Raw genomic sequence first — 93,492 nt, forward strand, 5'->3', positions numbered from 1 at the left:
GCTACTGGTGCTCAAGGTCCAGCTGGCGCTACAGGCGCTACTGGTGCTCAAGGTCCAGCTGGCGCTCAAGGTGCTACTGGTGCTCAAGGTGCTACTGGTGCTACTGGCGCAACAGGTGCAGCGGGTACTCCAATTCCTGTAACTATCGCAGCTATCGGAAACTCAAATCCACAAACTATATCCCCTGGAACAAACATCCAATTCAATCAAGTTTTTGAATTAACTAATATCTCTTTCAACGATACTTCAGATACTTTAACAATTTTAGAAACAGGCGTATATGATATTAGTTTCTCAGCGTCTACAACTTTCCCAGGATCTTCACCATTCGGATTCGGTATTTCATTCAATGGCCAACCACCTAATCGTAACTTCTCAACTAACGTTATCGGTAGTGCTGTTTCTTTCTCTACAATCGTTACTTTACAAGCTGGTACAACGATTGCTGTACAGCCTACAGCAAACACTATTTCTATTCCTAACACAGGCGATACAACTGCAACACTATCCGTATTCCGAATTTACTAATTTTCAATCAATAAGTATATTTATAATAATATGTATCGTTTAACCGTGCATTAAATCTCTCTTTATATAGAAAGGAGCACTTATTTGGGAGGATAAGTGCTCCTTCTTTACGTTTCTTTACCTCAAATTTACTCTATCTTAATCCTCATTTTGTATGATAAATAGTGAAGTCAAAGATATGAAAGAGGGATGAAAATGAGAGTTATGTCACTAATACGCATTTGGTTTTCTCTTATGGTATGCATTATTTTATGTGTAGGATTTTTTTTAACTCTAAAATATTCCACTATATCAAAAGCAGAGAGAAAAACTGTTCCATACAAACTTTTGTATACAAAACAAAGCAACATCCCTTATTCCAATACCACAAAGAATGAAAAAAAGGTTATAAAAGGAATGCTTATTACGAAAGCTTCTAGTTCCGAAGCGTTACTTCAAATTGCTGAAACGATTAAAGATCAGTATACAAATAAAAAAATCGATGAAATCACACTTTCTATCCACAATGAAAACAATGGTAATTACGAAGAAGAATTACTTTACGAGCCTATTAGTAAAGGAAAAATAATCGTCACATACGATTCTCAATCCTTTGGCAGTACAAATGTTACACTTAACGAGTAATACTATTTATCCCAATTGATATGGGCTAACAACTCGTAGAGATAGATACAGCTCCTCCCACCGATTAAAAGTTCACTTAATTTCTCATACGAAAAAGAGGCGAATTTCGTTATTCGCCTCTTTCTTTTACCAAAATGAAGGAATCCATTCTTTCACTTTATCAATCCACTCTTGTTGCTCTTCTTTTCTTTGCTGTTCCTCTTCTTTTCTTCTCTTCTCTTCTTCTTTTCTTCGTTTTTCCTCTTCTATTGTATTCAATTGTTTTTTATAATCAGCCTCAGATATGAGCGATAACTGGAATGCTTTTTGAGCTGGATTGGCATTCGCTTTTTTCATAATATCCCGGAACATTGTCGTCGTAATTTGACTCCCCCCTGGAACATAATGATCGCTATCTGTTTTATCAAACCCTACCCAAATCGCACCTACTAAATCTGGTGTGTATCCAACAAACCATGAATCCTTTGCACCGGTGCTTGGTCCATTTACAATTTGAGTAGTTCCTGTCTTACCAGCCGTATCAACATTATTAACTTTCGCCTTTTCGCCCGTTCCCTTTTCGACAACACCTTTTAATAAATATGTCATCTTTTGAGCAATTTTCTCGCTCGTCACTCGTGTCTCTTTCTTATACCACTTTCCAATTGTTTCACCTTCAGCATTTTGTATCTCTCTAATCGCATGAGCTTCCACTTGGACACCATCATTTGCAAATGTACTGTATGCTTGAGCCATTACAAATGGAGAGGTCCCAACATGCATCCCGCCTAAAGCAATTGGATACGTACGATCTTCTGGCACTAATGGAATACTAAATCGCTCTAAAGATTTCAATCCTTTATCCAATCCAATTTGTTCCAATAGCCAAACAGCCGAAACATTGTACGACTTTGCCACGGCTTCATACATTGTCACATCACCGTGAAAAGTGTGATCACTATTTTGCGGTTTATATTCTTTAATATTAAATGGTTCATCTTTTAATATATCGTATACTTCATACCCTTGCTCTAAAGCTGGTACATATACAGCCAGAGGCTTTAACGTTGAGCCAGGTTGTCTTTTTAATTGGGTTGCATGGTTAAACTGTAAAAACTGATACGGTCCTCTACCTCCAACTAAAGCTGGTACACCACCTGTTTTTGGATTCATAAGAACTACACCCGTTTGCATAAGCTGGTCTGAGCCATTATCTTTGAAATAACTCTCATTATTCACAACGTCTTCTACAGCCTGTTGTTTTTTCGGATCAAGCTCTGTGTAAATACGATAACCACCTGCTAAAATTTCATTTTGTGTTAATTCGTACTTGTCCATAGCTTCCCTAACAATATAATCTACATATTGAGAGTATTTCCCCTTGTATTTATCATCCACACCACGTTTTAACACAAGACCGCTCTCTTTTTCTTTATTATACTGTTCGTCAGAAATATATCCTTGCTCTTTCATTAAACTTAATACAACATTACGTCGTTCGATTGACTTATTAAAGTTTTTATATGGTGAATACGCAGACGGTGCTTTAATCAAGCCAGCAATCGTTGCAGCCTCTGAAACCGTTAAATCTTTTACATCTTTATCAAAATAAGATTTAGCTGCCCTTTTTATACCCCAAGCACCTTCACCAAAATAAATTTGGTTCATATACATTTCAATAATTTCATCTTTCGTATACGTACGCTCTATTTTTTTTGTTAAAAAATATTCCTTTATTTTTCGAGAGTATGTGCGGTCTTGTGTCAGAAATACATTTTTCGCAAGTTGTTGTGTAATTGTACTTCCTCCTGCTACAACTTCTCCTGCTGTAATATTTTTAAAAACTGCACTTATAATTCCACTATAGTAAATACCGTGATGGTTAAAAAACTCCTTATCTTCTACTGCAACAATTGCCTGAACCATAATGTCAGGAATATCTTTCCTTTTAACACCTTCTGTTTTAGAAGAAGCTAATTTAGTCGCAACTTCATTATTTGCATCATAAATTAAGGTCGGTTGCGGAACAGCTTGTTTTAATTCAGATATGTCTTGAATAGAAATTATTATATTTATAGCAATAAATAGAGTAGCGAGTAAACTCCCTAATACAATTAATGAATTACGAAATTTCTTCCTCTTGTTGAACCACTCCTGCATTTTTTTTAAGTGAGTGTTCTTCAATTTCATTCGTTCACTTCCTTCGTTTGTTTACACTCTTCTTTTCAAAAGGAAGAATATACCTCCTTTTAAATTTATTATAATAACGTAGTCGTTCCTATAGTGTAAAGCTTTTCTTTCACATTCATACTTTTTGCAAGAAAAGGACATTCTACAAGTAAGATATTCATTATTGATTATTAATATTATTAATACAACAATGAGAGTTATGTTAAGTTTTTGTAAACTTTTCGATAAAATGTTTTAAAAAACGACAGTTTTTTGTTAGAATTGATTAGCCAATATATTTTACATATATTACTTTTGTGGGGGTAACTAATAATGGTATTTAAATCAAAAAAAGATAAATTTTCTGAAATGTTAATGAATGTTTCAGAAAATTTAAAAGAAGGCGCGCAGTTTTTCGTGGAGTATAAAATTAAAAATGCTAGCGATTTAAAAGAGTTTTCTATGCGCATGAAAGAGTATGAGTCAAAAGGTGACTCATTTATTCACGAAATCATTATGGAGCTAAACAAAGCGTTTATTACTCCAATTGAACGTGAGGACATCCTACAACTTGCAATGAGTATGGATGATGTATTAGACGGATTAGATCATAGTGCTGGTCTATTCGAAATGTATTCTATTACAGAAGCTGATGAATACATGATTAAATTCGTTGAAGCAATTAATCAATGTGCGATTGAGATTGCAAATTCTGTTGAACTACTGTCTAAAAAGAAGTTAGTCGACATTCGTACGAACGCGATTAAGATTAAGGATTACGAATCACAATGTGATGATATTCGCCGTCATGCAATTAAGCACTTATTCTCTCGTGAGAAAGATCCGATTAAGATTATTCAATACAAAGAGATTTACGAAGAGCTTGAAGAAGTAGCGGATAGCTGCCAAAGCGTTGCAAACGTATTAGAAACAATTATTATGAAGAACGCGTAAGGAGTTTGATCATGGATACACTCTTGATACTGACCGTTTTAGTAGTCATTTGCGCTTTAGCTTTTGACTTTATCAATGGATTTCACGATACAGCAAACGCTATTGCAACGGCTGTTTCAACGAAAGCTCTAAAGCCTAGACATGCAATTATTATGGCAGCTATTATGAACTTTTTAGGTGCGATGACATTTACAGGTGTAGCAAAAACGATTACAAAAGATATCGTTGATCCATTTGCCTTGCAAAATGGTTCTCTTGTAATTTTAGCTGCTTTGCTTGCGGCAATAGCTTGGAATTTAATTACTTGGTACTACGGTATTCCAAGTAGTTCTTCGCATGCAATTATCGGCTCAATCGCAGGTGCAGCTATCGCTGCTGCCGGTATTAGCTCATTAAATCTTAAAGGGTTCATAAAAATTCTTGAAGCTTTAATCATTTCACCGATTATCGCTTTTGTTATTGGTTATATCGTATACAGTATTTTTAAAGTGGTCTTTAAAAACTTTAATTTAACGAAAACGAACAAAAACTTCCGTTTATTCCAAATTTTCACTGCAGCATTACAAGCTTATACACATGGTACGAATGATGCACAAAAAGCAATGGGAATCATTACGATGGCTCTTATGGCCAATAACTATCATACTTCTGACGACATCCCGTTCTGGGTACAATTATGTTGTGCAATCGCAATGGGTCTTGGTACTTCTGTTGGCGGATGGAAAATTATTAAAACTGTCGGTGGACAAATTATGAAAATTCGTCCTGTAAATGGTGTAGCTGCTGATTTATCATCATCACTTGTTATTTTCGGCGCAACATTCATTCACTTACCGGTTAGTACAACGCACGTTATCTCTTCTTCTATTTTAGGGGTTGGTGCTTCACATCGTGTGAAAGGTGTAAAATGGGGAACTGCAAAACGCATGTTAATTACATGGGTTATTACACTTCCTATTTCAGCTTCGTTAGCTGCATTATTTTTCGCTTTATTACACTTAATCTTTTAATTAAAAGTCGTCTTCCTTATTTTTCTAGGAAGACGACTTTTTTGTGAACAAACCTTTTTCTTATTAAAAAGCGTGTATAATAATTGGTGGATAAGTTATATAGAGGAGTTGGCAATTTTGGAATACATCATGTTACTTTTCATCGGGTTAATCGCCGGGACAGTCGGGAGTCTAGTCGGGCTTGGTGGCGGAATTATTATTGTTCCGTTATTAATCGGATTACACAGTCTATCACCACAACTTGCAGTAGGAACTTCAATGGTAACAGTCGTTTTTACAGGACTATCTTCCACCCTTACTTATATGAAGCATAAACGAGTAGATTACAAAAGTGGACTTATTTTATTTATCGGGAGTGGCCCTGGTGGTATCATCGGCTCGTGGGCAAACAAATTTTTAAACCAAGATACATTTTCTTTATATTTTGGGATTTTCCTTATTTTTGTCTCCATTCTTCTTATGTTACGAGACAAATTAAACCCCCTTTCTTTATCAAATATGACGGTAATTAAGCGTTCTTTTACAGATAACGAAGGAAACACTGTACACTATCAATTTCCACCGCTTCTCGCAATCTTTATCGCCTTTATAGTTGGTTTTATATCTGGATTATTTGGAATTGGCGGCGGTGCCTTACTTGTTCCAGCAATGATGCTACTTTTTGCATTCCCAGCACATATTGCTGTAGCAACTTCGATGTTTATCGTATTTTTATCAGCAATTGTAAGTTCTGCAACTCACATCTCCCTTGGAAATGTCAGCTGGGTTTACGCATTAATTCTTATTCCTGGTGCATGGATTGGCGGGAAAATCGGGGCTTATATTAATACAAAATTAAGTGGTAATGCCGTAATTAATTTATTACGTATCACATTAATTATTCTCGGAACTAGATTAATCATTACTTCTTTTTTATAACGCGTTCTTTTTAGAATGCGTTTTTCTTATACACATGAATATAAAAATCCTCCTAAGAGAACAAATAAAATTAAACAAACACATAATAACATATAATTGGAAATATGTACTTTCTTCAAGTTGACCACTCCTATAACTGCGACTGTTATCTTTATGATAGCGAAAAAATAATTCACTTGCAGTTACAAAGTGCTAACAATGCAAAATCATTTATTACAAATTTTATCCTTATATTTCATTTCTTTGTATATTCTATCGTTTTAATAAAAAAAGATGTCATATTGACATCTTTTTTAGTGAAGAAGTGACCATCCCATAAAATCCTCATGTACTTGGCACGCCCTCTTATCGTTTCGATCATATAATTCAGCATAACTATCTGTTTCTTCATCATAAGCCATCGTATAAATAATTTGGCCGTCTACTTCAACGGATAACACGACTCCACCTTTCATCTCTTCTACATGAATGATAGCATTCGCCGGAATTCTCATATCCGTCATTTTTATCGCATCTAACAATATACTAAACCCCCTACAGCGTATTCATTGCTAGTACTATTACACACTAAATAGTATACTACTGTAATAGCATATATTTCGTCAATGAAATTGCTATTTAAAAGCATATTGTCTTTATACATATACGCTAAAATAGAAGAAATAGAAATGTTTAAATGGGGGGCTAACATTGATTCTACACAAAGGAGATGTACTATTCCGTCAAGGCGAGGACGGTCCTTTATATTTTATAAAAACAGGTTTATTAAAAGTAGTACGGATAGAAGAAGATGGAACACCATTTCTATTCAACATTATCGTTCCAGGTGAAACGATACCTCACCATTCTTTAATTTCACCGAAGGAATATCACGGTACAGCAATCACTTTAATGAAAACAGAAGTTGAACCTATAATTAGTAATGAATGGTACGATCAACTTCAGGCAAATCCTGCATCATATGCAAATATTGCTATGCAACTACAATCAAAATTAAGAATGATGCAACAGCGTATCGATCAATTGACAACCGTCTCTCCGAAAGAACGTCTACATCGTTTACAAGAATGGTTCACACTATATTTAGGTGACATTCCTATATATGAAATATTAACACAAACTGAAATCGGTCAACTCATAGGTATACGCCGTGAAACGGTAAATCGGCTGTTACGAGAACAAATAAAAAACGAGGTAAAATAATACCTCGTTTTTTACTTATTTCAAACTTCATCTATTGTAAGCTTGCTGCTGGACCGAAAAATTCATAATGAATATGCTCTTGTTCCACACCTAAATTAGTTAGTGCAGCATTTATATGCTTCATAAATGGTACAGGACCACAGAAATAAAATTCTGCTTCAGTTGTCGGAATAATAGTTTGTAACCATTCAGCTTCAATGAAACCTTCTTTATCAAAGTTCTTCATTTCCAAATCTTTTTCAGTTGGTGCAGAATAGCAAGTGTATGCTTTAACTTGTTCGTATTCATTATCTACTGCCTCAACGTGTTCTTTCATTGCATGTGTATTACTATTTATCGCTGCATGAACAAAACATACATTACGTTTTGAGTTTTGTTCAATTAACGTATTTAGCATACTCATCATTGGTGTAATACCTACTCCACCACTAATTAGCACAACTGGTAATGTTGAATCCATATTTAATACGAAATCTCCTGCTGGTGCACTTACTGGTAACATATCCCCTTCTTCTACATGATCGTGTAAGTAGTTAGATACTTTACCGTCCGGTGTATCTACACCTTTTTCTTTCTTTACACTAATACGATAATATTCTTTTCCAGGAGCATCTGATAAACTATATTGACGATTATGTGTATACGTTTCACCTTCTATATTTATTTGAATCGTTACATATTGTCCTGGGATGAATGAAGAAACTTGCCCTCCATCTTCAGGTTTTAAATAAAATGATGTAATAACGTCGCTTTCCTTCACTTTTTTAACAACCACAAAGTTACGGAAATCTTTCCATCCACCTTCTTTATGTGCCGCTTCTTCATACATCTCTGCTTCAATGCTAATGAATGCATCAGCAATGACACCATAAGCTTCTCCCCATGCGTTTAAAACTTCATCAGGTGCACCTGCAACCTCTTTAATTGCACGTAGTAAACATGTACCTACAATCGGGTAATGCTCTGCTTTAATACCTAAACTTCTATGCTTATGACCAATTTGTTTTACAACCGGAATAATAGCTTCTAAATTATCAATATACGTTGCAGCTGCATAAACAGCATTCGCTAGCGCTTGTTGTTGTCTTCCCTTTTTCTGATTTGTATGGTTGAAAATATTTAATAACTCCGGATGTTCCGAAAATAAAATTTGATAAAATCTCGTTGTAATTTCAACGCCTTTTTCTTGTAATAATGGTACTGTTGACTTTACGATTTCAATTGTTTTTGCACTTAACATTGTATCCCACTCCTCTATTTCCTTAACTGTTTTTAGTTTAACTGAATTGTATAGTACATATTGTGATTTTAATCACTATTAACACGGTGTTTTTGTGAATAATATATGAACATTGCACTTACAAAAGAAAATAAGCCAACTAGAATTCTAGCTAGCTTATTATTTGGACTGTATAGCTTGTTCAATTACCCTTATATCTTTTCCATCTCCAAACTCTGTATACCCCCAGATGTTCGTTTCACCTCTATATTTATTTACTATAATATCTAAGTCATGGTATACACGATGTGCATAAACTACATACTCAATATTTTGAAGTTCCACACCTTTTTTTACAATTTCATAGCTTCTATTTACATCACGTTTTATTTTTTCATTCTTTATTTCTGTATGTATATTTTTTAAAGACGATTCTTGTTGTTGAAACCATTGTTTAAATTGGTTCCAGTCCCCTTCTGTATAATTCTCTGCTTTACCGTAATTTAAGAAATTATTATAACTTTCATGCGTCATACGAATAAAATCTAGCACTTTTGTCTCTTCTTGCGCATCTTCTATTTGAGCTATTGTACTTACCTCAGCAGACTTATTCGCATAATGTAATAGCAATTTCATAAGACTATAGCTCGCAATGATCATTACGATAATAATCCCGAATACAATTAACAATTTCTTCATATACAGAACTCCTTCTCTACTAAAGATATTACAAAGTATGACTATACTTGTAACATTCTCTCGTAGAAATATAATTCCTGTATAAATTCTTCCTATCATTTCGACAATATTTTTCTATACATTTCTCGTTGGTAAATGTTCTTGTAAAACAATGTACCCTTCATAAGCTGTGTAACCGAGTATAGCCATTAATCCGATATAACAAGCAAAGACTGTCCATTTCGTTTTCATATCAACTTTATAATAGTTTTCCTGTTGTCTCTTTTCTGTCTCCCACTCCTGTAATTTTCTTTCTGACATTTCAAATGCTTCTCTTATATGAATTGTATGCGTTTCTTTTTCATCTTCATATGGAACGTAATCAAGCGGCTCAAACTTTGGTAAAAGATGCTCTAACACTTCAATCTTTTGAAGTTCTCCTACTTTTAATTCTCTCTCTCTTTCTTTTTGCCTTAATATATTTATTTCATGTTGCATCATATATATATTTCGATGCACCGCACCTGTTTCTTTTAACTCCTCTTCAAGCCTTGCAACATATTCTTTCATTCCATCAATTCTATATCCTAATTTCTTAATTGGCTCTTCTCTCTTTATTACTCTATATAATTCCATACAGCCGATAATAAAAATAAATCCTCCCAAAATACTTTTAAAGTAAATGGCATAACCGAGCAATACAATAAGACCCGCTCCCCAAATCTTTGTACTTACAACTGAGATAATTCGTCCACCATCTAATGGAGAAACCGGAATCAAGTTAAAGAAGTTAATCATACTTCCAAGTAAAATAATTAATGCCCAAAATGGCTCTTTCGTTATTATATAAAGTGGAATCGCAGGTAAAAATGACAACAATCCGAAAAGAGGTCCCATGAAGGCGATGTAAGCTTCATCTTTTGCATTTTTCGGCATCTCTTTCATCCCAATAAGAGCGCCCATAAATGGAATAAATATCGCTGGCGATGTTGGTATACCTTTTCTTTTCGCAGCCCATAAATGGCCCATTTCATGAATAAACAACAAATAAATGAGCGCTACCCCAAATTTCCAACCATATATAACCGCGTATGCACCAAGTGATAGAAACATACTAAATACCGTTGAAAACTTTGCTAGTTTAAAAATTGCAAATACCCACTTTAACTTAGAAAGTAAAAATAGCCCTATTGCAACAATAATTCCCCATAATCCTTTTTTATTATTTTTCATATTCCTCTCCTTTATCTCTCATTAATGAATCATATTTATTCATCAAAACTATTCTTTTCTCTATTATGACATATTTTTTTCTATCGTTAGAAATAATGTTTATTTAATCCATTTTTAGCCAAAAATATAAATATAAGGAGGTGTTTGCAAATGAATTTACAATCTCTCATAATAGGCGCTCTATCGTTTTTAGCTTCAACTCTTATTTTTTATACCGTTAGTTACGTATTATTATTAGATTTGTTGCCCAATCACGTATTTATTGCCCTTGTCATCCTTTCCGCTCTTATGATTTCTTTTCTTATTACACGAAAATCAATGAATGAGCCATCTGCAAAAGCAAAGTAATAGAGAGGGGGTTTTTCCCCTCTCTATTATCATTTCCTAGGAAAGGCCATATAAACTTTACTAATTACCTTCATCCCGATCCGTAAGGGCTAATTAAAGTTTCATTTTATCTTTGTAAATCCATTTTTTCACCATACTCTTTAACAATTTGAATAATATTTTGAAAAATACCTATTTTTTCTTTTTTGCTATTTAATATTTTCAAATCATAATTTTCATAATATGTTTCTAATGACTTTAATTGTGATTCTGAAGCATCTTTTACCGGAACAGTAGCATGCAATTCATATTGTTTATACCCTTCCTTTACCTTTTCACCTGAAATTTTTTCACTCTCTTTTGCTCCAATTAATTTTTGAACTTTTTCTGGGAAAACGACTTGTAAATAATACTCTTGTTCCTTCTCTAACTTGTTGTATAGTGATTGTGAAATCGTATACCGCACCGTATAATTCACTTTTTGATCGCCTGCTTTAATATGAAACGCAGTAATCTGCAAATCTTTTTTTGTTACTTCCGTTAAAGGACCTACCTGCATCTCATCTTCTTTTTGTTCTGAAACATTTGGAAATATAGCCAAAAGCTTTTCTGTATCTTTTTTATTCAGCATATACATAGCTTTTTTATATTGTATCCATCCTCTTCTGTCTTCTCCTCTTAGCCACGCATAATATGTTTCTTTTTTTCCACCCCTATTAATTTGTATTTCATATTCCGGTTCACCAAAACTACCTGTTACTTCTTGTTTTTCCGCTTTATCTATAATGTCTATTACTAACTTAGCTTCTGATTCCTGTAACTTTTTCTCTTTATGTTTTTTTTGTATAACGGTTACCCCTATCGTTTCTTTCACTTCATTCACCGTCTCTTCCACTTTTTTTGTTTCTTTTTTTTGCTCTACTTGACCACAAGATGCTAGTAACATAGCAAATAACAACAATACATATTTCCTTTTCAACTTAATCCTCCTTTTACAATAAGAAATTCTTATACTCTTCATATAAAAAACAAAAACGTGACACACTATAAAATACGCTATACTAAGTATTGAAAGGAGGTCTTTTTCATGTCCATTAATTTTCACGATGCAAATAATAAATACACATACGCACAGCGAAACGCCCATATTTCTTGGGGAGAAATGATAAAAAGTTTTACAAATGTACAAAACAAGCAAATAATTGATATCGGCTGTGGTGGCGGGATTTATACGAAAGAACTTGCTCTTATGGGGACCAAAAATGTCATTGGACTTGATTTTTCAAAAGAAATATTACAAGCTGCAAAAGAAAATTGTAGCGGCTTTCCAAATATTTCATTCATTCACGGTGATGCACATAGCGTCCCATATCCTAATGATACATTCGACATTGTTATTTCGCGCGCATTGATTCATCATTTACAAGACATTCCTACATTTCTACGTGAAGCTTCTCGTATATTAAAGAAAAACGGTGTACTTATTGTACAAGACCGAACCATTGAAGATTGTACAATTCCTGGAAGCCCCGAACACATTCGTGGATATTTTTTCTCTACCTTTCCAAAACTCATTGAAATAGAATCAAAAAGGCGGCCAAAAACCACCACGATACAGCAAGAATTACAAAAACATTTTCTTCACGTGTTCCCCTCTCAAACACAATGGGAAGTACGAAAAATACATGATTCTGTAGAAGCATTGCTACAAGATTTATCACCTCGAACAGGTCGATCCATTCTATATGAATTAACAGATCATGAACTTTCTCAACTTCTACAACAGGTCCAGACCGCATTACAAAGCATCTCTCCTATTATCGAAAGAGATCGGTGGACAATTTGGAGCGCCATGAAATTGTAAGGAAGGAAGCCTCACAACATAATGTGAGGCTTCCTTCTTTCATAATCTAATTTTGCAACACTCTTGATATCCTCCACTTCTGGCCTGTGCACTTCCACACTTCGGACATACTAAATATCTAGACTGATTTGTCAACAAACTACCTTTTTGAAAGAGTAAAACTTCTGCTTGTTTAAACGAACGCGAATAATATAACCACATAAAACCAATTATAGCAATAATGCCAAATAATACTCCCATCGCAAGCATTCCAGTCACCTCTTTTGGTTTGTTCTTTCCAGCAAGTGGATTGTTGTATTATTCTCTGTAAATTCAAACAATACCTTCTTTACTCCTATAAATATCAACTTTCTCTATAAGTTTTACAATTCTCTACAAATTTTTACTCCCGTTTTACAATTCACCATTCCCTTTACAATAACGAATATCACATTCGATATTTCCATATATAAATATATCTTTCAAAAAAATGTTGACTTTCAAAAAAAAACATGTGACAATACTGTCAGAATACTTGAATAAAAATTCATTGACGAGAACGAGTACGTTATAGGACTGTCCCCCAGAGAGTTGGCGATTTGCTGAAAGCCAACGTTCAGTGCGTAACCGAAAATCATCTCCGAGAAGTAGAACCGAATGTTACAGTAAGTTCTTACCGGCTGTCCCCCGTTACAAGGAACACGTATCATGTTGTACGTTGTAAAGCCGTATACATATAGACTCATTTCTACATGTATAAATTAGGGTGGTATCGCGGGTAAATATAACTCGTCCCTTTCTTTAGGGACGAGTTTTTTGTGTTCTTACAAATGAATTTAAAAAAGGAGGAAAAACAATGAACACTGTATCAAAAAAACATATTTTTTTCACGGGTCTTATGCTATTTTCTTTATTTTTTGGGGCAGGTAATTTAATTTTCCCTCCCATGCTTGGACAAAATGCAGGTGAAAACTTTTGGCCGGCAATGATTGGATTTTTACTAACAGGAGTCGGTTTACCATTATTAACTGTTATTGCAATCTCTTTATCAGGAAACGGCATGCAACAACTCGCAAGTCATGTTCACCCATTATTCGGAATTTTCTTTACTGTAGTTGTATACATCGCAATCGGTCCTTCTATGGGAATTCCACGCGTTGCAAATGTCGCTTATGAAATGGGTGTTAGTTCTTTCTTACCAGAAACAATTCGTTCTAGTAACCTAGCACTATTTTTATACACAGTCGTCTTCTTCGCTATCGTATTTTGGCTTAGTTTAAATCCATCTAAACTTGTCGATCGCATCGGAAATATTTTAACACCTATTTTATTACTCTCTATTCTCTTACTATTTGTTAAAAGTGTATTTACACCACTCGGGCAATCAGGACCAGCAATGCAAGAGTATCAAACTTCTCCAATCTTCAAAGGCTTTATGGAAGGATACTTAACGATGGATACCATTTCTGCGCTTGCATTTGGAATTATCGTTGTAAATGCCATTCGCTCTAAAGGTGTGAAGGATCGTAAATCCATTGCCATCGCAACAGCGAAAGCAGGACTTATTGCCGCTACTGGTCTCGTACTTGTATATGGTGCACTTGGCTGGCTCGGTGCAACTAGCGTCTCGCTCGGATATGCACAAAATGGCGGACAATTACTTACTGTTATCGTACAGCAATTATTCGGTCCATACGGTTTACTTCTATTATCTCTAATCGTTACACTCGCTTGTCTAACAACTTGTGTTGGACTTGTATCTGCGTGTAGTCAATATTTCTCAACATTATTGACTAAATTTTCATACAAAATGTTCGCGAGTATCATTTGTGCATTAGGATTATTAGTTGCCAACTTAGGTTTAACGAAAATTATTGCCATCTCTGTTCCAATTCTACTTGTTGTATATCCAGTTGCAATTGTACTCGTTCTACTATCGTTACTTCATAAATATTTCGGTGGATATCGCTCTGTTTATGTAGGTGCTTTAATTGGAGCAGCAATCGTAAGCGTATTTGACGGATTAAAACAAGGTGGTATTTCAGTTTCATTTATCACACCATATTTTGAATTTATCCCTTTATATAATGAAGGAATTGGCTGGCTAATACCAGCATTAGCCGGGGCTATTATCGGCTTTACAATCGCTAAGTTAAGCGGTGCGAAAAAAGTTCCCTTAATAACCGATTCCCGCGAAGTAAAAGCATCCTAAAAAACTCCCGAAAGGGAGTTTTTTACTTTTGATAAGCAGTATGATTAAAACTGCTTATTTTATACGCTTTCGTATAATATTCGATATTTGTATCCACTGTTTCTACTTTGACAACATCGTAGCAATCTTCTTGCTTTACTAAAAATAAATAGTACTCTTCTTTCGCCTCAACAATTGCAATTTTATCTGTTTCAACATTATATTGTTCACAAAGCGCTTGTAATGCGTTCACATAATCCCCTAATTTTTTAGACTTATCCATGCCAAATATCGTTTGAACTAACATACACTCTCTCCCCTTTGTATGTATTGTTAACAACTCAATGATAACGCTTACATTTATTAACGTCAATAAAAAGATTTGGCGTAAACTAATAATCAGTGGAATAGCCCCCCACTGATTAAAGTTTCACTTTATCATTTCGTCAATTGATGTCTAAACGCATAAATAACCGCCTGTGTCCGGTCACTTACATTTAGCTTATTTAAAATATTACTCACATGTGTCTTTACTGTTTTGAGAGCAATAAACAATTCATCTGCAATCTCTTGATTACTTTTCCCCTCTGCAATTAATAACAAAATTTCAGACTCTCTTTCTGTTAACTCCTCATGCAAAGGTTGTTCTTTCTTCTGACGCATACGAGACATCATTTTACCAGTAACTTTCGGCTCTAATACCGTTTCTCCATCATAAGTAGCTCGTACAGCGTCTGCTATATCACTTGCTCTTGATGTTTTTAATAAATAACTTGTCGCTCCAGCCTCAATAACAGGGTACAATTTCTCATCATCTAAAAAGCTCGTTACAACTACAATTTTCGCTTCTGGCCATTCCTGAATAATAGCACGTGTTGCTTCAACCCCATCCATCTCATCCATGACAAGGTCCATCAAAATAATATCTGGTCTTAATTGCAGTGCTAACTCTGAACCTTTTCTTCCATTTTCAGCTTCTCCAACTACTTCGATATCTGGCTGCGTTGATAAATATGCTGATACACCCATTCGAACCATTTCATGATCATCGACAAGTAACACTTTTATCATGATTCTCCCCCTTTCTCAATCATAATCGGTACTTTTACTTCTATTTGCGTCCCTTTAGCGGGGAAACTAAGTACTTTTAATGTCCCACCAATTTCATGAACACGCTCTTGCATTGATCTTAAACCATATGAACCAGCCTTATTCACTCCGACTTCAAATCCAACGCCATCATCAATAATTTTTAGAATTGCATATTGATCAATTTTCCGCAGACGTACTTCCGTTTTCTTCGCTTTCGCATGTCGTAAAGTATTGGATAAAGCTTCTTGCACAATACGAAATAAATGATCTTCTACACCTTTTTTCAATTCTATTGGCTCGATTAGCCATTCAATTTTCATATGTTGCTTTCGCGATAATTCCGTCAATAATTCCTCTATACCCTGTGTCAGTTTCTTACCTTCTAATTGTACAGGCCGTAAATGAAGAAGCAATGCTCTCATTTCTGATTGTGCATTTACAACCATATTTTCAACGAGCTGCAACTGCTTGTTTGTCGTTTCTGGAATTTCAGCTACTTGTTCATTAATAGCCGACATCATCATCGACATTGCAAAAAGCTGCTGACTTACAGAATCATGCAGCTCCCTCGCCAATCGATGCCTTTCTTGGGATATCGCTTCTTGTCTCATCTCTTCATTCCAATGAGCTCGTTCATTCGTTACTTTTTGAAAGAGTCCAGCTTGCTCCTCTAATCGACGAGCAAGACCGATTACTTTTCGTTCTACTTCATGAAATTCATCATCTGCAGTAAACGAAACATCGCTCGGAAAATTCCCTCGCTCCACTTCAAATAGAAAAGTATTTAATCCTTGTATACGCTGCTCTATATAGTAACCGATTGCATATCCTACAATTCCCCCGATAAGTAAACTTGTAGTCATAATAAACAAGCCAATTGGAACAGAAGCGATGGATTCCTTCCATAATAAATCATACACTTGTTGCTCGCTTTTCCATACATATACAATTGTACAAATGAGTGCAATACTAACGGAAGACAACATAGAATAACGAATATACATCCACGAAATATTTTTTTGTTTCTTCATTATACTTTCCTCACTTCCGTATCGCCTACGACAAGCGAAGAAATAATTTTAATACGACGAGGAGCTTCTTTATACTGCTCTGTTCTAAATGTAACATTACGATTAAATCCTGTCTCTTCATGTCCTGGCAGGAGCACACGTCCGACAATAACAGAATGATTTAAAGACAACTCAATATCATATGGCACGTATAAACGAATATTACCAACGATACCTCGGATAACAATTACCGTTTCTCCTTCTGGAATCATAGCAGTTGTTAAATCTATTTCCACATCACAAGCACCATATTGAACATTAATATCCTCAAGTTCATAAATATGATCCATCATTCGCACATTACCTACAAACATGTTTTTTAAATATGGTTCTGTACGATAAATTTGCTTCTCTTCATCTATATATCCTTTTTCTTTAATTTCAACCTTCATTGCTTTTTTCTGATGTCCTTGTTGAATCAATTGATAACCAATTAAAGCTAAACAAGCAAAGACGACAAGAACAAATGCTGCTGATGAAAATAAGAAGAATAAAAATACGATACCACCAACAAATAAAAAGACATTTCCCCTTACATAACGATTCTTCTTACGATAATGCCTTCCAAACATAAGCATAATAAATGCAAAAATGAGACCACCTGGTTCAAAATGTCCAAGTATCATATCAAGAAAAAGACCGAATCCAAATATGATGAGGAGCATCCCCATTAATTGTGTTTTTGAAAATTGTTTCTTCATTTCAGCTCCCCCCTTCTTGTTACATATACATAGAAGAAAAGGCATTGCTTTCCAACACCTTTTCTCCTATCACTATATCATAAGCCTGTTTTATAATATACTACTATTATTTTGTTAACTCTTTCGTTAACGATACATCATTCTTCTCTTTCATTTCACGCTCAAGCTTTGCAATCTTCATATCAAATGTGTCACGTTCATGCTCCTCATTTATACGAGATTCTAAGTCGCGAATATGATCTTCAATTTCTTCAAAGCGTAAGAACGGATTATTTTCATCCATTTTATGCATCGCTGTATTCATACGACGATTTGCATGTGCCATATTTTCACGTGCCATTAATTCCATACGTTTTGCGTGCATTTCTTTTAATTTATTTTTCATCTCAGCAAGACGACGCTCTAACTCATCAATTTGATCTACAACACCTGCATACATTTCTTCTAATCGAGTTACTTGCCCTTCATAATACGCTACTTCTTCTAACGCACGCTCATGTAGTTGTAATTCGCCTGCTTCTTGAGCGACGATCGCTTGCTTTGATCTTTTATTAACGAAATAACGTGCTTGCTCAAGCTCACGAGCGAAATTAGATTTTAATGTTTTGTGGCGCTCAATTAACTTCTCAATTTTTGTTATTTCACGCTCACTATCGCGTAAATATTGGTTTAACATCGCGATTGGATTTTTTCTTTCTTTCTCATCTAACACATTATGAAAATCTGCTAAAATTGCCTCGCGTACACGTCCGAATAAAGATTGTTTCATTATAATCTTCCTCTCTTCTACTTTATCAATTTAATTTGGTTTTTATTAATTTTTTATTAGTTTTTCATTAACTTGTTCCACTCATCTTCAAAGTTGCTATATGGTTTAGAACTTTCTGGTGCAGAATCAACAACTACATTTTTTTCTTTTTTCCACTCACGGTATCCGTAGTATAAAACTGCTAATGCTGCGATACCGATTAATGCTGGGGAATGAGAAAGGGCGATGGACAAGCCGATTAAACCAACAATACCCCAAGCTAACTTTCCAAAAAATGATTGTGCTCGCACAAATGATTTATAGCTCCAGTACACAACTCCTGCTCCAATTGCGAATCCTATAATACCAGCAAGACTGCCAAGAGCAATTAAAGCTAAAATACCAGCCGCGATAAACGCTAGAAATTGTTTCATCTTGTGCTTGCCTCCCTTCGATTTGATACTCTTATCTTAACTATTTTTTCACTTTTCCATAACGAGCTTAAGAACCGTTTTCGACTCAGACTTAAGACTGAGTTGCATTCAGCCTTTTGTAAAAATATGCGGTAGGATAGGATGATTCACTCTTTTATCGCACATAAAAAGCCGTACAGAGAACATTCTCTGTACGGCTTTCGTTACTATTCATAAACTTCATTTTAAATTATGCTGTTTTGTGATACTCTTTCTTTCCCGCTACTTTAGAAAACCTCGGGAAACCAATTAATATAGAAATAATTCCACATACTCCAACTAAGATCGGATAAAACGCATATGGTAACAATTCAATCGGAGATAACGCCGCAAATCCTGCTGCCGTTAACATTTGCGCACCATACGGAATTAACCCTTGCACACAACATGAGAAAAGATCTAATACACTCGCTGATTTACGAGGATCAATTTCATATTGATCTGCAATGTTTTTCGCAAGTGGACCTGTAAAAATAATAGAAATCGTATTATTCGCTGTACACATATTCGTCATACCTACTAAACCAGCGATACCGAACTCTGCTCCTTTTTTCGAACGAATGTTACGCGTTAAAATATTCATTAAATATTGAATACCACCATTATATTGAATCAGTTCGACCATACCACCAATTAAAATAGCAAGTAATACTAACTCCATCATACCGCCCATTCCAGTCGTTACACTTTTAAAGAAACTCTCTAACGTGTAACTTCCATCTAAAAGACCTATAACGCCGGATAGTACAGTTCCACCAGTTAACACAATAAGTACATTCCAACCAAGCAATGCTGTAATAAGTACTCCTGCATACGGTAAAATCTTTATCCAGTCAAAGCTATGCGCTTTAATCTGCGTATCGCTCCCTAAAGTAATGATTACTAATAGTACAATTGTAATCATAGCCGCTGGTAATACAATTAAAAAGTTCGTTTTAAACTTATCTTTCATTTCTGTTCCTTGTGAGCGTACAGCTGCGATTGTTGTATCTGAAATAAATGATAAATTATCACCAAACATCGCTCCGCCAACAACGGTAGCCATCGTAAGTGCAATGGAGATATCAGTTTGCCCACTAATACCTACAGCAATTGGTGCTAATGCAGCAATTGTTCCCATTGAAGTTCCCATTGCTAATGAAATAAATGCCCCTATAACAAAAATTCCAGCTACGATAAATCCTTGCGGTAAAATGGATAACGCTAAGTTAACTGTAGAATCAACGCCGCCCATCCCTTTTGCCGTTTCAGAAAACGCTCCTGCCAGTACAAAAATTAAAACCATAATCATAATATCCGGGTTCCCTGCACCTTTAGCGAATCGTTCTACTTTTACATTAAAACTTTCTTTACGATTCATTGTTAAAGCGACTCCTACAGCAATTGAAATTGCTACAAGTATCGGCAATTTATAGAAATCACCTGTAATAATTCCAGAACCAATAAATAGCGCCAAAAATATCCCAAGTGGTAATAAAGCCAAACCATTTCCTCTCGTTTCTTTCAAAGTACCATCTCTCCCTAGTTTCAACCTTTTTCTAATGAATAACAAAAGACCTCTTCCAATGAGAAGAGGTCTTATACATCTATAAGGAACGCTCTTCTCATCTTTCAAGCACATGCTTGCTGGATTTGGCACAGCACTCTGAAATCGAGTCCGCTGCCGAGGCATCGTAGGGCCAGTCCCTCCGCCTCTCTTTATAAGAAGGTTTCATATTTATTTTTTAATAATAATTTCTTCCCTAACTTTACTCGCTTACAAAACAAAAGTCAATTATTTTTCGTATAGATTTTTTTGGTAATTATACAAAAATTTGAATACAACAATCATTTTAACTTTTTGATTTCTTCTTCCAATATTGAAATCCAATAAAATTCACTATTTTTTATTGCATCTATTATCCATTTCGTAGTGTACCAAGCTAACTTATACTCTTCTTTTGTAACATCACCACTTTTATAAGCATCCTCTAGCTCATCTTCATCCAATATATACATTTTACCGTTCGGTAATAACACTACATCTAAATATAAATCATCAAAATACGGTAAACCACGGTCGTCAATTTTATATTCTTTCGCCACATCGATATAATATTGCACTAATTTTTTCTGATCATCTAACATAGCTGTAATCGCAAAGTTTTTCCCGTCTATGAAATATTGAATCCACGTATATTGATTCCCTACAATACAAAGTTTTTTACCATCATATTCTTTACAACTAGGTTCTCTTACCTTTTTTATTTCTAATATTCCTAGCATTCCTTCTTCTACTTGCTTAACCGTATAATCCTTCTCTATTAGTCGCTTCCACGAAGAACCGTCACCATATTTACGTTTCATTACGTCCGCTCCCCTTCTATATAGAAAAGCCCCCACATATTATGTGAGAGCTTGTTCAAATTATAATTAAGCTGCTTGACCTTTTTCAGAAATCTCTTTCAAATAAGCTTGTCCTTTTTCAGCGTCATACTGACCTTCCCACTTAGACATAACTACAGCTGCTAAAGAGTTACCTACAACGTTAACTGCTGTACGAGCCATATCTAAAATACGGTCAATACCAGCGATAAAGGCTAAACCTTCAGCTGGAATACCTACTGTACCAAGTGTCGCTAATAATACAACGAATGATACGCCCGGTACACCCGCAATACCTTTTGATGTAACCATTAATACTAGTAATAATGTAATTTGTTGTGTAATGGATAAATCAATACCGTACATTTGCGCTAAGAAAATAGCTGCAATTGCTTGATATAAAGTTGATCCATCTAAGTTAAATGAATAACCTGTCGGAATAACGAAAGATGTAATTGCCTTCGGACAACCGAACTTCTCCATTTTCTCCATGATTTTCGGTAAAACTGTTTCTGAACTTGCTGTTGAGTATGCTAAGATCAGCTCGTCTTTTAAAATCTTAAAGAATTGGAAAATGTTAATTCCAAATAGTTTCGCTGTAAGTCCTAGTACGACTACAACGAAGAAAATCATCGCACCATATACAACTATGACTAATTTCCCTAACGGAATTAATGAAGATAAACCAAACGTCGAAACTGTTACACCAATTAATGCGAATACACCAAACGGTGCAAATTTCATAACTTGGTTAGTCACGTAAAACATCGCATCTGCTACACCTTGGAAAAATTGAAGAACCGGTCTTCCTCTTTCACCAATTGCTGCTACACCTAAACCAAATAGTACAGAGAAGAAGATAATCGCAAGCATATCGCCCTCAACCAATGATTTCATAATATTCGTTGGAACGATATTCACAAATGTATCTGCAAACGAATGACTTTGTACTTGAGCTGTTGTTTCTGCATATTTAGAAATATCAGTCTTTGTTAATTGATCCATATTCACGCCTTTTCCTGGTTGGAAAATATTCGCTACCAGTAGACCAACAACAATTGCAATTGTTGTAATAATTTCAAAATAAAGAATTGTTTTCCCGCCTAATCGGCCTAGTTTTTTAACATCGCCAACACCAGCAACTCCAACAACAATACTTGCTACAACAATCGGCACAACGATCATTTTAATTAATCGGATAAAAATATCACCAATTGGTTTTAGGTACCCTACAACTGTGCTATCGCCATAAAAAATTGCCCCCACCGCGATACCTAGAGCAAGTCCAATTAAAATTTGCCATGCAAGTCCTATTCTTTTCATATTTGTTGTAACCCCCTCTTCGATGTGTCACTCTACCTCTCATTCTATATTTATAAAACTTGAAATTAAGAGTATTACATATTATTCGACAATTCACTACATTTTGTCCCTGTTAAAAATCATAAATCAAAAAATTAAATCTGACAACAAAATAACTTTTCCTGAACACAAATAATTTTCTTGACAAAAATAAAACCCATGTCAGAAAACCTAACATGAGAACGATTCCTCACTAGTATTTTAGTGGGTTTTCAACTTGAATTTCACTATATAAAATCACGATTGTTTCCCTTTATTTTACAGATAAAATCTAGAATACAACTTTGTTGTACAAACTAAAAAAATAAAATCACCATTACAAATACTGTTGAAAAATGATAAATTCCGACAAAACTTAGCAACTTTATAAAATTTTCTTTACATTATGGTTACAACGATAGACACTCTTCTTCTTATGATATATAACATTCATAGGGAAAGGAGCCAGACAACCATGAAAAAGAAATTTGCAGCGTTTAGTGTTTTAGCAGCAGGAACACTTTTTGTTTCTCCGTTACTTTCACCCGTATACGCTGAAACGAATCAAGATAAATTATCTAATATTCAATCTGAATTAGAAGGAAAACAAAATGACTTACAAAATAAATCAGCTGAGAAAGAACAAATAGAAAAAGAAATTCAAGAATTACAAAAGAAAATTGATGACTTAACTACTTCTATTAATAAAAACGAAGCTGAATTAAACGATACAAAAAAAGAAATTAGTAAAACACAACAAATAATTACTGAAAAAAAGAAACATATAGAGCAATTACAAACAAACATAGATACGCGTCAGGAAGTTATTAAACAACGTTTACAATCTATGCAAGAAAAACCTCGTACAAACATCATTACAGAGGTATTAACAAATTCTACAAACATTGCTGATCTTGTTGATAATATGTACTCTGTAAGTTTAATTTTAAACAATGATACAGATATTGTGAAAAAACAAACAACTGACCAAAATGCTGTGGCGAAAGAAAAAGAGGCTGTTGAGAAAAAAGAGCAACAACTGAAAGAATCCGAGCAAAAATTAGAACAAAAACAGCAAGAATTACAAAATAACCAACAACAGCAGCAAACCTTTATTAGCGATCTACATACGAAAGTAGCAAAAGTAGATTCAGAGATTGAAGGATTAGAAGAATCTAAAGGCATTTTAGAAAATCAGCGTCAAGCTGTTCAAAAAGCAATTGAAGAAGAAAAACGTGCCGAAGAGGCTCGTAAAGCTGAAGAAGCTCGCAAGGCGGAAGAAGCTCGTAAACAAGCTACTACATCTGCTCAAACAGCTCAAGCAGCTCCAACACCACACGATACAAATATTGGCGGGTTTATTAAGCCAGCAGCTGGATCAAAAACTTCTGGGTTTGGCGTGCGCTCTATAGATAACCATAAAGGAATCGATATCGCAGCTTCAGGAACCGTTCCAATTATTGCCGCTGCTGATGGCGTTGTTATCCGCTCGGAATTATCATCTAGTTACGGAAACGTTGTGTACTTATCTCACCGTATAAACGGAAAAACATATACGACAGTATATGCTCATATGAGTAGCCGTTCTGTATCAAATGGACAAACTGTAAAACAAGGCACTCAACTTGGATTCATGGGAAATACTGGCCAATCATACGGGCAGCATTTACACTTCGAACTTCACCTTGGAGAATGGAATGTCGGTAAGACAAACGCAGTGGATCCATCTTCTTATATCGGATTATAAAAAAACTCGGTTCATACCGAGTTTTTTTTATTTCCACTTCACACACTATAGGCATTCCACATAGACTACAACTAAATGCCCATATTTTACGAGGTGAATCATATGAATACACAATTACAACAGAAAATAGAAGAAGCTAGAGAAACTTACATTGGCCGGTTATTTACATTTGGCGGCTCAGCATTATTTTTAATCGGATCATTCATTGCTGTCGTCACAGCCTATAAAGCGTATAATCGTTTAGTGAATACACCTACAACATAATAAAAAGACGGAGAAATCTCCGTCTTTTTATTATGCAAACATTTTAAATACGCCTATCGCATTTAAAAATACAATAATTACAGTTACTGGAATAACATAACGAAGCAAGAAGAACCAAATATTAAATAATGTTTTCCCTTTCGTTTCCGTAACTTCTAATTCTTTCATTAACATTTCTTTACTCATTTTATTTGGTACGAATAGTGAAATGGCTAGTACTCCGAGCGGCAATAATACATTACTTACCGAAAAATCGACGAAATCAAAGAATGTCTTACCAAATATTTTCACATCACTCATAATTCCAAACGATAATGCTGACGGGATTCCAACTGCAAAAATAAGAATACCAATTAATAATGATGCTGACGGACGCTTTTTCTCATTATCTTTCGCAACAGATGCTACTACAATTTCAAGCATGGAAATCGCAGATGTTAAAGTTGCAAAGAAAAATAAAACTAAAAACATAATGAAGAAAAATTGTCCAAATGGTATTTTCGCAAATACTGCTGGAAGGACGATAAACAGTAGTCCTGGTCCTTCAGTCGGCTTAACGCCTAATGCGAAAATTGCCGGGAAAATTGCTAATCCTGCAAGTACTGTAATAAAAACAGTTAAACTTACAATAGATGTTGCTGATTTAGCTAAATGTTCTTCTTTCTTCAAGTACGAACTATACGTGACCATTACTGAGGCACCTACTGTTAGCGAGAAGAACGATTGTCCCATCGCGTATAAAATCGTATCTGCTGTCAGCTTTGAAAAATCTGGTTTCAAGAAGAACTCTACCCCAGCAAAAGCACCATCGAGTGTTAACGCACGAATAATGATTGCAATAAACAAAATAAATAATAGCGGCATCATATACTTACTTGCCTTTTCTATTCCCTTCTCTACACCTTTACTTACTACAAAAATAGTACAAAGCATAAAGATAAATTGCGCTCCAATCGCGCTTACTGGATTTGAAATCGTTTCACCAAACAATTTCCCATAATCAACAACACCATTCCAGAAGCTCCCTGTAACACTATAGTATAAGTACAGTAAAATCCATCCACCTACAACACTATAAAAAGAGAGTACACTAAAACAAGTAACAACTCCCATGCGACCAATCCAAGGATATAACTTGCTATTTGGCACCAATACTTTATACGCTGTAACTGCCTCTTTTTGAGTACTACGTCCAATAACAAATTCAGCTAAAAGAAGCGGCATACCTATAAATACAGTTAATAGTAAAAATACAAGGAAGAATGCGCCTCCCCCACCATTACCTGCAACATACGGAAATTTCCATATGGCACCAAGACCTACTGCGGCTCCGGCTGCTGCGAGTACAAAGCCTATTTTCGACGTCCATTGCTGTGTTTCTTTCATCATAAATTCTCCTTTTCTGAATATTTAAACTTTTGTTAATTATACACTTTCATTTCATACTCGCACACCTCCTTTAGAAAATAAAAAAGTCCCCTACACGCAAATATGCATGTAGAGGACGATATATGTAATGTAAATACCGTGGTACCACCTCAATTGGATTGATAAATCCCACTTGTTCAAGTACAGGAAAACTCCGATACTCTATCCTTTTAACGGCGGAACCCGGGTTGCCTACTACAATGTTCAACATACCTCTCGCAAGCCCATTCTGTATATTTTATCGTACCGGGCTCCCACCTTATCCCAGCTCTCTGAACGTATCAAATATACATACTCTTCTTGCTCATCGATTTCATTTATTGAAGTTACTTGTGATTATAAATTATATTTTTATAGTTGTAAAGTACAATTTATTCATTATCCTATATGAACTCTTCTCTCTAATTCTTGTAAAAACAATTCTCTTTTTTGTTCATTTTGAACATATATCGACTTTAATACTTCTTGCAACAATATATTTCTCTCTCTTTTCTCTATTTGTAATTCTTTCACTTTTATTCTAACTTCGTATAAAAAATCAAGATACGATCCATACGCCTCATCATATTTATTTGCGATATCATCACGAATTTTTTTTGCCAGTTTCGGACTTGCTCCTCCAGTTGAAACAGCCACATTCAATAATCCACGATGAATTGCCGCCGGAAAATGAACATTGCCACTTTCCGGGTTCGTAATAACATTTACTAACTGATTCTCTGTGCTATCTTCAGCAATTTGTTCATTTAATACGGCATCACTACTCGCTGCAACAACTAAAAAAGCACCTTGAATATCACTTTTTTCATACTCCCTTTGATACCAACGAATCTGCTTTTCTTCCACTAGTTTCACTAAATTCGCATCCAATTCAGGACTTATCACAACTATATCCGCACCTTGTTTTAGTAAAGGAATAATTTTGAATCCCGCGACTTTTCCTCCACCAATGACAACAACACGTTTCTTCTCAACTCGCACTGTAAGTGGATACATATTGATCTCCCTTCAATAATTTCTTCGTTTTCTGAATTAACATATATTGAAATGCTTCATTCTTTCCTAAATACGGACTTATTTTTATCTCATCCAACTCATATTGGCGCACTTCTTTTTCAATATGTTTCATAAGTAAACCTGTAAATAATAAGTAAGGCAGTACAACGATATTCTTTTCTTTTCGTTCAACAACTTCCTTTAACTTCTCCTCAAATTTCGGCTCGGCAGCCGCTAAATAACAAACCTCTACTTTTTTAATTTTCTCTTCATGTTGAAATAAAGAAGCAATCCAGTTTATATCTCTTAATACTTCAGGATCACTACTCCCTCTTGCAGCGAGAAGTAGCGTCACTTCATTCTTATCTTCCTGTTCAATTCCACTTCCGCTATACACCGATTTCACAAGTGTTTCTGATACACCAAACGGGTTACCGTAGGTCACTTTAACATTCGAAAATTGATTATTTAACTTTTCCAATTCAAACGGTATATCTTTTTTCACATGACCTGCCGCTAATAAAAAAACTGGAATAACAATAATCTCTGTAGCACCACGCTTCACACATGTACGGAACCCTTCATCAATCGTTGGACTCGCTAACTCTAAAAAACAAACTTCTTGAATACTTGCCTCTACACGGTTCATGCATGACGTAATAAATGCAACCGCTTCTTCTTTAGCTGCTTTCAAACGACTTCCATGGCATATATATAAGATGGCTTTCATTTTATAACACTCCACTTACTTCATAGGTACTTTCTGTCTGTTTCTCAAACCAATGGATTTTTTCTCTAAAACGGACCACTTCTCCAATTACAATCATGCTCGGATTTTGAATTTGTTCTTTTTTTGCAACATCCACAATTGTTCCTAACGTCCCAACAACTGTGCGCTGCATTGATGTCGTTCCCCGTTCAATAATAGCAGCAGGTGTACTTTTGTCTTTTCCATGCTTCATCAGTTGTTCACATATGTAGGGTAAATTGCTAACCCCCATATATACAGCTAAAGTCTCTACACCTTTCGCTAAATTTTCCCACTTCACTTCTTCTTCAGCACCTTCTTTCCTATGCCCTGTCACAATAGCAAAACTTGCACTTGCATCACGATGTGTCACTGGAATGCCAGCATAAGCAGGAGCAGCTATTCCAGCTGAAATACCAGGAACGATTTCAAATGGTACACCTTGCTTTGCTAACGCTTCAGCTTCTTCTCCTCCTCTACCAAATACAAATGGATCGCCGCCCTTAAGTCTCGTTACAACTTTTCCCTTTTTCGCATATTTAATAAGAAACGTGTTAATCGTCTCTTGCTTCATCGTGTGATAATTTGGTAGTTTTCCGCAATAAATTAAATCTGCTTCAGGCTTTGCGTATGAAAGTAACTCTTTATTCACGAGACGGTCGTATAAAATAACGTCTGCCTTCTCAATACATTTCAACCCTTTCACAGTAATTAACTCTGGATCACCAGGACCTGCACCAACGATATAAACCTTCCCCATCATCTCTCCTCATTTCTACTATTAAAGTGAAACTTCCATCCTTATATACGAATGGAAGTTTTCATTATTTCGTATTACCTTTTCCCTACTCATGAATAACAAATGCTGCACCTTTTCGAATCTTCTTTTTTTCAAATAGGGAAATCTCCTTTACTTCTGGTAACGGTAAAAAATGCTTTTCAAGCTCTATCTCCGCGAGCTTAAATGCCTGTTCTTCACTTTGAGCAACAACAACAATCGGAACAATACTATTTACTAACACAGCTTCAAATCGATATAAATCCATATTGTCCCTCCTAAGACGCTATTACTTCTTCTAACACAGTATTTAATGCTATTTGTAATGTCTCTATACCAACACGGCCGACAAAATCATAAAACGTTTCAGCTGGTAATTTATTCTCTTTGAAATAACCTATAAATGATGCAAGTACATCAGGTAGATCCTCGCCATCTATTTTCCCTTTTAACTTTTGATTGTAAGCACCGCCATCTAACAATGTTCCACCTACGTATATTTCAAATGCTTCAACAATTCCTTTTTCCTTCGTTTTCATTTTCACCCCTTGTAATCCAATGTCAGCAATTTGACGTTGACCACATGAATTCGGGCACCCTACCATATGAATACGAACTGGAACATCGAGTGCAATTTGTGTATCTAAGTATTCGGCAATTTTTCGCAATCTTTCTTTCGTTTCTACTAAAGCAAGATTGCAATATTCAATACCGGTGCAGGAAACTGCATGACCAATAAACGATTTTGGACTTGCTGATATGGCTTCAAACAACGGCTCATTTAGTAAACCCGTCACATTTTCTGGCGGAACATTCGGAATAATGAAGTTTTGCGAATTACATGTACGAATCTGTCCATTTCCATACTGCTTAGCAATTCTTGCAATCTCAAACATTTCTTCTGCATGTAGACGTCCTACCGGCACATTAAAACCTACATATTTTAGTCCATCTTGTTTTTGATCTTGAACACCATAAAAGTATCCCGCATTCCATCCTTTGAGAGCACTTTCTCCTTTACTTTGCAATGGTCCTATATACTCTATTAGTTTTTCTTTAAATTTCTCTGCTCCCCAGTCTGCAACTAGAAATTTCAAACGGGCTAAATGACGTTTTTCGCGGTATCCAAAATCACGGAATATTGTAGCAATCGCAATTGCTACCCCCTTCACTTCTTCTGGTAAAACGAATACATCTAATTCATTAGCTAAATATGGACGAGCTGATAATCCACCGCCTACTTTTATATGAAAACCAACTTTTTTCTCACCATCTATTTCTTTCGTAGCAGGTGTAAATGCAACACAGTTAATCTCTGCGTTTGCTGAATTATAAATGTTAGAACTAATAGACATTTTAAATTTACGCGGTAAGTTAGAAAACTCTTCATTATGTTGGAAATAATCATATACCTCTTTCACAATACCCGTTGTATCAAACAGTTCATTTGCATCAATACCAGCAAGTGGATTCCCTGTAATATTACGCGTTATATCACCACACGCCCCCGCTGAAGATAACCCAACTCTTGCTAATCTTTTAAAAATATCTGGAATTTGATGAATTTCTAACCAATGAAACTGAATCGCCTGTCTTGTCGTAATATCTATTACGTCACGCCCATAATCCTCAGCGATAGAAGCAAGCACTTCTGCCTGTGCATTCGTAATAATCCCTGAAGGAATATTTACACGCATCATAAAATATCCAGCTTCTTTCGGTCTTTGTAAATATAACCCTGCCCATTTGAATGCGTCCCACTCTTCTTTCGGAATAGATTCGAAGCCATTTTCTGCATAGTAAGGAATATCATTAAAGATTTCCAATCCATCTTTTTTCAATTTATTTTTCTCAGTCTGATTTAATTTTTCATTGCTAGCCCATACTTTTTCATAACTCATTTTTTATCCCCCTATATAAAGTGAAACTTTAATCAGTAGGGAGTGTTCATCCCCCACTGATTATTAGTTGAACCAATCGGGCATTAACGGGCAGTTCATTTCCCACCTAACTTCTTTGCCCTAGCCAAATTTTGAGATGGGAGTTCTACTGCCCGGCAAATAGCGGGGTAAAACCACGCTCTTGTAAGTACTTCACGATTTGTTCTGCACATTCTTCAATAGAATACTTGTGCGTTTCTACAATTAACTCTGCTTTCTCTGGCTCCTCATACGGTGAATCAACACCAGTAAACTCTTTAATATCACCCTGTCTTGCCTTTTTGTATAACCCTTTTGGATCACGTTTTTCACACTCTTCAATTGGACATTTTACAAACACTTCTATAAACTCATCTGCTGCTAATAGATCTCTAACTTGTTTTCGGTCTACTCGAAACGGTGAAATAAACGCTGTAAGAACAACAGTACCTTGATCTACAAATAGCTTCGCCACTTCACCAATCCGTCTTATATTTTCCATACGATCACTTTCAGAAAAACCTAAGTCTTTATTTAAACCGTGGCGTACATTATCTCCATCTAGTACATAGTTTCCAATATTCTTTTCAAATAGTTTACGAGCAACCGCGTTCGCCACCGTAGATTTACCTGAAGCTGATAGACCAGTAAACCAAACTACAAAACTATGATGCCCATTCCTTACTCTTCTCTCATCTTTTGAAACAGATGCTGTATGCCAAGTAATATTCGTATCCATGTCATTCTCTCCCTATTCTGTTACTACTTCTTTTTTCAAACCTTTAATTAGCACTTCCACTACTTCTTTACGACTAAATGTACTCGGCGGAACCTCACCGTTTCTTAATAGTTCTCTTACTTTCGTACCTGATAAAATGACATGATCCTCTTTTCCGTGTGGGCATGTTTTCGTCGAAGCCATCGCTTCACATTTCGTGCAGTAAAAGCTATGTTCAAAAAATAACGGTGTAATCCCTAACTCTTCCACTGTAAAGTTTGTAAAAATTTCTTGTGCTTCATAAGTCCCGTAATAATCTCCTACTCCTGCATGATCGCGCCCTACGATAAAGTGGGTGCAACCAAAATTCTTTCTGACTAATGCATGGAATATCGCTTCCCTCGGTCCTGCGTAACGCATTGCTGCAGGAAATACACCTAAAAAGACACGATCTTTCGGATAATAGTTTTGAAGTAATACTTCATAGCTTTCCATCCTTACATCAGCAGGAATATCGTCCGACTTCGTTTCCCCAACGAGTGGATTTAAAAAGAGACCATCTACAATTTCAAGGGCAGATTTTTGAATGTATTCATGGGCACGATGTACCGGATTTCTCGTTTGAAATCCAACCACTGTTTTCCAACCACGTTTTTTAAATTCTTCTCTCGTTTCAATTGGATCTAAATGATAAGAAGGAAACGGATTATTTTCAAAGCGTTTTGTAAGAATAATGGCTCCCCCGACATAAACGTTCGGTCGTTCATATAATTTTTTCACTCCTGGATGAGCCTCATCCGTCGTTTTATACACAAGTAACGCTTCTTTTTCCTTGTCAGGTACAAAAATATCTTCTATTTGAATGACACCATATACATTTTCAGCATTAACAAGTTTTACTTCCTCTCCAGCTTTCAGACTCCCTGCTACTTCTTCTGTTACTGGTAATGTAATCGGTATACTCCATACGCTCCCGTTTGCTAAGCGAAGCGTTTCTACGACCGAATCATAATCTTTCTTTCCTAAAAAACCAGTAAGTGGGCTATATGCCCCTGTCGCTAATAGCTCTAAATCACTTAACGCAATGTTGTCTAGTTCAATTTCTTTTTCGATTTGTGATAAGTCGTAAGTCTCGTCTATACGATTTATTAATTCGTTTCTTGTACTCATTTTCTATTTCCTCTCTTAGCTTTATTTTCAAATTCATCTTATTGGTAATGAAGACCACATTCTGTTTTCACTTTCCCAGACCACCTACCATCTCTCGAATCGCCACCCTCACCTACAGGTAACGTACACTTCTCACACCCAATACTTGGATATCCAACATCATGCAGCGGGTTATACGGCAAGCTATGTTTGTATACATACCGCCACACTTCTTTCCACGTCCAATGAATGAGTGGACAAACTTTAATAGATTGAAAGCGATGATCTTGATTTATAAACTTTGTATGCTTACGTGTTTCTGATTGTTCCCTCCTTAAGCCCGAAATCCACGCTTTTTCCGCTGCTAATGATTTTTCTAACGGTAAAATTTTTCTAATTTTACAACAAAGGTTCGGATTACTTTCCCATAATTTCTCACCATGCAACTTCGCTTGTTCATCAAGCGTAAGTTCCGGCTGTTTTTCTATAATATTTAATGAAGGAAATCGTTTCCGCACTTTTTGAATTAATTCATACGTTTCTTGAAAATGAACATTCGTATCTAAAAATACAACTTTAGCAGATGGATTTACTTGGTTTATAAGATGCAGCAATACCATCCCTTCCACTCCGAAGCTACATGCGTATACAATTTCACTTTTATATTCTTTATAAGCCCAACTTAATACTGATAGCGCGCCTTTCGTTTCATCTTCTTCTGAAAATGAAATATTATTTTCTTCCCACGTTTCATACGTCAACATGTTCTTTCCCCCTGTAAAAGCAAAAAGACGGTTTTAACCTAATATAATAGGTTAAAACCGCCTCTAGTTTTTCTAGTCAGCGCTTTTTACTTTAAACGTACCTTTTCACTTTTCTCTAATTGAATGACTTTCCCATCTTGCACAACAATTGTAATTGAACCATATTTCATATCAGCAAGCATCGCTTGAATTTTCTCAGATACTTCCTCAAAATGTTCCCGTACACTCACGCGAACAGCCCCCCTTTTTATTCATAAAAAAAATCTTTCCCATTTCGAAAAGACTGTTCGGTAATATATTTTACCTTATCTTTCAAAATGGATTCCATTTTGCTGGATTTAGCACCTTGCTTTCTATAAGCAGGTTGCCGAGCTTCGTCGGGCCAGTTCCCTCCGCTTCTCTTGATAAGCTTTGTATTTGTATTTTATCACAATTCTGATTTTTTTCAATCCTAGTTTTCCGATATATTTTAATTATTTTATTTTATAAAAAAGGAATTGCCCATCCGAACAACTCCTTTTTCCTCATTTAAACAAGTTCTTTAATACGTATGCGATCGTTCCCAATAATATTTTCATATGTTTCACGCTCTACAACAATTTGTGATGTGCCGCCCTTCGCGAAGACGACAGCTGGTCTACGAATCCGATTATAATTATTCGCCATCGAGTACCCATATGCCCCTGTACAAGAAATTGCTAGTAAATCGGCTGAAGCAACTTTCGGTAGAGTGATATCCCAAATTAACATATCTCCACTCTCACAGCACTTCCCAGCAATCGAAACAAGTTCCTCATTCTCATCATTCCCTCGATTCGCTAACATCGCTTCATAACGAGCGTTATATAAAGCAGGTCTTAAATTATCAGTCATCCCACCATCCACTGATACATATTTCCGAATACCAGGAATGTCTTTCACAGATCCGACTGTATAAATTGTCGTTCCAGCATCCCCTACAATACTACGGCCTGGTTCAACCCATATTTCTGGCAAGGGATAATTACATACCGTAAATTGTTCCCTCACCGCACTTGTTACAGCTCGCACATATGTCTCAAGAGTTAATGGTGTATCTGACTCTGTGTAGCGTATTCCGAATCCTCCGCCTACATTTAGCACTTTTACTACATAGTTTGTTCGCTCTCTCACTTGTTCTAAAAATTGACGAAGAACTTCAATCGCTCGCACAAAGCCGGCCGTTTCAAATATTTGTGATCCGATATGTGAATGAATCCCTAACACGTTATAATTTGATTTTTGTAAAGCAATCTCAATCACTTGCATCGCTTGACCATTTGACACGCCAAATCCAAATTTCGAATCATCTTGGCCTGTTGTAATATATTCATGTGTGTGCGCCTCTACTCCGGGCGTTACACGAATTAATATGTTCACAAATTTCCCATGTTGCACTGCTAAATCATGCAAAATTTCTAATTCCAAGAAATTATCTACGACAAAACAACCAATATTCGCCTGAAGAGCCATCACAATTTCTTCTTCTGTTTTATTATTGCCGTGAAAATGAATGCGTGATGCCGGAAATCCTGCTTGCAGCGCAGTATATAATTCTCCTCCAGAAACAACATCTAATGACATATTCTCTTCACGAGCCACTCGGCACATCTCCATGCACAAGAACGCCTTGCTTGCATATGCTACTTGATAAGAGAAACCACTTTCTTTAAACGCACGATGAAACGCGCGGCACTTTCCTCGAATTGACTCTTCATCGTATACATAAAGTGGTGTTCCGTATTGTTTTGCTAGCTGCGTCGTATCGCACCCTCCAATTTCTAAGTGTCCTTGCCCATTGATTCGGCTTGTGCCGTGTAAATACATTTGAATTCCTCCCTTATTTCCTCTAAAACTCATAACCCCAATCTTCTATTCATTGCAGCACGCTTTTAGATAGACAAAAAACGCGCGGAACAATGTTCACACGCGTTTCTTATTAGGAAAAATATATATTGAAAAAATAAACGAGTTGTTATCTCCTCAAAATAAGAAACCGCATCAACATCTCCAAATAGCTCTCCATAAAATAAATATTATGACAGTACTACATTTATTCAATGCAGTCCCAATATATGAATAAGATGGTTATTCTTATATTTCGGCAATAGTCCCTTTCAACCTATGATCACAGATTCCATTAAATCTCCCATAGCTTACTCTTTCCTATCGCGGCCTCTACCTTTGAGAGTAGATGAGGTAAGTCTATTTAATTTTCAAACATCTAATTGTTGCTATTAACAATACCAAAGGACCATTTTATTTGTCAAACAATTTTTTATATTGTTTTTTTACAGTTTAATTTCGTATCATTTGGTAAGCGCTTTACTGAAATCTTTGACACTTCCCATTCGCCTTCTTCATTATTAAATGTAATCGTTACCTTCTCAAATGGTGGAGCAATTTTCCCAGCAACTCGTTCATACTTCGTTACTTCAATACTTGCTTGAAATAAATATGTGCCGCTATACACTTTTTTTAAACTAATAATTTTAGGACATTGATATGGCTTCAAGCTCCCATATTGTTTTTCAATTGCGTTATTTATTTTCGGAAATAAAACAGAATAAAGGGCATCTTCCATAAGAGGTGCATCATATTGGGCTACCGACACACTCGGTGAAGCAAAAAGTATAACACTACTGCATACTATAAAATATAATAATTTTCGCATTATAACCTCCGTATTATTACACGATTCTTTCTGCGCACGATAATTATCATACATAGAAACTCCGTTTTATTGTCTCCCACTGCCCTTTTTCTACTCAATTATTATAAAAAAGTCCACAACTCTCTTTTATTTTCGTATAATGATACTCATAGTATAATAAACATAATAACAAAGGACTGTTCGTATATATAAAATGAGGCGCTAATCAAACCGGCTCACAAGAACTGTCATGCTTTTTAGGAGAGGAGTATATTATGCTACAACGTCTGTTTCCAAAACTGCGATTTGCACTCGTTGCAGTCGTTTTATTATGGATAAAAACATATATTGTGTACAAGCTAGCATTTGATATTAAAATTGATAACTTCTTTGAAGAATTTATGCTTTTTATTAATCCACTAGCTGCGTTACTTTTATTTTTCGGTTTTGCTTTACTTGCATCTAAACACCGAAACCGCATTATAGTTGGAATCAGTTTTATACTGTCCTTTATTTTATTTGGAAATGCAATGTTTTATGGGTTTTATAACGATTTCGTTACGTTCCCAGTTTTATTTCAAACAAATAATATGGCTGATTTAGGGACAAGTATAAAAGAACTCTTTACGTACAAAACATTACTTTTATTTGCAGATGCAATTATTTTAATGTTTCTTTCACGTAAATTCCCAGCATTTTGCGACAAGACGCCACTTTCTCGCTCTGAGAAGCGAACTTTCTTTAGCGGTGTAACAGCTCTATTAGCATTACAAATTGTCGTTTCAGTTATTTATAAGCCACAAATGTTCTCACGCTCATTTGATCGTCAAACTGTCGTGAAAAATTTAGGTTTATACACATATCATCTATTTGATATTACACTTCAATCTAAATCTTCGGCTGAACGTGTATTTGCAAGTGGTGACGGGTTCTCTGAAATTAAAAACTATACAGACTCAAAAGATAAGCAAGTTGATAAAAACTTATTTGGAGCTGCAAAAGGTAAAAATGTAATTTTGATTTCAATGGAATCTACACAAAGTTTTGTCATTAATAAAAAAATAAATGGAAAAGAAATTACTCCATTTTTAAATGAATTTATTAAAGATAGTTTTTATTTTGATAACTTCTATCATCAAACAGGACAAGGTAAAACTTCTGATGCTGAATTTATCGTTGAAAATTCACTTTATCCGTTAGACCGCGGTTCTGTATTCTTTACTCACGCAACAAATGAATATACAGCTACACCAGAACAATTAAAAAAATACGGATATTCTTCTGCCGTCTTCCATTCAAACGATAAAACGTTTTGGAATCGTGATGTAATGTATCCTGCACTTGGATATGATCGTTACTTTAATTTAAATGATTACGTAGGCACAGAACAAATGTCTGTCGGTTGGGGATTAAAAGATAAAGAGTTCTTTGAACAATCGATTCCAAAGCTAAAATCTTTACCACAACCGTTCTATACAAAATTTATTACTTTAACAAACCATTTTCCATTTCTTCTAAATCCAGAAGATCAATATGTTGATGAGTTTAATTCGGAAAGTGGTGTTGTAAACCGCTACTTCCCAACCGTTCGTTACACGGATGAAGCTCTGAAATTATTTATTAAACAATTAAAAGACGAAGGACTGTATGATAATTCCGTTATTGTCATTTATGGAGATCATTACGGTATTTCTGAAAACCATAACGCAGCTATGGCTCAGTTCCTTGGGAAAGACGCTATTACACCGTTTGATTCTATGCAATTACAACGCGTCCCTCTCATTATTCATGTACCTGGTCAAGAAGGAAAAGTCATTTCTAAAGTATCTGGTCAAATTGATATTAAACCAACGCTACTTCATTTACTTGGTATTAAAACAAATCAATCAGTTGAATTTGGAACTGACCTATTTATTAAAGAAGAAGATCCACTTATGGTAATGCGTGATGGTAGCTTCGTTTCGGAAAACTATGTTTATACAAAAAACATGTGCTATAAACGAAATACAGGTGAAGAAGCGGACATTTCATTATGTCAACCAAATATTGAAAAAGCAAAAACTGAATTGAAACTCTCCGACAAACTCATTTATGGAGACTTATTACGTTTCGACCCTAACAATCGTTATAAAACCGGAACAATGACAACGAAATTTGAATAACGCCAGAAGCAACTTTTATAAAAGTTGCTTCTTTTTTTACTTATTTTTCAAATCATTCCGCTATGAAATCTTTCACAAATTGGGAATTTTTTTCGTATGAGGAAGAAATTTATGGTATGATAAAATAAGTAAAATTTCATAAACTAATTAAGAATTTATTACAGAAAGCAAGGGATCAGATTTTGTATAGAGCAGCTATTCCAAACTTATTTACGCTCGGAAATTTATATAGTGGATTCTTGTCAATCGGCTATGCATCTTTAGGATATTATAAATCAGCTGCTATTTTAGTACTTATCGGGATGATGTTAGATAGTCTTGATGGACGTGTTGCTCGTTTATTACGTGTTGATTCACAAATGGGAAAAGAGCTTGACTCGCTGGCGGATGTCGTAACATTTGGTGCAGCACCTGCTGTTCTCATGTATTACACATCTTTCTCCAATTACGGAATCATCGGACTATACATAGCGGGACTATTCCCTCTTTTCGGAGCATACCGTTTAGCACGATTTAATGTAACACCATCTTCTACTTCAATGAAATATTTCACTGGGGTACCGATTACAGCAGCGGGAGGGCTTGTTGCTTTCTTAACATTATTTTCACATACCATTCCAAAAATCGTTCTTATTACAGTATTTGTAACGTTCGCATTTTTAATGGTGAGCCGCATTCGTATCCCAAGTTTAAAAGATGTACCAATTCCACGATATAGCATCATTATTACACTATTTCTAGTCGGAATCATTATCACAATGTACCAAACAGGGTTCGGTAATTTTTCTGTTTTCTTATTCATTGCTATTCCACTATATATTTTGTATATGCTATCTCAATTTCTTAGACAAAGACCATCTAAAAGAGCAAATAAAGAAAAATAAGAAACCTTCCGATTCCGGAAGGTTTCTTTTTATTTTGTAACTACTACTTTTTGATTTACAGGTGTTACAGGCTCTTCACTGTTTAATACGGCTAAAATATTTCTTACTGCCATTTCAGCCATCGCATCACGAGTTTCGAATGTTGCATTTCCTACGTGAGGAGCAAGTACTACATTCTTTAATTCTTTTAGCTCTTCTGTAATTTTCGGTTCAAATTCAAACACGTCAAGAGCTGCTCCTTCAATTTCATTCGTTTTTAATGCATGAGCAAGTGCCGCTTCATTCATAATTGGTCCACGTGAAGCATTTACAATATACGCTGTTTTCTTCATCATTTTAAACTGTTCATCATCAATCATATGATGCAATTTCGGATTATAAGCACAGTTAATTGTAATAAAGTCTGCTGTTTGTAATAATTCTTCCAATGTTACATATGTTGCTTCCAGTTCACTTTCAGCTTCAGGCTTTCGATTTGGACCTGTATATAAAACATTCATTCCAAACGCTTTCGCACGCTTTGCAACTGCCTTTCCGATTTCTCCAAGGCCAATAATTCCAATTGTTTTACCATGTACTTCACGGCCTAAGAAAAATAATGGCGCCCATCCATTAAATCCAGTTGTACGACATAATGTATCGCCTTCAGGAATTCTACGTGCAGCTGCTAAAAGAAGTGCAAATGTTAATTCTGCTGTCGCTTCAGTTGATACTTTCGGTGTATTCGTTACCGCAATCCCTTTTTCTCCGGCATACGAGTAATCAATATTATCGTAACCAGCACCGTAGTTTGCAACAATCTTCAAATTAGGTGCCGCATCAATAACTTCTTTTGTCACCTTTGTAGAAAGTAGACTTAACAATGCATCTTTATCTTTTACACGATCTGTTAATTCATCTAAAGAAATTAACGCATCTTTATCGTACATTTCTACATCATGATCCTTTAATAGTTCTAATCCGATTGCTGGAATTTTCCCTGCTACTAATATTTTTGCCACTACTAACACCTCTTCTATAAAAAATAAGATATCTCTTATCTTTCATTGTAAGAAATCCACCTATAAAAACCAAGGAATTTGATCATAGTTTTGAAAATCGACATTTTTTACCCATAAGAAAAGAGGAGATTCATCTCTCCCCTTTTCTTACGCTTTCTCTTGCGATTCTTGTCCAAGCTTTGCATCGATCGTTCCTTCTGCAACTGTATCGCTAATTTGTTCCTCAATAACTGATTGAGATGTAGCATTCGTTTCAGAAGTATAAGCTTGTTGCTGTGCATCTTGTACATTTTGTTTATTTTGTTGTTTCGCCATTTCTTACCCTCCTTTTTATTCTTTCTTATTTTGAACAAAAAGGGTGGTTTTCATCAAAAAATCGTGATCATTTTGAAATTGTTACTTCTTCTTCCAGTAATCTCATCGTTCTTACTCGTTTCGTAAATGTAGCTACGTGAGAAATATCATGATTACGTAACGTCTTTATATTCTCTGCCACATATTTTCCTAAATCATTCGGATAATGAGCATCTGAGGAGAGAGTAACCGGAACGCCATGCTTAGCTAGTACTTGTAAATATAGCGGACTCGGACACATTTCGCGCACAGGATAGCGATAGTACAATCCCGCATTTATTTCCGTTGCCGTATTTGTTTCTACTAACGCACGCGCAATTTCCTTATAATAAGAAAGTTGTTCATTTTCATCTAACCGATAATTAAATACTTTTATGTTATCAAGATGAGCTATAATATCAAATAAATTAGAGCGAACTGCACACTCAACCGTTTTGAAAAACGTATCATATAAAGCATATAAGTCATGTTCCTTAAAATATTCTTTCGTATCTGGATTATCAAATCCCCATCCATTTAAAAAATGAACAGAACCAATTACATAATCAAAATCTCCTAATGCGAGTAAAGATTGTAATTCTTGTTCACCACCAATAAAATAATCCGCTTCAATTCCAAGTTTTAGCGTCACGCCTCGTTTACTCCATCGTTCTTTCGCCTCTTCAATTGCCTTTGTAAAATCATGCAGTGATGTTACCCTTACTTGGTCTAACCATTCCTTCTGTAAACGACCAAGCCTCGAATCACTAATATCGACATATCTTTCATAGTATTCTCTCGCTTCATAAAAACGGTATAAATGATCGACAATACCAACTTCTTTTATACCTTTTTGCAAAGCTTCTTCTAAATATAAATCAATCCATTTCATTGTAAATGGCCCTTCTTTCACACGTCTTTGCAGGCGTTCTTGTGTTTTCACAAGCCATTCCATAGAATGTTTCTCTTCTTTAAGTGGTTCATAATGTTGTAACACTTCATTTATTTTAGCTAGCCATCCTATTGAATATGGCCCTTCTTCTAAATGAATGTGATAATCCACCTTCATCTACATTTCCCCCTTATAATGTATCTATTTCACTTCTGTCCCCTACTCGCGAAAGCTTCCCATTTCTTTCTGTCACTTCCTCCATAACATCTTCTAATGATATATTTTTTTCAGCTAATAAAACAAAGCAGTGATACAATACATCAACCATTTCTTTCACTAATTCTTCTTTGTCATTATTTTTAGATGCGATAATTACTTCCGTGCATTCTTCACCAATTTTCTTTAAAATTTTATCTTCGCCTTTTGAAAATAAATAATTTGTATACGATTCAGGAAGTGGATTTCCCTTTCGTTCTTCAATTGTTTCAAATAGTAATTTAAAGGCATTTTCCATATGTATCCCCCTATATAATTTGGTAGTGAAAACATGTTTTCTCTCCTGTATGACAAGCAGGTCCCACTTGCTTTACGACAACAACAATTGAATCTTGATCACAATCTAAATAAAGAGATTGCACATATTGGACATTTCCTGATGTTTCTCCTTTATTCCATAACGATTGTCTTGAACGAGAATAAAAACATGTTCTTTTCGTTTCTAGCGTTTTTTCATATGCTTCTTCATTCATATAAGCTAGCATTAAAACTTCTTTTGTCCCTTCTTCAATTACAACTGCTGGTAATAATCCTTTTGAAAAGTTAGGTTTCATAACCGCACCTCAACATTTGCATTTCTTAATTTTCTCTTTACGTCCTGCACTGTCGCCTCACCATAATGAAAGATGGATGCCGCAAGTGCTGCATCAACTGTTGTCTTTTGAAAAACTTCTATAATGTGATCAACGTGACCACATCCGCCTGACGCGATGACTGGTACGGAAACGCTTTTTGAAATTTCTTCTGTTAAACGAAGATCATACCCGTTTTTCGTTCCATCTGCATCCATACTCGTTAACAAAATTTCGCCTGCCCCTAGCTCGGCAACGCGTTTTGCCCACCCGATTGCATCCATACCCGTATCAACTCTTCCACCGTTCACATAAACATTCCACTTTTCTTCTGCTACTTTTCTAGCATCAATTGCTACGACAATACATTGTGAGCCAAAGTGTTCTGCCCCTTCTTCAATTAGCTTTGGATTTCGCACTGCCGCTGAGTTGATTGAAACTTTATCCGCTCCAGCTCTTAGTAAATTGTACATATCTTTAACACTTGAAATCCCCCCGCCAACTGTAAGAGGAATAAATACTTTCGAAGCTGTTTTTTCTACAACATCTATAATTGTTTTTCGTCCTTCATGCGTTGCTGTAATATCTAAAAATACAATTTCATCTGCTCCCGCCTCATTATATAAAGCGGCTATTTCAACAGGATCACCGACGTCTTGTAACCCTATAAAATTTACACCCTTTACGACTCGGCCCTCTTTCACATCTAGACATGGAATAATGCGTTTCGCTAACATAACTTTGTTACCTCTAACACTTCTTCTAAATCAATTGTTTTCTCATAAAGAGCCTTACCAATTATGACGCCGTATATATTCATATCATTTAATTTTTTCACATCTTGAATAGATGCCACTCCTCCAGAAGCAATAAGACGAATGCTCACGCTTTTTTGTAGTAACTCCAATTGCTCTAAATTCGGTCCTGCAAGTGTCCCGTCTTTCGAAATGTCTGTAAACACAATCGTTTGAACACCTACATTCTCCATTTGCTTTGCTAAATAAATGTAAGAAATTTCAGACACATCAAGCCAGCCTCTCGTTGCTACGAAACCATTTTTCGCATCAATTCCAACAATGATTTTCTCTTTATATAGAAGAACTGCTTCTTCTAAAAATTCCTTATCATAAAGAGCAGCTGTTCCTAAAATCACTTTATCTACACCTACTGACAATAACTTCTCTACCGCTACAAGTGATCGAATTCCTCCTCCAACTTGCACAGGAATACGTACTGCCTTGCATATTCTTTCAATAACGAGCAAATTTACTGACTCGCCAGCAATTGCGCCATCTAAATCAACAATGTGCAACTTTTTCGCTCCCAATTTTTCGAATATAATCGCTTGCGCAACCGGATCTTCATTCATTACTGTTTCTTTACTAAACTCTCCTTGATAAAGTCTAACGCATCGCCCCTCTTTTAAATCGATAGCTGGGAAGATTTCCATGCCTCTACCACCCCTTTGAAATTTTTCAACATTTGCATTCCAATGTCACCGCTTTTTTCAGGATGAAACTGTGCGCCGTATATATTTCCTTTTGCTACAAAACCAGGTACTTTCACTCCATATTCACTTATTCCATACACAATTTCATTTGGACAATCTGCATAATAAGAGTGAACATAATATACGAAAGAACCGTCCTCTACTCCATTCCAAAGTGATATTTCTCCCTCTTTCTTTAACTCATTCCATCCCATATGTGGAATTTTATGAGGAACCTTTAACTTTCGAATAACACCTGGCAATAAACTTAATCCGTTACAGTCTTGTAGTTCCTCACTTTTTTCAAATAAAAGCTGCATCCCTAGGCAAATGCCCAGAAGCGGTTTTCCTGAACGCCCGACTTCTTTTAACACACGCACTAAATTTTTTTCTTCCAATACATCCATCGCTTTCGGAAATGCACCTACTCCCGGTAAGATCACTCCATCACTTCTAAAAATCTTTTCTTTATCACCCGTTACGATGTACTCTGCTCCAATATATTGTAATGCTTGTTCCACACTGCGAATATTTCCCATTCCATAATCTATAATAGCAATCAATTACAACATCCCTTTCGTGGAATTTACACCAGTAATGCTGGCATTTCTTTCGACTGCTTCTCTAAGCGCTCTACCAAACGCTTTAAATAACGCTTCAACTTTGTGATGTGTATTGCTTCCGTATAAAATACGAGCGTGTAATGTAATATTAGCAGCATGCGCGACTGCTCTAAAAAATTCTTCTGTTAGTTCTGTATCAAAATCCCCTAGCTTCGGATTCGTTAATTCTCCTTGAAATACAATATATGAGCGCCCGCTAATATCAATTGCGACAAAACCTAAAGATTCATCCATCGGTACATATGCGGAGCCATAACGGTTAATCCCCTCTTTATTTTGCAATGCTTCTTTCAAACAATTTCCGAGTACAATTCCAACATCTTCAACTGTATGATGCGCATCAACGAATACATCGCCTTCCGCCTCCACTTGTAAACCGAATCTTCCATGCCTTGCAAATAAAGTTAGCATATGATCAAAAAATCCAACTCCCGTTTGTACAGAAACGTTCTTGCCTTCATCAAGCTGCAAACTTAATTTGATTTTTGTTTCTGTCGTCTCACGTATTTGACTGCACTCACGCATTATTCTTCCTCCTCAAATCTTATTTGAATTGCTCTCGCATGCGCATGTAATCCTTCTTTATTGGCAAGTTCTACAATATGATGTTGTACATCTCTTAACGCTTCCTCCGTATAAGACAGAAAGCTTGATTTTTTCACGAAATCATCGACTGATAACGGTGAGAAAAACCTTGCCGTTCCACTTGTCGGTAACACGTGATTCGGTCCTGCTAAATAATCACCGAGCGGTTCCGGTGCATATGGACCAAGAAAGATAGACCCTGCATGTTTCACATAAGCTAGAGCATTCATCGGTTCTTTTATATGTAACTCTAAATGTTCTGGAGCGATTTCATTCGATAATTGTAGCGCCTCATCTAAAGAAGGCACGATAAAGATAGCTCCATTTCTATTTATCGATTCACGTGCAATTTCGCTTCTTGGTAATGTTTCTAACTGTCTTTCTATCTCTCTTTCTACTTCTTTTGCTAACTCTATATTCGTTGTAATACAAATTGCTGTTGCTCTCTCGTCATGTTCTGCTTGTGATAATAAATCAGCAGCGATATATTTTGCATTACCGGTTTCATCAGCAATAACTACAATTTCTGACGGTCCAGCAATCATATCGATATTTACTATTCCGTATACTTCTCGTTTCGCCAGAGCGACGTACAAATTTCCTGGTCCAACTATTTTATCTACTTTTGGAATCGATTCCGTCCCATATGCTAAAGCAGCAATTGCTTGCGCACCACCTATCGTATAAATTTCATCTACTCCTGCAAGGCTTGCAGCAACTAAAATATGTGGATCAATCCCCCCTTGCCTTGGTGGTGTTACCATTACAATCTTTTTCACACCAGCGAGTTTTGCTGGCAATACATTCATTAATACTGACGAAGGATACGAAGCAGTTCCGCCCGGCACATATACCCCTATATTTTCTAACGGCCGAATGATTTGCCCTCTAATAATGCCTTCACTCGTGCAATCGAACATGGATTGCCTTTTTTGCTTTTCGTGATAAGAAATAATGTTTTTCTTCGCCTCTTGTAACGCTTCTAAAAATGAATTCTCTACAAACATACCCGCTCGTTTTATTTCTTCCTCACTTACACGAAACTCTTTAATCTCCACACCATCAAACTTTTTTGTATAAAAAGATAGAGCCTCATCCGTACTCTTCCTTACCTTTCGAACGATTTCGCTTACACTTCTTTGAACAGTTTCTTCTATTATATTAGCGTTTTCTCGTAGCAATTTTATTTTCGATAAAGCCTTTTGAAAATCTTCACAAACTATCTCCATTACAAGTCCCCCTATTTTCCTGACAAAATTTCTTGCTCCATCATATTTACGATACTGAATATTTCGTCTTTTTTAGTTTTTAATGCCGCCTTATTTACAATCATCCGAGCAGATATAGAATACATTTCCTCAAATACAATGAGCCCATTTTCTTGTAATGTTTTTCCTGTTTCCACAATATCAACAATTGCATCTGCCAATCCAAGAATAGGAGCGATTTCTACAGAACCTTCTATTTTAATAATTTCTACATCCTCCCCTTTATCATGAAAATAGTTAGAAGTAATATGTGGATATTTCGTCGCAATGCGTTTCTTTCGGTAGCTCTTCGGATTATACGTAGGAATAGAAGCAACACAAAACTTACACACGCCCACTCCTAAATCTAACATTTCATAAATATCTTTCTCGTTTTCCATTAAAATATCTTTTCCAACGACCCCAATATCAGCTACTCCATGTTCTACATAAGTAGCAACATCTACTGCTTTCACTAAAATAAATGAGATATCTGTATTTTTACTTTGAAAAACAAGCTTTCGTCCTTTATTTTTGAGCTCCGAACAATCAATTCCAATCTGCTCAAAGAGCGGAATCACATGTTTTTCTAATCTTCCCTTCGTTAACGCAATTTGAATGTTACGCATGAAGTTTCTCCTTCTTTCTGGACTACCCATTTCTCTTTCCATACATATTCCACTAATGATTCGTTCTTCGCCTCAACGACCGTTACTATTTGATTTTTTCTTGCAAATTGAAAGGTGTCATTTACATTAGAGAATAAGGATAGCTCTACTTTTTTCCCGTCCTTTTGAAGTAAATTTCGTAATCTTTCCGCTTCTGCTAATCTATTTAACTCATAATGAATAATAATATCTATTCCCTTTCGTTCATATGGTTCTTGTTGCTCTTGCAGCGCCTTCACAATTTGATTGACTTGCACCGCGAGTCCAACAGCTGGCAGCATCTCTCCAAAATTTCCAATTAACTCATCATATCTTCCGCCACTAACAATTTCTTCTCCTATTTCATATATATACCCTTTGAAAATAACTCCCGTATAGTAATCTAAATGTTGGATCATACCTAAATCAATTGATATGTAAGATCCATAGCCTAGTTTTTCAATTGCTTCATATATTTCTTTCACTCTTGCAATCGCCATTTTCATTTCATTACTTGAGGCGAGTTTTTCTGCTTCCTCAATCACTTCTAAGTTCCCAAATAGCCTTGGTAACTTCTCAAGTAATCTTACTGTTTCATCACATCGATCTAATTTCTTTTCTCTAATAAAATTTGATAGAGCCGCATAATTTTTACTTTCAATGTATGTCCTAAGTACTCTCTCTTCTTCCTCATGAATGGAGAGTTTTTTTACAATACATTTATATAATTGCACTTGCCCAATCTCTATTGTAAAAGATTGTACCTTCACCTTTTGAAGTGATTGAATGACGCTTATGACGCATTCAATTTCAGCTCTTACGTTATCAATACCTATAATTTCAATACCACTTTGTACAATTTCATTATATTTTCCAGCAAGGGACTCATTCGCCCGAAATACATTCCCGCCATACGTCAGTTTAAGCGGCGTATCCCACCTCTGCGTTCCCATCACTCTCGCTAAAGGAATTGTCATATCTGGACGTAACACGATAATCCGTCCCTTTTCATCAAAAAATTTATACATCTTTTCTTCATCTATCGGTCTATTTTGAAAGGCAAAAACATCATAAAATTCAATTGTAGGTGTCCTTATTTCCTCATAACCTCGCCCTAAAAAAGTACGTCTTAATTTTTGCTCCACTTCTTCAATTAACGTACATTCTTCGAATAAATAGTCTCTCGTTCCATTTGGGTTTGCCCGTTTCCATTTTGTCATCTAAATTCTCACACCTTTCACTTTCTAATGTATGCCCATTTCATTCACCTAAACCGAAAATAAAAAGAGCCTTGTAGACAAAATACCTACAAGGCTCTTTAGTAGAGTGTAGGTACAACGGGAATAACCCTTGTGCCTACACGTTTTCACGTTAGGTTCAAGGGCTTTATGTATGATGATGTAGTTGTGTAAGCATTTTAATAGATTGCATGATATTCATAATACTTACTCCCTTTCTCCTCTGATTTTTACATAGTATATAATACTTAATTCTGAATGTAAATACTTTTTGAACATTCCGTTATTTCTTAATATAAAGCTACTTTCCTTTCATACTCTACAATTTCTTGTTCATATTTCATCGTAATACTAATTTCGTCTAGACCATTTAATAATTTCTCTTTCCACATTTTCTCGATTGTAAAATAAAATCTGTGCGTACTCGTTGTAATTACCTCATTCTCTAAATCTACTTCTATTTGTTCTCTCGCATCCGTTTTGGCAAGTTGTTCTCGCATTTCTTTATCCATTACAATTGGTAACATACCATTTTTCATACAATTCATATAAAAAATATCTGCAAACCCGCCGGCGATAATAACGCGAAAACCATAATCAGCAAGCGCCCACGGAGCGTGTTCTCTTGAAGAACCACAACCAAAATTATCACCTGTAATTAATATACTTGCTCCTTTTCTATTTTGTGCATTAAGCGGAAAATTAGGGTTTTCATGGCGGTTATTATCATAACGCCATTCATCGAATAAATATTTTCCAAATCCCGTCCTTTCAATTCTCTTTAAATATTGCTTCGGAATAATTTGATCTGTATCAATGTTATTATTCATCAGTACTGCAGCAGTACCTTTATGAATACGAAATGGCTCCATCATAACTCTCCTTTCTAGTATCAACAAAATGACCGTATAACGCAGCTGCTGCCGCCATTGCTGGGCTAACTAAATGTGTTCGTGCCCCTTTTCCTTGTCTTCCTTCAAAATTACGATTTGAAGTCGAAGCACAATGTTCTCCTTCAGGTACTTGATCTGGATTCATTCCAAGACACATTGAACATCCAGGTTCTCTCCATTCAAATCCAGCTTCTTCAAATATGTGATGTAGCCCTTTTTGCATCGCAGCTTCTCTTACTCTTTTCGATCCAGGCACAACGAGCGCTCGCACACCTTCTTTTACCTTTCTCCCTTTCACAACAGATGCAGCAATTTCTAAATCAGAAAGCCTGGAATTTGTACAAGATCCAATGAAAACATGCTGAACAGGAATGTCATACGTGCTTTGTCCAGGGCTTAATCCCATATAAGAAAATGCTCTTTCGTCATTTGCATCCTGCTTTTCTGGCAATTTTTCATCAATACGAACACCCATACTCGGGTTTGTTCCCCATGTAACGTACGGTGCTAAATCCGTCACATCTATCGAAATATGCAAATCATAAATTGCATCTGAATCTGTATAAAGTTCAGACCATTTCTTCTCGAATGTTTCAAATTCTTTCGGTGCATATTTACGTCCTTTTACATAAGCAAATGTTTTTTCATCTGGTGCTATAATACCAGCCTTTGCTCCTCCCTCAATTGCCATATTACAAAGCGTCATTCTCTCTTCTATCTCCATAGCCTCAATCGTATCTCCGTAAAATTCCATTACATATCCAGTTCCAACTGCTACACCGTACTTTGAAAGGAAATGCAAAATAATATCTTTTGCGTAAACACCTTTCTGTAATTTTCCTTTTAACTCAATACCCATCGCTTTCGGCTTTCGTTGCCATAACGTTTGCGTTGCCAATACATGCTCCACTTCACTCGTACCAATGCCAAATGCTAGTGCGCCAAACGCACCATGCGTTGCTGTATGACTATCACCACAAACAATTGTTTTTCCTGGTTGTGTAAGTCCAAGTTCTGGTCCGATAACATGAACAATCCCTTGCTCTTCATCCCCGATATCCGCTAACGGCACCTGAAATTGTTTACAATTTTCCCGGAGTGTATCTAGTTGCTGCTTCGCAATGCGATCGGTAATATTCCAAACATCTTTCGTTGGAATATTATGATCCATCGTTGCGAATGTTAAATCCGATCTGCGAACCGTTCGATTTGTAAGCCGCAAGCCTTCAAAGGCTTGCGGTGACGTTACTTCATGAACAAGATGAAGATCGATATATAATAAATCTAATCCATTTTCGTTTGTCGTAACTACGTGTCTTTCCCAAAGTTTATCTAGCAGCCTTTTTCCCATTATCTCCCTCTCCCTACTAACGCTTGCTCTTCCATCTCTTGTATAACTGCCTTCGTAAATGAAGTTGTCGTCTCATCTCCTCCGATATCTGCTGTACATTTTCCTAATTTAAGAACTGCAGATATCGCAGATTCAATTGCATTCCCTTCTCTCGTTAACTCAAATGATTGCCCAAGCATCATTGCAACAGAGCGCATCATTGCAATTGGATTCGCCTTATTTTTCCCGGCAATATCCGGTGCTGATCCGTGAATAGGCTCGTATAATGAAGGCCCCTTTTCCGCGTGACTTGCTGATGGAAGCATTCCTAATGATCCCGCTAATACTGAAGCCTCGTCACTCAAAATATCCCCAAATAAATTTTCCGTTACAATTACATCAAACCGTCCTGGATTCCGAATTAACTCCATCGCAGCTGCATCTACTAAAATATGTTCTAGTTCAACATCTGGATAACGAAGTGCTACTTCGTCCGTAACAGTTCTCCATAGTTTACTAGATTCTAAAACATTCGCCTTATCAATAGATGTTACTTTCTTCTTCCGCTTACTCGCTAATTGAAAGGCATAAAAAACGATCCGTTCAATTTCATGACGATGATACGTAAGTGTATCTGTTGCTACTTCGTCCGTTCGTTCTTTCGGATAAGAAAAATAAATTCCGCCTGTTAATTCACGAACGACAACGAAATCAATTTCATCAGCATTTTTTAATGGCGATAAATGTGCCGTTGCGCTTTCTACCGTTACAGGGCGAACATTTGCAAATACTCCAAGTCCTTTTCTTAGAGCTAATAATCCTTTCTCCGGTCTTTCTTTCGCGCTATCCCACCTTGGTCCACCAACCGCTCCAAGTAAAACCGCATCACTTGCTAAACAAGCGGCAAGCGTTCGTTGTGGTAATGGTTGCCCATTTAAATCGATAGCACTCCCGCCAAAATACTCATCTTGCAAATGAAAATGATGCCCATATAACCTCTCTACCATATGCAATACTTCCTTCGCACTTTCCATAACTTCCGGGCCAACACCATCACCAGCTAAACAAACGATACGTTTTTCCAATTTCAACACTCCTTTAACTGAATTTTCAGAACTTTTTTTGATAGGTGAGGAAAGCTTCTCTCACCTATCAAACACTTATTTCACAAGCTGGATAAAAGATTTCAATTTCCCTGCTGCATGGACATATGCTCTCGCCGAAGCTTCCAATACGTCTTGTGCAACACCAAAACCTGATACTTGATGCGTTCCTTCTTTTAATTCAACATGAACATGAGCCAGTGCGTCTTGACCTTGTGTAATAGATTGTATGCGATAATCCGCCAATTCACATTCTAATCCTAAAATTCTTTGGATTGCATTATAGATCGCCTCAATACTACCAGAACCAGTGGCTGCATCTTCGTATGCATTTCCTTCTTCGTCTTTTAGTACAACTGTCGCGCATTGTGTACTATTTGATACAAAATGAACTTGTAGTTGCGTAATGTTATATTGCTGAGCTGCAAATGCTGCTTCACCAAGCATAAGTGCACGTAAATCTTCCTCAGTAATTTCCTTCTTACGATCAGCTAATTTTTTGAACGCTTCAAACACCGCATCTCGTTCTTCCTTTGTAAATTCATAGCCAAGCTCTTTCATTTTTTCTGTAAACGCGTGACGTCCAGAATGTTTTCCAAGTACGAATAGATTTTGAGATTCGCCTATTAGCGCTGGTTCAATAATTTCATATGTTGTCACTTCTTTTAAAACACCATCTTGATGAATTCCGGATTCATGAGCAAATGCATTCGCTCCAACGATCGCTTTATTTTTCGGTACAACCATACCTGTTAATCTGCTTACTAATGTACTCGTCGCTTTAATTTCTTTTAGCGTCATAGAAGACTCCGCCTTATAGAAATCTTTTCTAATATGAAGAGCAACTGCGACCTCTTCTAGCGCCGCATTACCTGCTCTTTCTCCAATTCCATTAATTGTTCCTTCTACTTGCAACGCTCCGCCTTCAACCGCAGCTAATGAATTTGCTACTGCCATCCCAAGATCATCGTGACAATGACAAGAGAAAATTGCTTTTTCATATGAAGGAACGGATTCTTGTAAGTATTTAAAAAGAGAATAATATTCTTCTGGATTTGTATATCCAACTGTATCTGGAATATTAATTACATTCGCTCCTGCACGAATCGCAACTTCAACTGCTTCAGCTAAAAAATCTCTTGCTGTTCTTGTCGCATCTTCTGCAGAAAATTGTACTGTCGGAAATAATGATTTCCCGAGTGTAACCGAGCGGTGAATACTATCTAATACCTCTTCTTTTGACATACAAAGTTTATATTTCATATGAATATCACTTGTAGCTAAAAATACGTGTAGACGAGGAGATACAGCACCTTTCACCGCTTCATATGCTCTTCGAATATCACTTTCTTTCGCTCTAGCTAAACTCATAACTGTAGCATTTTGAATGGTATTTGCGATGCGTTTTACCGATTGAAAATCCCCTTCGGAAGCTGCTGCAAAACCAGCTTCCATGACATTAATACCTAGTCTCTCTAATTGCCTTGCAATTTGCAATTTCTCTTGTTCATTTAAATTCACTCCTGGTGATTGTTCGCCATCACGTAGCGTCGTATCCATGAACAAAATCTGCTTCATATTATTTGACCCCTGCCTTTACTCGCGGCTGTACAAACGGCATCATTTCACGTAATTTACGTCCAACTACTTCAATTTCGTGTTCATTCTCTTTCTCATTTGTCGCATGGAAATTTGGTTTTCCTGCTTTATGCTCTGCAATCCAGCCTCTTGCAAATGTACCATCTTGAATTTCTGCTAGCACTGTACCCATCGCTTTCTTCGTATCTTCCGTTACAACGCGTGGTCCTGATACGAAGTCGCCCCACTGCGCTGTATCTGAAACTGAATATCTCATATTTTCAAGTCCGCCTTCATACATAAGGTCAACGATTAGTTTTAGTTCATGTAAACATTCAAAATATGCAAGTTCCGGTTGATAACCAGCTTCAACTAACGTTTCAAATCCAGCTTTTACTAGCGCAGTTACTCCGCCGCAAAGTACAGCTTGCTCTCCAAATAAATCTGTTTCTGTTTCTTCTTTAAATGTCGTTTCTAATACACCAGCTCTCGTCGCTCCAATTCCATCGGCATAAGAAAGTGCCTTTTCAGTCGCAACTCCTGTTGCATCTTGGTATACTGCAAATAATGCAGGAACAGCTCCGCCTTCAGCAAATGTACGGCGCACAAGATGCCCTGGACCTTTTGGCGCTACTAGAAATACATCTACATTAGCTGGTGGTTTCACTTGATCAAAGTGAACATTAAATCCGTGTGCAAAAACGAGAGAATTTCCTGCCTTTAAATTTGGCGCAATTTCCGCTTCATATACTTCTGGCTGGAGTTCATCTGGTAGTAGAATCATTACTACATCAGCTTTTTCCGCTGCTTCTGCTACTGTATATACAGAAAACCCATCTTCTTTCGCTTTATCCCAAGACTTCCCTTTTCTTAAACCTACTACTACATCAAATCCGTTATCACGTAAGTTTTGCGCATGCGCATGACCTTGCGAACCATATCCAATGATTGCTACTTTCTTTTCTTTTAATACATTTACCGTTACATCTTTCTCATAATAAACTTTTGTCATTTTCATTTCCCCCTATATTTAAATGATTATTGAATTAACATAACTTGCTTATCTTGTTTTTTCATACTACGCGTAAATGCTGTTACACCTGTTCTAGCAATCTCTTTCAAACCATACGGACGAAGTAATTCAATTAATGCTTCTACTTTCTCCTGCGTACCAGTTACTTGCACAACTATGGAATCCTTCCCAACATCTATTACAGCGGCTCGAAACGGTTCAATTAAACTATATAATTCTGCTCTTGCTACTGATGTTGCTACTTTAATAAGTGCAAGTTCTCTTGCGATCATCGCTTCTTCTGTAATATCTGATACTTTCAGAACATCAATTTGCTTATGAAGTTGTTTAATTAACTGCTCCACTTGCTGTTCATTTTCAACGTGTACAACAATCGTCATCCGCGATATGTCCGATGATTCCGTATGACCTACTGAAATACTTTCAATATTAAAATGTCTTCGTGTCATAACACCCGTAATTCGGTTTAACACACCACTTTGATTTCGAACTGTCGCTGTAACAATTCTCTTCACCTTTTTTCCACTCCCTCCATTTGGTGAACACCTTTCCCTGGCGCAACCATCGGCATTACCTTTTCTGATTGAAGTACACGGCAATCAATTACGACTGGTTCTTGTAATTCAATCGCCTGCTGTATTTGCTTCTTTGCAAGAAGTGGATCATCTATACGAACTCCTTTTATGCCATACGCATTCGCAAGAGCAACGAAATCTGGTTGACACGACAGTAAAGAGTGCGAGTATCTTTGATTATAAAATTCATCTTGCCATTGTCTTACCATTCCTAAAGCTTCATTATTTAAAATAAATACTTTAACAGGCAATGAGTGTTCTTTTAACACACTTAATTCTTGCAAGGTCATTTGAAATCCAGCGTCACCTACAATTGCAATAACTAGTTCCTCAGGCTTTGCAATTTGCGCACCAATTGCTGCTGGAAATCCGAAGCCCATCGTTCCTAATCCTCCTGAAGTTACCCATTTATCAGGAGTTTTGAGCGGATAATATTGGGCTGCCCACATTTGATGTTGCCCAACATCTGTTGTTACAATCGCTTCTCCTTTCGTAATTTTATATAACATGTCAATTGCGTATTGAGGCTTAATACTTTCCGAATTCCTTTTATAAGATAGTGGATACTTTTCTTTTCTACTCTTTAATAAAGAGAGCCAATTATGATGATTTTCTTTCCTTCCTTCTGGTTGAAGTAATACTTCCAGCGCTCGCTTAGCACTTGCAACAATTGGAATTTCAGTCGGCACATTTTTTCCGATTTCTGCTGGATCAATATCAATATGCGCAACAGTCGCCTCTTTAGCAAAATAAGCCAAATTTCCAGTAAGGCGATCATCAAATCTTGCACCTATATTAATAAGTAAGTCGCATTCATATAACGCCATATTGGCTGTGTAAGAACCGTGCATTCCTCCCATCCCTAGAAAAAGTTCATCATCTGGCGGAAACCCACCAAGACCAAGTAATGTATGCACAACAGGAATTTCATATTTACGAGCAAAACTTGTTAACTCTTTCGAAGCCTTCGCATGCAATACACCTGCTCCAGCTAAAATTAACGGCTTGTTTGCAGCCTTAATTGCTTGTAATAATTTGTTTATTTGGAGTAAATTCGGTTCATAATTAGGGTTGTATCCTGGTAAATCCATTTGTACGTCATTACATCGTTCTACTTGCTCTACTACCATATCTTTCGGAAGGTCAATAACGACTGGGCCTGGTCTTCCTGTTCTAGCAATATGAAATGCTTCTTTAATAATTCGAGGTAAATCTGAAGCCTTTCGCACTTGATAGTTATGTTTTGTTACCGGCATCGTAAGCCCCATAATATCCGCTTCTTGGAAAGCATCACTTCCAATTAACGTCGTTGCTACTTGCCCTGTAAATACAACAAGTGGTAATGAATCAATCATCGCATCTGCTAGACCGGTAATAACATTTGTAGCACCTGGTCCACTCGTTGCAATGACAACCCCTGGATTACCAGTAATTCTGGCATACCCTTCAGCGGCGTGAATAGCTCCTTGCTCATGCCTTGTTAAAATATGCGGAATTTCACAGTCATAGAGTGCATCATAAAGAGGTAAAACAGCACCACCAGGATAACCGAAAATTACTTCTACTCCTTCCTTTTCTAGCGCTTCTAACAATAGCTGTGCACCAGTTGCCAGTTTCTCTTCCGTTTTTGAAGACATTGTTCTTATAAGCCCCCTTTTTGAAAACTTTTATCAATAAAAAAAATCCTACGTCCACACTCCAGCTATGTGCTGAAGGGACGAAAGATTTCGCGGTACCACCCTTCTTCGCAAGAATACTCTTGCCTCAGTGACCCATAAATGAGTCTAGCTAATAACGGAGCTACCGTCTAAGCCTAGACAAATGCTTCAGCTTAGCACTCAAGGGCGATGTTCGTCGACGTGAACCATCGGTTTTCAGCAGCCACCGACTCTCTGTGAGGCTTCACAATCAACTACTCCTCCCTCTCAACGCTTTCGTATATTATAAAGAGTTGTTATCCAACTTTATTTTCTTCGTAAATCTTCTCTCCATCTTCTATAACTAACTTTCGGAATTCTTCTAATAAACGATTCGTATGTGGACCTGTTTGCCCTAAACCAATCGTTCTACCATCTACTGTCGTAACAGCAATTACTTCAGCAGCCGTTCCTGTTAAAAATACTTCATCAGCTACATATACATCATGTCTTGTAAATAACTCTTCTCTAACGTCATATCCAAGTTTTTCACCGATTTCTAAAATAGCGTTTCGTGTAATGCCTTCTAACGCTCCAGCAGAACTTGGTGGTGTAATTAATTTATTTCCTTTTACAATAAACACGTTATCTCCTGAGCCTTCAGCTACGTATCCTTGATCATTTAACATAAGTGCTTCTTGTACTCCAGCTAATTTCGCTTCAATACGAACTAAAATATTGTTTAAGTAATTTAAAGATTTTACTTGAGGCGACAAAACATCTGGACGGTTTCGGCGCGTTGCAACTGTTACAACCGGAATCCCCTTTTCATAATATTCTTGCGGGAATAAAGATAGTTGTTCTGCAATTACTACTACATTCGGTTTCTTACAAGAATCAGGATCTAATCCAAGATTTCCTGCTCCTCTCGATACAACAAGGCGAATGTATCCATTAGATAATTTATTTTGTCGAATCGTCTCAACAACAATATTCGTTACTTCATCTAAAGAATATGGAATTTCTAACATGATGGATTTTGCTGATTCATATAACCGGACAAGATGCTCTCTCAAACGGAAAACATTACCGCTATATACTCTAATTCCTTCAAATACTCCATCGCCATATAAATAACCATGATCATATACTGAAACTTTTGCCTCGTCTTTTGGAACAAATTCTCCATTTAAGAAAATCCATTGCTCGTTCACTGGAAAGCGCCTCCTATGTTCTATGAATTTTTTATTGTTTCCTAGTTTACTCTCCTTTCTAAATAAATCAAGTGAATTTTTAGAAAATTTATAATTTTTAATCGTACGTACATCTTTGATTATATTGATTTAACAGCATTGTTAACGTTTACAAAAAGTCAAAAATTTTTTTTCGCCAATTTTCACTAAAAAAAATATTTGTTTAAAAGAAGGATTTTCATCAATTGATACGAATCTATTGTATTCAATAAACGGACGTCCGTTTTTATAAATTCAGGAATATACAACGACTTTTGCTGAAAAAGGGGGAAAATAATAAAAATTAAGCTGTCTAAAAATAACATTCATATTTTTCGTTTCGTAATCATAATCCTATTTTTAAAAAACAATTTGTCAAAATGAAGGAGGAAATCAATATGGCATGTGTACAAATTAAAGGAACGAGACAAGAGGTAGTAGAAATGCTTCAACTATTTGATCTAATGGATACGAAAGGTTTTTGTAAATTCGATAATTATGTAGAGGTAGAACCAAATAATAAAGAACATAATAATTTTATTGCTTCAATTGACATTCATTCAAATACTTCTTCTGCCCAAGATACTTTAAACGATCAATTCGTAAGTCAAATGCTTACTGGTGTATATAACGACTAAACAAAGATTTACTTCCTACCATCTTTTCATAAATATATGCAGTGGACTTGGGCATACTAGCAACTAGATGGTAGGAGGTGAGAATTATGGCTAGAATTGGCGTTGAAAACTCATTAACAGATGTTCAACAAGCTCTTCAGCAACAGGGACATGAAGTTGTTACCCTGGGCTCCGAACATGATGCACAAGGGTGCGATTGTTGTGTTGTAACTGGGCAAGATTCTAATATGATGGGTATTGCAGATGCATCAATTAAGGGATCGGTAATTGCAGCTCATGGTTTAACAACAGATGAAATTTGTCAGCAAGTTGAGAGCCGCACTTAATTGTATTATACAAAAAGAAAGAGGACTCCTTTTGAAAAGGAGTCCTCTTTTTTATATTCACCTAACGGGAAAGTAACATATACTGGATGAAAGCCCTACCTCTCTCTCATCATTACGGTTCCACTGACCGCTCCTTGATTCACTAGTATACATATAAAGCCTACAATAATAATTTATAGGGTTTGTTCACAAAAGTTGTTGGTAAGACTACCCGATCTTTTGCAAACTTTTCGTATTATATTTATAAGATTTATTTACTTTACACTAGCTGTAACCGAGACACGAATTAAAATTTTAACACCAATACAATAACTTGTCAACATTTTTCACAAATTAAAAACAGACAGTAACGGTTTGTCTGTTTTAGAATGGAGCTTTTTCTTTTATTACATATACAACAAAACCGCTTACTAACATACATAAGCCAACTACTAAGTTTTTGATATTAATCATAAATTCCTCTCCCTTATTCCACACATCATATATATTTACAGTTCAATTATTCCGATCATCTTAAAGCGCACTTTTTCTAATATATCATAATTCCTAAAAAATGCAAGTTCACTTTTGGCGACCATTTACAAATTTATCTACAGTGCTTGGTACCGTATTTAAAGCCTTTTCAATTAAATGTGTACTACTATTGAGGTGTAATACTTGCACACCTTTAGAACCGACTACTAAAAAAGCAACTGGGCTAATAGAAACCCCAGCCCCGCTTCCGCCTCCAAATGGATGGCTTTGCTTGTTCTCTTTATGCTTCCCTTGTCCGTTATTATGCTTTTCGGAAATAAAATCACCTTTAAAGTCACTTCCGCCGGCACCAAAACCAAAAGCCACTTGAGATACTGTTAATACTACATTTCCATCAGCTGTTGAAACTGGACTTCCGACAATCGTATTTACATCTACCATCTCTTTTAAATTTGTCATTGCTGTTTTCATTAAATCTTCAATTGGATGTTCCATTATGTATTGCACCCTTTCCTCATTATTCTTTTTTATACTTTCCAAAATAGAGGAAGTCATACTAACTTTTCCTATTTCGAAAAAACAATTCTACTCTTCTAAGTGGAATTACACCTTGTACTCGCTCGGATAAAGTGAAACTTTAATCAGCAGGGCTTTGTTCATCACCCACTGATTATTAGCCATCAGCAATCAGATGTTTACGGCCTACAATAGCAGGATAAAAAAGAAAAAGAGATGCATACTACTATTGAACCTTGTTATGAAAGGAGTCATGACTTTGACTGAGAAATTTGATGAGTATAAAAAAAGAGATAGAATAGATAGTGACTATAAAGAAGAATATGCAGCTGAGGTTGCACCACAGCGCATTGATTATGATTACGATGAGAAAGATAATAAAGATGATGTAAGATCGTCCGCCGCTGGATCAACTGCTGGCTTTATCGCTCTTGCCTTATCCATCTTATCACTCTTTACCTTCCCAACATTATTTGGTCTTGTTTCTGTATTACTAGGAATTTACGCTTATAATCGCGGAGCTACTGTAACTGGTGGTATCGCTGCGATTGTCGGCGGAATTGCAGCACTCATTGCAATTTTATTCCGAGTAGCACTTGTCGGATTATTGTTCTCCCTTTTTTAAAAAGAAAAAGGTATCTCGCTTATGCGGGATACCTTATCCTGTAAATACATCTTCCGATGGATATTTAATTTTTTGTTTTGCTGGTCGCGCTAAAGAAAAAACAAGTGTTAACGGTCCAATTAATCCACAAAACATAACAAACATAATAATACATTTTCCAAACGCTGATAACTTTGCAGTAATCCCCATCGTTAACCCTACTGTTCCAAACGCTGAAATTGTTTCAAATAGTAACTGAATAAAACTAAAGTTTTCTGTAAGCATTAATACAAATACTGCTGCAAAAATGAGTATTTGACTGGCAACAGCAATGGCTAACGCTCTCGTTACTGTCGACATTTTAATTGTACGATGAAATAAAACGATTTCCTCTTTCTTTCTAAAGAAAGAAAGGACAGATGTAACTAAAATAACAAACGTTGTTAATTTAATTCCTCCACCCGTTGATACACTTCCTGCACCAATAAACATTAAAACCATCGTAAATAATATAGATGATTCTTCCATACCTCCGTAGTCAACTGTATTAAATCCAGCAGTACGAGGAGTAATACCTTGGAAGAAAGAAGCCCATAACTTTTCATTTAAAGGTAAATTCCCTAACGTCTTCACATTATTATATTCCAATACAAAAATCACAATCATTGCTATAACATTTAACGCTACTGTTCCAACAATCATGATTTTAGAATGAAGTGATAATTTTCGAAAGCTACGACTATACCATATATCAATTAATACGGTAAAACCGAGACCACCAATTACGATTAATGAGCAAATCCCAATATTAACAATAGGATCTCCTACATACCTTGTTAAATTATCCGGCCATAGAGCAAATCCAGCATTATTATAAGATGCAATAACGTGAAAAATACTATAGTATACACCTTTTCCAAAGCCAAACTCTGGAACAAAGCGAAACGATAAAAAGATGACTCCAATAAGCTCAATACAAATTGAAAATATAAAGGCACGTTTTACTAATTTTACGAGACCACCTATATTTGTCTGATTAAATGCCTCTCCGATTAATAATCGATGGCGTAACCCGATTTTTTTACCTAATACCCAAACAATTAAAATGGCAATTGTCATAAGACCTAAACCACCTGTTTGAATTAAAAACATAATAACAATCTCGCCAAACATTGTAAACGTACTTGCAGTATCTACTACTCCTAATCCCGTTACAGTTGCTGCTGACGTTGCCGTAAAGAAAGCATCTACCCAACTAATATGTACTTTCGTTGCGAATGGTAACTTTAATAACAAACCGCCAACCACAATTAAGCAGAAAAAACCTAGTGCTAATATTTGTGGTGGATTTAATCGTATAAAACGATTATACAGCCCTTGTCTTTTTGTTACTTCCATATTCACTAACTCCCTTTTCCCCTCATAACTAAAGGCTTATAAGAAACCTTACATAGCGGGATAAACCTTATATTCTTATAATATAGTTGAGCATAATCCTTTTTTTTTAAGATTTCAACTTTTATTTATACTCGAACTCCACTTCATTTTATGACAAGAAACTTTCTATTATATTTATTCGTACTCTACAACTCTCGCAACAATCATTTTATATGTATCATTTCTCAAATTCTCATACCTTTCACTCTATGTTCACACCAAGGTCACATCCACCTTTTATAGTATATGTATCGGAGCTGTTCCTCCCTAATTTATAAGACATTCCCCAGTGTCTTGAACAGCTTTCCATCCCTAATTAAATTGACATAAATTGTCCCCTTCCTTGACCATCTCTTATGTGATGGTCTTATTTTTTTATTTACTCTATCTTCTATTTAAAACTCCCTCTCTCTTTCACTCTATGTTCACACCAAGGTCACATCCACCTTTTATAGTATATGTATCGAAGTTGTTCCTCCCTAATTTATAAGACATTCCCCAGTGTCTTGAACAACTTCCATCCCTAATTAAATTGACATAAATTGTCCCCTTCCTTTGACCATCTCATATGCGATGGTCTTATTTTTGGTTTACTCTATCTTCTATTTAAAATTCCCTCTCTCTTTCACTCTATGTTCACACCAAGGTCACATCCACCTTTTATAGTATATGTATCGAAGTTGTTCCTCCCTAATTCATAAGACATTCCCCAGTGTCTTGAACAACTTCCATCCCTAATTAAATTGACATAAATTGTCCCCTTCCCTAGACCATCCTATGTGATGGTCTACTTTGTGTTCTAACTAGATTCCCCAACTTTTTTGCTTACTTTAGCAAAAGCAATCTATATTTAAATACATATTTTCATACAAAATATTCAGAAAATACTGTCAAAATAGGCGGTTTTTCTGTACAATTAATGTAGAAAGTAATTTCACAAAAATAAAGGGGGGGTTTTATTGAAACAAACAAAAGCAATCTTAATCGCATTATTTCTCGGTTTAGTCGTCGGACTCACTTTAAATTTAGCTGCACCATCCATTTTTGAACCATTAAATCAATATGTGTTCAATCCACTTGGTCAATTATTTATTCGCCTCATTAAAATGCTAGTTGTTCCTGTTGTATTCATTTCTATCGTGCTTGGATCTGCTGGGCTTGGAGACCCGAAACAACTTGGAAGAATCGGCTTAAAATCAATTTCATTCTTTCTTGTAACTACAGCCGTTGCCATCTCTATTGCAGTTACATTTGCACTGATTATACAACCAGGATCTGGCGGTAACTTTAAAACCGAAGGGCTTAAATATGAAGGGGCAAAAACCGAAACATCTTTCGTCGATACATTGCTAAATATCGTACCAGATAACCCAGCAAAAGCGATGGCTGATGGAAACATGTTACAAATTATTGCCTTTGCCGTATTAATCGGACTCGGTATAGCTATTTTAGGAAAACGGGTTCAAGGTATCCATTCATTACTTGAACAGGGCAACGAATTAATGATGTATCTTGTTAATCTCGTTATGAAATTAGCTCCAATCGGAACATTTGGATTGCTCGCTTCATCCGTTGGTAAAATGGGTCTTGCAGGCGTCGCTGCGATGTTCAAGTATATGATTGTCGTTATGCTAGTACTTATTATTCACGGCGTCTTCGTCTATGGCGGATTATTAAAGGTATTAGCAAAAGAAAGTATTGTCCGTTTCTTTAAACATTTCGGACCGGTAATGGCAATTGGGTTTAGTACATCTAGCTCTAATGCATCTCTTCCGTTTGCAATGAAAACAGCACAAGAAAAACTTGGCGTTCCAAAAGCGATAAGTTCTTTTGTACAACCACTAGGTGCAACAATTAATATGGATGGTACTGCCATTATGCAAGGTGTAGCAACTGTGTTTATCGCTCAAGTATACGGAGTTGAGCTTACTATGTCCCAATTAGCTGTCGTCGTATTAACTGCTGTACTAGCTAGTATCGGTACTGCTGGTGTACCAGGTGTTGGACTTGTAATGCTTACGATGGTTTTAAATCAAGTAAATCTACCGGTAGAAGGTATTGCCTTAATTATCGGTATTGATCGCATTTTAGATATGTCAAGAACAGCTGTAAATATTTCCGGTGATGCAATTTGCGCAATGATCGTCGCAAAATCAGAAGAAAAATATAATACGGATCAATCCGCAGCATCTTAAATCAAAAAAGGAGTGAATTATTTCACTCCTTTTTTGATTTACTTCCTTTTTTCGAACGATATTCTTTTCCTTTATTATCATTACCAGTCTCAAATTCAGTACTAAACTCTTGCTGAAATTGTCCTGATTTTGGTGAGCCTTGATTTCCGCTCCCTTTACTACCATTTCGATTTGTCATATGTCTGCCCCCTTCCTTTACTAGTAGTATGTTACATATTTTCTTTTTTATAATCTTTTACATACGAAAGAAGACCTTCCTCTCATAAGGAAGGTCCTCTCCTTTATTACGTAAGCGTTTTCTTACCTGTGATGAATTAAATAAGTTTTTTAGAAATTGATATCATTATATTCATTTCTTCTTCTGAAAGCGTGGAGAATCTTTCTTGTAAATATTTCTTTTTCTCCCCTTCCATTTTTGCAACTAAATCTTTTCCTTGTTCTGTAATCTCCAAATATACAACTCTGCGATCTGACGTAGAACGTGAACGAGTTACAAAACCTTTATTAATTAATTTTTCTGTAACAGCTGTAATATGACTATTCGACACATTTAACTCATTGGCTACACGTGATACCATTTCTTTATTCGTACGATTCAATATTCTAAGGACGATGAACTCATTCCACGGTATGTAACCACCAAATATCTTTCCAATATCATTACGCAACGTGCGGAACATAGCAAAAACATTTGTCGATAGTTCTTCCATTAATTGCTCTCGATTTTGAGACAACTTTGACAGCCCCTTTTATTTCATTTAGTTAAATAAAAACCTTATTAATAATTTTACATGAAATCTTACTTTTTGTCACCTTATTTTCCCACAATTCGTAGTTTTTTAATAGATATTTCATGATACAATAAAGTTGATTTTCCAGGAAAAGGGGATGGAATAGTGAGTGAAGAAGAAAAATTTTCTAATCTCAATCTAAAAGATAAGACTTTGATTATTGGTTTTGTTATTCTGTTTCTCATTATAATTTTTGCATTTATATTCTTTGTTTATGTAGGAATCTTTCATATTACAGGTATAGAGTATAGATCACGCACTGCTTTACTTCTATTTTTTCTATTAATCACTTTCTTAGACGGTATTACATTCTTTATCTTCGGTTTCCTCAAGGCGTTGCTATATCCAATGACAAAAAACATGCCAAATTGGCTGGCTATTACTCTTTTTGCAATCATTGAAATTACGCTAGATTGGTTCGTCATTCATACTGCCGCTGATTGGATAGAGAGCGTACAACTGTCCAATCTTACTGAATTATGTGTCGTACTATTCCTTTTCCTATTAAATCAATTATTAAGTGACAAGAAAGAGTAAGAATGCAAGCTTTTCTATATAAAAATTGGTACAATGAAAACAAATCATACTAAAGAGGTGTTACTTATGAACTTACAACAATGGGCTGATAAAGGTATGTCCTTTGATACATATGTGAATGAAATGAAAGTAAATCAATATGAGCTACTGCACATTTACAATAACTTTTCAATTCCAAATGAATTACTTCCTGTATTAGAAGAACGCCAAAATGATGGCTGGCGTGTTATCGTATTAACAGCTGATTGGTGTGGTGACGCTCTTTTATGCGTACCTGTTATGAAACGAATTTCTGAAGTTGCAAATATTGATATGAGATTATTAATTCGCGATGAAAACTTAGAATTAATGGATCAATATTTAACAAATGGAACAGCACGTGCCATTCCAATTTTTATTTTCATTGATAAAGATGGAAATGAACAAGCCGCTTGGGGACCACGCGCTCCAAAAGTACAAGAGTTAGTAACTTCAATGCGCGCTACATTGCCTGAAAAAGAAGATCCAACATTCGAAGAGAAACAAAAAGAAATGTACGCTAATTTCCGTGCTACATTAGCTGATGATACTTCTCTTTGGGAACATGTAATGGAAAGCATGATGGAAAAAGTAGTAAAATAAAAAAACTGCCGAACTCGGCAGTTTTTTTATTACATAATGAAGAAATAGAATACCGCAGCTAAAATGAAACGATAGTAAGCGAACGGTGTTAGTTTTACACGACCTAATAATTTTAAGAATGAAACAATTGCAAGCATCGCAACAACGAATGCTGTAATAAATCCTGTTGCAAATAACGGAATATCAGCCGCACTTAATATATCCCAGCTTTTAATTAAATCTAAACCACTTGCAGCTACCATCATTGGTACTGCTAAAATAAATGTATATTCAGCCGCCGCTGTATGTGACACGCGAGCTAATAAACCACCACTTATTGTAGAACCAGAACGAGAAAATCCTGGCCAAAGCGCTAAACATTGGAACATCCCAATTGTAAATGCTTGCTTATATGTGATTTCATCTAATGTTCTTGCTGTACTTGGTTTCGAAAACTTCTCAGCAACAATCATTAAAATACCACCAGCCACTAAACTGATGACAACTGGGCCTGGCCCAAATAAAACTTCTTTAATCGCACTATGGAACAATACGCCAAGTACGCCGGCAGGAATCATCCCGATAATAATATGTAATAAATTTAACGATGGTCCATCTGTTACTTTCCCAATACCTACTAAAGACCATAGACGCTTCCAAAATATAACAACAACTGCTAAAATCGATCCCAATTGAATAACAACTTCGAAAACTTTCGCTCTCTCGTCGTCAAATCCAAGTAAATGACCTGTTAAAATCATATGTCCTGTTGATGAAACTGGTAAAAACTCTGTTAAACCTTCAACAGCACCCATGATTATTCCAATTAACCAATCAGCCACGAGTAGTGCCTCCTTAATAACAAATATGTAATTTTTCACACCTTATCATAATACCTTATCCCCTTTTAAAGTGCATCCTTTTTTTATTGATTGTACATGTTGTATGCGCGTATTTCTTTTCTATTTTTTGATTAAATTGTATGATAGTATGAGTTTGTTTTTTTAGCGGAAAGGGGATTTTATGAAAGAAACTAATTCATTCTCACAAAAATTAAAGCAATTTGTATTACTATTTTTCCCGATTTTCGTAACGCAAATGTCATTATTTGCAATGAGTTTTTTCGATACGACAATGTCCGGGCACGCAAGTCCTATTGATTTAGCGGGTGTTGCTATCGGAACAAGTATATGGCTTCCCGTTAGTACCGGATTAACAGGAATTTTAATGGCTACTACTCCAATTGTTGCGCAGCTAGTTGGATCAAAGAAAAAAGAGGATGTTCCCCAAGTTGTCATACAAGCAGTATATTTAGCAATTTGTGCTAGTTTCGTGGTCATCCTTATCGGTTTCTTCGCTGTTTCACCTATTTTAAACGGCATGCGCCTGGAAGAACCCGTGGAACGTATTGCGGCACAATTTTTAAGTATTATTGCAATTGGAATTATCCCTTTATTTACTTACACTGTTTTACGCGGCTTTATTGATGCATTAGGAAAAACTCGCACAACGATGATCATTACATTACTATCATTACCAATTAACGTAGTATTAAATTATGTATTAATTTTTGGTCATTTCGGTTTTCCAAAACTCGGTGGTGTTGGAGCGGCAATTGCTTCTGCAGCAACCTATTGGTGCATTTTAATCATTACCGTTATTATTATTCGTACGAAAGAGCCTTTCGCATCTTTCAATATATTTAAACAATTATATCGTCCTTCTCTTTCAAGTTGGACTGAATTCTTAAAACTTGGCGTCCCTATTGGATTTGCTATCTTTTTTGAAACGAGTATTTTCGCTGCGGTGACACTTATGATGAGTAATTTTAGTACGACAACAATCGCTGCTCATCAAGCAGCTATGAACTTCGCTTCCTTGTTATATATGACTCCTTTAAGTTTAGCAATGGCAATGACCATCGCTGTTGGATTTGAAGTTGGAGCAAAGCGATACAATAACGCAAAACAATATGGATTTATCGGGATTGGCTTAGCACTTGCATTCGCCCTATTATATTCAATTCTTCTCTACTTCTTTGATGATGCAATTGCTTCAATTTATACGACAGATATACAAGTTCATCATTTAGCAAAAGAATTTCTTATATTTGCGATTTTATTTCAAATTTCAGATGCAATTGCAACTCCTGTACAAGGGGCACTACGTGGTTATAAAGACGTAAATGTTTCCTTAATTATGACATTAATCGCTTACTGGGTAATAGGTCTCCCTCTCGGTTACATATTAGCAACTTATACTGACTGGGCAGCAAAAGGATATTGGATCGGTCTTATTATTGGTCTAGCATTTGGCGCTATCTTCCTTCTTGTCCGTCTCTTTCAAGTTCAAAGAAAATATACAACAGAAAACCGCCGCTCACGATAGAGGGGCGGTTTTCTTTATGCATATTTTTTCTTTGAACGTATAACATAATGAAAAAGAAAGGTGGATACATATGGACGAAAAAGAAAAAAAGCAATCATTCGATGAAGAATTCGCCCCTGAAATTTCACCTGGATATCGGCAAGATGTACATAAGCCACCTAAATATAAAAACACCTCGTTTTTAATGGGCATTACCATTTTTGCTGCGGTGTTACTCGTACTCATCATTTTCGTTTATTTTTAAGGAAAGGTGACATATTATATATGAAGAAACAAGATTCCAATCGTTCAAAAAGAACTGTGAAAACAGAAAAAGGGTATGCAGGTGATTCTGTTCTTACACAGAAACAAGTCGAGCAAGGAAATTTATATATTGCTCAAAAAGAACTTGGTCAACAAAATGAAAACCTTTAGAATCCCTCAAAGAACTGGGGGATTTTTTTATCCGCTATTTGTAGCACTAATTCATGTTTCACTTTATTTTACATACTGTTTTTGTTCTAACACCTTAAATATATTATTAACCTTTACAATTTTTATTTCATAATTCAATTTCATTTCGCTTCTCTTACCATTTTCAGCACCCGCAACGTACGCTACAGTTTGATAACGAAAACTTTCATCCGTCACTTCACGTATGTCCTCGTTTGTAAATTTATACTCTAAATCCCGAAACCGATTTGGATAATAATTTCCTATTAATTGTTCATACCCTCTATTTACAAATAGTACTTCACCTTTTCGTTTCACATCTTCTTTATTATTAAGCTCAAACACTGATAATTGCTCTGTCACAAAATGTTTTCCTACCTTTTTCATTTCATTATGAGTTAAAGTTTCTATACTTTTGTTCTTTAATTCATTATTTAATCCGTACTGATCAATCGGTTTAAAGCTAGCAAAAACCTCTTCTTTATATGACCAAAACAATCCAAAAGCGATACATAGAGAAATGATGAATAGTCTTTTCTTCGTAATACTCCCGCCCTTCTTCATAATGATAGTTATATTTTAACATATAGAAAGAAAATTCTGATATCATAAAGTGGAATAACTTAATTCAGAAACGAGGAGCAATTATGGACTCTTACAAACAGTATATAAAAGAAGCTTTGCCTAATCTTTCTATACATTCATATAAACAAAATGAAGAAGGATGGGATAATGTAGCAGTTATAGTAAATGATGAGCTACTGTTTCGTTTCCCGCGAAAACAAGAATATGCAATGCGAATTCCTTTAGAAAAAGAACTGTGCATAATTCTCTCTCATTTGCTACAAGAAATCGAGGTTCCAAAGTATCACCTATTCTATAAAAAGGATACTGATACTGTTCCCCTCTGTAGTTACTATACTCTCATTCATGGTGAACCGTTTAAAAAAGAGATAGTTACCAAGCTAGAGAAAAAAGTAATTATTACACAATTAGCGACTTTCCTTGCGGCTCTACATAGTATTCCTTTAAAGCGTGTGAAGGCATTAGAATTCCCTATAGAAAAAACACTCACCTACTGGAAAGAGCTACAAACAAAATTAACTCAATATCTTACTAACAGTCTTACTTCATACCAGAAATCAGCGTTAAATTGTTTATTCGAAAATTTCTTTACATGTATCGATACATCCACTTTTCAAAAAACAATTATTCACGCTGACTTTACACATCATCACATTTTATTTGATCACCAAAATAAAACCATTTCAGGGATTATCGATTTTGGTGATGCTCAAATAGGAGATCCCGCCTTTGACTTTGCTGGGCTATATTATGATTTTGGACATGAATTTACTACATCAGTATATGAACAATACAGTACGCTTATTTCACACCATGATCCATTACTCATTCATCGCATCACGACCTTTTATCAATACAGTCCTTTATTACATAATATGATTTATAACTTTGAAACAAAGAATGAACTTGAATTCCTAGCAGGTACAGAAAAACTGAAAGTAATACTACAGGGCCGAGATTAAATTCTCTCCCGATATTCTCTCTCTTCATACATCATTAACTTTTTATCCATTTCAACAATAATTTGATACAGTTGAAACGCTTGTAAAATTTGCAGTTGAATTCCAAAAGGAGCATTCTGTTCTTTTAACCATTGAAATACTTTCGTTTCATCTTTCATTGATTATTCCTCCCTTTATTAAAATCTGCTACAAATATACGGTAAATGATGAAAAGCTTTTCATGTCAATAACAAAAAAGGATGCAAAATTGCATCCTTTAATGTACGATATTTTTCTTCTGCTTCGCTTCTTTCTTTACTTCTTCCCTTTGGCATTCACTACGAAACGCACAACTCATACACTCAGAACGAAAATGACGCTCTGTATAATGCTCAGGTTGTTGCAACATTTCTTTCATTCTAGATAAATCAGCCATGCCAGTTATACTATCTTCCTGTTTCGGAATGTACTCATACTTAGTTCCTTCTATTAAATTAATAACTTCAATTTTTCCTGGAAGAATGCCGAAAGCTTTATAACTGAATACTGTCATTAACTTTTGACAAAGAGCAAGCATTTCCTCATCCGCATCGACAACATACTTTTTAATTACAAACGACTCAGTACTCCACTCACCAACTTCTAATGTCAATGACATGTGGACACCTAACTCTTCCATATATGTTTGAAATTTTTCATACAAAAATAACGGCGGTGTCTGACTATCATCTCTTTCAACAAACTGTAATAAGTGATCTGTTAGCTTCGCTAACACAATATAATACTCCGCCTTCGAAGCAAACATATTAACCCTTACTTTTTTCCAATACTTTTCTATTAATATTAAAAGTACAATTTTCGTTTGTTGGCCCGCAGGTAGTGTGTAATATTCGTTAATAATTCGATTCACAATCATTTGTGCGATTTGTTGCCATTCAAACGAAGAAGGTTCTCTTCTTTTTATATGACGAAAATAAAATTTATGCGGGCAACGCATAAAATCATACAAATGATAATCTGTCATCGTTTTGATTGCGATTTTCTCGTGCACTTGCTCTTCATCTCCCTTCTGCCATTAAGAAAGGTGTTTTACAAATTCAGCTCCAAACTGTAAACATTTTTCTACATCTTCATCTTCTGGCGTTAATTCTACTTTTAGTCCTTCTAACACAACTGCAGCTCCGCGCTCTTGTAGCTTTTCTATTAAAATGTCAACCGCCACGCCGTATTTCGGATAAGCCGAATCACATGATCCGAATACTGCTGCTTTTTTCCCATTTAAATCAATAGAATCCATTGCGTCATAAAAATCTAAGAAATCATCAGGAAGGTCACCATCTCCCCAAGTGTAAGCACCTAAAATAATTCCATCATACTGTTCTAGTATAGAAGCCTCTGGTGAATCCATAATATCGATCACTTCAATTTCATTTTCTGTTTCACGAATTGCACCCGCAATATGATCAGCCATTTCCTCTGTATTTCCACTCATACTTGCAAATATCATTACTAACTTACTCAACTGAATCTCTCCTTTTACCTTGTATCTCTTTTTCTGTTGGAAGTGTACTCTTCTCATCTACATATTCAGATCGAATTACATTTCGTTGCCATTCCATATGCTGATCAACATCTTTATTTTTATCTTTTAATCCCCTCCGCAGAAGGTGAAATTTTTTTCTCATTAACATGTCGCATCCATCCTATTGATAATAATTATCAATTTCAACTAACTTTAGATTAATTGACAGTGATTATCAATGTCAATAACTATTTTTAAAAAAATGATTAAAATGTACAAGCTTGTCCGTTAGCTATTCATATACTATAAATGAGCATAGTTCTTTCTCAGCCCTCTCTGACGGAAAGAAATAAAAGCAACTGCGATAGAGCGCAGTTGCCTTTTTTTATACTTTTTTACGATTTTAGTAATCTTATTGCTGTCTCTAGAAATAATTCCACTCCATAAATTAAAGCTGCTTCATCTACATCAAATTTTGGATGATGATGTGGATAACAAGTATCTATCTTTTCATTCCCCGTCCCCAATTTAATGAAGCAACCCGGTGCTTTTCTTAAATATGCTGAAAAATCTTCTCCTCCCATAGAAGGTTCAAGCTTCACAACACGCTCATTCCCAAACAAATGTAGTGCACTTTCTTCTACTACTTTCGTAATATATTCATCATTAATAACCGGATCATATCCATATCGATACGTATATGTATACTTCCCTCCATGCGCTTTTGTAATTCCTTTCACGATTTGCTCAATTTTCTCTTCTGCTTCTATTCTTAACGCTTGATTAAAAGAACGCACAGTTCCCATTAAAGTTGCTGCATTAGGAATAATATTATCAGCCATTCCCCCATGAAACTGCGTAACTGAAACAACTCTTTGCATGAAAGCACTTGTATTTCTTGATACGATATGTTGTAAATTTGTAATAATCTGCGCTCCGATAGCAATAGGATCTATCGTTTCTTCTGGCCTCGCCGCATGCCCTCCTTTCCCTTGAATTTCAACTGTAAATACGTCCGGTGCCGCCATCATCGGTCCATACGCAATTCCGATTTTCCCGCTCTCCAATCCAGACATAACATGTAAACCTATTACATAATCAACACCATCCATCACGCCTGCCTCAACCATTTCTTGTCCCCCGCCAGGATACACCTCTTCTGCGTGCTGAAAGAAGAGACGAATCTCACCTACGAAATCTTCCTTTATATTTGATAGTACCTCTGCTGTACTTAACAAAATAGCTGCGTGAGCATCATGCCCACATGCATGCATCATTCCTTTATTCACAGACGTATAAGATTTACTTGTCTCCTCTTGAATTGGTAAAGCATCTATATCAGCTCGAATTGCAACTACTTTCCCTTGTCCCGTCCCTCTTTTAATTGCTAGTACACTATACTTCGTCGGTCTCGTTACTTCAAAAGAAGAAAATGAGCATAATGTATCATATATAAATTGTGAAGTTTCTTTTTCATGAAATGATAATTCCGGATATTTATGAAAATGCTGTCTCCATTTAATAATGTTTTCTTCTGAAATAAGATCCTTCCACATCCTCTTCATCAGAAATTCCTCCTCTTATGAAACTTTAACAATTCATATATTAACTATGAAAAACTCAAACAAATATTATATTTCTATCCATTCTCCCAGACCACTTTTATACATTCACACAATCCACTTCCTATTTACATGTCAAACCCATTACAAATTCATACTGAATGTAATATAATTGCTAAGTTAGGGATTTTCTTTTTTAGTATTTAGTGCTAATATCAGAAAAGAGCCTTTTGACTTATTTTTACCTAAAATGTGGAATTTTGTTTTTTTCACAATAATGTAGGACATGATACCTACAAAGAGCTATCATTTCATTAAGAGAGGGAAAGACATGGAAAGATTAAAAGAGATATGGTCTCGACCACTCACACAATGGGTTGCAAAGACGGTTTATTACCTTGCAATTTTATTTGCATTGCTTTGGTTGTATGGATTCCATGATACAAACACAAGTACATTTATTTACAACGAATTTTAGGGTGGGAACGTTATGAAGTTATTAGAACAAATTGAAAAGTGGGCTATTGAAACGCCTGATCAAACTGCTTTTGTTTGGCGAGATGCGAAAATTACGTACAAACAATTAAAGGAAGATTCTGATGCGTTAGCACATTGGATTTCTTCTGAGTATCCAGATGATCGTTCACCAATTATGGTGTATGGCCATATGCAACCTGAAATGATTATTAACTTTTTAGGATGTGTAAAAGCTGGACACGCTTATATTCCTGTAGATTTATCTATCCCAGCTGATCGTGTACAACGTATCGCTGAAAATTCTGGTGCGAAACTACTTTTATCAGGAACTGAAGTAACTGTAACTGATTTACCAGTTCGCATTGTAAGTGAAGACAACTTAAAAGATATTTTCTTTACTCATAAAGGGAACACTCCAAATCCTGAACATGCGGTAAAAGGTGATGAGAACTTCTACATTATTTACACATCAGGAAGCACAGGTAATCCGAAAGGGGTTCAGATTACTTATAACTGCCTTGTAAGCTTTACAAAATGGGCTGTAGAAGATTTCAACTTACAAACAGGACAAGTATTCTTAAACCAAGCACCTTTCTCATTCGATTTATCTGTCATGGATATTTACCCATCATTAGTAACAGGTGGTACACTTTGGGCAATCGATAAAGATATGATTGCACGTCCAAAAGACTTGTTTGCTTCTTTAGAGCAATCGGATATACAAGTATGGACTTCAACACCATCTTTCGCAGAGATGTGTTTAATGGAAGCATCTTTCTCTGAGACTATGCTACCGAACATGAAAACATTCTTATTCTGCGGTGAAGTGTTACCAAATGAAGTAGCTAGAAAATTAATTGAGCGTTTCCCGAAAGCGACAATTATGAATACGTACGGTCCAACAGAAGCTACTGTCGCTGTAACAGGTATTCACGTTACAGAAGAAGTGCTTGATCAATACAAATCACTTCCAGTTGGCTACTGTAAATCAGATTGCCACCTTCTTATTATGAAAGAAGATGGTACGCTTGCACCTGATGGTGAAAAAGGTGAAATCGTAATTGTCGGTCCAAGCGTAAGTGTTGGATATTTAGGAAGCCCTGAATTAACAGAAAAAGCATTTACTATGATTGACGGTGAGCGCGCCTATAAAACAGGCGATGCTGGCTATGTTGAAAATGGTCTTCTATTCTATAATGGTCGTCTTGATTTCCAAATTAAGCTGCATGGTTATCGAATGGAATTAGAAGAAATTGAGCATCACCTTCGTGCGTGTTCTTACGTAGAAGGAGCAGTTATCGTTCCAATTAAAAAAGGTGAGAAATACGATTATTTATTAGCGGTTGTTGTTCCTGGCGAACATTCATTTGAAAAAGAATTCAAATTAACATCTGCAATTAAAAAAGAACTCAATGAGCGATTACCAAACTACATGATTCCACGTAAATTCATGTATCAATCTTCTATTCCAATGACACCAAATGGAAAGGTAGATCGCAAAAAATTATTGAGTGAGGTTACAGCATGACCGCATATGGATCATTTTATTTTTTCGCTATAGTGGGCATTTTATTAATACCTACTATCATAGCTGGACTAAAAGGTAAAATGTTGCGTAAATATAATGCCGTTTTAACATTAGTAATGCTCGTTATTATCTTCTCGGATAAACCGAAGCAAGCGATTATGTTAGCCGCATTTATTATTTGGCAATATGCCCTTATTAAAGGCTATTTAATTTTAAGAAAACAAAATAATAGTACATTCATGTTTTGTATAGCTGTTATTTTGTCGATTTTACCGCTCGTTTTAGCAAAAATTGCACCGTTTGTACCTGAGCTAAAGTTTGTTGTATTTTTAGGAATGTCCTATGTAACATTTAGAGCAGTACAAATGGTATTTGAAGTTCGTGATAACTTAATTAAAGAACTTTCCTTCTTTAATTTTTGGGAATTCATTTTATTCTTCCCAGCTATCTCAACGGGACCTATCGATCGTTACCGCAGATTCCAAAAAGATATTCAAAAGCCACCTAGTGCAGAAGAATATCAAAATTTACTATATACAGGGCTAAACCGTATTTTCCAAGGTTTCTTGTATAAATTTATTATCGCTTACTTAATAAAGCAATATTTTATGGATCCGGCATTCGCTCAGCAAGATACAATCCTATCAAATATGATTTACATGTATAGCTATAGCTTATATTTATTCTTTGACTTCGCTGGTTATAGCTCATTTGTAATTGGTGTAAGTTATATGATGGGAATTAAAATTCCAGAAAACTTTAATAAACCATTCATTAGTCGTAACATTAAAGACTTCTGGAATCGCTGGCACATGACCTTATCATTCTGGTTCCGTGATTTTATTTACATGCGTTTCGTCTTTTTTGCAACGAAGAAAAAGTTAATTAAAAACCGTTACACAATTTCGTATATCGGTGCATTTTTAAACTTTTTCATCATGGGAATATGGCATATTACTGGTGAGCATGTGTATCAATACATTATTTATGGTCTTTATCATGCCGCACTGTTTATTTTATTCGATATTTTCGAGCGAAAAAACAAGAAGCATAAGTTTTGGCCAAACAATAAATTTACACACATCCTTGCGATTGTAATTACGTTCCACGTTGTATGTTTCGGTTTCCTAATTTTCTCTGGACACCTTAACAGATACTTTTAATGCACCCTTCTTATACTAGTAAGAAGTTGCACATATAATATATTTCGGATATAAAGGAGATTTTAAAAATGGCAGAATTTAAAGAGCAAGTATTAGATATTTTAGAAGAAGTATGTGAAAACGATATTGTGAAAGAAAACTTAGATGTTCAATTATTTGAAGAAGGTATTCTTGATTCTTTCGCTGTAGTATCTTTATTAGTTGAATTCCAAGAGCGTTTAGATATTGAAGTTTCTATTTCTGATTTTGACCGTGACGAGTGGGCTACACCAAACATGGTTATCAAGAAGTTGGAAGAAATCCGATGAACAAAGCAAAATTTGGTCCGATGCTTTTAGCATTGGCCCTTTTTGCTGTATTCTTACTTATTCCAACGCGCTTTCTACTTCCACTTTTAAGTGATGAAAAAGTAGAACAAGCTGCCACTTCTTTAAAAGAAGAAAAGATTCAAAGTATGATATTACAGCAAAAGATGTTAGCAGACCCGAAATACCTTCCGATGTACGGTTCATCGGAATTCGCACGTATGGATGCTTTCCATCCATCAAATTATTTCAAAGTAAAGCCTGAAGGGTTCACACCATTCCTACTTGGACGCGGGGGAACACAAGACCTTGTACATGTGTTAAACTTTGCATCTACTATGGATCAATTGAAGGATAAGAAAATGGTATTCGTTCTTTCTCCTCAATGGTTTGTACCACAAGGTATTGATGAAACACACTTTGCACCTAACTTTTCAAAACAACAAGGCTATCACTTGCTTTTCAATGATGACTTAAAGCCTGAAATGAAAAAGCAAATTGCAAAACGTTTATTAAACTTTGAGATCGTCAAGAAAGAAACTTTACTAAAAATTTCGCTTGAAGGTATCGTTTATGATGATACAAAGCATAAAGTAAAAGCACTTGCTGCTAAACCTTTCGCTTATATTTATCGTAACATTTTAGATCGTAAAGATTTATTTACAGCAATGTTTGATATTAAACCGCATAAAGAAAAACTTGACCCTTCATTAAAACAAATGAATTGGGAAGAAGCTCGTAAACATGCAGATCAAACTGGTGCAGTAGAATCAGGTTCTAACGAATATGGTATCGAAGATGATTACTTCAACAGCAAAATTAAGAAGAAATTGAAGCAACGTGAAGGCTACTTAAAAAATGATGCTTATGATCAATCGCCAGAATATGAAGATTTACAAATTGTACTTGATTTATTAAAACAATCTGGTGCAAAACCACTCTTCATTTCTGTTCCTGTAAAAGGTCCTTGGTACGATTACGCTGGCTTCCCGAAAGAACGTCGCGAATTGTACTACAAGAAAGTTCATGAGCAAATTGAGAAAGCTGGCTATCCAATTGCCGACTTCTCAAATCATGAGTATGATAAATACTTCTTAAAAGATCATATGCACTTAGGTTGGAAAGGCTGGGTTTATATCGATGAGGCCATCCAACAATTTTATAAAGCAAACTAACGAAAAGACCACTTGAATTATTCAAGTGGTCTTTTTCTATATATATTTTGTAATTGTTCGATTGCGTTCTCTGCTTCTTTCATAACTCGCTCCACTACATGCTGAGCTGATTCTATTCGTGCTAATGATGACGCTTGCCCTGCCCAAAGCGACATGTATTCTCCTTTATTTTGTTTTGCTGCTTCTTGGCGTATTTTAGAGGTTAATACATTTTGCACTGGATACATCGGAAGCCCTTCTTCTTTCCCTTCATGTCTCTCTATAAATTCATTACGAATACCCCGCGCATATTTCCCGGAAAACGCACGGGTCACAGTTGTACTCGTATCTGTACTATGTAAAACTGCTTCTTTATACACATCATGCGTAATACTTTCTTCACTCGTTAAAAAGGCCGATCCCATTTGAACAGCTTCTGCCCCCAGTGAAAATGCCGCAACAAGCCCTTGTCCGTTCATTACACCACCTGCTGCAACAATTGGGATATGCGGGACTGCTGCTACTAACTGCGGAATTAATGCAAACGTCCCAATCATAGCGTCCTGTTCTTTCCCAATAAACGTTCCTCTATGCCCTCCTGCCTCACTACCTTGACCAACAATAATGTCTACTCCTAATTCAGCAAGCACCCTCGCCTCTCTCACATGAGTAGCTGTTCCTATGACTTTTATTCCTCTTCTTTTTAAGTCATCTATTTCTTCTTTTTCTAACGTTTGAAATGCAAAGCTAACGACTGGTACGTTTTCTTCTACTAACACTTGTAATTGTTCTTTATAGCTTTTAGGAAGCTTTATCGTCTCTTCTTCCTCTATACCGAATTCTCTATTCACTCCGCTAAGTAATACCTTTGCCAAGTTTACTTTCTCTTCTTCTATCTGTATCTCTTTCGTTAACAGTAAATTAACACCGAAAGGCTTATCAGTTCGTTCCCTTATTTTATTAATTGCTTCACGAATTTGCTCAGGGCTCATATAGCCTGCTCCAAGCGTTCCTAGTCCTCCGCTATTACTTACAGCTGCAACAAGCTCAGGCGTCGTAATCGCACCTGCCATACCTGCTTGAATGATGGGATACTTAATTTGTAATAGATCTATTACGCGACTTGTAAACATCATTTCTCCTCCTATTCCCCTTATATCTTCTTTATTTGACAAACTTTCCCCTTCTTTTACAAGGGTTGAACTTCATAGGAAGCGAATATATTGAAAGGGAAGGAGGCTAAAAACAATGATATATCCAAATGCGTTACAACAAGGTGATACAGTAATGGTTATTGCACCGTCCGGCCCACCAACAATTGAAAATGTATTAAAAGGGGTAACCCTATTACAAGAAATGGGTTTATCTGTAGTAATCGGGAAGAGTGTTTATGAGAAATATGGATATTTAGCTGGAAGTGATCAAGTTCGGCTCGATGATATACATGAAGCATTTACAAATAATGAAGTAAAGGCCATTTTCTGTGCACGAGGTGGTTACGGAAGTGCTCGTCTCCTCCCTCACATTCAATATGAAATCATTCAGCAGAATCCAAAAATCTTTTGGGGATATAGCGATATTACAGCTTTACATACGGCCTTTTCACGTTATGCAAAGCTTGTTACTTTTCATGGTCCAATGGTTGAAGAACTAGGTAAAGGTGTAGATTCTCTTTCTTTATCTTCTTTCAATCAACTATTCCATCCGTATTCAACCATCTTATCTGCTTCAGAATGTATCGTAGCTACCTCTCCATGTACAGTTACAGGCACATTGGCGGGAGGAAATTTAACTGTATTAACGAGTATAATTGGCTCACCCTATGAGATAAATACTGCTAATAAACTTTTATTACTTGAAGACATTGGGGAAGAACCGTATCGCATTGACCGTATGTTAAATCAGCTACTTTTATCTGGCAAGTTTAATGAATGTAGCGGTATTATTTTTACAAGTTGTCATGACTGCACTCCTTCTAAACCATCTCAACCATTGCAAACAATACTATATGAATATTTCGCACCATATCATATACCTGTTCTATTCGGTTTACCGATTGGACATATAAGCCCAAACATCGGGATTCCTCTTGGAGCTACAGCGACAATAAATACAAATAATAAAACACTCTCTATTTCTTCTGGCGTAGCCAATCCGTATTCAAATTAAAAAGGAAAAGCGATTCCGCTTTTCCTTTTATTTATAATAATTAAAAATTCGTCCAGATGCGATATCTGCAACTTCTTCTGGAATAAATGTTTTACTTATATCAGTACCAACATTTAATACTGCTGTAGCATCTTTCTCAATGCTACCAAATAATTCTTTTCCACGTATCGTAATAAGGGGCGTTCCTTCTGGCAACACGTCTTTTACAAATTCCATTTGCGTAAAGAACGGAACAATCCATCTACCCTCTCCTTGGAAATGACGCAAGCGAAGTATTCCTTCTGTTGCCCCGTCCTCTGCTTCTAGTGAACCAGCAACATAAAACTCAGTAGATAAGAGCAATTCATAAAATTCCTTTTGCTTCTGTTTATCGTCCCCTGCTACAACAAGTACTTCTTCTATTCTCTTTACCGGAATTTGCTCCATATGATGCCACCCCTATTTCAAAATGATTGTACTTAAATTATACAAAATATTCTTATTTTTTTCTACATAATTCGCAATTATTTTCTTAAAATAATTTTAATGCTTCTTTTGTCGTCACAATCGTAGCAAATTCTTCATGTTGAAACGCCTTTTGTACATCAATTATAATAAGTGCTATTTGATTATTCATCATTTTCTCCTTCATTTGGCTGTAATTGAAACAGAAAACCAAGTTGTTGCGACGCAGTGATAAAACAAATATAAGCGCAAAGCTCTACAATTTCTTTTTCCGTCCAATATTGTTTCAATGCATGAAACATATTATCATCTATTGCCTTTTTATCATGAACAAATGTATGTGCAAAAGTAACTGCTACACTCATTTCTTCTACCTTTTGCATATCATCAGGTCTTCCCTTTGCCATACAGTACGGACATTCATTCCCGTACCCTAATGTTCTTCTTACTTGCTCCTTTAGCTCTGCCGACAGAGTTCCTTTACTATACAGTGTATTCTCTACCATACTCCATGAATGTAATAGATCTGGATTATGCCCTAATAACTTTTGAAACTTTGTAACTCCTACATTTGATAATGAAATTCTCTCCATTATTTCCCCTCCTATTTCCTTCTGTTTTATTGTAAAATAAATAAAGTTCACCTTACATTTCATATGAATCTTAATTTATATTTTTCCCTTACAAAAATTATTATTTTACTGGAGGTATATTTACAAATGCAACTAGACCGTGTCGATCGAAAGATTTTAAATGAATTATATAATGATAGTCGCCTTTCCATGCGTGAATTGGCGAAACGAGTAAACTTATCTGCTCCGTCTACTGCAGAACGTGTTCGCAAACTTGAAAGTGAAGGCGTGATTCAAAAGTACACAATCGATATTGATTATAAAAAAGCAGGACTTGTTTTAGATTGTATTTTAGAAATCACTTTAAAAAATGGTGATACAACACGTATGCAACAGTTTATTCAGTCTTATCCATCTGCAAGTTTTTGTTACCGAGTAACAGGAAGCTTATGCTACATTGTAAAAATTTCTGTTCCTTCACTCGTTGAACTTGAAGATTTTATCAATGATGTTTCTTCATATGCAACGACAGTTTCTCATATCGTATTATCAGAAGTATCTCTTACTCCTGATATTGAACATATCTTCCCAGAAGCTTAATTTATTTTTATTCATAAAATACAAAAAAACCCCTTACAATAAGAATAAAAATAATATATTATGTATTAAAATACATAAAGTTCGAGAAAGGGGCTTTACATTGAAAATCTGGTTTTATGAAAAAACGGCACAATTAGATGATTTACTTGGCATTTGGGATAATGTTCCGACTATCCCTCGAATTGGTGAAAAAGTGGAGATTTTAAAAACAGTCCGCACTGTTACAGATATTAAATATGTAAAGAACGGTAATAATTTTCGTGTAGAAATTATTACAAATTAAATAGTAGCTCCTAAGAGCTACTATTTAATTATCTATCACGCGCTTTCTTTATAACGATTTTATCTTCTTCTACAGATACTGTTACATAATCATTTTCTTCTAATCGAAGCTTATTTACAGCCTCATCTGGTAGCTCTACAGCCATCAGTCTATCTGTTACGATCACTTGACTATATACTTCATTTTCTTGTGATGCACTCACCACTTTTTCCTCATTTATAAAGCGCACTGGTGGCACACCCACTTCTTTTACTGTACGCCATTGTTTCCAAACGTAAGGAATTAACCAAAGTAATCCAACAACTGTCAGACCAATACCGATCCATAAATTACTTTGCGCTTGTAATTCAGGAATTGAGATTGCGCTACTCTCTTCTCCACCGACAAATTGCATACTTGTTGCAATTAAATTATTTAGAGCATGTACAGCGATATTCGTCCATATATTTTTCGTCTTTATGTATAAAAGGCACATTACAATACCAAACATAAATGCACCAATAACATCAAAATGTCCTAAACCAAAAATAAGTGAAGATATGATTACAGCTTTTTTAATGCCCCATTTATAAGCCATGCGCTGTAAAAAGAAGCCTCTAAAAATAACCTCTTCCATAATAGGTGCTAATACACATGCTGAAATGAAAGTAAATATCGTCATATATACGTTACTCGTGTTAATAACATTTCCTTCTTCTAACATAGTAACTAAGAAATTCGGTAACGTATGTGCTAATATGTAAAATTGAATATGAGATATACCAACTGAAAAAATCATTCCCATTATCGTTGCTAATACAATTAATCCCCACGGTAAACGTCCTGGTTTATCAAAAAAACTATTAAATACAATATTATTTTTATTTGTTTTTACGTATAACCAAAATAACGGAAATAGAAAAAATACAGTTATTTGTGAAATAACTTCCACCGTATTATCAGAAACATTTGATAGACTTAATGGGATCATCGTAAGGAACAATCCTATAATCATCCATCCAAAAAAGCTACGTAGTCTTATACGTGAAAATGCATAGTGCACATAGAACACCTCCAAAAATAGTAAAAGTAAATGGTGTGATAACTAAATTATAATATGAATATAGTTGAAGTTCTTCCTATTTTTCTCAAATACTTTCGAACAATATATATAGTAATCATTCTTTTCTTCCAGTTGAAATATACAAGAAAGTTATGTAATAAAAATCCCCGTTTTTACAAGCGGGGATTTCTTTTATTATAATACGTCACGTTTTTGGAATAATACACTTGATGCTACAAGTAATACAACAAAGTATGCAGCTACAAGTAATAATGAAGTTGTAAATGTAAACTCTGTAAATGTTGGTTCCATTCCGCCACTTACTAGTTTATTACTATCGTACACACTTAAATTTAAATGGAAAAACACTACAAATTTCGCTACACCTTTTGCAAACATCATCAGTACCATATTAATTGGTCCTTGTAAGAAGAAGAGGAACATCGTAATAATTAATGGTAATACAGACTTTCTAAATACGTTTGCTAAGAAAAATGCAAGTGTCGCAAAGAAGAACGGTGAAAGTACTTGATATAAAGTAGATTTCATTACGATTCCTACCGTTAATTCTGTTTTACTACCATCCATTACAATTCCGCCAATAATCATTGCAATTAACGTGCTAGCAAATATGATAAATACTATAGTAAGTAACACTGTAATATATTTAGAGAATAAAACTGTAATTCGTTTTCTTGGACGGATTAATAACTGCTTAATTGTACCTTTTTGGAACTCATCAGTAATCATACGAGAAGCAATCGTAATCCCAAAAATTGTTGCAAACAAAGTAATTAAACCAATCTCTGAACTTGCAAAATCTAAATATGATCCTTTAAATTCACTTCCGTCTCCCCATTTCAGCATCGCTAAAACTCCCAAAATCTCCAATACTGCAATGACACCAATTAAAATATACATACCTTTTTTCGCATGTAACTTTAAAAATTCATTTTGAATTAATTTAAACATTACGCTTTCACTCCCCCTGTAATCGCTAAGAACTCATCCTCTAACGTTTTATTTTGAACAGTAACTCCGTATACAAGCACATCGTCATTCACAAGTCGTTTTACAAGTTGTGGGATTTCCTCTTTCATTACAGATACTGCAATTACATTTCCTTGCGTCTTACCTTTAATGATTTCATTTGCTTTCTGTACTTGATCTACTTCAAACGCTACAACTACTGTCTCATCGTGTTTCGCTTGTTCGTGTAAGTTGTACTCCTGCACAAACTCACCTTGCTTAATAATAACGACGCGATCACACATGAGTTCAATTTCACTTAATAAGTGACTTGATACGATTACAGCAATATTCTCTTCTTTCGCTAAACGTTGTAAATAATCTCGAATTTGGCGAATACCCGCTGGATCTAATCCATTTGTTGGCTCATCTAAAATTAAGATTTTCGGCTGATGAAGTAATGCCTGTGCAATTCCTAAACGTTGTTTCATACCAAGTGAATATGTTTTCACCTTTTTATGAATCGCGTGCTCTAATTCGACAAGCTTTACAATCTCAGCAATGCGCTCTTTACTAATTGGTGTAATTGCCATGTTCGCAAAATGCTTTAAGTTTTGCATTCCAGTCATATAATCATATAGTTCAGGATTTTCTACGATCGCCCCAATTTGCTCTAGCGCCTTTTCACGCTCCGTGCGAATACTATGACCGCAAATTGTAATATCGCCCTCTGTCATTGATATAAGACCTGTCATCATACGAATTGTCGTCGTTTTACCACTACCGTTCGGTCCAAGAAACCCGTACACTTCCCCTTCACGAACTTCAAATGATAAACCGCGAATAATTTCTGTTCCACCAATCTTTTTTCGAACATTCTCTAACTTTACTACTACATTTCCCAATGTTGATTCCTCCTTTAGACTTCTAGTTTTTTATCGATTATGCGACCTGTTATATAAACAAGTAGAATAAATATTCCTATAGAAAAACTAAGGCTATATAAATTCATAAGTTTTTCTGGATAAAGAAACACATTTGCTTCTGATGATTCATCTATATACACTAACTTTTTTATAAAAGCAGGTGTAGGTGCAAGTCCACCTAGCATTTCATATATCATATTGATTACTTTCGTTACTAGTAAAAATAAGAAGAAAATAATTACATACTCCATTTTTTTCTTTTTCAAAGAAAATACTTTAACGCCAGCTACTGTAAAAAGTAAAACTAACAATACACTTGATAAATTAAATACATATAACACACTGCTAAATAATTGTTTTACTATATCTAACGTAAGTGTACTTTCGGTAAATAACAATCCATAGAGTTCTGTACCTTTTATTACTTTCATCGAAATGCTATAGAAAAACATAGTACCTATTACTTCAAAACACATTAAGCTAATTGCCGCATATGACAATATTGCTAAAACAATTTTTTTACCAGATATCGGCGTTAATCGAAATAATGTACTTTCGGTCATTTTCCCAAACGCAGACATCGCCTGCAGAAATACTAATACCGCAAAAATTATATAAACTAAGAATACTAAGGCAACTATAATCATTTGCCTTACTTCTCCTGATTCTTGTTTAATATAATTCCCCATACTTACAAAAGCGACAGCTGCAATAAATATGAATGACAATAACGAAATGAAAATTTGTTTTTTATTCGCATTGTACATATATATTAAACTGGCCTTCATCTACTAAACACCTCCTTAAACACATCTGTGACAGCTTTTCCTCGCTGAAAGCGTAACTCCTCTACATTTTCATGTAGTACACTCTCACCATCTTTTAAAAAGATTACTTCGTCAAAAATATTTTCCACTTCTCCAATTAAATGTGTTGCAACTAAAATGGTACAATCTTCACGATAAAACTGTAAAATAAGTTCTAATACATGCTCCCTAGAAACGAGATCAATCCCGCCCAATGGTTCATCTAGTACGTATAACCTCGCTTTCCTCGAAAATGTTAAAATAATTTGTAGCTTTTCAACCATACCTTTTGATAAAGCTGTAATTTTTTCTTCTAACGGTATTTTAAATTCCGCAATTGTATCTACCGCTTTTTGAATGTCGAAGTCTTTATAAAAATCTCGATAGAAGAATAAAGAATCTTTTACCGTCATCCAATCATCAAATACTGGTTTATCCGACATAAAAGAAACAATTTCTTTCGTTTCTAATCCTACCTTTTTACCAGCGATTGTAATACTGCCTTCGGAAGGATGCTGCAGACCGGCAATCATTTTCAATAACGTCGTTTTCCCGCTCCCGTTATCTCCAACGAGTCCTATAATTTTCCCTTCCGTAATCTCTATGTTTAATTCACGGATCACTGCTTTCAATCCGTATCTCTTCCATAAGTTTTCTATTTTTAATAACTCTGTCATTCGCTCTCCTCCCTCTTCTCGTGTAATGAAGAGCGAAGGATTGTAAGAATTTCTTCTTCTGAAAAACCTAAATTGTCCATTCCATCTATAAAAGAATGAAGTAATTCTTTCGCCATCTCTTTTCGCAGCTCCATAATTTTCTCCCCTTCATTCGTTACATATCGTCCCATTCCTCTACGTGTGACAACAACCCCATCCCGTTCTAGCTCTTGAAATGTACGCTGAATCGTATTTGGATTTACTTGTAATTCACTCGCTAATTCACGTACAGAGGGAATTTTATCACCCGGCAATAAATGTCCTGTTACGATTTCTTTTTTTATGTATTCCATTACCTGAATGTAAATTGGTGTATTTGGAGAAAACTCTATTTTCATTTCTTCCCTCCTTTTGTATTGGTGTACTAGTTAAATAATACACCGATACAAATAGTTTGTAAATACCCATTTAATTACAAAAAAGTTCTATCCATTTGCTGGATAGAACTTTTTAAATAGAACTCGTTATACAAAAATAATAGTGTTATGTAAATAAATCCATAAAGAAAAGCTGTCTTATCAATGAATAAGACAGCTTTTCTTTATGAGTATATATTAAAAATCAAACACGAAGTCATCATCAGCTAACTTTTCAACGTTCGTTGCTTTTACGTAACCATTCCCTTTTACAGAGAAGAAATCATGGTTTTTCGTATCTGTACGTAAACCATTTAAAACGATCGGGTTAATTTCTTCTTCCTCAAATTTCGGCTCAAGCCCTAAGTTCATAAGTCCTTTATTCGCATTGTAACGAACGAAACGATTTACATCTTCTACAAGACCGATAGAAGTGTAAATTTCTTCTGTGTATGCCATTTCAATTTCATATAGTTCCATTAATAACTCTTGCGTTTCTTTTTGCACTTCTTGTTGATCTTCTGCAGAAAGTTCTGCGAAGAGTTGTTGTGCTAAAATACCGACGAATACGCCGTGAATTGACTCATCACGAATTATTAGGTTAATAATCTCACCACTTGCTGTCAATTTACCTTGACCTGCTAAGTAAAGTGGGTAGAAGAATCCACTATAGAATAAGTAACTTTCTAAGAATACACTTGCTACCATCGCCATGTATAACTCTTTTTTCGTTACTTCAGGCTTTAATAAACGACGATAGTAACTAGTAACAATACCAGCTTTTTTCTCAAGTAATGGATGATTGTCTACCCATTCAAAAATATCATCAATTTCTTCTTCAGTAGCTAACGTTGTGAAAATATGACTGTAACTCTTCGCATGTACTTCTTCCATAGCTCCCATGAAAGCTAATACACTTTTCGCTTGTAAATTTTCAAGATGAACAAGTACAAGTGGCATCCCTTCGCCACCTTGTTTCGTATCTAAAAGTGTTAAACCACCTAATACACGCTTATAAGCAATCTGCTCTTCTTTTGATAATTGTGCCCAAGTATTTTTGTCAGAAGATACTGCGATTTCTTCTTCTGTCCAAAACTGAGCGATGTTTTGCTTCCAAAACATTAAACTAAAATCATCTTCTTTTTTGTTCCAGTTTACCGCACGCATTCAATCGCCCCTTCTCTAAATAAACATGAAAAATTGATAACTAAGCATGAGCAGGGTTCAGAAAACCCTGCTCATGATGTCTCACTTTTTATATTAAACGGTACAAGCTACGCACTCTTCCACGCTTAACTTACGTGTTCTCGTATAATAAAGACTCTTTAAGCCTTTTTTATGTGCATAGATGTAGTAACGTGCTAATTCACGTGTTGAAATATCACTATTAACGTAAAGAATTGTACTAATTCCTTGGTCAATATGTTCTTGGATTTCTGCGATTAAATCAATTAATTTAAACTGATTCATATCGTAAGAAGATTTATAGTACCAGAACGTATCTTTTGATAAATACGGCATTGGATAATATGTTGTCGCATTCGCATATGTTCTTGATTCGATTTGACTTACGATCGGCATTACGCTTGAAGTTGCATTTTGAACGTAACTGATAGATTGTGTTGGAGCGATAGCAAGACGGTATGAATTATATAATCCATTCTTCTTCACTTGCTCTTTTAAACTTGTCCAATCTTCTTTTGTTGGAATATGAATTCCTTCAAATAGTTGCTGAACTTTTTCAGTTACTGGGCTGTAATCTGTCGTTTCGTACTTTTCAAAGTATGTGCCATTCGCATAATCAGACTTATCGAAGTCTTTAAATGTTTCGCCTTTTTCTTTAGCGATTTCCATACTTTTCTCAATAGAGTAGTAATTTAACATCATAAAGAATGTACGAGCGAACTCTTTCGCTTCTGCACTTTCATATGCGATTTTGTTTTTTGATAAATATCCGTGTAAGTTCATTGCGCCAAGTCCAACTGAATGAAGCTCATCATTTGCTTTTTTCACAGTTGGTGCATTCGGAATGATCGTCATATCAGAAACAGCTGTTAAAGCTTCCATTCCCGCATGAACAGCTTCACGAATTTCTTTATTTTCCATTACATTCACGATATTTAACGATCCTAAATTACAGTTAATATCACGACGGATAATATCATCTGTACCGTAATCATTTATTTCAGAAGTTTCTTGAAGCTGGAAGATTTCTGTCTCGAATGTTCAACCGAGTCCGCTACTCCTCAGTCCGTTGCTCATGCAACTGCTGTATGTCACCATACAGGACAGACTATATCATCACCTACAGCATTACCTGATTAGGTGCTCCGCTTTTCGAACGCCAATCGCTTGCGCTCTACTCCCATAAGGGATAGTCGTTAGGCTTTTACTTATCTTACATACTTCAGAAAGTCTCTTATTACTTTATGTTGTCCCATAACTCTGCTATACAAAATAATAAGATACATTCTGAACTTTTATATTTTCATTCTAAGATAAGATTTAGCACGGTAGGTTACCTCAAATTTGAGGCTTTCCCCGTTTAACGGAGTTTTCGACTAGCATTTCTACTAGAAGGTGCTACATATTTAACACAAGTTCGACATCTTCACAGTTCCAATATCCTTCAGTGGATGTTGGTTATTTGCATTTGATTTAAACATTAAGTATGGGTAACCAGACTCAAGCTGAATCATAGCAATTTTAATAAGCATATCACGTGCACTAATATCTAGCGGCTTCTTCTTCACTTTCGGATTGCTCATTAATTCATCGTACATTTCATCAATGTCTATATCATCTAAATGCTTTCCGTATTCTTTATACACCGTATAAGGCGCGAAAACATGGAAAGGTTCGTTTTTCTCAGCAAGCTCAAAGAACTTACTTGGAACGATAATTCCGATTGATAGAGACTGAATACGGCTCTTCTCATCGGCATTTATTTTTTTTGTATCAAGGAATTCAATAATATCCCAATGGAAAATGTTTAAGTATACTGCGCCGGCACCTTTTCGTTGCCCAAGTTGATTCGCATATGAAAACGAATCTTCAAGTAATTTCATAACAGGTACTACACCACTTGCAGCGTTATCAATACCCTTAATTTGCTCACCGCGTGCACGTAGCTTAGACAAGTTTAAAGCTACTCCACCGCCGATTTTTGATAATTGCATTGCAGTATTAATGTTAAAGCCGATTGAATTTAAGCTATCATCCATCTCTAACAAGAAACAAGACACCATTTCTCCTCTTCTGCTTCGTCCCGCATTTAAAAAGGTTGGTGTCGCTGGTTGGTAGTTTTGTTTTACAATCATGCTTGCGAAGTGTTTTGCCTTCGCAACATCACCGCGTCCTAAGTATAATGAAACAATTGCTACACGATCTTCATAGCTTTCTAAGTATTGTTTTTGATCATTTGTTTTTAACGCATAATCTTTGTAGAACTTAGATGCTGCCATATAAGATTGGAACTCGAAGTTTTCACCATAAGCGATGTTATATACCTCTTCTACTTCCTCCAAGCTATACTCGTCCAGAACGTTGTAATAGTAATCATATTCTTTCATATACTCCATTCGCTCTGCCACGCTATTAAAATGAACGGTATTTTCTCTAGCTTCTTCCATAAAGACTTCTAATGCCTCTTTATCTTTATGAAGCTGATAAAAACCGTCCTGCATTTGCGTGATTTCATTATTCAGTTCAATGTGTCGCAATCTCCCGCACCCTTTCCTTAAAATATTCTACATCATTATTTGTTCCTGATAACTCAAATTTTGATACAATAGGCACTTCATATTTAGCAGAAATTTTGTCAGCACTTGCACCGAACATGTCTCCCCAGTTACGATTGCCGCTTGCAGATACGCCTTTTAATTTTTCATTATTGCGCTCTAAAAATTCTAAAACACGTTCTGGTACATTGCCAAAACCTGTTGTATACGTAATTAAAACAAAGTCTTCATCTATTACTAGATCTTCACCAATTTGAACGGCCGGCATATTTAATTTGTGAATGAAACGCTTCACGTTTCCTGTCATAGAATCATATGCAACTATCATTTCCGACCCTCCCTCTCCAATCTATACTCTCTGTATGTTGTTTCTTGTTTTCTCTATATATTGTATTACGTTTCAAAATAAGACACAAGATATATGTATAAATTCTTTCTTTTTTTAAATTTTACTTTTCGACAAGACAGTCGATTTTTTTCAATACAATGACTATGAAACAACATTCTAAAACTCATGTCAATAAAGTGCTTTTCAAAAAAGTTGTCAACGAATTTAACCTTATTTTTAAAAAAGTTACCAATATATTTTGTCATAAAACGGCAAATGCTGGAGGAATATATTTCTCCAGCATCACGCAAAAAAGAACAGACATGAAACGATAATCTGTTCTAAAAAACGATTACATTTATCAGTTTTACTTTATTAAATATTATACATATACTTTCGGTTCGCGTTACATACTAAAAGATAACTATTATAGAAAAAGATTATTATTATGGAAATTCAACCTATTTATGAAAAGATTATTCTGAGTGCTCAATGCGCAAAATATCTTTTACAAATATATGATGTGGATTTTCATCTTTATCAATCATTGTACATACAGGAGCTTCTTCATCAAAGTACACAATCATTCCTTCTACGTACTGATATGTATGTTGAACTTGTACGGTTACTTTAATTTCTATAGCCTCTTCATATGCTCTTTTTATTTTCTGAAGCATTTTTGCCGAACACTTTCGTTTCTCTGGATACATGACCATCCCCATAAACCTATTGCCAGCTCTATCTTTCCACATATAATCCCAATGCGGTAATATGCCTTGTTTAAAATCGCCCATAATTCTCCTCCCTATATTCTTCTAGTTACGAACGTGGCGTTTCTGAATATGTATAAATTACTTGTCCGCCGCGCTGTGCGTTCCCAATAATATGTTTAAAATCTTCTCGACTTACTACAACTTCTCTGAACGTATAAAATACATCTTTCGTAACAACATACTCCTTTATTTCACCATTTTTCAGCTGATCCAAAATTGCATTTGCTAATTCTTTATCCATGTATTTCACCTCTATGCAATATTTTATTTTATCGTATATTCTATAGGTCAACAACTGTAAAATTATCCAGGTGCTATACCTTCATTTCATTTTCATTATTCACAAACGATATCACTTTACTATATGTCCACTAAATATCATATACTAACATAGCTACTTCTCTATATCAAACATTTCGACATTCAATTATGCAAAGTTCCATACCACTATGTTACAATATACAAATAGAACTAGGAGGGATACTATGATTCGGAAAGCAAAAAAGACAGATGCGAAGGCAATTGCACCTTTATTATATAACGCTCTGCACGAAATTGCTGAAAAAATCACAGGCAGCACAGTTGAAACAGAAGTATTACTAGGACTTGAAACATGGTTCTCAAAAGAGAGAAATCGACTGAGCTATGAAAACTGTTTTGTATATGTACAAGACGGGGTTGCAGTTGGGGTTATTGTCGCTTACCACGGTAGTGAAGCAACAAGTCTTGATGCACCAATTGTACATTACTTAAGAGAATTACATAAAGATGAATCAATTACATTAGAAAAAGAAGCTGAACTTGATGAATATTACATTGATACATTATCAGTTTCAAGTGCATATGGCGGAAAAGGAATCGGTTCTCAATTAATTGAAGCTGCTGAAATCCATGCAACTGAAAAGGAGCATGAAAAAATCGCATTACTTGTTAATTTAGAAAACAAACGTGCCTATTCACTATATGAAAAACTAGGTTATAAAAAAGATAAAATCGTTATGCTTGTAGGCGAACCTTATGCACATCTCGTAAAAACATTAAACATCAAAATTTCTATATCTTAAAAAGAAAGCACACGATTTATATATAAATCGTGTGCTTTTATGTTAATTTTGTATTTAATATATTTCCATCCATCGCTTCGTGGAATGTATAGGTTGTACATCCCCATGGCTTCCTATGTAAAATAGGAGCACCAGACCATCTCATCGCTCTCAGCTCCGCACCAACCATTGCATTAATGTAATTATGTCCTACAAGAGCAATACTTCCATGTACGAGAGCATAACGGTGTAATAAGTAAGCCGCTTGCCTTGCCCTCTCTCTTACTTCCTTATAAGACTCAACACCTTTATGGTAACCAAGTATCCATAATGTTCGCCCGATAAACATCCATACGTTAGGTTTACATTTCAACCATGTTGGAGCATAAAAATTCGTCGAAATTTCAGCTTCCCTAAAAAGAGAATTTTGCATAAAAGATAAAGAATTCATTAATTCAGCTGCTGACTGTATAGCACACCTTTGATCACTCGTTACAATCAACTTTGCTGCTTCAATCGCTTCCATTGTTTCCATTGGTATAGGTGCTTTTTCTGTTATAGCATGTAAGTCATATCCTTTCATCCATTCATGAAAGGATGTAACCGTCATTCGTTCTATAGTACGATTTAAGCGGCCATGACGAATAAAAGAAATCTTCATTCTTTCCACTCTCCATTCATCACTTACGAACTCTATTATGTACTATTTTTAAATATCATACCACGCAAAAAAAGAAAGTTATACACCTTTACATATCCCCGCCACTCTCATGTGTGACCCCAGCATGTATACCATCCATCCCATCAAAATATGTAGTCGTTTCATGATGACGAATCTTTTTTAAATTTATATAAGAAAATACAAATAAAGTTAATGCTATAACACTCCCCACAAATTCAAACATCATTTTACCGCCTCTAATTTCCCCCACTTTAGTAGGTTATTGTATATTTTTCATTATACCCCTATATAAAGATGCACGCATTTAAACCGTTCTTTTTTCTAATAACTTGGAGTTCTTGCATATTTTCTTACAAAATGTGAATATTTTTCGAATTTTTACTTTGGAAACATTTACAAAATAGACAATATGGTTCAAAATAAGAGGAAATAAAAAAAAACCAAAATTATTCTTTTTTTGGAAAACTGTAACAAGGAGAGTTGCTTATGCAGATCGCAGAAACTGGAGATATCATTGAATTTAAAGGTGGAATGCAAGGCCGTGTTCAAAAAGTAAATCAAAACTCCGTTATTGTAGATATAACAATTATGGAAAATTTTAGAGAACTAGATATGGAACCTCTTACAGTTGTAAGTCATAAAAACTATACTGTCATTAATCAAAATGCATAATATAATAGAAAGAAAGGAT

General features: G+C 35.6%; 109 protein-coding genes, 2 pseudogenes, 3 riboswitches and 3 other annotated features. Of the genes and pseudogenes, 33 read left to right on the forward strand and 78 right to left on the reverse strand.

The features are described from left to right. Both DN389_RS01340 and DN389_RS01345 read left to right on the forward strand, forming a co-directional pair. Positions 1–528: Gly-Xaa-Xaa repeat protein (locus tag DN389_RS01340; protein WP_149236756.1), on the forward strand; the 528-nt coding region annotated here is incomplete at its 5' end. Between the two features lie 195 nt (positions 529–723). Further along, positions 724–1,152 (forward strand): hypothetical protein, encoded by a 429-nt coding sequence (locus tag DN389_RS01345; RefSeq protein ID WP_001265573.1) that lies wholly within the window; start codon positions 724–726, stop codon positions 1,150–1,152. A 126-nt stretch (positions 1,153–1,278) separates the two neighbouring features. On the opposite strand, the gene DN389_RS01350 is transcribed toward DN389_RS01345, so the two are convergent. Further along, positions 1,279–3,321 (reverse strand): transglycosylase domain-containing protein, encoded by a 2,043-nt coding sequence (locus DN389_RS01350; RefSeq protein WP_088083029.1) that lies wholly within the window; start codon positions 3,319–3,321, stop codon positions 1,279–1,281. A gap of 312 nt (positions 3,322–3,633) precedes the next feature. Between DN389_RS01350 and DN389_RS01355 the strand changes: the two genes are divergently transcribed. The 3 genes from DN389_RS01355 to DN389_RS01365 all read left to right on the forward strand — a co-directional run bounded on the left by DN389_RS01355 (position 3,634) and on the right by DN389_RS01365 (position 6,182). Next, positions 3,634–4,254 (forward strand): DUF47 domain-containing protein, encoded by a 621-nt coding sequence (locus DN389_RS01355; protein ID WP_000231446.1) that lies wholly within the window; start codon positions 3,634–3,636, stop codon positions 4,252–4,254. Between the two features lie 11 nt (positions 4,255–4,265). Then, positions 4,266–5,264 carry an inorganic phosphate transporter gene (locus DN389_RS01360; protein ID WP_000380278.1) on the forward strand — a complete coding sequence of 333 codons (999 nt, stop codon included), beginning with the start codon at positions 4,266–4,268 and terminating at the stop codon, positions 5,262–5,264. A 117-nt stretch (positions 5,265–5,381) separates the two neighbouring features. Further along, positions 5,382–6,182 (forward strand): sulfite exporter TauE/SafE family protein, encoded by an 801-nt coding sequence (locus DN389_RS01365; RefSeq protein ID WP_000455764.1) that lies wholly within the window; start codon positions 5,382–5,384, stop codon positions 6,180–6,182. 293 nt (positions 6,183–6,475) lie between these two features. Here DN389_RS01365 and DN389_RS01370 read toward each other — a convergent pair whose 3' ends face one another. Then, the gene (locus tag DN389_RS01370; RefSeq protein WP_000882907.1) at positions 6,476–6,703 is read right to left on the reverse strand and encodes a hypothetical protein; all 228 of its coding nucleotides are present in this window, start codon (positions 6,701–6,703) and stop codon (positions 6,476–6,478) included. 169 nt (positions 6,704–6,872) lie between these two features. Between DN389_RS01370 and DN389_RS01375 the strand changes: the two genes are divergently transcribed. Continuing rightward, entirely contained in the window at positions 6,873–7,385 is a 513-nt protein-coding gene (locus tag DN389_RS01375; RefSeq protein ID WP_098802272.1) for a Crp/Fnr family transcriptional regulator, read from the forward strand. A gap of 31 nt (positions 7,386–7,416) precedes the next feature. Here DN389_RS01375 and hmpA read toward each other — a convergent pair whose 3' ends face one another. The 3 genes from hmpA to DN389_RS01390 all read right to left on the reverse strand — a co-directional run bounded on the left by hmpA (position 7,417) and on the right by DN389_RS01390 (position 10,515). After that, positions 7,417–8,625 (reverse strand): NO-inducible flavohemoprotein, encoded by a 1,209-nt coding sequence (hmpA, locus tag DN389_RS01380; RefSeq protein ID WP_046955239.1) that lies wholly within the window; start codon positions 8,623–8,625, stop codon positions 7,417–7,419. A 159-nt stretch (positions 8,626–8,784) separates the two neighbouring features. Further along, the gene (locus DN389_RS01385) at positions 8,785–9,303 is read right to left on the reverse strand and encodes a hypothetical protein (RefSeq protein ID WP_098189726.1); all 519 of its coding nucleotides are present in this window, start codon (positions 9,301–9,303) and stop codon (positions 8,785–8,787) included. 114 nt (positions 9,304–9,417) lie between these two features. Next, positions 9,418–10,515 carry a site-2 protease family protein gene (locus DN389_RS01390; protein ID WP_088121725.1) on the reverse strand — a complete coding sequence of 366 codons (1,098 nt, stop codon included), beginning with the start codon at positions 10,513–10,515 and terminating at the stop codon, positions 9,418–9,420. A 150-nt stretch (positions 10,516–10,665) separates the two neighbouring features. Here DN389_RS01390 and DN389_RS01395 point away from each other — a divergent pair, with 150 nt between their 5' ends. Next, on the forward strand, positions 10,666–10,863 hold the full coding sequence (locus tag DN389_RS01395; protein ID WP_001053356.1) for a hypothetical protein: 198 nt from the start codon (positions 10,666–10,668) through the stop codon (positions 10,861–10,863). Between the two features lie 106 nt (positions 10,864–10,969). Here the strand turns inward: DN389_RS01395 and DN389_RS01400 are convergent, their stop codons facing one another. Continuing rightward, positions 10,970–11,821, reverse strand: a complete 852-nt coding sequence (locus DN389_RS01400) for a YhfM domain-containing protein (RefSeq protein WP_097857400.1) — start codon at positions 11,819–11,821, stop codon at positions 10,970–10,972. 108 nt (positions 11,822–11,929) lie between these two features. Here DN389_RS01400 and DN389_RS01405 point away from each other — a divergent pair, with 108 nt between their 5' ends. Beyond that, entirely contained in the window at positions 11,930–12,706 is a 777-nt protein-coding gene (locus DN389_RS01405; RefSeq protein ID WP_149236757.1) for a class I SAM-dependent methyltransferase, read from the forward strand. A 39-nt stretch (positions 12,707–12,745) separates the two neighbouring features. Here the strand turns inward: DN389_RS01405 and DN389_RS01410 are convergent, their stop codons facing one another. Then, the gene (locus DN389_RS01410; RefSeq protein WP_000880630.1) at positions 12,746–12,955 is read right to left on the reverse strand and encodes a hypothetical protein; all 210 of its coding nucleotides are present in this window, start codon (positions 12,953–12,955) and stop codon (positions 12,746–12,748) included. A gap of 271 nt (positions 12,956–13,226) precedes the next feature. After that, positions 13,227–13,485, forward strand: a binding site (T-box leader). Between the two features lie 56 nt (positions 13,486–13,541). Here DN389_RS01410 and brnQ3 point away from each other — a divergent pair. Continuing rightward, the gene (gene brnQ3, locus DN389_RS01415; RefSeq protein ID WP_098189724.1) at positions 13,542–14,897 is read left to right on the forward strand and encodes a branched-chain amino acid transport system II carrier protein BrnQ3; all 1,356 of its coding nucleotides are present in this window, start codon (positions 13,542–13,544) and stop codon (positions 14,895–14,897) included. Between the two features lie 22 nt (positions 14,898–14,919). On the opposite strand, the gene DN389_RS01420 is transcribed toward brnQ3, so the two are convergent. From DN389_RS01420 to gltP, 9 genes are all read right to left on the reverse strand, one after another. After that, a complete protein-coding gene (locus tag DN389_RS01420) occupies positions 14,920–15,258 on the reverse strand; it encodes a DUF3922 domain-containing protein (RefSeq protein ID WP_142306178.1) in 339 nt (112 codons plus the stop codon). A gap of 56 nt (positions 15,259–15,314) precedes the next feature. After that, entirely contained in the window at positions 15,315–15,947 is a 633-nt protein-coding gene (locus DN389_RS01425) for a response regulator (protein WP_000598709.1), read from the reverse strand. Further along, the gene (locus DN389_RS01430; RefSeq protein ID WP_088121721.1) at positions 15,944–16,999 is read right to left on the reverse strand and encodes a sensor histidine kinase; all 1,056 of its coding nucleotides are present in this window, start codon (positions 16,997–16,999) and stop codon (positions 15,944–15,946) included. Before DN389_RS01430 ends, DN389_RS01425 begins: the two co-directional genes overlap by 4 nt. Continuing rightward, complete coding sequence (liaF, locus tag DN389_RS01435; protein WP_000743885.1) at positions 16,999–17,739, reverse strand: cell wall-active antibiotics response protein LiaF; 741 nt, start codon at positions 17,737–17,739, stop codon at positions 16,999–17,001. Before liaF ends, DN389_RS01430 begins: the two co-directional genes overlap by 1 nt. A gap of 106 nt (positions 17,740–17,845) precedes the next feature. Continuing rightward, positions 17,846–18,508 carry a PspA/IM30 family protein gene (locus tag DN389_RS01440; RefSeq protein ID WP_046958185.1) on the reverse strand — a complete coding sequence of 221 codons (663 nt, stop codon included), beginning with the start codon at positions 18,506–18,508 and terminating at the stop codon, positions 17,846–17,848. Positions 18,509–18,564: 56 nt separating this feature from the next. Continuing rightward, entirely contained in the window at positions 18,565–18,921 is a 357-nt protein-coding gene (locus DN389_RS01445; RefSeq protein ID WP_060489551.1) for a lmo0954 family membrane protein, read from the reverse strand. A gap of 229 nt (positions 18,922–19,150) precedes the next feature. Further along, positions 19,151–20,467 carry a Na+/H+ antiporter NhaC family protein gene (locus tag DN389_RS01450; protein WP_088121720.1) on the reverse strand — a complete coding sequence of 439 codons (1,317 nt, stop codon included), beginning with the start codon at positions 20,465–20,467 and terminating at the stop codon, positions 19,151–19,153. Positions 20,468–20,561: 94 nt separating this feature from the next. Continuing rightward, positions 20,562–20,667: riboswitch (SAM riboswitch) on the reverse strand. A 120-nt stretch (positions 20,668–20,787) separates the two neighbouring features. Then, entirely contained in the window at positions 20,788–21,306 is a 519-nt protein-coding gene (locus DN389_RS01455) for a ribonuclease FAU-1 family protein (protein ID WP_098189723.1), read from the reverse strand. A 66-nt stretch (positions 21,307–21,372) separates the two neighbouring features. Further along, the gene (gltP, locus tag DN389_RS01460) at positions 21,373–22,647 is read right to left on the reverse strand and encodes a glutamate/aspartate:proton symporter GltP (protein ID WP_088121718.1); all 1,275 of its coding nucleotides are present in this window, start codon (positions 22,645–22,647) and stop codon (positions 21,373–21,375) included. Positions 22,648–23,140: 493 nt separating this feature from the next. Here gltP and DN389_RS01465 point away from each other — a divergent pair, with 493 nt between their 5' ends. Further along, entirely contained in the window at positions 23,141–24,412 is a 1,272-nt protein-coding gene (locus DN389_RS01465) for a murein hydrolase activator EnvC family protein (RefSeq protein WP_060489543.1), read from the forward strand. Between the two features lie 102 nt (positions 24,413–24,514). After that, a complete protein-coding gene (locus DN389_RS28315; RefSeq protein ID WP_001096004.1) occupies positions 24,515–24,676 on the forward strand; it encodes a hypothetical protein in 162 nt (53 codons plus the stop codon). Positions 24,677–24,706: 30 nt separating this feature from the next. Here the strand turns inward: DN389_RS28315 and DN389_RS01470 are convergent, their stop codons facing one another. From DN389_RS01470 to DN389_RS01525, 12 genes are all read right to left on the reverse strand, one after another. Next, positions 24,707–26,062, reverse strand: a complete 1,356-nt coding sequence (locus DN389_RS01470) for a sodium-dependent transporter (protein WP_000665462.1) — start codon at positions 26,060–26,062, stop codon at positions 24,707–24,709. Positions 26,063–26,173: 111 nt separating this feature from the next. Then, positions 26,174–26,421, reverse strand: a binding site (T-box leader). Between the two features lie 61 nt (positions 26,422–26,482). Further along, positions 26,483–27,100 carry an NAD(P)-binding protein gene (locus DN389_RS01475; protein ID WP_000283336.1) on the reverse strand — a complete coding sequence of 206 codons (618 nt, stop codon included), beginning with the start codon at positions 27,098–27,100 and terminating at the stop codon, positions 26,483–26,485. Further along, positions 27,075–27,830: a sirohydrochlorin chelatase gene (locus DN389_RS01480; protein ID WP_149236758.1), complete on the reverse strand. Its 756-nt coding sequence runs from the start codon at positions 27,828–27,830 to the stop codon at positions 27,075–27,077. Before DN389_RS01480 ends, DN389_RS01475 begins: the two co-directional genes overlap by 26 nt. Position 27,831: 1 nt before the next feature. After that, positions 27,832–28,608, reverse strand: coding sequence for a uroporphyrinogen-III C-methyltransferase (cobA, locus tag DN389_RS01485; RefSeq protein ID WP_149236759.1), 777 nt, complete (start codon positions 28,606–28,608; stop codon positions 27,832–27,834). An 85-nt stretch (positions 28,609–28,693) separates the two neighbouring features. Continuing rightward, positions 28,694–28,894, reverse strand: a complete 201-nt coding sequence (locus DN389_RS01490) for a DUF3906 family protein (RefSeq protein WP_000366913.1) — start codon at positions 28,892–28,894, stop codon at positions 28,694–28,696. A 10-nt stretch (positions 28,895–28,904) separates the two neighbouring features. Then, on the reverse strand, positions 28,905–30,527 hold the full coding sequence (locus tag DN389_RS01495) for a nitrite/sulfite reductase (protein WP_088121717.1): 1,623 nt from the start codon (positions 30,525–30,527) through the stop codon (positions 28,905–28,907). A gap of 145 nt (positions 30,528–30,672) precedes the next feature. Continuing rightward, positions 30,673–31,284 (reverse strand): adenylyl-sulfate kinase, encoded by a 612-nt coding sequence (cysC, locus tag DN389_RS01500; protein ID WP_000380517.1) that lies wholly within the window; start codon positions 31,282–31,284, stop codon positions 30,673–30,675. A gap of 12 nt (positions 31,285–31,296) precedes the next feature. Further along, positions 31,297–32,433 (reverse strand): sulfate adenylyltransferase, encoded by a 1,137-nt coding sequence (gene sat / locus DN389_RS01505; protein ID WP_098802269.1) that lies wholly within the window; start codon positions 32,431–32,433, stop codon positions 31,297–31,299. A 38-nt stretch (positions 32,434–32,471) separates the two neighbouring features. Next, positions 32,472–33,176: a phosphoadenylyl-sulfate reductase gene (locus DN389_RS01510; RefSeq protein WP_088121715.1), complete on the reverse strand. Its 705-nt coding sequence runs from the start codon at positions 33,174–33,176 to the stop codon at positions 32,472–32,474. Positions 33,177–33,262: 86 nt separating this feature from the next. Continuing rightward, a complete protein-coding gene (locus DN389_RS01515) occupies positions 33,263–33,406 on the reverse strand; it encodes a YezD family protein (protein WP_000116163.1) in 144 nt (47 codons plus the stop codon). Positions 33,407–33,478: 72 nt separating this feature from the next. Beyond that, a riboswitch (SAM riboswitch) is annotated at positions 33,479–33,587 on the reverse strand. Positions 33,588–33,704: 117 nt separating this feature from the next. Next, positions 33,705–35,021, reverse strand: a complete 1,317-nt coding sequence (lysA, locus tag DN389_RS01520; protein WP_000280662.1) for a diaminopimelate decarboxylase — start codon at positions 35,019–35,021, stop codon at positions 33,705–33,707. A 180-nt stretch (positions 35,022–35,201) separates the two neighbouring features. After that, positions 35,202–35,383, reverse strand: a riboswitch (Lysine riboswitch). Positions 35,384–35,472: 89 nt separating this feature from the next. Next, positions 35,473–35,868 carry a DUF3888 domain-containing protein gene (locus tag DN389_RS01525; protein WP_179196619.1) on the reverse strand — a complete coding sequence of 132 codons (396 nt, stop codon included), beginning with the start codon at positions 35,866–35,868 and terminating at the stop codon, positions 35,473–35,475. Positions 35,869–36,122: 254 nt separating this feature from the next. Here DN389_RS01525 and DN389_RS01530 point away from each other — a divergent pair, with 254 nt between their 5' ends. Both DN389_RS01530 and pssA read left to right on the forward strand, forming a co-directional pair. Then, a complete protein-coding gene (locus DN389_RS01530; protein WP_088121713.1) occupies positions 36,123–38,009 on the forward strand; it encodes an LTA synthase family protein in 1,887 nt (628 codons plus the stop codon). A 182-nt stretch (positions 38,010–38,191) separates the two neighbouring features. Beyond that, entirely contained in the window at positions 38,192–38,893 is a 702-nt protein-coding gene (pssA, locus tag DN389_RS01535) for a CDP-diacylglycerol--serine O-phosphatidyltransferase (RefSeq protein ID WP_000285422.1), read from the forward strand. Positions 38,894–38,922: 29 nt separating this feature from the next. On the opposite strand, the gene DN389_RS01540 is transcribed toward pssA, so the two are convergent. The 21 genes and pseudogenes from DN389_RS01540 to DN389_RS29115 form a co-directional block, all read right to left on the reverse strand. After that, positions 38,923–39,894 (reverse strand): NAD(P)-dependent oxidoreductase, encoded by a 972-nt coding sequence (locus DN389_RS01540; protein WP_098802267.1) that lies wholly within the window; start codon positions 39,892–39,894, stop codon positions 38,923–38,925. Positions 39,895–40,041: 147 nt separating this feature from the next. Continuing rightward, positions 40,042–40,209, reverse strand: coding sequence for a DUF4025 domain-containing protein (locus DN389_RS01545; protein ID WP_001118875.1), 168 nt, complete (start codon positions 40,207–40,209; stop codon positions 40,042–40,044). Between the two features lie 67 nt (positions 40,210–40,276). After that, complete coding sequence (locus DN389_RS01550; RefSeq protein WP_088121711.1) at positions 40,277–41,296, reverse strand: histidinol phosphate phosphatase domain-containing protein; 1,020 nt, start codon at positions 41,294–41,296, stop codon at positions 40,277–40,279. A gap of 13 nt (positions 41,297–41,309) precedes the next feature. Continuing rightward, positions 41,310–41,633: a phosphoribosyl-ATP pyrophosphatase gene (gene hisI, locus DN389_RS01555; protein ID WP_000426349.1), complete on the reverse strand. Its 324-nt coding sequence runs from the start codon at positions 41,631–41,633 to the stop codon at positions 41,310–41,312. A gap of 10 nt (positions 41,634–41,643) precedes the next feature. Continuing rightward, positions 41,644–41,949 carry a phosphoribosyl-AMP cyclohydrolase gene (hisI, locus tag DN389_RS01560; protein WP_087985503.1) on the reverse strand — a complete coding sequence of 102 codons (306 nt, stop codon included), beginning with the start codon at positions 41,947–41,949 and terminating at the stop codon, positions 41,644–41,646. After that, on the reverse strand, positions 41,946–42,704 hold the full coding sequence (hisF, locus tag DN389_RS01565; RefSeq protein ID WP_046955256.1) for an imidazoleglycerol phosphate synthase cyclase subunit: 759 nt from the start codon (positions 42,702–42,704) through the stop codon (positions 41,946–41,948). The genes hisI (DN389_RS01560) and hisF overlap by 4 nt, the downstream gene beginning before the upstream one ends. Continuing rightward, positions 42,698–43,417, reverse strand: a complete 720-nt coding sequence (gene hisA / locus DN389_RS01570) for a 1-(5-phosphoribosyl)-5-[(5-phosphoribosylamino)methylideneamino]imidazole-4-carboxamide isomerase (RefSeq protein ID WP_000402305.1) — start codon at positions 43,415–43,417, stop codon at positions 42,698–42,700. Before hisA ends, hisF begins: the two co-directional genes overlap by 7 nt. Next, on the reverse strand, positions 43,390–44,019 hold the full coding sequence (gene hisH / locus DN389_RS01575; RefSeq protein WP_088121709.1) for an imidazole glycerol phosphate synthase subunit HisH: 630 nt from the start codon (positions 44,017–44,019) through the stop codon (positions 43,390–43,392). Before hisH ends, hisA begins: the two co-directional genes overlap by 28 nt. Continuing rightward, positions 44,020–44,604, reverse strand: coding sequence for an imidazoleglycerol-phosphate dehydratase HisB (hisB, locus tag DN389_RS01580; protein ID WP_001206365.1), 585 nt, complete (start codon positions 44,602–44,604; stop codon positions 44,020–44,022). It abuts the gene before it with no gap. Beyond that, the gene (gene hisD / locus DN389_RS01585; protein ID WP_088062648.1) at positions 44,604–45,893 is read right to left on the reverse strand and encodes a histidinol dehydrogenase; all 1,290 of its coding nucleotides are present in this window, start codon (positions 45,891–45,893) and stop codon (positions 44,604–44,606) included. Before hisD ends, hisB begins: the two co-directional genes overlap by 1 nt. A gap of 11 nt (positions 45,894–45,904) precedes the next feature. Further along, on the reverse strand, positions 45,905–46,540 hold the full coding sequence (hisG, locus tag DN389_RS01590; protein WP_088062646.1) for an ATP phosphoribosyltransferase: 636 nt from the start codon (positions 46,538–46,540) through the stop codon (positions 45,905–45,907). After that, positions 46,516–47,778, reverse strand: a complete 1,263-nt coding sequence (gene hisZ / locus DN389_RS01595) for an ATP phosphoribosyltransferase regulatory subunit (protein ID WP_088121707.1) — start codon at positions 47,776–47,778, stop codon at positions 46,516–46,518. The genes hisG and hisZ overlap by 25 nt, the downstream gene beginning before the upstream one ends. Positions 47,779–48,086: 308 nt before the next feature. Further along, complete coding sequence (gene leuD, locus DN389_RS01600) at positions 48,087–48,668, reverse strand: 3-isopropylmalate dehydratase small subunit (RefSeq protein ID WP_088121706.1); 582 nt, start codon at positions 48,666–48,668, stop codon at positions 48,087–48,089. Further along, positions 48,646–50,040, reverse strand: coding sequence for a 3-isopropylmalate dehydratase large subunit (gene leuC / locus DN389_RS01605; protein ID WP_088121705.1), 1,395 nt, complete (start codon positions 50,038–50,040; stop codon positions 48,646–48,648). The genes leuD and leuC overlap by 23 nt, the downstream gene beginning before the upstream one ends. Next, on the reverse strand, positions 50,040–51,104 hold the full coding sequence (gene leuB / locus DN389_RS01610) for a 3-isopropylmalate dehydrogenase (protein WP_088121704.1): 1,065 nt from the start codon (positions 51,102–51,104) through the stop codon (positions 50,040–50,042). Before leuB ends, leuC begins: the two co-directional genes overlap by 1 nt. Positions 51,105–51,179: 75 nt before the next feature. After that, positions 51,180–52,700 carry a 2-isopropylmalate synthase gene (gene leuA / locus DN389_RS01615; RefSeq protein WP_088121703.1) on the reverse strand — a complete coding sequence of 507 codons (1,521 nt, stop codon included), beginning with the start codon at positions 52,698–52,700 and terminating at the stop codon, positions 51,180–51,182. Position 52,701: 1 nt separating this feature from the next. Continuing rightward, positions 52,702–53,718: a ketol-acid reductoisomerase gene (gene ilvC, locus DN389_RS01620; protein ID WP_097857419.1), complete on the reverse strand. Its 1,017-nt coding sequence runs from the start codon at positions 53,716–53,718 to the stop codon at positions 52,702–52,704. A 20-nt stretch (positions 53,719–53,738) separates the two neighbouring features. Continuing rightward, entirely contained in the window at positions 53,739–54,248 is a 510-nt protein-coding gene (gene ilvN / locus DN389_RS01625) for an acetolactate synthase small subunit (protein WP_000822948.1), read from the reverse strand. Then, a complete protein-coding gene (gene ilvB, locus DN389_RS01630) occupies positions 54,245–55,945 on the reverse strand; it encodes an acetolactate synthase large subunit (RefSeq protein ID WP_098802264.1) in 1,701 nt (566 codons plus the stop codon). The genes ilvN and ilvB overlap by 4 nt, the downstream gene beginning before the upstream one ends. Before the next feature lie 73 nt (positions 55,946–56,018). Then, positions 56,019–56,246: a binding site (T-box leader), on the reverse strand. 16 nt (positions 56,247–56,262) lie between these two features. Then, the gene (gene ilvE, locus DN389_RS01635) at positions 56,263–57,159 is read right to left on the reverse strand and encodes a branched-chain-amino-acid transaminase (protein ID WP_001005497.1); all 897 of its coding nucleotides are present in this window, start codon (positions 57,157–57,159) and stop codon (positions 56,263–56,265) included. A gap of 141 nt (positions 57,160–57,300) precedes the next feature. Further along, positions 57,301–57,507, reverse strand: a pseudogene (locus tag DN389_RS29115) (hypothetical protein). Positions 57,508–57,575: 68 nt separating this feature from the next. On the opposite strand from DN389_RS29115, the gene DN389_RS01645 reads away from it, so the two are divergent. Together DN389_RS01645 and DN389_RS01650 are read left to right on the forward strand one after the other, a co-directional pair. Then, on the forward strand, positions 57,576–57,815 hold the full coding sequence (locus DN389_RS01645) for a DUF3911 family protein (RefSeq protein ID WP_000752504.1): 240 nt from the start codon (positions 57,576–57,578) through the stop codon (positions 57,813–57,815). A gap of 86 nt (positions 57,816–57,901) precedes the next feature. Continuing rightward, complete coding sequence (locus tag DN389_RS01650; RefSeq protein WP_000101010.1) at positions 57,902–58,141, forward strand: YkuS family protein; 240 nt, start codon at positions 57,902–57,904, stop codon at positions 58,139–58,141. 363 nt (positions 58,142–58,504) lie between these two features. On the opposite strand, the gene DN389_RS01655 is transcribed toward DN389_RS01650, so the two are convergent. Together DN389_RS01655 and ytfJ are read right to left on the reverse strand one after the other, a co-directional pair. Further along, positions 58,505–58,594 carry a hypothetical protein gene (locus tag DN389_RS01655; RefSeq protein WP_000608225.1) on the reverse strand — a complete coding sequence of 30 codons (90 nt, stop codon included), beginning with the start codon at positions 58,592–58,594 and terminating at the stop codon, positions 58,505–58,507. A gap of 108 nt (positions 58,595–58,702) precedes the next feature. Beyond that, complete coding sequence (gene ytfJ / locus DN389_RS01660) at positions 58,703–59,170, reverse strand: GerW family sporulation protein (RefSeq protein WP_098189713.1); 468 nt, start codon at positions 59,168–59,170, stop codon at positions 58,703–58,705. A gap of 202 nt (positions 59,171–59,372) precedes the next feature. Here ytfJ and DN389_RS01665 point away from each other — a divergent pair, with 202 nt between their 5' ends. Then, the gene (locus tag DN389_RS01665) at positions 59,373–59,756 is read left to right on the forward strand and encodes an imidazole glycerol phosphate synthase (protein WP_116867850.1); all 384 of its coding nucleotides are present in this window, start codon (positions 59,373–59,375) and stop codon (positions 59,754–59,756) included. 33 nt (positions 59,757–59,789) lie between these two features. Here the strand turns inward: DN389_RS01665 and DN389_RS01670 are convergent, their stop codons facing one another. Beyond that, positions 59,790–61,133, reverse strand: coding sequence for a TrkH family potassium uptake protein (locus DN389_RS01670; protein ID WP_088083052.1), 1,344 nt, complete (start codon positions 61,131–61,133; stop codon positions 59,790–59,792). A gap of 998 nt (positions 61,134–62,131) precedes the next feature. On the opposite strand from DN389_RS01670, the gene DN389_RS01675 reads away from it, so the two are divergent. Next, complete coding sequence (locus DN389_RS01675; RefSeq protein ID WP_000814822.1) at positions 62,132–63,367, forward strand: dicarboxylate/amino acid:cation symporter; 1,236 nt, start codon at positions 62,132–62,134, stop codon at positions 63,365–63,367. A 22-nt stretch (positions 63,368–63,389) separates the two neighbouring features. Here DN389_RS01675 and DN389_RS01680 read toward each other — a convergent pair whose 3' ends face one another. Then, a complete protein-coding gene (locus DN389_RS01680; RefSeq protein WP_000184933.1) occupies positions 63,390–63,545 on the reverse strand; it encodes a hypothetical protein in 156 nt (51 codons plus the stop codon). 136 nt (positions 63,546–63,681) lie between these two features. Continuing rightward, positions 63,682–64,101, reverse strand: a complete 420-nt coding sequence (locus DN389_RS01685) for a MarR family winged helix-turn-helix transcriptional regulator (RefSeq protein ID WP_137035313.1) — start codon at positions 64,099–64,101, stop codon at positions 63,682–63,684. 162 nt (positions 64,102–64,263) lie between these two features. Between DN389_RS01685 and DN389_RS01690 the strand changes: the two genes are divergently transcribed. Continuing rightward, positions 64,264–64,695: a YrvL family regulatory protein gene (locus DN389_RS01690; RefSeq protein ID WP_149236760.1), complete on the forward strand. Its 432-nt coding sequence runs from the start codon at positions 64,264–64,266 to the stop codon at positions 64,693–64,695. 33 nt (positions 64,696–64,728) lie between these two features. Further along, positions 64,729–65,316, forward strand: a complete 588-nt coding sequence (locus DN389_RS01695) for a thioredoxin family protein (RefSeq protein ID WP_097890357.1) — start codon at positions 64,729–64,731, stop codon at positions 65,314–65,316. 29 nt (positions 65,317–65,345) lie between these two features. Here DN389_RS01695 and uppP read toward each other — a convergent pair whose 3' ends face one another. After that, positions 65,346–66,137, reverse strand: a complete 792-nt coding sequence (gene uppP / locus DN389_RS01700) for a bacitracin resistance undecaprenyl-diphosphatase (protein ID WP_060489503.1) — start codon at positions 66,135–66,137, stop codon at positions 65,346–65,348. 181 nt (positions 66,138–66,318) lie between these two features. On the opposite strand from uppP, the gene DN389_RS01705 reads away from it, so the two are divergent. The 3 genes from DN389_RS01705 to DN389_RS28320 all read left to right on the forward strand — a co-directional run bounded on the left by DN389_RS01705 (position 66,319) and on the right by DN389_RS28320 (position 68,097). Next, on the forward strand, positions 66,319–67,683 hold the full coding sequence (locus tag DN389_RS01705; RefSeq protein WP_106382755.1) for an MATE family efflux transporter: 1,365 nt from the start codon (positions 66,319–66,321) through the stop codon (positions 67,681–67,683). Positions 67,684–67,753: 70 nt separating this feature from the next. Next, positions 67,754–67,927 (forward strand): hypothetical protein, encoded by a 174-nt coding sequence (locus DN389_RS01710; RefSeq protein WP_000343559.1) that lies wholly within the window; start codon positions 67,754–67,756, stop codon positions 67,925–67,927. A gap of 20 nt (positions 67,928–67,947) precedes the next feature. Next, positions 67,948–68,097, forward strand: coding sequence for a hypothetical protein (locus DN389_RS28320; protein WP_000743739.1), 150 nt, complete (start codon positions 67,948–67,950; stop codon positions 68,095–68,097). A 63-nt stretch (positions 68,098–68,160) separates the two neighbouring features. On the opposite strand, the gene DN389_RS01715 is transcribed toward DN389_RS28320, so the two are convergent. Continuing rightward, entirely contained in the window at positions 68,161–68,679 is a 519-nt protein-coding gene (locus DN389_RS01715; protein WP_098189709.1) for a biotin transporter BioY, read from the reverse strand. A gap of 83 nt (positions 68,680–68,762) precedes the next feature. Between DN389_RS01715 and DN389_RS01720 the strand changes: the two genes are divergently transcribed. After that, complete coding sequence (locus DN389_RS01720; RefSeq protein ID WP_149236761.1) at positions 68,763–69,662, forward strand: aminoglycoside phosphotransferase family protein; 900 nt, start codon at positions 68,763–68,765, stop codon at positions 69,660–69,662. Here the strand turns inward: DN389_RS01720 and DN389_RS28325 are convergent. The 5 genes from DN389_RS28325 to amaA all read right to left on the reverse strand — a co-directional run bounded on the left by DN389_RS28325 (position 69,659) and on the right by amaA (position 72,728). Next, positions 69,659–69,820, reverse strand: a complete 162-nt coding sequence (locus DN389_RS28325; RefSeq protein ID WP_046958209.1) for a hypothetical protein — start codon at positions 69,818–69,820, stop codon at positions 69,659–69,661. The genes DN389_RS01720 and DN389_RS28325 overlap by 4 nt on opposite strands. 98 nt (positions 69,821–69,918) lie before the next feature. Beyond that, positions 69,919–70,692, reverse strand: a complete 774-nt coding sequence (locus tag DN389_RS01725; RefSeq protein ID WP_149236762.1) for a hypothetical protein — start codon at positions 70,690–70,692, stop codon at positions 69,919–69,921. Between the two features lie 24 nt (positions 70,693–70,716). After that, the gene (locus DN389_RS01730) at positions 70,717–71,163 is read right to left on the reverse strand and encodes a flavodoxin (RefSeq protein ID WP_000041145.1); all 447 of its coding nucleotides are present in this window, start codon (positions 71,161–71,163) and stop codon (positions 70,717–70,719) included. Then, entirely contained in the window at positions 71,156–71,332 is a 177-nt protein-coding gene (locus DN389_RS28330; RefSeq protein ID WP_016088748.1) for a hypothetical protein, read from the reverse strand. Before DN389_RS28330 ends, DN389_RS01730 begins: the two co-directional genes overlap by 8 nt. A gap of 226 nt (positions 71,333–71,558) precedes the next feature. Next, on the reverse strand, positions 71,559–72,728 hold the full coding sequence (amaA, locus tag DN389_RS01735) for an N-acyl-aliphatic-L-amino acid amidohydrolase (protein ID WP_098082187.1): 1,170 nt from the start codon (positions 72,726–72,728) through the stop codon (positions 71,559–71,561). A gap of 328 nt (positions 72,729–73,056) precedes the next feature. Between amaA and DN389_RS01740 the strand changes: the two genes are divergently transcribed. The 5 genes from DN389_RS01740 (at position 73,057) to dltD (ending at position 77,373) form a co-directional block, all read left to right on the forward strand. Further along, a complete protein-coding gene (locus DN389_RS01740; protein ID WP_000440293.1) occupies positions 73,057–73,203 on the forward strand; it encodes a teichoic acid D-Ala incorporation-associated protein DltX in 147 nt (48 codons plus the stop codon). Positions 73,204–73,215: 12 nt separating this feature from the next. Continuing rightward, positions 73,216–74,730, forward strand: a complete 1,515-nt coding sequence (dltA, locus tag DN389_RS01745) for a D-alanine--poly(phosphoribitol) ligase subunit DltA (RefSeq protein WP_097890366.1) — start codon at positions 73,216–73,218, stop codon at positions 74,728–74,730. Further along, positions 74,727–75,893: a D-alanyl-lipoteichoic acid biosynthesis protein DltB gene (gene dltB / locus DN389_RS01750; RefSeq protein WP_097890368.1), complete on the forward strand. Its 1,167-nt coding sequence runs from the start codon at positions 74,727–74,729 to the stop codon at positions 75,891–75,893. Before dltA ends, dltB begins: the two co-directional genes overlap by 4 nt. Before the next feature lie 68 nt (positions 75,894–75,961). After that, a complete protein-coding gene (gene dltC, locus DN389_RS01755; RefSeq protein WP_000807310.1) occupies positions 75,962–76,201 on the forward strand; it encodes a D-alanine--poly(phosphoribitol) ligase subunit DltC in 240 nt (79 codons plus the stop codon). Next, positions 76,198–77,373 (forward strand): D-alanyl-lipoteichoic acid biosynthesis protein DltD, encoded by a 1,176-nt coding sequence (gene dltD / locus DN389_RS01760; protein ID WP_048544965.1) that lies wholly within the window; start codon positions 76,198–76,200, stop codon positions 77,371–77,373. The genes dltC and dltD overlap by 4 nt, the downstream gene beginning before the upstream one ends. 17 nt (positions 77,374–77,390) lie before the next feature. Here dltD and DN389_RS01765 read toward each other — a convergent pair whose 3' ends face one another. Next, entirely contained in the window at positions 77,391–78,485 is a 1,095-nt protein-coding gene (locus DN389_RS01765) for an NAD(P)H-dependent flavin oxidoreductase (RefSeq protein WP_088091948.1), read from the reverse strand. Between the two features lie 115 nt (positions 78,486–78,600). On the opposite strand from DN389_RS01765, the gene DN389_RS01770 reads away from it, so the two are divergent. Next, on the forward strand, positions 78,601–79,521 hold the full coding sequence (locus tag DN389_RS01770; protein ID WP_149236763.1) for a S66 peptidase family protein: 921 nt from the start codon (positions 78,601–78,603) through the stop codon (positions 79,519–79,521). Positions 79,522–79,548: 27 nt separating this feature from the next. On the opposite strand, the gene DN389_RS01775 is transcribed toward DN389_RS01770, so the two are convergent. Beyond that, a complete protein-coding gene (locus DN389_RS01775; protein WP_000435201.1) occupies positions 79,549–79,947 on the reverse strand; it encodes an SseB family protein in 399 nt (132 codons plus the stop codon). 182 nt (positions 79,948–80,129) lie between these two features. Further along, positions 80,130–80,621, reverse strand: a complete 492-nt coding sequence (locus DN389_RS01780; RefSeq protein WP_149236764.1) for a carboxymuconolactone decarboxylase family protein — start codon at positions 80,619–80,621, stop codon at positions 80,130–80,132. 63 nt (positions 80,622–80,684) lie between these two features. Here DN389_RS01780 and DN389_RS01785 point away from each other — a divergent pair, with 63 nt between their 5' ends. Both DN389_RS01785 and DN389_RS01790 read left to right on the forward strand, forming a co-directional pair. Beyond that, complete coding sequence (locus tag DN389_RS01785; protein ID WP_001175491.1) at positions 80,685–81,137, forward strand: Lrp/AsnC family transcriptional regulator; 453 nt, start codon at positions 80,685–80,687, stop codon at positions 81,135–81,137. Positions 81,138–81,237: 100 nt separating this feature from the next. Then, the gene (locus DN389_RS01790; RefSeq protein ID WP_000707107.1) at positions 81,238–81,420 is read left to right on the forward strand and encodes a DUF3913 family protein; all 183 of its coding nucleotides are present in this window, start codon (positions 81,238–81,240) and stop codon (positions 81,418–81,420) included. A gap of 28 nt (positions 81,421–81,448) precedes the next feature. On the opposite strand, the gene DN389_RS01795 is transcribed toward DN389_RS01790, so the two are convergent. From DN389_RS01795 to DN389_RS01855, 12 genes and pseudogenes are all read right to left on the reverse strand, one after another. Continuing rightward, entirely contained in the window at positions 81,449–82,462 is a 1,014-nt protein-coding gene (locus DN389_RS01795; protein ID WP_098082188.1) for a CPBP family intramembrane glutamic endopeptidase, read from the reverse strand. 195 nt (positions 82,463–82,657) lie between these two features. Next, entirely contained in the window at positions 82,658–83,434 is a 777-nt protein-coding gene (locus tag DN389_RS01800; RefSeq protein WP_098133992.1) for an ABC transporter permease, read from the reverse strand. After that, on the reverse strand, positions 83,434–84,336 hold the full coding sequence (locus DN389_RS01805; protein ID WP_088608347.1) for an ABC transporter ATP-binding protein: 903 nt from the start codon (positions 84,334–84,336) through the stop codon (positions 83,434–83,436). The genes DN389_RS01800 and DN389_RS01805 overlap by 1 nt, the downstream gene beginning before the upstream one ends. Positions 84,337–84,350: 14 nt before the next feature. Next, a complete protein-coding gene (locus DN389_RS01810; protein ID WP_088608348.1) occupies positions 84,351–85,145 on the reverse strand; it encodes an ABC transporter permease in 795 nt (264 codons plus the stop codon). After that, entirely contained in the window at positions 85,142–85,840 is a 699-nt protein-coding gene (locus DN389_RS01815) for an ABC transporter ATP-binding protein (protein ID WP_149236765.1), read from the reverse strand. Before DN389_RS01815 ends, DN389_RS01810 begins: the two co-directional genes overlap by 4 nt. Continuing rightward, positions 85,837–86,217 carry a GntR family transcriptional regulator gene (locus DN389_RS01820; RefSeq protein ID WP_000687513.1) on the reverse strand — a complete coding sequence of 127 codons (381 nt, stop codon included), beginning with the start codon at positions 86,215–86,217 and terminating at the stop codon, positions 85,837–85,839. The genes DN389_RS01815 and DN389_RS01820 overlap by 4 nt, the downstream gene beginning before the upstream one ends. 216 nt (positions 86,218–86,433) lie before the next feature. After that, a complete protein-coding gene (gene nrdF, locus DN389_RS01825) occupies positions 86,434–87,402 on the reverse strand; it encodes a class 1b ribonucleoside-diphosphate reductase subunit beta (RefSeq protein WP_060489487.1) in 969 nt (322 codons plus the stop codon). Between the two features lie 93 nt (positions 87,403–87,495). Further along, on the reverse strand, positions 87,496–88,446 hold the full coding sequence (locus DN389_RS01830) for a ribonucleotide reductase large subunit (protein ID WP_306295567.1): 951 nt from the start codon (positions 88,444–88,446) through the stop codon (positions 87,496–87,498). A 383-nt stretch (positions 88,447–88,829) separates the two neighbouring features. Continuing rightward, positions 88,830–89,957, reverse strand: a pseudogene (locus DN389_RS01835) (ribonucleotide reductase N-terminal alpha domain-containing protein); the annotation flags it as partial. After that, entirely contained in the window at positions 89,944–90,303 is a 360-nt protein-coding gene (nrdI, locus tag DN389_RS01840; protein ID WP_000634376.1) for a class Ib ribonucleoside-diphosphate reductase assembly flavoprotein NrdI, read from the reverse strand. The gene nrdI and the pseudogene DN389_RS01835, both read right to left, overlap by 14 nt. 476 nt (positions 90,304–90,779) lie before the next feature. Next, a complete protein-coding gene (locus tag DN389_RS01850) occupies positions 90,780–91,097 on the reverse strand; it encodes a hypothetical protein (RefSeq protein WP_000502198.1) in 318 nt (105 codons plus the stop codon). A gap of 25 nt (positions 91,098–91,122) precedes the next feature. Then, the gene (locus DN389_RS01855) at positions 91,123–91,317 is read right to left on the reverse strand and encodes a hypothetical protein (protein WP_000356682.1); all 195 of its coding nucleotides are present in this window, start codon (positions 91,315–91,317) and stop codon (positions 91,123–91,125) included. Positions 91,318–91,561: 244 nt separating this feature from the next. Here DN389_RS01855 and DN389_RS01860 point away from each other — a divergent pair, with 244 nt between their 5' ends. Further along, entirely contained in the window at positions 91,562–92,140 is a 579-nt protein-coding gene (locus tag DN389_RS01860; RefSeq protein WP_000619525.1) for a GNAT family N-acetyltransferase, read from the forward strand. A gap of 37 nt (positions 92,141–92,177) precedes the next feature. On the opposite strand, the gene DN389_RS01865 is transcribed toward DN389_RS01860, so the two are convergent. Beyond that, positions 92,178–92,780: a histidine phosphatase family protein gene (locus DN389_RS01865; protein ID WP_149236766.1), complete on the reverse strand. Its 603-nt coding sequence runs from the start codon at positions 92,778–92,780 to the stop codon at positions 92,178–92,180. A gap of 88 nt (positions 92,781–92,868) precedes the next feature. Then, positions 92,869–93,024, reverse strand: a complete 156-nt coding sequence (locus tag DN389_RS28335) for a hypothetical protein (protein ID WP_002096778.1) — start codon at positions 93,022–93,024, stop codon at positions 92,869–92,871. 263 nt (positions 93,025–93,287) lie between these two features. On the opposite strand from DN389_RS28335, the gene DN389_RS01870 reads away from it, so the two are divergent. Then, a complete protein-coding gene (locus tag DN389_RS01870; protein ID WP_001165081.1) occupies positions 93,288–93,473 on the forward strand; it encodes a YkvS family protein in 186 nt (61 codons plus the stop codon). The last annotated feature ends 19 nt before the right edge of the window (positions 93,474–93,492 follow it).

This window comes from Bacillus sp. AY3-1 (genome assembly GCF_008368785.1).
Lineage (GTDB): Bacteria > Bacillota > Bacilli > Bacillales > Bacillaceae_G > Bacillus_A > Bacillus_A wiedmannii.

Coding starts and splice junctions, on each gene's coding strand:
- DN389_RS01345 (WP_001265573.1), top strand. CDS start 724: ATGAGAGTTATGTCACTAATACGCATTTGGTTTTCTCTTATGGTATGC.
- DN389_RS01350 (WP_088083029.1), bottom strand. CDS start 3,321: ATGAAATTGAAGAACACTCACTTAAAAAAAATGCAGGAGTGGTTCAAC.
- DN389_RS01355 (WP_000231446.1), top strand. CDS start 3,634: ATGGTATTTAAATCAAAAAAAGATAAATTTTCTGAAATGTTAATGAAT.
- DN389_RS01360 (WP_000380278.1), top strand. CDS start 4,266: ATGGATACACTCTTGATACTGACCGTTTTAGTAGTCATTTGCGCTTTA.
- hmpA (WP_046955239.1), bottom strand. CDS start 8,625: ATGTTAAGTGCAAAAACAATTGAAATCGTAAAGTCAACAGTACCATTA.
- DN389_RS01385 (WP_098189726.1), bottom strand. CDS start 9,303: ATGAAGAAATTGTTAATTGTATTCGGGATTATTATCGTAATGATCATT.
- DN389_RS01390 (WP_088121725.1), bottom strand. CDS start 10,515: ATGAAAAATAATAAAAAAGGATTATGGGGAATTATTGTTGCAATAGGG.
- DN389_RS01395 (WP_001053356.1), top strand. CDS start 10,666: ATGAATTTACAATCTCTCATAATAGGCGCTCTATCGTTTTTAGCTTCA.
- DN389_RS01405 (WP_149236757.1), top strand. CDS start 11,930: ATGTCCATTAATTTTCACGATGCAAATAATAAATACACATACGCACAG.
- DN389_RS01410 (WP_000880630.1), bottom strand. CDS start 12,955: ATGCTTGCGATGGGAGTATTATTTGGCATTATTGCTATAATTGGTTTT.
- brnQ3 (WP_098189724.1), top strand. CDS start 13,542: ATGAACACTGTATCAAAAAAACATATTTTTTTCACGGGTCTTATGCTA.
- DN389_RS01425 (WP_000598709.1), bottom strand. CDS start 15,947: ATGATAAAAGTGTTACTTGTCGATGATCATGAAATGGTTCGAATGGGT.
- DN389_RS01430 (WP_088121721.1), bottom strand. CDS start 16,999: ATGAAGAAACAAAAAAATATTTCGTGGATGTATATTCGTTATTCTATG.
- liaF (WP_000743885.1), bottom strand. CDS start 17,739: ATGAAGAAACAATTTTCAAAAACACAATTAATGGGGATGCTCCTCATC.
- DN389_RS01440 (WP_046958185.1), bottom strand. CDS start 18,508: ATGAAACAATCTTTATTCGGACGTGTACGCGAGGCAATTTTAGCAGAT.
- DN389_RS01445 (WP_060489551.1), bottom strand. CDS start 18,921: ATGAAACAATTTCTAGCGTTTATCGCGGCTGGTATTTTAGCTTTAATT.
- DN389_RS01455 (WP_098189723.1), bottom strand. CDS start 21,306: ATGAAACGTAAATATGGTGACGGTTCTTCGTGGAAGCGACTAATAGAG.
- gltP (WP_088121718.1), bottom strand. CDS start 22,647: ATGAAAAGAATAGGACTTGCATGGCAAATTTTAATTGGACTTGCTCTA.
- DN389_RS01465 (WP_060489543.1), top strand. CDS start 23,141: ATGAAAAAGAAATTTGCAGCGTTTAGTGTTTTAGCAGCAGGAACACTT.
- DN389_RS28315 (WP_001096004.1), top strand. CDS start 24,515: ATGAATACACAATTACAACAGAAAATAGAAGAAGCTAGAGAAACTTAC.
- DN389_RS01470 (WP_000665462.1), bottom strand. CDS start 26,062: ATGAAAGAAACACAGCAATGGACGTCGAAAATAGGCTTTGTACTCGCA.
- DN389_RS01475 (WP_000283336.1), bottom strand. CDS start 27,100: ATGTATCCACTTACAGTGCGAGTTGAGAAGAAACGTGTTGTTGTCATT.
- DN389_RS01480 (WP_149236758.1), bottom strand. CDS start 27,830: ATGAAAGCCATCTTATATATATGCCATGGAAGTCGTTTGAAAGCAGCT.
- cobA (WP_149236759.1), bottom strand. CDS start 28,608: ATGGGGAAGGTTTATATCGTTGGTGCAGGTCCTGGTGATCCAGAGTTA.
- DN389_RS01490 (WP_000366913.1), bottom strand. CDS start 28,894: ATGGATTTATATCGATTTGAAGCTGTGTTAGTAAATAGTATTGTTCCG.
- DN389_RS01495 (WP_088121717.1), bottom strand. CDS start 30,527: ATGAGTTATGAAAAAGTATGGGCTAGCAATGAAAAATTAAATCAGACT.
- cysC (WP_000380517.1), bottom strand. CDS start 31,284: ATGGATACGAATATTACTTGGCATACAGCATCTGTTTCAAAAGATGAG.
- sat (WP_098802269.1), bottom strand. CDS start 32,433: ATGAGTACAAGAAACGAATTAATAAATCGTATAGACGAGACTTACGAC.
- DN389_RS01510 (WP_088121715.1), bottom strand. CDS start 33,176: ATGTTGACGTATGAAACGTGGGAAGAAAATAATATTTCATTTTCAGAA.
- lysA (WP_000280662.1), bottom strand. CDS start 35,021: ATGTATTTACACGGCACAAGCCGAATCAATGGGCAAGGACACTTAGAA.
- DN389_RS01525 (WP_179196619.1), bottom strand. CDS start 35,868: ATGCGAAAATTATTATATTTTATAGTATGCAGTAGTGTTATACTTTTT.
- DN389_RS01530 (WP_088121713.1), top strand. CDS start 36,123: ATGCTACAACGTCTGTTTCCAAAACTGCGATTTGCACTCGTTGCAGTC.
- DN389_RS01545 (WP_001118875.1), bottom strand. CDS start 40,209: ATGGCGAAACAACAAAATAAACAAAATGTACAAGATGCACAGCAACAA.
- DN389_RS01550 (WP_088121711.1), bottom strand. CDS start 41,296: ATGAAGGTGGATTATCACATTCATTTAGAAGAAGGGCCATATTCAATA.
- hisI (WP_000426349.1), bottom strand. CDS start 41,633: ATGGAAAATGCCTTTAAATTACTATTTGAAACAATTGAAGAACGAAAG.
- hisI (WP_087985503.1), bottom strand. CDS start 41,949: ATGAAACCTAACTTTTCAAAAGGATTATTACCAGCAGTTGTAATTGAA.
- hisF (WP_046955256.1), bottom strand. CDS start 42,704: ATGTTAGCGAAACGCATTATTCCATGTCTAGATGTGAAAGAGGGCCGA.
- hisA (WP_000402305.1), bottom strand. CDS start 43,417: ATGGAAATCTTCCCAGCTATCGATTTAAAAGAGGGGCGATGCGTTAGA.
- hisB (WP_001206365.1), bottom strand. CDS start 44,604: ATGCGTGAGTGCAGTCAAATACGTGAGACGACAGAAACAAAAATCAAA.
- hisD (WP_088062648.1), bottom strand. CDS start 45,893: ATGGAGATAGTTTGTGAAGATTTTCAAAAGGCTTTATCGAAAATAAAA.
- hisG (WP_088062646.1), bottom strand. CDS start 46,540: ATGCGTAACATTCAAATTGCGTTAACGAAGGGAAGATTAGAAAAACAT.
- hisZ (WP_088121707.1), bottom strand. CDS start 47,778: ATGACAAAATGGAAACGGGCAAACCCAAATGGAACGAGAGACTATTTA.
- leuD (WP_088121706.1), bottom strand. CDS start 48,668: ATGGAGCCATTTCGTATTCATAAAGGTACTGCTGCAGTACTGATGAAT.
- leuC (WP_088121705.1), bottom strand. CDS start 50,040: ATGGGAAAAAGGCTGCTAGATAAACTTTGGGAAAGACACGTAGTTACG.
- leuA (WP_088121703.1), bottom strand. CDS start 52,700: ATGAAGCAGATTTTGTTCATGGATACGACGCTACGTGATGGCGAACAA.
- ilvC (WP_097857419.1), bottom strand. CDS start 53,718: ATGAAAATGACAAAAGTTTATTATGAGAAAGATGTAACGGTAAATGTA.
- ilvB (WP_098802264.1), bottom strand. CDS start 55,945: ATGTCTTCAAAAACGGAAGAGAAACTGGCAACTGGTGCACAGCTATTG.
- DN389_RS01645 (WP_000752504.1), top strand. CDS start 57,576: ATGGCATGTGTACAAATTAAAGGAACGAGACAAGAGGTAGTAGAAATG.
- DN389_RS01650 (WP_000101010.1), top strand. CDS start 57,902: ATGGCTAGAATTGGCGTTGAAAACTCATTAACAGATGTTCAACAAGCT.
- DN389_RS01655 (WP_000608225.1), bottom strand. CDS start 58,594: ATGATTAATATCAAAAACTTAGTAGTTGGCTTATGTATGTTAGTAAGC.
- ytfJ (WP_098189713.1), bottom strand. CDS start 59,170: ATGACTTCCTCTATTTTGGAAAGTATAAAAAAGAATAATGAGGAAAGG.
- DN389_RS01665 (WP_116867850.1), top strand. CDS start 59,373: ATGAAAGGAGTCATGACTTTGACTGAGAAATTTGATGAGTATAAAAAA.
- DN389_RS01670 (WP_088083052.1), bottom strand. CDS start 61,133: ATGGAAGTAACAAAAAGACAAGGGCTGTATAATCGTTTTATACGATTA.
- DN389_RS01680 (WP_000184933.1), bottom strand. CDS start 63,545: ATGACAAATCGAAATGGTAGTAAAGGGAGCGGAAATCAAGGCTCACCA.
- DN389_RS01695 (WP_097890357.1), top strand. CDS start 64,729: ATGAAAACAAATCATACTAAAGAGGTGTTACTTATGAACTTACAACAA.
- DN389_RS01705 (WP_106382755.1), top strand. CDS start 66,319: ATGAAAGAAACTAATTCATTCTCACAAAAATTAAAGCAATTTGTATTA.
- DN389_RS01710 (WP_000343559.1), top strand. CDS start 67,754: ATGGACGAAAAAGAAAAAAAGCAATCATTCGATGAAGAATTCGCCCCT.
- DN389_RS28320 (WP_000743739.1), top strand. CDS start 67,948: ATGAAGAAACAAGATTCCAATCGTTCAAAAAGAACTGTGAAAACAGAA.
- DN389_RS01715 (WP_098189709.1), bottom strand. CDS start 68,679: ATGAAGAAGGGCGGGAGTATTACGAAGAAAAGACTATTCATCATTTCT.
- DN389_RS01720 (WP_149236761.1), top strand. CDS start 68,763: ATGGACTCTTACAAACAGTATATAAAAGAAGCTTTGCCTAATCTTTCT.
- DN389_RS28325 (WP_046958209.1), bottom strand. CDS start 69,820: ATGAAAGATGAAACGAAAGTATTTCAATGGTTAAAAGAACAGAATGCT.
- DN389_RS28330 (WP_016088748.1), bottom strand. CDS start 71,332: ATGTTAATGAGAAAAAAATTTCACCTTCTGCGGAGGGGATTAAAAGAT.
- amaA (WP_098082187.1), bottom strand. CDS start 72,728: ATGAAGAGGATGTGGAAGGATCTTATTTCAGAAGAAAACATTATTAAA.
- DN389_RS01740 (WP_000440293.1), top strand. CDS start 73,057: ATGGAAAGATTAAAAGAGATATGGTCTCGACCACTCACACAATGGGTT.
- dltA (WP_097890366.1), top strand. CDS start 73,216: ATGAAGTTATTAGAACAAATTGAAAAGTGGGCTATTGAAACGCCTGAT.
- dltB (WP_097890368.1), top strand. CDS start 74,727: ATGACCGCATATGGATCATTTTATTTTTTCGCTATAGTGGGCATTTTA.
- dltC (WP_000807310.1), top strand. CDS start 75,962: ATGGCAGAATTTAAAGAGCAAGTATTAGATATTTTAGAAGAAGTATGT.
- dltD (WP_048544965.1), top strand. CDS start 76,198: ATGAACAAAGCAAAATTTGGTCCGATGCTTTTAGCATTGGCCCTTTTT.
- DN389_RS01765 (WP_088091948.1), bottom strand. CDS start 78,485: ATGTTTACAAGTCGCGTAATAGATCTATTACAAATTAAGTATCCCATC.
- DN389_RS01770 (WP_149236763.1), top strand. CDS start 78,601: ATGATATATCCAAATGCGTTACAACAAGGTGATACAGTAATGGTTATT.
- DN389_RS01775 (WP_000435201.1), bottom strand. CDS start 79,947: ATGGAGCAAATTCCGGTAAAGAGAATAGAAGAAGTACTTGTTGTAGCA.
- DN389_RS01780 (WP_149236764.1), bottom strand. CDS start 80,621: ATGAAATGTAAGGTGAACTTTATTTATTTTACAATAAAACAGAAGGAA.
- DN389_RS01785 (WP_001175491.1), top strand. CDS start 80,685: ATGCAACTAGACCGTGTCGATCGAAAGATTTTAAATGAATTATATAAT.
- DN389_RS01800 (WP_098133992.1), bottom strand. CDS start 83,434: ATGTTTAAATTAATTCAAAATGAATTTTTAAAGTTACATGCGAAAAAA.
- DN389_RS01810 (WP_088608348.1), bottom strand. CDS start 85,145: ATGAAGGCCAGTTTAATATATATGTACAATGCGAATAAAAAACAAATT.
- DN389_RS01815 (WP_149236765.1), bottom strand. CDS start 85,840: ATGACAGAGTTATTAAAAATAGAAAACTTATGGAAGAGATACGGATTG.
- DN389_RS01820 (WP_000687513.1), bottom strand. CDS start 86,217: ATGAAAATAGAGTTTTCTCCAAATACACCAATTTACATTCAGGTAATG.
- nrdF (WP_060489487.1), bottom strand. CDS start 87,402: ATGCGTGCGGTAAACTGGAACAAAAAAGAAGATGATTTTAGTTTAATG.
- nrdI (WP_000634376.1), bottom strand. CDS start 90,303: ATGATAGTTGCATATGATTCTATGACAGGAAACGTGAAGCGTTTCATT.
- DN389_RS01850 (WP_000502198.1), bottom strand. CDS start 91,097: ATGGGCGATTTTAAACAAGGCATATTACCGCATTGGGATTATATGTGG.
- DN389_RS01855 (WP_000356682.1), bottom strand. CDS start 91,317: ATGGATAAAGAATTAGCAAATGCAATTTTGGATCAGCTGAAAAATGGT.
- DN389_RS01860 (WP_000619525.1), top strand. CDS start 91,562: ATGATTCGGAAAGCAAAAAAGACAGATGCGAAGGCAATTGCACCTTTA.
- DN389_RS01865 (WP_149236766.1), bottom strand. CDS start 92,780: ATGAAGATTTCTTTTATTCGTCATGGCCGCTTAAATCGTACTATAGAA.
- DN389_RS28335 (WP_002096778.1), bottom strand. CDS start 93,024: ATGTTTGAATTTGTGGGGAGTGTTATAGCATTAACTTTATTTGTATTT.
- DN389_RS01870 (WP_001165081.1), top strand. CDS start 93,288: ATGCAGATCGCAGAAACTGGAGATATCATTGAATTTAAAGGTGGAATG.